Here is a 115343-nt window from a genome sequence, read left to right as displayed (position 1 = left end):
TTGGCGAAATTACCTATACTTAAAGCAAGTTATTGATTATTAATTTAGTAAGGTCATTAACCTACCCTGCCAAACTTATCTCGATTTTTCTGCTATATGCTCGCATGTAGAGATAAAACGAGCCGCCAAACGGAGTGCGGCAGCTCTTGTGGAGAATACTCCTAAAAACGTCTCAAGTCAGGCTTTGGTGATGCTGCTACCAAATAGAGAACAATGCTTTCCAGTATTTGCTTCGCTTTGGCCTCATTGTCTTCTTTTATAATTTCCGAATCCATAGGGATATCATTCCCATCTATTTGATCTGTTAACATTGTAGCTGTCAAATGAATATCAACCACTGAACACAACCACTCATATTTATTTGTTCTATCCTTTATGTCTTGTCCATTAATAAAACTAACATTTTCACAGTACCGAGAAATTATTGATAATATATCTTTATAACGGCGATCTCTATTTACTAATTCCTTGGCTGCATCTAACTTCAGTTCATCAAAACTTGAATTTAATTTATCGATAAAAAGCATAATGTTTATTTTAAATATAGATATTTATCAGTGCCTACACAAGGGGCTTGGGGATATTTCTCCAACAAGATGGAACAATAGCGAAGCTATTGTCCTATCTTGAACTCCGGAATAATAAATAGATTTGACTTACATTTTTATAGTTAATATAACTAAAATAAAATCATGATAAAAAACTGGACGGTAATCACTCAACCTGTGAAGTATGGAAGTAAAGGTGTCGCTTACAGGGAAAGATATATCACATCAACAAAACATCCAAATCATACGAATACAACCGAAATATTTTCAGTTATTGGGAATGAGCATACATCTAAATATATAGCGCTTATCGGTGAGCAATATCGATTGCGCCAACAAATGGGGCATAAAGCGGGTCGTCACCTGTCATCATATGCCATGGAATATTGCTTAACTTTACCTAAAAGTATTGTTCCGACAAACGAGCAATGGAAAGAAATTATCACAAGCTGTTGTAAATCTTTATTTCAAGTTTGTAACTTAACTAATGAAGACGAATTCTATTTCAAAAAAAACATTAGAGCTGTCATACATCGACAAAACCAAGAAAACAAAATGGGGAGTGGTGATCATGTCCATTTAATCGTAGGGAAAGTTCTAGCAGGGAGAAACACCAGAGTCTTAAAGGAACTTCAACAGAAAAAAGCAACCAAAGTATTAAAGACAGCTTTTAACATCGCCGTATTAAAACATGTTGGATTAAATTATCGTGATTACACTCCATCTGAACTGAATAAGTCAAAAAAACTTGAGACTTGGAAGTATCACTATGCTAAAAACTTAGAAAATGAAAAAATGATCATTAAGATACAAAGTCAAATAGATAAATGGTTCATAGCCAATAATGAAAAAAACAGTCGACAACTAAATCGCCAGTTTAATCGTATAACTAAAACCTATTTAATGTTAAATAAGTCAGACCTGCCTAACATAGTAAAAATAGAAGATAGCATTAAAGCCATTGAAAAAATATCTAATAGAAAAATAATTCACTAAATATAAATACCTGCAATACCTGTATTAAGATCTTGCAGGTATTGCAGGTTGCTTTTATTACTTAACAATAATCTGGATGAACTAGAAACATTTTTCGAGGCTCTGAAACTAGCTTAATATACCCCTTATTTTCTAACTCCAGTAGAGCTCTATCACGATCATTCCGATTGGTCAGTCCTTTCCAGCATTTTTGACTCAACTGTTGCTTTGTAAATGATCCGCCAAACTTAGACAGGTTGGCTAGTAAGGAACTTACACTTGCATCGCCCTCTCCTTGAGTCAGTGAACGAATTTTACGAGAGTGTGTCCTTAGATATCTCAACCACTTAAACGCCATTCTCAAGGCTTCTTGATCGATTAGCGACTCTCCAACTAACGATGCATCAGGTTCTTGTTCTCCGTTGATAGCAACTTGAAGAACAAGAGCAATCTTAGCTACCATCGCGGGATATTTAATCTCAATTGATTGCTCCTCATTTGAAAGATTCCCCACCGACGAATAGAAGTTTTTAGACCATTTATCCCATAGTTCCTGTGCTTCTGAATCAAAATTGAAACAATGATGCTCATCTTCCTCTAGCCTTGCCACACGAGTAAAGAGCTCATTTACAATATCTTTTGACTCTGGCGATACAGAGAAATCTGTATATTCAGTTAGACCATCATCAGGCCAAACTGCAAGTTGAAATCTCTCAAACAGACCATCATCAACACGCCCGCTTTCCCGGTCATGCAGAATAGGTAAAAGAACCTTAGGTTGAATAGCACCAAGAATATTTAAGTGTACGCTTTCTAATACTACTTTCTCTCTGCCGACTCTTTCTTGTGTGTATGGTGAACCTGATGCATTAAATCCCTCGAGAAACAACGCTCGCTCTTGCTCTCGTCCTTGTTTATTCATCGAAGCAAAAAATCCCGACAACTCATCTCTAAATTGCAGTACGCCTAAGCGATTGTCAGCAAGTCTAATTAAAAGTGCTTCAGGTGTCGCATCATTAACGATTACATCTCTTTTTGTAATGTTCGTTCTAGTAAGTGACGCAATCTCTTCGAGCAGTGTTTCTGCTGTTTTTGAATCATTTTTTTCTAAAGCTTCACTAAGCTGAATTTTTAGATCACTTTCCTTTTTATCAACAATTTCATTCAATGCATCTTGCTTTTTTTGATTTTTTAAGTTTGTTACATTGATTACTTTTTGTTGGGCATAATACAAGGGCTCCATCCCCCTATTCATCATCGGAGTTTTATATCGAGATGGTCCACCAATAATCATCCCCCATAAAGTGGGCTTAACTTTCCAACCTTTATCGTTTTTCTTTGGAGCAATAGACATAGTACCTCCAATTAAACTAGCTAAAGCGACAATCAAAGAAACAGCCAAATAATCTAATGGCGAGTTGTTCAACGATTTAGAAAATTCATGGATGTATTTCCATAGACTCGATGGAACCATTGTTTTATCAAAGTCTATTGGTGAGAATCTATTCAATGTAATAGGTTCAGGATCATGCCATTCAACAATATAACCTTGGTTATAATTTTGACAACTCTCCTGAACAGGCATAGACATACCGCGGTTATTGAGATAACTCATCTCTTCATATTCATATAGCTCTTTCTGTTCTTGAGAATAACATCTCAACATTTCGTCTTGATATTCACACTCAATATCGAGTGTGATATTTTCATTTTCCTCTGGATTTTTTTTACATGGAATTACAGTCGTTGATTTTAAAACAAGCGAATTACTGCCTGAAGTAAAAATTGAACCTTTAAGGAATTTAAAAATATTAATAGCACACCTCATTTTTTAGTTAGTGAAGACAAACAACCATACAAATATTTAAACCCCTAGATTAACTATAAGTAATTAAGTTTTTAAATATATTACAATGAAATTTTGGGTGTAATAATCCATAGGAGTTACACCCAAAAAAAGTTAATTTAAATATTTATCGAGAGAGGATTTGGGTTAGCTTTTTTAATCTGTATCTAGTGACCATTTTTTTCACTGACTTAGATGAATGCTTATCCATTATTTTTTTGACTGTCTTTACAGACATACTTCCCCCATAACGACCATAGGTTTCTTTTTCATATCCATGCCCAACAAGTTCAGCAGTAATAAATTCTTCAACTTTAGCTTGTTTCATTTTGTCGATGAAATAATGTCTAAATGAATGAAAGTCTCTATCTTTACCAAAGTCCCATTGCTTTTTATAGCCTGAAAACCATTTAGAAACATTTCTTGAATAACCATCCAATTCATAGTATTTCAACTCAGGAAACAAGCGCTCATTGCAAGATTCAACATACTTAATGAACCCTAGCTTAATCAGCGTTTTCGGGATAGGAATTGTTCTAGGTGCATTTTTGTTTTTTAGTCTCTGGTCACTCCCATCACGAGACACATCAATGCACCAAACACCGTCATTTTTTACTATGTTACTTCGATAAAGTTGAGAAATCTCATTCTGTCTCATGCCCATCTCAATCGCGATTAACACGATCCATTTTAAGTAGTTATGATTATCTTCAAATATGTCACTTTTTAAAATTTTCTTAATCTGCTTCTCACTAAAAGGCATTCGTTGAGCATTATCCTTTACGTCAATTTTTTTAGGTTTTAATTCTTTGAAATAATCATGCTTAATTAAACCTTGTGAGTGCAACCACCCAGAAAAGTTTCTAATGCTTCTAACATATCTTTCAGCAGTTGATACACTAATTCTATCCACTCCAAGCAACTCCGCTTTTTTTAATAACTCTTTACCATTTAAACCATTGAACATTTTATTTTTCGTTAAATTTCTAGGTAATGAATAGATCGCGTAATAAACTTCTCGGCAGTCCTTACCATTCCAAAGAAAAAAGTTTTTCTTACTCAATCTAATTGCATTTCTTATTGCAGCCTCTAAAGAATTTGCACTCTTTTTATTTACACCTTGAAAATTTTTATGAGCCACAAAAATATCAAGGTACTCATCTATGTTTTTATTAATCATGTTTAATCATCCTATGTCTCTTGGGATGAAATAATACGTATCAAAGTTTTATGTGCAAGCGTCAAATACTCAGAGTATTGTACAAACAATAAACAAATATCACATTTTCAATTCTTAACCCTTTATTTCGATAAGGAAAAGCATATCTATTTTTCAAGGTGGTAATTTACCAGAAACGTGAGATAGATCACGTACCACTAATTCTTTAACCCCTTTTAAATCAACAGCTTATTACCACAACAAACAAAATGGTAAACACTTTTTTCTTTTCCTCGTTACTCTTTCATATCTAAGTGCAAGATTTTCGTGAAACTCACAACCATCAACCTGCATAACCTGCCACACAGGGAGTTGAACTGGCGTCGAAAGTTTTATTGAATGGGGTGGTATCGAAATACTTCATAGAGGCGTCGTTTGACGCCTATCATTTGGTAGTTTTGGATTGTAGACTCTTGAAAATGGTGCTAGATTCAGGTACTAAATATGGATTTACCATCCAGTTAAACCGTTGATTTAAAACAATTAGGTAGAAGTTGGCGACTCCCCCCAGCTCCACCAAACGTTTGGAAAGGCTTGATTCCCTTAGGGTTTCAAGCCTTTTTCTTTATATGAGGTTTTATTTTCACGTATTGCTACACAAAGTGATACACATAACCAACTCCACTTATGTTACACAACGTAAAAACAGCTACAACTCCCCCCATTGTATTTCTGTAGGTTTATATTCCCCCAGCTTTTGATTATTAATATTAAATCAAATGGTTAACTTGAATGAGCATCGTTATTTAATATCAGAAATATAACCAAAGAAATTATTTTTTCATTTTAGTTTCTCTTGATCTACCCATAAAGATAACGCTTCACCAATCTCATGAGGGGAATCTTCTTGAATAAAATGAGAGCCTTTAACTGTGACTTCTTTAAGGTTAGGCCAAGTGCGAACAAAATCACGAGCATAACCAACTAAGAAAGCGCCAGGTTCTGCATTAATAAATAACTTAGGAATATTATTAGAGTGAGCTAAATATTTTGCATAGGAATCAATTAAAGCTACTGTTTCTGCTGGAGTTTCAGCAATTGGTAATTGGCGAGGGCCCGCTAACGTTGCTCGACGATCTTCCCCTGCATTAATGAAAGGACGACGATATTCGGCATGCTCTTTTTCTGTTAACTTTCTTAAAATGGCATTTGGAAGCAACGTTTCAATAAAAAAGTTATCTTCAAGCGCCATTTTATCGCCTTCAAGTGAACGTAACATACCTATAGGGTCATGTAACTCATGGTTAAATTCTTCCCAAGTAGGAAAAGTAGTAACAATAGCCTCCATGAAAGCAATGGCTTTTATTTTTTCTTGATTGTGATTAGCCCAATTAAAGCCAACCCCAGAACCCCAATCATGTAAGACCAATGTTACATTTTTATCTACACCTAATTCAGCCAATAATGCTGAAGTGTATTTAGTATTTTCTTTTAATGAATAACTCCCATCAGTAGTGTTATCAAGCTTCTCTGAATCTCCCATACCAATCATATCAATCGCAATTAAACGTCCTTGCCCTTCTTCCTGAGAACCCAATACCTCTATCGCTCCAGTAAAATCTCCTGATAAATAATAGCTATATCCCTTCAATAGCGGATCGTCAAAAAGCACTGCACTTTGCGCGTAATTTTTCTTTTCAAATTGAACGTAAGCCTGTTGATCTTTAGATAACCAGAATTCAAGGAATGAATATTGATGTACCACTCCCCATACAATATTTATTGCAATCAACATAAAAGCTAAATGTAATAATTTTAGTTTAGATAACACATGAAAACGGCTCGATTTATTTGCTACTCTCGAGGTTACATTGAATTGATTAACTACCATTGTAAAGTCCACCCACGCCTAAACCACATTAACTGGATCGGAAGCAACAAAAATAACAGCCAATAACCAGCATCCAACCAAGGCAAAGCGCTATCGTTAACCGCAAAAAGGTTATTTTTAATCTGTTTATAAACCAATTCGACATCACTAGAGTCATGAGTAAATGGGATCATTTTTCCGTGTCCGGCTTTTGCTAATAGAGAAAGCGTATTAAGTTGAGACTCACTTAAACCTATCTCTCCATTTCCGCCACTCGACGCGTTTTCCCCTATTGCCCATACAATAACTTGATGATTTTGTTGCTCAAATGCTTTAGTTAATTTATCAATAGCTGCTTCATTTGTTTTATCCGTTAGCATCAATACCGTTGACGGAGCTTTAACTTGCGACAATAATTTTTCAACTGGTTTTAATACTGACTCTGGTTTACTTTCATTATCAGGGAGTAAACTTCCATCTAATACATCTAAAAAATAGCGTGTTAACTCTTTATCTTTAGTTACTGGCATCGCTACGTGAGCACTACCTCCATAAACAATTAATCCAGTTTTGGCATCCCCCCTAAGTTCAATAAGTTGGTTTATTTTTTGTTTCGCTCTTTCTAATCGTGATGGTTGAATGTCTGTTTTATTCATCGATTCAGAAACATCTAAAGCAATAACCAATTCTGAATTATCTTCAAAAAACGGAGAAGCCTGCTGCTGCCAAGTTGGGCCAACCATAATGATGCTTGCTAAAATAGTAAAAACTAAAAACAATCGATTAGGGGATATTATTCGTCCGTGAGCTTGGTTAAGAGATAAGTGTTCAACCATATTTTTAGACATAACTGATTGCCATTGCACAACTAAATCATCTTGCTTCACTAATGTTTTATAAAATAAACCAAAAGTAATAAGCGTTAATAACCACAATGGACGCATAAAATGAAACTGGGTAAGATCACCGCTAATTAATGTGCTTAACTCACTCATTGTTTAGCTCCTCTCTTCTTTTTATCACTCGTTTTACTTGTCTTTGACGACGTAAATTTGCACCAAACACGATAAAAGCTGCAAATAAATTACTGACTAAACAGATGCCAAAAGCAATGTGGTGTAGGCTATGTTTCGGTCTATGAGACAACAACTCAAACTCTTGTTGTTCAAGTTTATCGATTGTTGAATATGCCAACTCAAGCTCTTGACGATCCATAGCATGAAACATCTGACCTCCTGTCACTTCTGATACCTTTTTGAGCGTAGGAAGATCCATCTTATAACGCCCCTTTGTACTCGGATCACCGATAGCAATGGTATATATTTTTACGCCATATTTTTCTGCAATTTCAGCGGCTTTTACTGGTGGCATTTTTGAGCTTGTGTCATCGCCATCCGTTAACAGTATCATCACTCTCTGCCGACTTTCTTCTTGTTCAAACACAGCTATAGATAATCCAATAGCATCACCAAATGCCGTTTGAAAGCCTGCATAACCAAGTTCAACATCATCAAGTAGTGCTTGCCAAACACCGATATCCTCAGTGAATGGCGCTTGAATATAAGCAGAATCAGCAAACAAAATTAAACCAAGTCGGTCATGCTTTCTTTGCGCTGCAAATTCTCGTAATACTTTTTTGGCAATGGTCAGGCGATCATGTTTTTTCCCTTCTAGATCAGTAAAGTCCTTTTCAGACATCGACCCTGAAAGATCCAGTGCAACCATGATTTCTCTAGCTGATTTTTTCTGCTCGATTGGCTCTCCGACCCACATTGGCTTTGCAATGGCAGCAACTAAAGCAAGATAACTAATAATGACCAATAACCATTGCACTTTTCGACGACTCAGTTTTACTGCTGTTTCAGATGGTTTTTCTGGTGATAATGCAGTAAGACGCTCAAAAAACGGTACTTGAATCGCACTTCTGGACTCTTTGTAAACAGGAAATAACCAATACACCGCAAAAGGTAAACAGAGCAGCGTGAATGCTAAAGGATATTCAAACTCAATCATGTGACACCTCGTGGTGTTTTATCCAAAGTGCAACGTTATCCAAAATAGCGTGTTTATTTTCTTCCGTTAATGTTGCTGTTGGTGAGTAAGCAAGTTGGGAAAGTAAGCCTGAGATCTCAGTCGAAAATTGACTCTTAGTACAATGGTCATCTAACCATTTCTCCCAAGCAATCCCAGTTAAAGGCGCGATGTCAGATCGAGGAAACGCATAAAGCGCCGTTCGACGTAACAGCTGTGGTAGCTTCTGATATTGTTCTTTCTCACTCAGTGGCTCTTGAAGAGTGAAATGTTCAAGCTCAATAAGTGCAGCACGTCGGTATGTATTTGACAGATAATTCTGAACAAAAAGATAGATACGATATAAAGCAAAGCAAAATAATAAAAACAGTAACCAATACCAACCTGGTGCATTGGGTACCCATGAAATATGTCCAGATATAGAGGGTTCAGATAGCGAACTCATTAATGGAGTTACATTTTCTGGCCGTAAAGACTCAAGCCCTATCGTTGTCATCATAATTCAGTATCCTCACTCACTTTAAATTAGCGCCTAGCGCTTTTCTAAGCTGAACATCTATTGGATCAAGAGTATTAAATGGCAACACAGGGATCCGATATTTTTTGGCCACCAAACTGAAATTTTCGATGGCTTGAACTACGTCATTAGAAAAGTCTTCACGTAATTTATCTTCTTGTCCCGATACAGATAACTGCATTTGGCCATCACTGAATACCATTTTATTTAACGTCGCTAAGTCATGTTCCAGCGGATCTGTCACATGGCATAGCACAACGTCATTATGCTGACACAATGATTTAATTTGCTCTTCACTCCGTTCGTTATAGCCATAACCATCGGTAATCAAAATCACTAACCCATCATGTTTGACTAATCTCTGTGCTTGATGAAAAAGTTTCGCAAACGAATTAGTTTGAGAGTCTTTAGCTTTACCAGCTTTAAGTTGCTGATTTTTAATCGCAATTTCATTCAGTATTTTAAGTACGTGATTTGTGCTTCGTTGGGGAGCAATAGACAAAGCAGTGTTGTCGTTGTAAATAATAGTGCCCACACGATCGGTGTTACCCACTACTTTCCAAGCAATTAAAGAGGCGATTTCAGCTGCAACCACTGACTTCATTCGACCTGTGCTTCCAAAAAACATACTGGTTCTTTGATCAACTAACAGATAAACATTCCTTTCTCGTTCTTCTGAGAAAATTTTGACATGAGGCTTTCCGGTTCTCATTGTCACTTTCCAGTCCATGGTACGAATATCATCTCCGATTTGATAATGACACATCTCTTCAAAATTCAATCCACGTCCACGTAGTTTAGAAACATGACGACCAGTCAACGCACTGTTAATAGGCTGAGTTGGTAAAAAATCAAAGCCATGAGCTTTATATTTTAAAAGTCGTAACGCTTTTAAATTCGTATAAATATCCGGATCAAGTATTGATTTCGTCTCCATGGTCACCTCCCGCGTTAAGCTACTGCAACCTGAGATAAGATCTCATTAATTACACGGTCAGAACTTATGCCTTCCGCTAGCGCATCATAAGACAAAATAAGACGATGACGTAAAACACCATGAACGACTTTACGAACATCATCGGGGTCAACAAAATCTTTACCATTCAGCCATGCTATCGTCGCTCTAGGGCTAGACCCCACGGCAACCCATTCAGAAAGCGAAGAATCAGGATAGAGCTCGGGTTGCCTTGTTGCCACAACAATTGAAACAATGTATTTAAGAACAGCATCACTACAATGAATATCTCGCAGTTGCTCACGCGCATCAAAAATACACTTAGGGTCAATAGGATCTGCTTTTTCTTGATTTGGTTTTTCTTCACTACGTACCATTTTAATAATTTGCTCTTCAGCTTCTGCATCAGGATAATCGAGGTTTATTTTCATAATAAATCTGTCCATCTGAGCTTCAGGTAATGGATACGTACCTTCTTGTTCTACTGGATTTTGTGTCGCTAGTACCATAAACAGATCAGGTAATTGGTATGTCTTGCCTGCAACCGTAATTTGTCTTTCTTCCATCGCTTCTAACAACGCCGCTTGCACTTTTGCTGGTGAACGATTGATTTCATCTGCAAGTAATAGATTATTAAAAACAGGACCCGGTTGGAAAGTTAATGTCGGTTTTCCATCCACATCTTGGTATACCTCTGTACCCGTCACATCAGAAGGTAAAAGATCGGGAGTAAATTGAACGCGACCGAGATCAACTTGCAATGCCGCTGCTAACGATTTGATAGAACGAGTTTTCGCTGTACCAGGTAATCCCTCTAGCAGTACGTTGCCATTAGTCAATAAAGCAACCAGTAACGTATCGACCATGTGTTGCTGACCTACTACTGAAGCTTCCATTTGTTTCTTTAGTTGTAATATCGACTCTAACGTTGGATTCATTTGCTTACCTTTTTGACTAGTTAATCAAGAAAAACCATGTTCAGCTAAACGAAGAAATAAAAAATCACTAATAAAAGTAATTAGTTACGCCATTTTTACTAAGAGTAGTCTAGATTTATTTATGTATAAGTAATCAACGTTGATTTCTCTATACCACTATCTTAAAACGTGACTTAACTGAACAATAAATAGGCTAACGCACTACGCTTATATCAATCAAGCATATCTAACTAACATCCACATTACTTATCTGCATAACACATATAAATCGATGTCATTTGTTTATTTATATTTGATTGCTAGAATTGTTCACAAGTTAAACAGTTATTGCATTTATTAGAGGTCAACAATGAAAAAATTAGCACTAGTAGTATTAGGTTTAAGCGCCGTTTCACTGCCGACTTTCGCAGCTGAAGAAGTTTCAACTCTTACTGAGTTTTTTAATGCCGATGGCAAAGTAACAACAACTGATAACTACGCCATATATGAGACTTCTCGTCAGTATTTAAAAAACCAAGAATTAGTAGGCGTAAATAAATTTCTACACAAACGTGAACTAACTCCAACAGATAAACAACCCGTAGTACGAATGAATCGTGATACATTCTACTCAATGGCAGTCGTCAATGTATCAAAGGGAGCGACTGTTACATTGCCTGAAATACCAGAAGGCAAATACATGTCGATGGAAGTTATTACTGAAGATCATCGTATTCAATCAATGCAATATGGGGCAGGAACATTTGATTTATCGACTCACAGTGGCGACCACGTTTATGTCATCGTTCGTACTGATGCAACCTTCACTAAAGATGAAGTCCATAAAATCCAAGATAAAATGCGTATAGATGCAAATGCTGATGGTAAATTTACTGCAATGCAAGTTGATGAGAAATCATTTGAAGCAGTAGAAAAAAATCTTAAAATGGAAATGCCAAAAATACTGAAACGTGATGGTGCACAAGCGACCTTTGGCATGTTTACAGACCCTGAAGATGCGTCAAAAGAACTGTTTACCAAAGAGAAATACGCTATTGGAGCAGCGATTGGTTGGGGGGGGGCGCAGCTAGAAGATAATATTTATGAAGTCTCAGGAAACTTCCCTGCTGATACATGTCATCAAGCAACATTCGAAGATCCAAAGAACCAAGCATTTTGGTCTGTAACTGTTTATAACAAAAAAGGCTTTATGTTTGGAGACGTTGCTAACGTTAGTTCTAATACGGCAGAAAAAAATGCCGATGGTACGTATACTGTAAGCTTTGGCTGTGGTGATAATGCTCCTAACAATATTAAAACAGCTAACGATTCTAACGTATTTAATTTAGCATTCCGTCACTATATTCCAAGCCAAAAAGTTCGTGATGGATTCCGTGTCCTACCTTATGTAAAGGCAGTGAAATAACTCACTCAATACCATTTCATTGAATCACTAATTACATTTGAATTTTTCTCGCTTTATTATTTCAACTGGATAAAATCCGTTGCTGTAACGAGGCGAGAATCATTCATTTTGCCTTATCTCTCCTTGATAAATAGCAACAAACCCTCCCTCTTTCTTCACCACTTATTTTTTGCACTACCGCACAGAATAAAAATAAATCATTAAATAGTAACAATATTCACGGCTAATTCTAAAATTCCCTACTATGTTAATAGTTCTAGCAAAGTGCTTAACGGTAAGTGAGGGAACATGAAAAAAACATTTGTAAAAGTTGTAGCAATGACAGCTGTAGCCGTCAGTCTATCAGGATGTGTTGGTAGTATGGCAGTGACCGGAAAGCTAATGCAATTCAACGTAGAGGTTGTAGATAACCGATACGCTAGGGCTGGAGTAAACTTTTTATTATCTCCTGTATATGCAATTACAACCGCTGCCGATTATATCGTTTTTAACTCTTTGGAATTTTGGACAGGTAAAAACCCAATCAATGGTTCTCCACACATTTTTGACAGTAAAACCGAGACCATGATAAATATTAATGACGATTTAGATGACTCATTAAAAGAAGCACCTGTTGGCCCAATCACTCTTCAACGAACTTATGAAACAGGTGAATTTCAACAAATCGATGAGAACACGATCCAAATGGATATTACGTATTCAAATGGCGATAAAGCAACACTGCTTGGTTTAAAAAATGACAATCAAGTAAGCTACTTTATTGATGGTGTTTTAGTAGCAGAAACAACGATTGAACAACTGCAAGAACTCGCGGCATCAAAAGCATAGTTTTTTGCTAAATCAATACCTATATTAACCATGTAAAAAAGCCCAATAATCTTGATATTGGGCTTTTCGTTTTGTCACTTATTAACCCTAAAATTAATTCAACATTTGTCCTTTGTAATCACCCGTTAAGGTTTTCAAATAAGCACTAATATCAGCAATCTCATTGTTACTCAATGTCACTCCTACTTGATATTCAGCCATAACTGCAACCGCTTCATCTAATGAATTAACACTACCATCATGGAAATAAGGCGCAGTAAGTGCAATATTGCGTAATGTTGGGACTTTGAAACGGTTCATATCATAGGCTTTATTTGTCACATTAAATCGACCATTATCAACCTCAGACACGTTACCTCTATGAGTGAAATAATCGGCTTTTAACCCCATAACTTCAAACGTTTGCCCCCCCATCGCTTGACCTGCATGACAGGTTGAACATTTGTTATCTTTAAATAATTCATACCCGTTTTTCTCTTGTGCACTCAGAGCTAAATCATCACCTTTTAAGTACTGATCAAAACGGCTGTTTGGTGTAATTAGGGTTTTCTCAAACTCAGCAATTGCATCGGTTATATTATCCCCCGTAATGCCATCAGGATAAATCTTGGCAAAAGCGACTTTCATTCCATCATCCAAATCTAGCTTTTGCGTAATTTGATCCCATGACGTAGAACCCATTTCTATTGGGTTCATTGGTGGTCCGCCCGCTTGCTCTTGCAGATCTCTCGCTCTACCGTCCCAAAATTGGTGAATATTATAAGAAGAGTTAAATACTGTTGGAGCATTGATTGGCCCTTTTGAACCATTAATACCAGTTGATGTGGTTAGCCTATCAACACCACCCGTTGCTAATGAGTGACAACTTGAACATGCAACGGTGTTATCACCCGATAAACGTGTGTCATGATAAAGCGCTTCACCTAAAGCCACTTTATTATTATCAACTTGTATAGCGTCATTAATGGGTTGAATCGCTTCATATTGAAATGCTCCGCTTGCTAATGACTGTTTATTTTCTTGTTCTTGTTTAATCCATGTTCGTAAAGTTTGTTTTTCATTATCAGATAAATTTGAACGCCAATGCATTGATAAATACGCTTTTGGTGGCATAGATGAGTCATTCAATACCCCGCTAATTTTAGCTAAGGCAACGTCTGATATCTCATTTCCATTTTCAAAACTAGCTAATACATCATTAAATTGAAAATGACGTAATCCACTTTCTACGTCTTTTTGCATGATTTGTTTAGCGATAGGAAGATTGGCATAAAAAGGCATTTCGCTATTATCGGTATGGCAATAACCACAACCATTTTCAGTTAATACTTTAAAGGCAGCAGAAGAAATTGGATCGTATTTATGATCTGATTGCGAAATTTTACTTTGGCTTAATGCTTTATCTGATGAATCCACCACATAAACGGTTCCTAGGTAAGCCACTGCACCTAGTCCTATAATCAATCCTAATTTTTTCATAACTTTCTCCTGCTACATGAATGTTCGCTCACGATAGAGTGAAAAAATGAGCCTTTCCAAGGAAGAAATATCATGAGAATCATCGCTTTAATCGATAACTGTATCTTACGATAATAAATAACCTTACTTTTCATAATGATAAATGACGCTCGGCATAAAAATGATCGTATTATGTTAAAATAATAACGGGCAGTTTATTATCCAAGATCAATTTTATAAACTTAGCTATTTATTAAAAAATATAAAAAAGCCCAACATCAAATGACATTGGGCGATATATTAATAAGCTATTTTAATTAATCGATTAAAACCAACGAATCAAGGATCCCTTTGCCACTGTGGATCCCTCCTTCATTTTCACTTGCAGGCTTGCTACGAATTAAATATCCAGCATACCCCTCAAATTCAGTCACTGGTTTGCCATTGTAATACGCGGTAAATAAGCCTATTTCACTAACTAAATCATCCACAATGGTTTGCTCACCATCACGAACAGCAATGGTTGGTGTATCACGCTCATGAGGGTACAAACGCTGCATTAATGCCCATGCATCATATTCTTCAAGAGCTAACTGGCTTAATTTCTTACCAATATCTTGCCCAAAGACACAATGACCACCGCCCTCACCTTGGTTTTTTAATACCCATTCTTCCTGTTTAGCTTCTGCGTTAAACCATTTAATAGTTTCGTTATTAACAGGCTTCATCTCAGCCAAAACACTTTTTACCAAGAGCGCTTCTTCAAGAGTTAAGTCCCAACGCATGTATTCAGATTCTGGCATCATGGTTAACAACATTTGCATTGTTTTACTGGTCGCCAATTGCTGACTGATGGTTGCGTTTACCGCGACGTAATGCTGCTCAATAAACAAACGAGTTTGACTTAACGTATGACAACATTCTGGTTCATTAAGTTCTGGAGAGAAATAATCCTCATATTGATAACCAGCACGTAGATACACTACATCAATCGGTCCTACATTATCTAATAACAAACGTTTATTCTCACCACTAGACAATTGAGTGCTGAGTTGCTCAAACGTACGTCTTACCGTCCGTATACCTTGTTTTTGCAACTCAACTTCCAGCAGATGCTGGTCATAAACGTTATCTTCGTTCTTTTGAACTACCATCAAGAACGTTGGTTTACTTTGAACATTAAAATCAGAACTTACCGATTTTGCAGCAGTCGCAATACCATAGGCCAATTGCTCTAAACCATGATTATCCGCAGGAATCGCTGATGGATCTTCAATCCATTGATTATAAGTCTCCGGCCATTGGTTTTTCATAAACGAATGAAATTCAGTTGCACGTTGACCAAAAGGTCCCATGCCTGCCGCAATCCCATTAAATTCAATCACTTTTGCACCATGGTTGCGGTCATCCATGAAATCCGTACGCATTAATAACAAAGGTTGACGAGCCGCAGTATAGTTATTTACATCACTATGCAATGTACTATGCAGTGACATCAAACGCCCAAAAAACGGATCCGCTTTTGCCATGTGACCTAATGATTCTTGTAGGAAGTCATGATCTTCAGAAACATTATTAATAAGCTTCGTAATCAATGGCGTTACCGTTAATAAATGCTGATAAACATTACGCTCAATAGTCATTGGGGCAATACTAAATGGACAATGCCGTGCCGTATTATCTGCTTGTCGAAATGCCACACCGTGCATAATTTCCCACTCACAGGCATCTTCGATGATTTGCTGAGATACAAACGATTTTTTTCTGTATTCATTTTAATTACTCTTAAATTTAATGACTCAAGCAACATTAGCGTTAGCTAGACCAAGTATGCTGTTCTGATGTTCGTTTTCTTCTTGTGCTTTTTGTGTCAAATACAAGTCGCGATAATCTCCGGCTTGAATAATAAGCTCATCATGGGTGCCACTTTGAACCACTTTCCCTTTATTCATCACTAAAATTTGATCGGCATTTTTTATCGTTGATAATCGATGAGCAACCGTTATTACCGTTTTACCATCTTGAAGATTTTCTAATGCTTTTTTTATTGCTTCTTCCGTTTCACTATCAATATTTGCCGTAGCTTCATCTAATAGAAAAATATTAGGTTGATGTGAGATTGCACGAGCTAAAGCTAACAGCTGTTTTTCACCAACAGAAAGTGATGAACCACCATGACCAGGTTGATGGTCATAACCATTGGCTAATCTACTAATAAATCGGTGTGCTTTTACTTGCTGTGCTGCTGTAATTACTTTTTCTTTGTCCGGTGTCGAGTGTGATAAATCAATATTCTCAATGATTGAACCACTAAAAATCGTCGGGTCTTGAGATACCAAGCCAAACATTTTCCGTAGTTGAATTTCTGGTAACGACTCGATTGGTTGGCCTCCAATTAAGATGGAGCCTTTTTGGTGTTGGTAGAATCGCATAAGTAAATTAATTACTGAGCTTTTACCACTGCCAGTATGACCAACTATCGCTGTAAACTGGCCACCTTTAGCCACAAAATTCACATCAGATAAGACTAAGTTTCCTTCGTCATAACTTAAGTCAACATGACGAAATTCAATGTCATGTGATGCTGAGATTTCAACTCGTTCTTGTGGATAACGATTCTGCTCAGATTCTTCATCCAACAACTCAAATACACGTTTTGATGCAACCGTTGCCACCTGCAATTTACGTAACTCCATTGAAAGCTGGCGGAACGGGTCAAAAAAACGTTCAATATAGTTCAAAAATGCATATAACGTCCCGACTTCAACCACAGTCGTTAATGACGCATTAGCAAACCACGCCACAATACCAGCAGCCGTTAAATTGGAAACTAAACGCGTTAACGGAATAAGCATGAAGCTATCAATAGCGATTGATTTAGTTCTAAACTCAAACCAACGCTGGTTTTCTTGTTCAAATTTATCTTTAAACACTTTTTCTTGATTAAACGCTTGAATCAATGCCATTCCTTGTAGCGATTCATTAATACGCCCATTAATATTACTGATCTGCTCTCGAACCCCGTTAAACACAGGCATTGAGATTTTTCGATACAAATGCATTGTTGCCAGTAATACAGGGATTAATACCAAGCTCAATAGCATCAAACGCCAATCCAAGAGCGCTATCGCAATAAATATCGCAATGATACGTAAACTGCCTTGAATGATCGTAGGGATCGTTGAGACAAACATATCACGCATAGATTCGGTATCATTTGTAATATAAGAAACCAATTTACCAGCAGATATTTTATCAAAGCTGCTGATTGAAAAATTCAATACATGATTGAACAGTTGTTTTCTCACATCATTAATCACCAACAAGGCACTATGACGAAATGATACTGCTTGCAAATAAGTAAATAACGCCGGTATCACATAAAACAGCATTACTAAGCTAACAAGCCCAATCAAATGTGACCATTCAAACTGCTGTGGTACGATAACATCATCAAGGATAATTTTTGCTAACCATGGAATCGCCATTTCAGCACTTATCGCAACCGTTAGCATCATAAAGGCAGTAATAAATCGTACTTTATGAGGCAAGGAATAAGCTAATAATCGTTTAAACAAGAAAGTATCACTTGGTTGCTGTGTTTGTTCTTCACCCATGGTGATCTCCTACTTCCTTCATCTCTTCACTATCAGGAATTGAGATATCTTCAATCACGGTATTTAGCTGACTTTGCCTTTGGTAAACCATCGAATACCAACCTTGATTAGCCAATAGATCATGATGTGATCCTTGCTCCTCAACTTGCCCTTCATTCAGCACAAAAATTCGATCCGCTTCAATTAAATTAGGTAACCGTTGTGTCACTAGCAGCATCGTCTTATGGCTATAATTTGCTTTTAAGTTTTGGCGCACAATTACTTCTGTTTTGATGTCTAATGCACTGAACGGATCATCTAATAACAAAATATCCGCATCAGATAACAAGGCTCTTGCTAACGTTAATCGCTGACGCTGCCCACCAGAAAGATTACTTCCACCTTCACGAAGTTCGGTATTAAATCCATCAGGCATATCATCGATTTCATTTTTAATTCCAGCCATATTAGCAACGTGTTGAATTTGCTCATATGTGGCATCGGGTTTGGCAAGTGCTATATTTTCAGCAACAGTGCCTGAAAATAAGAACGGTTTTTGTGGAACCCACGCCATCTTGTTTCGTAATGAATGAAACGTTAATGAGTCAACCAAGTGACCATCAATACTAATACTTGATCCATTTGGTAATTGAAACTGTCTTAATACCAGTTGCAATAAGGTACTTTTACCACTGCCAGTTGGCCCTGTTATTCCAATAAAACTGCCGTCAGGTACCGTTATATTAATTTTATCGAGCGCTCGTCGGTTCGCATTTTGGTAAGAGAATGAGGTGATATCAATATTCAACGTTGCTTTCGCATCAACTGGTAATATAACCGCTCCTTCAACCACTTCTTCTTTCTCTGAAAAAAGTGCCTCCAAGCGTTTCCAAGACGTACTGCCACGCTGGAAAACATTAAACTGCCAACCAAATTGTAAAAATGGTCCTAATAATTGCCCAAGGTATAACGTAAAGGTAGTAAACAAACCCACAGAAATCAGATCATGGCTGATTAACCACGCACCATAAGCCAATGAAATAACAAATGATAAGCCGTAAATAAGTTGAATGGTGGGTGCAAACGCTGCATCCACTTTCGCAACTGCTAAGTTTGCTTTTAATGTTTCATCAAGAGTTTTACCAAAGCGTTGCTCTTGACGTTGCCCAATACCATGAGAACGAACCGCACGAATACCAGACACCGTTTCACGCGTCTCTTCATTTAAATTAGCAAAACTCTCTTGCGCACGACCGAACGTTTTATGTAGATTTGCACCATAACGTTTCGTAATGAAAACCAACAAAGGAAATGGCAGTAATGCCACAGCGGTTAGTTCTCCGCTCACAATAAATATCATGCCGAAAATCACAGTCAAACCTGCAATAAAAGAATCGACTAACGTCATGATCCCCATGCCTGTCGCTTCTTCAACTGCGTTTAAATCATTGGTGGCATGAGCCATTAAATCGCCCGAACTTCGGCGAGAATAAAATGACGGTGACAACATTGAAAACTTTCGAAATAAATCTCGACGCAGCACTTTCGCAATAGCAATAGAAGCTCCATACAATTGGCTTTGCCATACATAGCGCAAGCCATACATAGCAATAGCTGAAACAACAATGCCACCAATATGAATCAACAAATATGTAATACTTAATTCGTTAGCACTGATGCTATCGATGATTCGTCCAATTAACCAAGAAGGAATTAAACTGAGTAATGCCACCACTTGTAATGCGACAATGGCAATGATGTATTGGCGTGAAAACATTTTTATGTAACCACGCAATTTCCACAAAATATTCATTAAATTACGCTACCACCTCTTCTATTTCACAATCACACTGCAAATAATTTTTTTGCTGAATAAACTCATCAAAACTCATGTCTTGTTGTGTCTCCATCTGTTGTTGCTTAACTAAGGACTCGCTAACTAATCGAGTTAAATTACCCATTTCTTCTTCATCAATATTTACATCTTGATGCTGTTTAAAATGCACTTCAGATAATCTCTGGGTCGCTAATTTATAAGAGAGTTTTTCATCTTTCATCATTGCTAGCATTTGTGCTGATGGCGTTAAATTACTATCAAAAAACTTAACTCGTTCATGCTCAATACTTTGTTTATGTCCTTCTGTAGCAAACGTCTTATCAAGCCAATTTGCTACTGGTTCAATTGAAGATAATAGTGCGACACCAAGCTCTTTAAGTTTAAGATCCCCTTCAAGCGTGGGTAACAGTAACCCTTCTTTTCTCCCTTCGGTTGCAACTAACTCTTGGCGACGTGCAATTAATAATCGCTCCTTGTCTGTTAACTCTGGGCTTGGCGCTAATGCGTTATACGCAAGGAATGCATCGATAAAATGGCTTTGCTCTTCATTAATTCCTAACGGTAAAAATGGGTTGTTATCTAAACTGCTTAACTCAATGTATTGAATACCGTGATGACACATCGCATATAAAGGACGCAATTGGTCATTAACGATTTTAGGTCTTACAGAACCATACAATTCATTTTCTAACTGTAATACCGACCCATTTAATTGTTGGTCTGCATTGAGGTGAGTATAGCGATCGCTTGGTGTGCTTAATGCGTGACACAAATCTGCCAAGTATTCTTGTTTATTATTAAAGCTCACTGGATAAAGAGATTGTTCATTACTGCTATAGCCCATGTTACTTAGGCGTAACGACGTCGCCCATGGTAGGTAATACGTATCTTCATCAAATACACGTAAAGGATGAGCTTGATTCGTTACATAGCTTTTATCCACCGCAGGCGATGTGCCAAATAAATAAGGAATAATCCAACCATTACGTAAAACATTGCGGATCAAATGAAAATAACGGTCCGAAATAAATTCACTTAACGGTAACTCACTGCTCATGTGAGAATGTAATGTCGCCCAAAACGAGTCAGGAAATGAAAAATTATAATGAATACCTGAGATTAACTGCATTCTTTTACCATAACGGTTTGCCAACCCTTTACGGTAACGCACTTTATGTTGTCCTGCGTTAGAGCTCCCGTATGTCGCAATCACAATATCATCGTCACTTGGTAGCGCCGGCGGCATGCTTGCGCCCCACATGATTTCATTATTAGGTAAATTCGCTGCGACGAAGTGATGCAAAGAAGCCAATGAATCAAACATTGCTTTTCTTTTCGTCATTGCCGGTGTCACTAACTCTAATTGCGCTTCTGCAAAATCAGTCGTGATGTAAGGGTGCGTTAACGCAGAGCCCAGCTCTTTGGGATGAGATAAGTTTGAAATACGGCTTTCAGGCGTAGTGCGGATCAACTCTCTTTCAATTCCACGTCGAATGTCATGCAGTGTACTCATGGCATCTGCGTCATTTAAAAAAGAAAGCATGCTAGATTCTAGGTATTTCACATCTGTGTTTTTCATTTATGTTCTTCATAAAAAATATTTTTAACAACTTGAAGACGCACAAATAGAGAAAAAGACGCAAAAAATTTAAATAAAATGAAAAAAGAAATAAAAGTGAATAAACGGAAAATAATGACTCTATTTACCGTTTATTTTAAGGAAGAAATGAAATTACTTAGGTTGCGAACTACAGCCTTCTTTTTTAGGAGAATAGCCCGTTACCGCCCCTCCTTCATTAAGTTCAAAATCACAGCATGTCATTAAATGTTCGCGGAACTTTACTCGCCCACGTTGAATTCGACTTTTTGCTCCTGATAAAGAAATCCCTAACTGGTCAGCTATTTCTTGTTGAGGTACTCCCTCTAGTTCAGCCAAACGTAAAGGAGTGCTGTATTTTTCAGGGAGATCATCAATTAATGGACGTAAACATTCTGCTAATTCTTTACGAGCTTCACCCACAGTATCTTCTCCTTCAGCAATTAAATCTTCAGGTAGTTCATCATAAGGCAACTTATTACGATAAAAATCCATGATGGTGTTATAGGCAATTTTATATAACCACCCCTTCAAACTTCCTTGCGATTTTAATTGATGCAAATTACTGCTGGCTTTTATATAAACATCTTGAAGTATGTCATCTACCGCACTTGCATCATCCACTCGTTTGTAAACGTAATTACGCAATTGCGCTTTGTGATTTTGCCATTCTGACAACATAGAAACAGGCCTCAGATAAATAAAATAATGTGGGGATTAAAGTAAGACGATGCAATACAAAAAAAGACGCAATAAATATAGTTTATTTTTTATCTTTGTTTTTTAAGTGTTTTTTTGCATCTTTTTTTTCTTCAATGCGTCTCTTTGATATTAGCCATTCAAGAAAGTATCTCCTTTGAACACTTTCCTACGATAGGCACATTGGTTACTTAAAACTAGCAGTTACCTTGTTATCGTAACCCAAATTTATTTTTTAAACATCAGGAGTCTCATATGAGCTTCACATTAATTGGCCTCTTCATCGCCTTTTTAGGATTTTACTTCTTACTGTTTCAGCTAAAAAAACACAAGAAAAGTTTCAATTATCGTGTATTAACCGCTTTAATTGGTGGGTTAGTTTTTGGTAGTTTAATTCAGTTAATTCTAGGAAACGGCAACAGCATTACTGGTAACTTTGCTGAAATTATTTCTGTTTTTGGTAGCGGCTACATTAAGCTATTGCAAATGATCGTGATCCCTCTGGTTTTTGTAGCCATGACAGCTTCAATAATGAATGTAGAAGGAAACGGATCATTATCAAAAATTGCACCTAAAGTGATTGGGGTATTAATTTTCACTGTCGCTATAGCTGCTCTTATAGGTATTGCGAGCATTTATTTATTTATTCAATATTGATGCTAACAGTTTAGTTACGGTCATAGGTTCTAACGCCGCAATAGAAACTCGAAGTAATAATTTGGTTTCAACTCAAGAATTGATGGCTAACAATGGATTGTCTGAATTAATCCTTTCTATTATTCCTGCCAATATTTTTGAAATGCTGACAGGTTCAGAGAGAACCTCAACCTTATCTACCGTGTTATTTGGTATGTTTTTAGGCTTTAGTGTTCTTCAAGTTAAAAAGCGTAAACCAGAAAAAGTACAAGGCTTCATCGATTTCATTAATTCAGCGAAAGAAGTCGTATTATCAATGGTTCGTGAGATCCTAAAGCTCACCCCTTATGGTGTCTTCGCTTTAATGACTACATTCATGATGACCAACGACCTTTTTGCTTTGGCTGAAATGGGACGATTTTTACTGGCCAGTTATACCGCGATTATTGTGATGTTTGGTCTTCATCTTGTCTTAGTTTCTTTCTTTGGTTTATCCCCAAAAACCTTCGCGAAGAAAACGTGGCCAGTTCTCGTCTTTGGTTTTGGATCTCGCTCAAGCATGGCGGCGATCCCGCTCAATGTAGAAACACAAACACAGCGCCTTGGTGTCGATGAAGAAACAGCAAATATGTCTGCCACTTTTGGTACCAGTATTGGACAAAATGGGTGTGCGGGTATTTACCCTGCCATGCTTGCGATTATGGCGGCTCAAGTCATGGGGATCCCTATTGACTTTAACTTCATTGTTCAACTTGTTGCCGTGATTGCAATTGCCTCTTTTGGTATTGCGGGTGTAGGCGGCGGTGCTACTTTCGCAGCAGTTGCTGTACTTACCATTATGGGATTAGATATTACGATTGTCGCCATTCTTGTCTCTATCGAAGCATTAATCGATATGGCCAGAACCGCACTTAATATCTCTGGATCAATGTTGTCAGGTGTCATTACGGCAAAACGTAATGGGTCATTAAACACAACACAATATAACGCTCAAAGCATAGCACCAATACAGAAGGAGAGCGAAATTTCAGCCTAATCACTCCCACCTCTTCCTCTTTTTTCACCAACTCAACGCTTAACCAGTAAGGGCATTTAATTTAATGCCCTTATATTTTAATAAGGTAAAAAATCATGACTATTATTGTTTTAGGTGGCAGTGCTGCCGGCATGAGCTTTGCAGCTAAATATAAAAGAAATCAACCCAACGACAACGTCATTGTGGTTGAAAAACGTGACTATATCTCTTTCGGTGCCTGTGGTTTACCTTATTTTGTAGCGGATAAATTCAGTAATACTGAACGAATGATCTCACGAACCCCCGAACAAGCCACCGAATCTGGCTTAGATATTCGTTTAAATACTGACGTTATTGCCCTCAACCAAACCGATAAAATCGTGACTGTACGACACCAAAATGAAGAGCAATCACTTCATTATGATCAACTTATTATCGCCACCGGCGCTCGACCAATTATTCCAGATTTAGGTCACTACAATACTAAACAAATTTATACATTAACGACCATGGAAGATGGCATCGCTGTAAAAAAGCAATGCAGGCTCCAAGCAAACCGAAGGTGGCGATTATCGGTGCTGGGTTTATTGGCCTAGAGATGTTTGATGCGGCACATGACTTAGGAAAAAACGTAACCTTAATTGAACGTGAAAAGCATATATTGAGTCGTCAATTCAGCCCAGAGATGATACATAACGTAGAAGAAGCAATTCGACAAACAGGTACGAACTTACAACTTAATACTCAAGTGAATTACATTAGCGATAATGATAATAGTTATACCATTGCTACTAATAACGGTGATATAACCGCGGATATCATTATATTAGCACTTGGATTCAAACCAAATACCGAATTTATTGAATTACCAAAACTGGGGAACGGTGCCTTATTGGTCGATAAATTTGGGGAAACACAAGATCCCAATATTTACGCCGTCGGCGATTGTGCTACCGTGCATCACCTCTCCTTAGATAAGCCGGTTTATCTTCCTTTAGCCACAACAGCAAATAAACAAGCCCGCATGATGGCAGATAAATTATCAGGTAAAGAAACCTATTTAACTGGCTTTTTAGGATCATCATCATTAAAGGTACTTGATTACGAATTAGCGAGTACGGGAGTATCTGAATGGCTAGCTAAACAACATCATTTATCAGTGAATACGTCCGTTATTAATGATAAAAACCAAACTGATTATTATCCTGGTCAAGAAGACATAAAGATTAAATTGGTTTATCACCCAGAATCAAACGTGTTGTTAGGTGGTGAGATAGTCGGTAAAAAAGGCGCAGTTGGTCGACTAAATGCATTAGCGGTGGCCATCACCGCAAAAATGACGACACAACAACTCGGCTATTTAGACTTTAGTTATGCGCCTCCTTTTGCAAGAACGTGGGACGCTCTCAATGTTGCTGGTAACGTAGCTAAATAAGAGATAACAACCGTACCAATCTACATAAAAAAAACACCGAACATTACATGCTCGGTGTTTTTTCATAAACATAAACTCATGATTTGTTATGAATATAACTTATCAATTTCACTTTTCAATAAAAGAAAAGACGCTTGAATTTGCCCTAACGGAGACGCGATATTCATTCGATAAAAATTAGCATTCGGTTCACCAAACCATGATCCCGGAGTTAATCCCATCTTCGCTTTATTTACGATAAGCATTTTTAATACCTCTTCTTCCAAGCTTAGTCCCGAGAAATCAAACCATATTTGGTTTGTCCCTTCTGGCTTGTAAACCAATATCTGAGGTAGATTCTTTTTGATGAAATCAACAATCCAATTCACTGTATTTTCGGTATAAGCTAAAAAGCCATCAAACCACGCTTGTCCTTTTTCATAAGCCGCTATGGTGGCAAACGTAGTAAACGCATTACCATGATCTAAAGATAATGAATTGACTGTCGCTTTTATCTGCTCGAACATCTCTTGATTATCAGTATAAATATACCCGTTTGAGATACTATTTAAGCCAAAATTTTTCGCTGGAGAGCCGATAATCGAAACACTCTTTTCATAACCAAACTCAACAATACTGGTAAATTTATGCCCCGAAAATACGATATCCGCATGAATTTCATCACTGATTATCACGACATCATATTTTTTAGCGATATCGACTAATTGTTGTAATTCACTTTTCTCCCATACTCTGCCCACAGGGTTATGAGGGTTACAAAGCAGAACCATTTTTACATCACCGTTTTGTAATTTACCTTCAAAATCATCAAAGTCCATACGATATTGACCATCTTCGATCTTCATCGTATTGCTTATCGCTTTTCTACCAGACGACTCAATTAAACGCTTGAATTGGTGATAAACAGGGGTTTGAATTAATACTCCATCACCTACTTCTGACCATTCACGGATCAATAATGCAATGGCATTCAACACTCCAGGAACTTGAACAAAGGTCTTAGGATTCAATTCGATATGGTGCTGACGCTTGTTCCAATCTGAGATCGCCTTAAACACGGCAGATGAGTTAAATTCATACGCATACACTTCGCGATCAACAAGACGTTGTAATTCTAACGTGATGGGATTAGCAATAGGAAAGTCCATATCTGCCACCCAATATGGCGTGACATCTTCCGTTTTATAAATATGGTTTAACATCTCAGAATCGTATTTTATGAACTTATTCTGAGCATCACTATTTTTAGGTTTATCTGAAAACATGCGGGGTTATCCTCAATTAAAATTTATGCTTTACGATATCTTAGACGTCTAATAATAAAAAAAGACGCAACATTTTTACGCATTATTAAAAATCACAATATTTAAAAATAATGCATCTTTTTCTTGTTACTCACGTCTATCCATTAATAACAATATTGCGTTAATACGAAATTAAGAGAGAAAAACATGTCACAAACAATAATAAAAGGTATTAAAGAGTTAAACGAAGAAGCACGTTCAACTGTAGAAGAAATGTCGATTGCAAAGGCAAAAACATTATATCAGGACGAGAACTATATCTTTGTCGATGTTCGAGAAGCAGCGGAGCGAGAAGAGCATGGTGTCATTCCTGGGGCATTTACTTGCCCAAGAGGAATGTTAGAGTTTTTAATTGATCCGAAATGCCCTGCTCATAATGAGATTTTCAACCAAGATAAGACGTATGTTTTCTATTGTGCTCATGGTTTACGCTCACTTTATGCTGCAAAAATGGCCTCTGAAATGGGACTGTCACCAATAAAAAATCTGACGGGTGGTTTCTTTGCTTGGTCAAAAGAATAATAAGATAAAATAACCATAGCCACATAAAGTAAAAACCCAACATCAAAAGAGGTTGGGTTTTTAACTGTCTAGAATTCATTCATCAGTAATGACTCACTGATAAAAAAGAGTCATCCAATATCTAGCAACGCTGAGGCAATAGCAAAATAAATTAATACGCCAGAAATATCGGCGATAGAAGTGATCATTGGTGCGCTAGCAGAAGCGGGATCTAAATTGAGTTTATGTAAACCAAAAGGAAGTATAGTGCCGATCAAGCTACCAATAAGCACGATAACGATCATGCTAAGTCCTACAACCATCGCTATCTCATAACCACCACGGAAAAACCCAAGAAGATAAACCGCAGCCGCCATACTTAATCCTAAACCGAGTGCAACAAACACTTCTTTGCCTAGCATTTTTCCCCAGTCGTGAGGTTTTACATCACCAGTCGCTAACGCTCGAACCATTAAGGTTGCTGATTGAGAGCCTGCATTTCCGCCACTATCAATCAATAAAGGTAAGAAGAAAACAAGCGCCACATAAGATGTAATTATGTCTTCAAAATAGGCAATGCCGGCTCCTGAAAATACATTCCCAAATACCAATAACACAAGCCAAAATACGCGCTTCTTATATAGCACACCAATTGATGCATTTTTAATACTAATACCAATGTTTTCAACACCTGCACCTTTGTGCATGCTATCCGTCGTTTCAATCTGTTCTGTGTGCGTTTTTTGTTGTACAAATTCCATAATATATCTCCAGATCTGAAGATATATATCCTTCAGATCATCATGTAGAAAAAGAGTCAAACCACCAACTTGGGGGTTCCTGTTTACTTGTGTTCATGATGTGTTCCTTATTCGAAACAATGATTAATCTGATGGCTCATAAATGAGCTGAATTAAGACGGGCGGACTGTAGCGAATAACACGATTGGATACCATTGAGGACTGTAAGAAAGTGTTGCAAAGTTTGTATATCGTTACACTCACGCCTCTATCTTATTAAAAAATAAAGTGATTCATTCTTATACAAATGAGAACGCAATCGATTTATTCATTTGATAAATAAGAATAGGAATTATATTCTACAAACATAATTACTCAAAAATAATCGAATTCCATGAAATTACTTTCCCCGTTAGTGCTATGTGCATCTTTAGTTACTCCACTTTCAAGTATTGCCGCACTTGGTGAACATCCTGTTATCCTCATTCACGGTTTTCAGGCGAGTCAGCTTCAGACAAAACCAGATCATGATACGGTGATAAAAGAAGGGGCTAATTACTGGCAAGGCTTTTGGTTATCTAAAGCAGATGACCGCATTGATTGGCCTTCACAAGAACGTATTGCGGGTAATGTTTCAACCGATTATATTTGGCCAAAATTAAAAGAATTATCAAAAAATAATACCTGTAAAAATGGATGCATTTTGGTTACTCATTCAACCGGAGATCTTGTCGCTCGTTATTTATTAGATAATCAAGAAAACTGGTTAACAAACGCAGGATTAACCCCGCTTAATATTATTGCGACATTTGATTTTGCAGGTGCTGGAGGTGGTTCTGAATTGGGTGATCTTGCGATTAATATTTCAGAAGGCAGTGGGTATTTAAATGCGCCTTTAAAATACGCAATGACGAAGTGGCTTGGCGAAGTTCCTAACTCTCAAAACACTGGCGTATTAAATGATTTAAAAGTCACAAATGCTCGCCAACTAGCTCCGCTTCCTGATAATCGAGTTCCTCGTATTCGTTTTGTTGGTAAAGGAAGTGATTATCTTGGTTCAACAAGTCCTTTTTTACCAGGTAAAGATGATGGCGTAGTATCTAGTCACTCATCTTGTGGTTCAAGTCAATCTGGTTCATTTACTGGGTGTTCATCAACTATTGCGTTTAATGGTAATGTTGCTCATCAAGCTAAAGCGGTTACCAATTTCATGCCTTATCATTACCCATTATTAATGGGGGATGATTATAGTCACAGCGGGTTAATTGGAGCAGATATTCAAGGTCGTGTCGTGGCAGCAAATAAACAAGCAACGCTACTTAATGGAACCTCCATTGAGGTCACAACCAAATTTGTAACCTATCCGCTGACTGGAACAACTTATCGTTATGTGGATAAATCCAATACGAAAACCATGTCAGAACTAGCCAGTGATTTATTATAATGAATAAAAATATCTTATTTATTAGCGTGCTGTTAATGACCTCAGCCGCCACTTTTCATTGGATAATGCGAGACAGTACATCGCCAATAATAAGAGGGAATACCTCTTTAGATAGTAGCGACTCTAAAAAGAGTCTCTCCACACAATCACCTCTAAAACAAGTCATTAATAATGTGGTATCGACACCATCACATGAATTAAAGACGAAAGAAGTGCAGCAAGGAAGACCTCAAAAACTGACTGAGCAATTCAGCTTATTATCTCAAGCTTATGCCGACGATATCAGTTATCCATCTTATTCAATACCTTTACATACGACGGATATTAATTATTTAAAACCTAATCATTTTAGTGTTGTTGATATTCCAATATTAGATGGCTCGCATACCGCGGCTTTATCATTAAAAAAATATCGATTTGATTATCCAGAACCTATTATCGTCACCCTTACTTCTGAATTGCCAATTGATCATATCGATTATGAATTACTTGATCCTGAAACAAGAAAATCACTCACCTCACAATACACCCAAGAGTTAACTACTGAATTCTCATCGCAAGAAGACTGGCCTCAAGAAGTCAGAATAAAAGCGACCATTTCTTTTTTAGAAGGAAAAGATACGCTTACTACTGATATTCAATTTTCAAATCCTGTCGCTTATGTAGAATCTTTAGCCCCTGCTTATTCAAGCGGTGCCGATATGGTATTGCCGTTAAATATGGATATTAAGATATCTGGTCATTACCGTATTAGAGCCAATTTATATCGAAAAGATGGAACACCAATAGCTTCATTAAGCAATAAGGCAAAACTCTCTCAAGGCCTAGGGATTATTGAGTTAAAAGCGCATAATTCAGTGTTAAAAGGAAAAGGGGGAGATCTTGAGTTACGTACGATTACGATAGAAAGAATGTCGGATTTCCCAGGAGAAAAAACGCGTTATGGCGCGAGTAAAGAAGCCGTTTTTCCTATCTCCTCATTTGATACGTCAAGCTTAACTGACGAACCCTATCAAATGTCAGAACAAGAGAAAGAACGATTGAATTTCCTAGAAGACATCGCTCAGCAGTAACCTTTCAATAATTTTCAGAGAATCAATAAAAAGCCCATTGGTCTCAATAACCAATGGGCAATGCATTTTCTATTCATTGTAAAGCGAAACGAACTAAGCCACTTTAGTCGCTTTTACCGTAATATCTGGTGCGTTGAACTGTTCTTGAGATGCGATAAGTTGCAGTTCATACGCTCCACGATTGAACGTTTCTTGCATAACGGAATCAACCGCGGCATTGGTTCGCTCAAATGCCTCTATCGGCGCATAACCTGCCAATAAATTAGCTAACATAACACCACTGATTAAATCTCCTGCCCCTACTGGCTGACGCTTAGCATCAAAATCATATAACGGACGAGAAACGTGGTAGCTACCCTCTTTGGTGGTCAGTAGCATTTCAAAACGATCTTTTTGAATTCCCGCACGACTTAAGTGTTTCACCACTACCATCTTCACCCCTTTTTCAAGTAATAGCTCATTCGCTTCAATTACTTGCTCTAGAGTGTTGATTGTCATACCAGATAAACTTTCTAACTCTAATAAGTTAGGTGCAATAATATCTGCCGATGCTAATGCAGATTCTTTAAAAAACACTTCAACTTCTGGCGCAACAATACAGCCTTTTTCAGGATGTCCCATCACTGGATCACAGAAGTAAATTGCGTTTGGATTATCTTGTTTGATTTTTTGAACAGCGGTAACGATCTCTTGACCTTGTGCTGCTGATCCTAAGTAACCACTTAATACGGCATCACAAACTTGAGTCGCTTCAATTGCTGATAAACCATCAACCAATTCTGAAATGTGGCCAGCAGGCATCGCGATGCCTTTCCAGCCTTGTTGATATTGTGTGTGATTTGAAAACTGTACTGTATTAATTGGCCATACTTCCATTCCCATTCGGCGCATTGGAAAGACCGCAGCACTGTTGCCTGCGCAACCAAATACCACATGAGATTGAATGGAAAGAATACGTTTCATAACATCACCAATAATTAAAAAATAGAGTAAGGGCTTCCATGCCCTAAATTAAACGATAATCCTTCAAAACCCTAGGGCTTAATTTTGTTTTAGTACTTTCACTGTGTAACTGCCATCTTTTTGAGCATATACACCGTGAATATCAGTTTCAAAACCTGGGTAATGAGCACCGATTGCACATAGCATTTCCAAGAAGTCTAAAACAGGACGTGATTCAGTTGTCACCATTTCACCAGGAAGTACTAGTGGAACACCTGGAGGATAAGGAAGGATCATATTGGCACTTACGCGACCAACCATTTCTTCCAGTTTCACCTCTTCCACATTACCACGTAGCTCTTCTTGCCATGCTGCATGTGGTGTTACTTTTAGTTCAGGTAATACATCAAACGCTTTGAACATTAGTTCTGGTAAACGGTATTGACGAGTCAGATCGTGAATGCCTTGTGCCAGTTCTTGAATTCGCATGCCTTCGTAGAAGCTTGGATCTTCGTTGTACAGTGAAGGAAGGAAGTTTTTCACTGTTAAGTTTAGATCAAAGCCACGTTTAAAGTCAGTTAATGCACGCAGTAATTGCATTGCTTTTGATTTATCAATACCAATAGAGAATAGGAACAATAGGTTATATGGGCCTGTTTTCTCTACTACGATACCGTGCTCATCTAAGTATTTAGCAACGATTGAAGCAGGAATACCTGTCTCGCTCATTTCGCTATTTTCATTCATTCCTGGAGTTAATAGCGTTACTTTGATTGGATCAAGGTACATGTGATCGTCATCGATGTCCTTGAAGCCGTGCCATGAATCTTTAGGATCCAGTTTCCAACATTCTGTTGTATCGATGTTTTCTGGTTGCCATACATCAAAGAACCAGCTTTCACTTTCGCCTTGTAGACGTTTGATCTCTTTACGGAAACGAATCGCACGATCAATTGAATCTTGGATTAGTTTCTTACCTGTATTACCACGCATCATTGCCGCAGCGGTTTCAGTTGATGCAACAATACCGTATTGAGGTGATGTTGATGTGTGCATCATGAATGCTTCGTTAAATGACTCTTTATCAAACTCACCTTTTACATGGATCATTGATGCTTGAGAGAACGCAGCCAATAATTTATGAGTTGATTGTGTTTCATAGAACACTTTACCTGGCATCGCTTCACCACTCATACCACATTTACCTTCGTAAATAGAGTTGAAGTTAGTGTAAGGAACCCAAGCACTGTCGAAGTGAATGAATTTAGTTTCTAGCGTTTCTTTGATGTATTGAGTGTTATACAACAGACCATCGTAAGTTGAGTTAGTAATAACTGCATAACCCGGCATTGTTGCGTTTGGTGTTGCTGCTACTTTTTGCTCGATCACTTCGCGAGTGAATTCACTTTGTGGGATGCCACCTAAAATACCGTAAGCGTTACGCGTTGGACGGAAGTAGATAGGCGTTACATCACTCATCATCATCATGTGAGTTAGAGATTTATGACAGTTACGGTCAACAAGTACTGTGCTTCCTGCTGGTGCAGAGAACATACCTACAATCTTGTTTGATGTAGAAGTACCGTTAGTTACGATGTAAGAGCTGTCTGCATTAAAAGTACGAGCAATGTACTCTTCTGCTTCTTTATGAGGACCAGAGTGATCAAGCAATGAACCTAGTTCAGGCATTGAGATTGATACATCCGCTTTAAATGCGTTTGGACCGTAGAAATCATAGAAGATGCTGCCAGCAGGACTTTTTTGGAAAGCAGTACCGCCCATGTGACCCGGAGTACAGAACGTATATTTACCTTCTTCAACGTATTTAAATAACGCTTTAGTAAAAGGAGGCATGATTTGGTCTTTATACTCTTCAGTCGCTTGATTAATTTTCAACGCGATATCGTCAGCCATATCTAGGGCATATTCGAAGAAGTGAAGATTTAGACGTAAGTCAGTTAGTGAAATATCTAATGTTGAATGTTGGTTTGCAAATGCATACAAAGGCAGTTTTTCATTCAATGTATTAATTTCAGTACATAGGTCTAATGAGTATTTATCCCAGTCAAATAGCACACCACAGATACGTGGGTTCATTTCGATCATTTTGTATAAATCTTGCGCGTCTACTGGGTAAACAACTTTGTAGCCTGCTTTTTCTAAAGAAGCATGTAATTCGCGTACTGGTTCTTCTTTAAAGAAAACACCTGAGTGATTTAGGATAGCAAAAATATTCATTTTATATCTCCAAGACGAAACAAGGCGCTCCCCATCTTTTTGATGGTGAGGTAGTAGAGCGCCTGAGGGTAAAATTACTAAGTTGGTAGCGTTAAGTTTTTACGCTATCGAGTGATATTAATGGGCAGCAGCTTCAGTGCTGATGTGTTGCTCAGATTGTTTCAAGCCCATTTTTTTTGCGTAGAACATTAGGATAACAAGTGACACGATGAAGGTTGCAGTCAGTGTTGCGCCTTCTGCACCAGCAAGTGCAATCATGCAGAACACACAAGCAATACCAGAGAAGAACATGGTGAAGCCACTGCGTGTTGTCATACCTTCGAATCGAATTAAGTTAATGCTTGAATAGAAGTAAGGAAGCATTGTTAGTAGTACAGCATCAGTCGTTAACTGATTAAATAAGTCAGCAGTATGTGCTGATTGAGAGCTGAAGACTGTTAATACAATCATTAGCGCTGTCATTTTTAACGAAGCAAGTACAAGACCTTTTTTCGCTACGCCATTTTTATCAGTCTCACCGTAGATTTTAGGGAAGTTACCATCGTGAGCGGCACGTTTACCGGCTTCACCAACTAACATCATCCAAGAACCCAGTGATGTGAAACATGCTAGGGCAGTAAATGCAGCAACAAATGGTGCTGACCAACTACCGAAGATTTCAGTCGTTGCTAGCGCAAATGGAGCGCCTGATGCCGCCACTTCTGCTGCTGGGAACATACCGCTGATCACTTGAGTTGATAGGATATAAATTACACCCGCAATCGCAGTACCAAGCATTGTTGCTAGAGGAACGGTGCGTTTTGGATTTTTTACCATACCAGATGATACGGCTGCTGATTCAACACCAACAAATGACCATAGACAGATAAGCACAGCACTAATTACAGCGTGACTGCTTGTACCTGAAGATACATTCCAGTTTTGACTGTACAGTGCAGGATCAAAGTGAGTCCAACCGGCAAGACCTGTACCCACAACAGGGATAAGGATAAGACCTAAGCCTAAAGTACAAAGACGACTTACCCAGCTACCACCTAGTAAGTTAACTAGGGTAAATAACCATACTGATGCAATCGTCGCGGCAGCTGCAGGGATAGGGTCATTCAGAGCAGGGAAGAAAACAGATAAGTAAGAAACACCAGTGATGGCGATTGCTAAGTTACCAATCCAGTTTGCGTGGTAGTAAAGAACACCGGTTTGGAAACCAAACACAGGAGAAACTTCACCAGCATAAGCAATAGGACCGCCTTCTTGTGGATTCTTTGTTGCTAAGCGGGCAAACACAAACGCCAAACTTAATGCCCCCACTAAACAGATAATCCAACTAAAGATGGATACTGAACCAACTGCTGCTAATGAAGAAGGTAATAGTGCAATACCACTCCCCATCATGTTGCCGGCAACAACACCCGTACAGGCAATTAAGCCAATTTTCTTTGAATTCGATTCCATAACATCTCCAGGAATTATCGAATGGACCAATTTTAGCCCGTAATACGAAATTATTTATTTAAGGGGGCAAGACGTTATTTGAACAGGTCATGCAAACTCTGTCGGGGTAAATAAACAACATCTTGCTCGAATGTTGGAGTGAAGATTACGCTCAAAGAATCGAAAAAAAATAAGGATAAAATTATCAATAAAATAATGATAAAAAAATAAGGAAGGAGGATGAAAAAAGATAAGGATAAAAACAACAAAGACTAAACAATCAATAACTTAATAAAATCGATTTAGATTAAATTGCAAAAACATAAAAAATATAAATTTATCAATACCATTTAAATAAAGGAGAAATAAGAAAGTTTATCTCTTCCTGATATTCAAAATATCTATTCATTATGCACATTAAAGCGATCGCACTTAAAAGCTAAAAAATGGAAACAAAACTTTGTAAATCTTTATGTCCATACGTAAAAAAAATACGACATATTGTTTCATTATTATTGACTATCCAAAGCTGACTGAACTATATTAATCGCCGCAAATCCTTAGCAAACGATATTTTATACAACTTTATAACAAAGTTACTTATATTTCTTAAAGATTGGCGTTTCGTTATCCATTATTTAAGAAAAGTAAATTAACGATTAATAATAAGGAAATTTCATGACAAACACAGATTCAACGATCATTGAGTCAATGAACGAGGCATTAATGTCCGTTATTGGCGCGATCAATGGCCTTCTTTGGGGACAAGTCCTCGTTTATCTTCTTGTTGGTGTGGGTGTTTACTTCACCCTGCGTCTTGGCTTCATTCAACTTCGCCAACTTGGGCATTCAGTTAAAATCTTACGTAGCGGCCAAGAAATCGAAAATGGCATCAGCTCTTATCAAGTATTTTGTACCTCTATGGCAGCTCGCGTGGGAACGGGTAACATGGCAGGTGTAGCAGTCGCATTAACCGTTGGTGGCCCTGGTGCTATCTTCTGGATGTGGATTATTGCTCTATTTGGTATGGCAACAGCATTTATCGAATCAACACTTGCTCAAGTTTACAAAGTAAAAGACGTTGATGGTCAATACCGTGGTGGTCCAGCTTACTACATGGAAAAAGGCCTAGGTCAGCGTTGGATGGGTACGCTTTTCTCAATCTTTTTAATCATTGCATTTGGCTTAGTCTTTAACGCCGTTCAAGCAAACACAATTACTGACGCATTAAATCATTCATTTGGTTTTGATAAAACTATCATGGGTATCGTGATTGTTGCAGTATCTGCATTCTTTATTATGGGTGGCTTACGTCGTGTAGCTAACGCATCATCGAAGATTGTTCCTGTAATGGCGATTGGTTATCTTGCGATTGCATTAATTATTGTTGTAATGAACATTACTGAAGTTCCAGCAGTATTAACGCTTATCGTTAAGAGTGCATTCGGTTGGCAAGAAGCGGCAGCTGGTGGTGTTGCATACACTATCGCTCAAGCAATGCAGTCTGGTATCGCTCGTGGTCTTTTTTCAAACGAAGCGGGTATGGGTTCTGCGGCTAACATCGCGGCAAGTGCTACACCAAACCCTAACCACCCTGCATCACAAGGTTTTGTGCAAATGCTAGGTGTATTCGTTGATACGCTAGTTATCTGTACTGCTTCTGCGGCAATGATTATGCTTTCTGGCGTAATGGACCAGCCTGATGCAGCAACAGGTATCGGTCTTCTTCAACAAGCTCTAACCAATGAGTTAGGCAGTTGGACAAGTTACTTCATGGCACTTGCTATCCTACTGTTCTGCTTTACATCTATCATTGCAAACTACAGCTACGCTGAAACTAACGTAATGTTCTTAAACGGTAACTCTAAGAAAGGCCTGTTTGGTTTCCGTCTGTGTGTTCTAGCAATGGTTATGTTTGGCTCTGTAGCTTCACTACCTGTAGTATGGAATCTAGCGGATGCTTCTATGGGTATGATGGCATTAATCAACATCATTGCTTTAATCCTTCTTTCTAAGCTAGCTATTAAAATCATTAAAGATTACGAAGTTCAACTTAAAGCGGGTAAAACACCAGAGTTTGATAGAACTAAGTTCCCTGAACTTGATGATTTGGACGGTGCATGGCACCCAAAGAAAAAGAAAGCATAAGCTCTTTCTCTAAATCATAAATAGAAAAAGCCCGTCGTATTTTGTACGATGGGCTTTTTATTTTCTAATCAAAATCAACGCTGTTAAGCAATCTAGCCAGTAAGTTACTGGATTGGTTTCATTACATTAAACGGACTTCACTTGGTTTTATGGCTCTGTACATAAAATAAGCTACATTTTCTAAATCACTATAAAATATTAAGTTTTCACTCAACATATATGTTTCTAATGACGTATCCATAAAGAAAGCACGACTATAAGCGTCACCCGCCGACTCTAAATTACCATTTAACTCGTTAAGCTTACCTTGAAGGATATAAGAAAAAGGCGATTCTCGACGACTAAAAGCAAGATCTAAATATTTTTGTGCATCTTCTTTTTTATCTTGTTTAATAGCTTCCATTGCAAGCGCTTCATAAATACGAATAGGTAACATTTCATTCGTATTATCTCCGTAATTATCGACTAGATATTGACTCAAATTCTCTATTTTTATCGAGTTATCATTTATTAATTCAAGTTCTGGGTTAAGAGCTAAAAATGCATTATAAGCAATGTATAATTCAGCTGATATATACCCATTATCAGGTTCTTTTTCTGATATTTTTTCTAATAATTGGATCCCTTTTTCAAAGGATTCCCTGTCTGATTGGTTAATATAATGATTCGCCTTAACCAACATCTCAAGCAAGCCTTCTTCTTTAGGCAAACCACGCATTAGACTGTCCATTTTCTCTTTAGATACAGAGACACCCAACGCTCTCATTAAATCTAAAGAAGATTGGCGTAACACTTTTTCTAAGTTAGCATTCGTCATTCTATATTGACGGCTAAAAAGAACCTTATTTGATGTATTACTATGATATTCAACATCTAAATACGTTTTGTTCTGCTGCTCTTCTACACGAACGTTAACCACTTTTCCCGGTAAAATTCCTGTCGTAAAATCCGTTTTATTAAGTTGAACTCTATAGTTACCTACACTGGATAAATCAGCCATTAATTTTTGGCTGATCCCATCCGCTAAAAATTCAGTATCGGCTTGTTGATTTCGACTTTCATGATAATTGAATTCAATTAAATCAATATCAATTGCTTTGGTTATATGTGTGCTGGTTTGTTGATACGCTGTAGAGACAATCACTGCGATCAATATACAGACTAGAAATGCATCAAACGCAAGTAACTTCCATCGATGAAAAGAATTAAAGCCTGAACCTTGTTTCTTTTTTTCTTTCTCTACGTCTTTAGAAATGGTTGCTATTGCTCGTGTTAGCGGGCCAGATGGAAAAGAAAGATCTGGAGTTACCTCTTTCTCTTCTTTATTTTCAATTATGTCATGAGAATCATGTGGTAATTTAGATTCAGGTACAGGAGGGGTTACAGGAATAAAGCGATCACAAGGCTTCCAAAACTCAGTATCTTCAAGGTTAACTAACTTGGTCTCTGCTACCAACTTATAACCACGTTTTGGCACTGTCACTAGATATCTTGCGTTATCTAATCGACCGTCTCTTAATATTTTGCGTAACTCAAAAATGGATTGCGTGACAACTTGGTCTGTAACAAATGCGCCATCCCAGACATGTTGAATAAGTTCATCACGACAAAAAACTTCACCTGAATGTTGAGCAAGAAAACGTAATAAATTAACTAAACGTGGCTCAACTGAGACTTCCCTATCTTGGCGATATAATTTATTTTCCTCAATGACAAGAGTCCAGTCATTAATTTGAAAACATAATCCGACCATAAGATACTCATTAGTGTTAAATCGTTATTAATATAAATAGCCTATACATCTCAAAAGATAAAGATTCACGATTAATTAAAATACTATTTATGAAAGAGGTGTGGATTATAAATAAACTATTTATTCGTGGATATATCATTCCCTTATCAAAAATGGAATCTTAGGATCCGGCAAGAAACAATACATAAACAGCATCAAAAAAACCAAACAAGACATTGATATTTAATGGTTAAATAAAACTGAGAAATACACCTAATAACATAAAATTATCATTCCACGCATGAACAGTCTTATTTTTAATATTAATGGAACTTACTGATTATGAACGCAACATAAATAGAATATAAACAGATCAAGTTTTATCAACTTATAACCTTAAATAAAATACGGGTAATAAACATAAATAAAACCTAAAAACACAACTAATATATCCATCAATAACAATGATTATATTTAACGTATCTACCTCTATTTGTGTTGCACATTTCACCAAATTAACGGTTGACCTAAACCTAACTTGAGGTTTTAAGCTGTATATAAGTTAAACAATAGGTAGACAAGGAGTCACCATGACACAATTTGAACACGCAAATATCACCGTTCCAAATATTGATGCTGCTCTCGCTTTTCTTTTAAATGCAGCGCCTGATTTTCAAATTAAAACCGATCAAACTCATCAAGATAGTTATCGATGGGTTCATATAGGAAATGAGAGCTGTTACTTTGCTTTGCAAGAGCCGCACTCCCCCTCTACATCAAAAGACACCCGTAAGCCGTATCAGAATATTGCCGTTAATCATATTGGTATGATAGTTGACGATTTAGATAATATTAAACTCAACTTACTCGCATTAGGCTACGAACAAAATGGAGACGTAACTCAAGAAAAGCATGGACGTCGCCTCTATTTTTACGATAAAGCCGGTTTTGAGTGGGAATTAATTGAGTATGATACTGAGACCTTAACGGATCGTTATAACTACACTGATTAATTTTTATAAATACTAACTAGAAATTAACAATAAAAAAGGCGTTCATTTTAATAATGAGCGCCTTATTTCAACGTATTTTAGGACGAGAGATATAATAAAAAGCGATTTTATTTTCTATCGGCTCATTTTATGAGTAATGCCCAACCCTGCCATCATGGCAATAAAGAAGACCATTACATCCATATTACCTAGAGCAAGACTAGATACGGCAGGTCCTGGGCACACACCAGCAATCCCCCAACCGAGACCAAAAATAGCAGCACCAATAACTAATCGTTTATCAATTTTTTTATTCGTTGATAAACAAAACTCTTCTGCATTTATTGGTTTATCTTTAGGTTTTATTAGTAAAAAATAAGCAGGCATAAAGATAAGTAATGCTCCTCCCATCACAAACATTAAGCTTGGATCCCACTCTCCTGTAATATCAAGAAAACTGGTTACTTTTTGAGGATCTGCCATACCAGACGTAACCATTCCAATACCAAATAAAAGTCCAGCAAATAATGAGGCGATACGAAATAATAAAGTAGTCATAACCAAACCTTATTTAAAGAAGATGAAGACGTATAAAAACAGTAATAGCAGCAACACACATAAAGATAACCGTCGCAGTCATTGAACGAACAGACAGTCGCCCAATACCACAGATCCCATGACCACTTGTGCAGCCGTTACCTAGTCGTGTTCCAATACCAACCAATATTCCTGCAATAATTAGCATTCCGGTTGTCGTAGAATATTCACTTGGCACTTCTGCACCAAGAAAATAAGTTCCAATCACACCACCACAGATCATCCCAACAATAAATAATACACGCCATGCATAATCTTGTTTCTTCGGCATCATCAAGCCAGTTAATACACCACTTATCCCTGCAATTTTACCATTCAATAGTAAAAGTAAAGTCGCAGAAACCCCAAGAAGCATACCGCCAAATAAGGATTCCCATGGAATTGTTATGCCCATTATAAACCTCTGCCTTGCTCAATAATTAGACCCCAAGTCTACTAAATTAACTACATTAGTCAAACATTATTTAGCACAAGCTAATTTAACTAACGCGAATTTAGTATTGTCTAATTTTCAGAAATTCATAGAAAAGACGATGCTGTGACTATTAAAACTACAAATAAGAGAAAAATTTTCCATAAAAATACATTTTTAAGCTTTAAATGAGTAAGTTATCCTCCGGTGAAGCACGTATATTCCCCTTTCATCTTGTTGCGATAGCACACATAAAAAATAGATATATATTAATAATAGATAATGGAAATACATATGGATAAGAAATACCTTTCTCTGCTTCTTTTTTGCTCGGTGTGCTTCATCTGGGGAACGACATGGCTTGCTATGGAAATCGCGGTAGAGAGTATCCCACCAATTTTTTCGACGGCTTTACGTTTTTTAATTGCCTCTCCAATTCTGATTTTACTCTCAAAAATATTTAACCAACCGCTGTTCTTTCCCAAAGGAAAAAATAAATGGATGGTTATTGTCGCCGTTTTCTATTTCGCAATCCCATTTACATTAATGATTGCTGGTGAGATGTATATATCTTCAGGTTTAGCGTCTATCATTTTTGCTAACATGCCCATTGCAGTGATGATCACATCAACCCTATTTTTAGGGCTTAGACTATCACCACACCAGTTTGCTGGCTTATTTATTTCGGTAGCAAGTTTGTATCTCATCTTATCGAATGAATTGAGTATTGGAGGTAATAATTTATTAATCGGTTCAGGGGCATTGGCTTTAGCTGTCATTATTCATGCAATCATGTATGTCATGGTTCAAAAGCACTGCAAAGATATTCAAGTTATTACTTACAACGCTATCCCTAGCTTTATTGCTTCATTACTACTATTTATCACTTCATTTGCATTTGAAAATATTACGGTACAAGCATTCTCATCATCATCGCTGATTGCCGTCGCCTATTTAGGTGTCTTTGCTAGCGTTGGTGGCATTGTTGCCTATTTCAAATTAGGTCAGCTTTCAACACCATTTGCGGCTTCAATCTGCTTCTTAATTTTTCCATTAGTCGCTTTAAGCCTATCGGCACTTACCTCTGGCACTGTGATTTCAGATCAATCATTAATGCTATTGTTCCCGTTACTTAGCGGTATTTTACTGGCTAAGCTTCCACGAAATAAACTCTCATTAAATTTATTTAAAATGCGTTATAAGTCAGCGTAGTTGTATCAAAGAAGAGTTCTTTACACTCAGTAAAAACGCTCTCTCCTTATTAAAGAAAGAGAAAAGGGCACATTGGTGCCCTTTCTTGTATCGACACTCTATTCATAATAAGGTAGTTTAGGTGTATAGACGTATAGAATGCTACAGATTAAAAATAACTTAAGGATAAGTTGTGCCGATAAAAATACCAGACCAACTCCCCGCCGCTGAAGTATTGCGTGAAGAAAACATTTTCATCATGCAAGAATCCCGTGCCACGACACAGGCCATTCGTCCTCTTAAAGTCATTATCCTAAATTTAATGCCAAAGAAGATTGAAACAGAAACTCAATTTTTGCGCTTACTGTCTAATAGCCCACTACAAGTAGATGTTGAGCTATTACGAATTGATAACCGCACCAGTAAAAATACACCTACAGAACATTTAGATACTTTCTATCGCCAATTTGAAGGTATTAGAAACCGCAATTTTGATGGATTAATTATTACAGGGGCACCACTAGGTTTAGTCCAATTTGAAGATGTGATTTATTGGGATCACTTACAAACAATTATGACATGGGCAAAAGATCATGTTACTTCAAGTTTATATGTATGCTGGGCAGCACAAGCAGGATTAAAACTCTTATACGATTTACCAAAGCGCACCCGAAAAGAAAAATTATCTGGGGTATATCAACATAATAATCTTGATCAACATCACCCTATTTTACGTGGATTTGATGATGAATTTTTAGCCCCTCATTCTCGCTATGCGGATTTCTCTGCTGACTATCTAAATGAACATACTAATTTAGATATTTTAGCAACCTCAGAGCAAGCAGGTGTGTACCTTGCGGCAACCAAAGATAAACGAAATGTATTTGTCACAGGGCATCCAGAGTACGACTCATTGACTCTACATAATGAATATATTCGTGATTTAGGTGAAGGAATGGAACCTGTTATTCCTCTGAATTACTACCCTGATGATAACCCTGAGATCCCGCCAAAAGCGACGTGGCGTAGCCATGGGCATTTACTGTTTTCTAACTGGCTCAATTACTGTGTTTATCAACAAACACCGTATGATCTTGACCATTTCTCAGAGCAAAACTTCACACGAGACTAATCTGATTTGGGTATTAGCACTTAGTTAATACCCAACCCCAGCATATAATAACCAGTACAATCCGATAGATAGCGCCCATTTTTTCTTTTTTTGATAAAAAATGACCTTTCATTTAATTCAGATCAACCAACCTTCTATCTATAAAACCAACAACAATCTAAATGAGAACTTGCTCAATTAAACCCCATGAAATATAAGGTATTAATGTCTGTAGTTGATTTTAATTATAATTGCATTAATGCAGGTGGTTCTATGTTGTATTTTGAATTTCTCTTTTTATTACTCGTTCTCTATATCGGCTCCCGATTTGGTGGGATAGGTTTAGGGGTCGTCTCTGGGATTGGTTTAGTTATTGAAGTCTTTATCTTCAAAATGCCACCGACCTCTCCTCCTGTCACCGTAATGTTGATCATTTTAGCCGTAGTGACTTGTGCATCTATATTAGAAGCCGCAGGTGGTTTGAAATATATGTTACAGGTGGCCGAGCGGATCTTAAGAAAGAACCCTAAACGCGTCACTATCATTGCGCCTTTTGTTACTTATGCAATGACATTCTTACTAGGTACAGGCCATGCTGTGTACTCAATAATGCCGATTATTGGTGATGTAGCACTGAAGAATGGCATTCGACCTGAACGTCCAATGGCGGCGGCATCTGTTGCTTCTCAAATTGCAATTACCGCTTCTCCACTTTCTGCTGCGGTTGTTTACTACCTTGCACAATTAGTGGATATCGACGCCTCTATTACTCTAATGTCGATCTTAATGGTAACAGTGCCTTCCACTTTATTTGGTACGTTAATGCTAGCACTATATAGCTTACGTCGTGGTAAAGAGCTAGAAGATGATGAAGAGTACCAAGCACGCTTAAAAGATCCAATCTGGCGTGAAAAAATCTTAAATACAACCTCAACGTCTTTAGATGAACAATTACCAACTAAAGCGCGTAATGCGGTACTTATCTTTTTAGGCGCCATTGTTTCTATCGTTGTTATCGCAATGCTTCCTGAGATCCGTACCATCACAGATGGCGGTGCACCAATCAAAATGTCAGTCGTAATCCAAATGATGATGTTGGCATTTGGTGGTGTGATTCTATTAGCAACGAAAACGGATCCTCGTGACGTGCCTAATGGTGTGGTATTTAAATCAGGTATGGTTGCGGCGATTGCCATCTTCGGTATCGCTTGGATGTCTGATACCTATTTCCAATACGCAATGCCTCAATTTAGAGCCGGTATCGTAGACATGGTGACACTTCACCCATGGACATTTGCTTTAGCGCTATTCATTGTATCTGTAGTGGTTAACTCTCAAGCAGCAACTGCTCGAATGATGTTGCCTGTTGGCCTTGCTCTAGGATTAGAACCAGCATTGGTTATTGGTTTAATGCCAGCTGTTTATGGGTATTTCTTCATTCCAAATTACCCATCAGACATTGCTACGGTTAACTTTGATAGCTCAGGCACAACTAAAATTGGTAAATACTACTTTAACCACTCGTTTATGTCGGTTGGTTTAATTGGAGTAGTTTCAGCCTGTATGGTTGGTTATGTATTAGGCCAAATAATCATTGGTTAATTAGACGATAGTATTTTTTTAATCTCTAAATAAACAAAAGCCCATGCGTATTTTTATACTACATGGGCCTTTTATTTTTAACTTGAAGCGAGATTATTACAACGACAGACTAAAGAATAATCCGGCCAAACATGCGCTCATAAGGTTTGCTAACGTACCAGCTAGTACCGCTTTAAACCCCATATTTGCAACTTCAGCACGACGCTCTGGAGCCATAACACCAATAGAACCAAGCTGAACAGCAATTGAACTTACATTAGCAAAACCACACAATGCAAATGTGATAATAACTTGGCTATACGCTGATAATTGATCTTTATGTTGAACAAAATCAATAAATGCAACGAACTCGTTCAATACAACTTTTTGACCAATATAAGAACCAGCCATTACCATTTCAGATTTTGGAATACCAATAATCCAAGCAACTGGTGCAAATAAGTAACCAAAAACAGTTTGTAATGTTACACCAGCAAAACCAAACCATTCAGCAACCATTTCTAGACCACTGTTTAGCATTGCAATCACACTCACAAACGCGATCAACATAGTACCTACCGCTACTGCGATTTTCATGCCGTTCATTGCGCCGCTTGCTAATGCATCAATAACGTTACTTTGTTCACTTTTATCGATGGTTAATTCATGTTGGTCAACCGGTGTTTCTTGCTCAGGAACTAAAATCTTAGCCATCAATAAACTGCCAGGTGCAGCCATAAAGCTTGCTGCAATTAAGTATTTAAGCTCAACACCTAACCCTGCATAACCACCAAGTACACTACCAGCAACCGATGCCATACCACCCGCCATTACAGCAAACAGTTCAGAACGTGTCATTTGAGGTAAGAATGGACGAATGAGTAGAGGTGATTCACCTTGAGATAAAAAGATATTACCAGTCGCAACTAATGACTCAACTTTACTCGTACCTAGGAATTTTTGGATTGCACCGCCTAAAACAGCAATGACTTTTTGCATGATACCTAAGTAATATAAAGCGGAGATTAAAGCACTAAAGAAGATGATGATTGGTAGGACACGAATTGCGAAGATAAAACCAGTTGAAGCTAAGTCACCGAATAAAAATGCAATACCTTCATCCGCAAAACCTAATAGACTAGAAACCCCACTACTAAGGGCCGCTAATGCCGCTTGTCCCCAGGGAAAATAAAGAACAAGAGCAGCGAAAGAGAGTTGTAAAAAAAGAGCTCTAAGAACGGTTTTCCAATTGATAGCTGAACGCTTCTCTGAAAATACCCACGCGCAAAAGATAAGCGCACACATGCCTATAAGGCTAAATAAAATGGTCATAGTAATGCCTATTTAATAGATTGAGGTAAAGATGAAGAAACGAAAGGACTCGCCATAGAGGATGACGATAGAGGTACAAAATAATTACTCCAAGAGGAAGGAATAACATTAGATAAAAAGATGTTCATTTAGGTTCCTTTACAAGCTGTTTAACAGTAGCTGGTCCTAATCCTTGGGGTCATTCACTGTTCCATGTGACGGCTTGTATTGGGGGAAGGAGTATACATCTCGTAGATTTAAAATCATCTTTTATGTGATGAAAATCACCATTTTTACTTATTAGAAAAACATTCACAGCAAATAATTACAAATACGAAAAGTAAATCTTGATGAATAAGATAAAATTAAACATTTTCAACGAAATTCACACAATAAACATTCACTGAGCATGCTAAAGTTAATAGTGAAATCTCTACATTAGGAACCTAATATGGCAAATATAGAACATGTCGAGACATTAGACTCTCTAGATAAAGTCAGTGTCATTACTTATCGCTTAGGCATTACTTTATTTTCTTTTACCCTATTTCTAAGCAGTCTCGCTATTGCCGATGATATTGCGTTGGTCTTAATTGATGGATCATTAAAAGAGTTTGCTTTTATTTCTCTTGCCCTCTCTGCCGCAATGAGTGCGGCAAATTTACATGTTTATGATAAAAAAATAAGAATGATTATTACTTGGTCTGCATGGATAGGATTAGTGTTATTAATTCTATTAGACGACAGTCATTTTTTCTGGCTTCCTGTTGGATTTCTTTTTATTACGTTTTCCGGGATTGCCTTAAAAGAATCATTCTGCTTTAAAGTGATGGGATTGAAGCTTATACCATTCCTATTGTGTATAGCGACACTTATGCTAGCGATGGAAGTATGGCTTATTGCACTAATATGCTTAACCTTTGCTGGTGTTATTTTCCTTTTTCTGGCCATTCAAAAATGGAAAATGCCTCTTCATTTTGATATCGGTAATAAAGCGAATTATCAAAACTAATACCTTTATAAAAAATGAACTAATTAGTTTACTTTCTGTCTCATTCAATACATTATCATCAATACCACATACTACTGCTCAGCAATTATGTGTTTATTTTTAATTTAGGTATGACTAACAAGACCATGATATTACCGTTTTTTTATATTTTGCTTATCATGGTTTGTATCCTTCCGATCCTTCCAGGGATGATCGGAGTGTTAAGTGCATCTTTAAGCTACATGCCACCTATTGGCCTACATACTCTGTCTTTAAACGGATATATATCGGTTTTTGAGTGGAGTGGTATCTGGCATTCAATCTCTTTAACTATTAGTAGTGCCTTTATTAGTACACTTATCTCTTGTTTAATTACTTTTATAATTCTACAAAGCACATGGCAATTACCTATTTGGAAAAAAATAGAACCTTTACTATCTCCACTTCTTGCTATGCCTCATGTCGCTTTTGCTATTGGGTTCGCTTTTCTTTTTTCACCTACGGGGATCGTTGCAAGGCTATTGACTCCTTTAGGAGCTTTTGATTTTCCCATAATAATTAATGACGCGATTAATATAGGACTTGTTTTAGTTTTGATTATTAAAGAAGTCCCCTTCCTTCTTTTAATGAGTATTCCTATTATGCAGCAGTTAAATGTCGATAAAACGACAAAAGTAGCGGCAAGTTTAGGGTACAAACGTCATCAAATATGGTGGAAATGCATATTCCCACAATGGCTTAAAAAAATACGTTTCCCTCTATTAGCCGTCATAGCCTATAGCGTGTCAGTGGTTGATGTGAGTTTAATTATTGGGTCAACTAATCCACCAACATTTGCAGTATTAGTGTGGCAATGGTTTAGTGAGCCTGATATTCAATTACAACCTAGGGCTGGTGCTGGCGCTATTATCCTACTTGTTCTTTGCTTTTTACTCATTGCTCTTCATCGTTTTTTAGAATGGGGAGTAACAACCCATTGTCGTCATTGGCAAATATCTGGTCGTATAGGACTTCGTTTGCCTGGTCTAGCACTTTTTACTACAGTTGCAAGTATTGTCACTCTATCATTACCTGTAATGATACTTTGGAGTATTGCACAACGTTGGAGATTTCCTGACCTCTTACCAAGCACATTTACTTTTCGCTTCTGGAAGAATGAATGGGTAAATCTACTCCCTGTAATAACAGATAGCATAATCATCGCAATGGCCTCAGCAACAACAGCCCTTGCTTTTGCGTTACTTGGACATGAATTTAAAATTAAATACAGGTGGCATATCCCCTCTCTATTAATCGCTATTCCTATGTTGGTTCCTCAGCTCTCATTATTATTTGGCCTTCAAGTCAGTGCGCTCTATTTTTCGAGTGATTCTTATTGGTTTTGGGTTGTTTGGGCGCATGTTTTTTTTGCTTTTCCTTATGTATTTCTAGCCTTAGATGGGCCATGGCGCAGCTTTGATCAACGATTAACTCAAACAGGATTAAGTCTTGGAAAATCACCATGGCATTGTTGGATAAAAATAAAACTGCCTTTATTATTGCCCGCAATTTTATACGCATGGGCAATAGGTGTTAGTGTTAGCCTCGCACAGTACTTACCAACACAAATGTTAGGGGCTGGCAGGATAATGACATTGACTACCGAAGCCGTTGCTCTTTCTAGCGGATTTGATCGTCGTATTACAGCTCTATATGGATTATGGCAGGCACTATTGCCGTTTATTTTCTTCAGCTTGGCTATCTTTATTGGACGATTCTATTCTTATCGTTCTCATCTAAACCTAACAACAAGGAAAGTGACGGGTAATGAGCCTATCAATAAAAAATCTCAGCATTCTCACTCGTAACAATGCTCCTTTATTGAGTAATTGCTCTCTATCTATAAATAAAGGAGAGGTATTAAGCGTCATGGGCCCAAGTGGTTGTGGAAAATCCACTCTATTAAGCGTAATTGCCGGTCACTTAAGTGATGACTTTAACTACTCTGGTCATATCGAGGTTAATAATACGCCGATCAAACAGCTCCCTTCTTACAAACGAAAAGTAGGCATTTTATTTCAAGAAGATCTTTTATTTCCTCATTTATGTATTTGGGAAAATCTGGCCTTTGCATTACCAGACCAAATAAAAGGATCTCAACGTAAAATCGATGCAATAAATGCACTTAAAAATGTTCAATTAGATTCATTAGCCTATGTATTCCCAGAGCAAATATCTGGAGGACAACGTGCTAGGATCAGTTTAGTCAGAATGTTATTAGCCAAACCAGATGTTGCTTTATTAGATGAACCTTTTAGTAAGCTAGATAAAACCTTACGTATTCAGTTTCGAGATTGGGTATTTGAACAGTTATCAGAAGCTAATATCCCAACATTATTAGTGACTCATGACATTGATGATATTCCCCAAAATAGCCAAACCTTTCTTTGGCCTCTGGAGATAGACCATGCTTGATAAATTCAGTATTCAAATAATAAAAAAGCCTTTATCAATAGCAGCAAATCGCTTACATAGATTAAGGGTAACAGCGAACCAAACGACCCTATTTGGCTTTGCTTTAGGGCTTCTCGCTTTTCCTGCATTACTATTCCAAGAATATAATATTGCGCTGGGTTTTATTTTATTAAATCGAATCTGTGATGGTTTGGATGGCGCTTTAGCTCGAATTACGGGAATAACAGATTCTGGCGGTTTTTTAGATATCAGTTTGGATTTTCTTTTTTATTCCCTTATCCCATTTGGTTTTATTCTGGCAAATCCAGAACAAAATGCCATTGCTGGTGCTTTATTGATATTTTCTTTTATAGGAACAGGAAGCAGCTTTTTAGCTTTTGCGATCATGGCAGGAAAGCGAAATATTGATAATCCAGTATATAAAAACAAATCTCTCTACTATATGAGTGGCTTAACTGAAGGAACAGAAACCATTGGTTGCTTTGTTTTATTTTGCTTATTCCCTACCCACTTTGCCATCATTGCATATGTATATTCAACTTTATGTTGGATAACCACATTTAACCGAATTTGGTCAGGGTTTCATACTTTACAAGAAAATGAAAAACGAGATTATTAAAAGAAAAAGTCCCAACAATTATATTGCTGGGGCTTTTTTATTTATTACGCTGAGTTATTTCTATAAGGCAGTTAGTACTCTTCAACTGCAAATAAGGTTTCCATGTTCAACCCTTGTTGCGTCATTATCTCTCTTAAACGTCGCAAGCCTTCTACTTGAATTTGTCTTACTCGTTCGCGTGTTAATCCAATTTCTTTACCTACTTGTTCTAACGTTGCTGTTTCATATCCTAACAAGCCAAAACGACGCGCAACAACTTCTTTTTGTTTTGGATTAAGTTGACCAAGCCAACCAACCAAAGAGGCATTAATATCGTCTTTTTGAGTTTCAGATTCAGGATCAGCATGTTTGGTATCTGGCAAAATATCAAGCAGTGCTTTATCAGATTCACCAGCAACCATTGAATCAACAGAAGCAACTCGTTCATTTAAACGTAGCATACGGCTGACATCACTCACTGGTTTATCAAGCTTCTCTGCAATTTCTTCAGGTGTTGGTTCGTGATCAAGTTTTTGTGATAACTCACGAGCTGCACGTAAATAAACATTCAGTTCTTTTACGACATGGATAGGCAAACGGATAGTTCGAGTTTGATTCATGATGGCACGTTCAATAGTTTGACGTATCCACCAAGTAGCGTAGGTAGAAAAGCGGAAGCCTCTCTCTGGATCAAATTTTTCAACCGCACGGATTAAGCCAAGGTTACCCTCTTCTACTAAATCCAATAACGCAAGACCACGGTGATTGTAACGACGAGCAATTTTCACCACTAATCGAAGATTACTTTCAATCATTCGAGATCGAGCGGCTACATCGCCTTTTAAGGCCAGACGACTAAAGTAGACTTCTTCTTCAGCAGTTAGGAGTGGAGAGAAACCAATTTCACCTAAGTAAAGTTGCGTAGCATCCATTACTTTCTGTGAGCTAGTTACCTCTAAACGTTCCGATTCATCCGCAGCAACAACTTCACTGTCATTTACTGTCTCTAAATCGAACTCTTCAATTTCTTTAGTTACTGCATTGCTTTTACTCATAGCGCCTCCCCATGGCGAGCCAGCAAGACATTACAACTCAGCTATGTCATCCCTGTTACGGTAAATACCGTTGTGGATTTACCGATTTCCCTCTAAAGCGGATCTCAAAGTGCAAACGAACACTGCTCGTACTTGAGCTACCCATTGATGCAATTTTTTGTCCCGCTGTGATATTTTGACCTTCTTTAACAAACAGTGATTCATTATGAGCATAAGCACTTAAGTAATCGTCGTTATGTTTAATAATGATTAAATTACCATAACCTCTTAATGCATTACCTGCATACACCACTGTTCCTTTAGCGGTAGAGATGATGTCTTGACCTCGTTGGCCTGCGATATCAATCCCTTTATTTCCTTGGTCTCCTGTTGAAAACTTAGCGATTACTCGCCCTTTTGTTGGCCATAACCAGGAATCTACCTTTTCCGATTTTTTTTCTACTGATTTAGGTTTAGGTGCTGGCTTTGGTTTAACTGCCGGTTTTGCTTTAGCAACTGGTTTTGATTTGGCAGTTGTTATCGGTTTGTTAGAATTAACATACTCCTTCGATTTGGTGTTTTCAACCTTTTTTGTGCTTTGTTTTTGTACAGGTGATGATTTTGTGCTACTCAACACTGTTGGTGCGGCCTTAGTAACAGGTTTGTTATTAGCCACTGGTACAACAGCTACTGCGGCAGCACCTGTAGCTTTAGATGTATTATTTTTGCTAACTGAATGTCCATCATCTCCATACGCAGGAGCAATGTATTTAGGCCCCCATAATTTAAGCCTTTGTCCTGGATGAATCACATAAGGCGCCTTTAACTCATTATATGCGATCAATTCTTTAACATCTTTATTGGTTACATAAGAAATAAAATATAGGGTGTCACCTTTCTCAACTTGGTAATAACTACCACGGTAACTGCCACGCTCAGCACCGCCATACGATGAAGGACTCTTATTTACACTAGATACAGGTGCAGGACGATGAGGTCCCATAGAACAGCCTGAAAGCAATAGAATAAAAGTAGCGGCAATAAGCCACAAACGAGAAGGTGTCACGATTATTTTTTTCATTATGATTATGCTAATTCACCTGCAATTAGTGGAACAAAACGAACTTCTTCTATCACTTCAGAATGAAACTCATCACCATGACGAATAATTCGGAGTAACTGCTGCTCAGCCTCTCCAACAGGGATAACCAGTCTTCCACCATCTTTTAATTGCAATAATAAATCATTAGGAATGGATTCTGCGGCGGCGGTAACAATAATGGCATCAAAAGGGGCTTTGCTTGCCCACCCTTTCCAACCATCGGCATGTTTTGTTGATAGATTATATATATCTAATTGCTTTAATAATCGTTTTGCATTCCATTGAAGCGATTTAATTCGCTCAATTGAATTAACATGATCAAGCAATTGCGCTAATACCGCAGTTTGATAACCTGAACCGGTTCCTATTTCTAGAACATTTGACTCTCTCTGCAACATGAGTAATTCAGTCATTTTAGCGACAATATAAGGCTGAGAGATCGTTTGTCCTTCACCAATAGGTAATGCATTATTTTGATAAGCTTGGTGTGCTAATGCCTCAGACACAAAACGCTCACGCGGCAATAAACGAATCACTGATAGAACAGTTTCGTCTTGGATGCCTTGCTGACGTAAAAATTGATCAAGTAATTCGGTTCGAGAATGAAGCATTAATGAGTTCTCTCAATTGATAGCCAATCGCTCATCATTGTTAATGAGTCATGAGCGGTTAAATCAACTTGTAATGGTGTCACTGACACACAGTTATGTTTAATTGCGTAAAAATCAGTGCCTTTACCTGCATCCTGTTTCTTCCCTGGAGGTCCCAACCAATAAATAGTTTCACCACGCGGGTCAGTCTCTTTTATCATGCTTTCTGAGTGATGTCTTGCGCCTAATCGAGTCACTTCCCACTTAGTTATTTCAGAATACTCACAATCCGGCACATTAACATTTAGCACTCTTTTGGTTGTTAGCGGATTCTTTAAATGTGTTTTTACTAATTCTAATGCAACTTGAGCTGCCGTATCAAAATGCAGGCGCCCAACTAAAGACATCGCAATTGCGGGTAACCCAAGAAAGTGCCCTTCTGTTGCAGCAGCAACTGTGCCTGAATATAAGGTGTCATCTCCCAAATTCGCACCGTGGTTTATACCAGCAATAATCAAATCTGGAAGATCATCTTTCATTAATTCATTCAATGCAAAATGGACACAATCTGTTGGAGTTCCTTGCACTGAATGAATATTTTTTTCAATTTGTCTAACTCGAAGTGGCGATTCAAGAGTTAATGAGTTCGATGCACCAGAACGATTGCGATCAGGAGCAACGATAGTAATATCCGCAATATCTGATAACACGGCAGCAAGGGTATTTATCCCTTCAGCAAAAACACCATCATCATTACTTAGCAATATGCGTAACTTAGTCACTCTTCTCTCCACTTCTTTTATCTAAAACTGAATTATTCGTATGTACGTTCCACTTCAATTTCTTGCAATAATTCACGCATAATTACGGTTGCAAAGCTGCCTGATGTTAAAGAGAAATTAAGTGTTAGTGTATCGCCCTCAGTTGACCAACTAAGGTTCTCAGGGTGTAATTCAATAGCACGGCGTTCATGGCGCATACGGTTACCACGGATTAAAGCCATCAAATCTGGTTCAGCATCAAGTTGTGGTTGCTCTAGAGTTAATGCCGTTTCACTGGTTGGTAACTGATTATCACCTGCTAGTGCAGCACTGATTGACCATTCACCATTTTGAATTTTTTGAATATTCTCTTCTGAGGTTACATTCTCATTAACCGTACGACCATTTTGATCAAGTAGAATATCACCATCAACAGGTTGAGTGAAGTAACCCTCTGTTATTCTTTGAGAAACAATATGATTGAAGATCCATGAACGAGCCGCAGATAAATAGAAGCTACGTTTTGTATTATCGCGAGTACGTACATTTTCACGTCCCCAGCGACGAGCTTCTGTTACGTTATTGCCTTCATGACCGAAACGTTGAGAGCCAAAGTAGTTAGGAACCCCTGATACTTTTACTTTCTCTAAGCGAGACAAAACATCATCCATGTCAGTCACTTCAGTGGCCATCAATTGGAAGCTATTTCCTAAAAGATCACCAGGACGCAACTTTTTGTTATGACGCGTCATTTCTAAAATTTCAACACCTGGGTGTGTCGCTTCAAACAAAGCAAATTTAAGATGATCACTTTTTGGTAAATGAACACTCAACCATTGCTCAGTTATTGCATGACGATCTTTAAGGCCAGCCCAACTAATATCTTTTGATTTTACACCACAAAACTTTGCTAATTCGTTTGCAACGTACTTAGTGTTTTCACCCGTTTTACGGATCTTAACCATTAAGTGTTCACCCTTTCCTGTGAACGTAAAACCTAATACTTCTTTAACGATAAAATGCTCAGGTAATTGTTTTAATTTACCTGTCGCTACTGGCTTTCCGTACAACCACGAAAAATTAGACATGATGTCTGACATAGAATGTATCTCTAAATTAAGATGCGTTAACTAACAGCACTACTGCTTCACAAGCAATGCCTTCTTTTCTTCCTGTAAAACCGAGACGTTCAGACGTTGTCGCTTTTACATTTACATTACCAAGTTCTGTTTCTAAATCTTCAGCAATTGCTGCGCACATTGCTTGAATATGTGGTGCCATTTTAGGGGCTTGTGCAATGATTGTTACGTCTGCATTACCTAAAACTAACCCTTTCTCTTTTACACGACGGTAGACATCACGCAATAAAGCACGGCTATCTGCACCTTTCCACTTATCATCAGTATCAGGAAAATGACGACCTATATCACCTTCAGCAATCGCCCCAAGCAACGCATCACTCAAAGCATGTAATGCAACATCGCCATCAGAGTGAGCAATCAAACCTTGCTCATAAGGAACACTAACACCACCGATAATGACAGGGCCTTCGCCACCAAATTTATGTACATCAAATCCGTGTCCAATTCTCATTATTTGGTTTCCTTTTTCATTTTTTGAAGGTAAAACTCAGCTAAATCAAGATCTTCTGGCTGGGTGATCTTTAAGTTATCGGCACGACCTTGAACCAATTTAGGTTTGTACCCCATTAATTCAATCGCTGACGATTCATCAGTAATTAAGAATGATTTCTCTAATCCTGTTTTTAATGCTGTATATAAAAGATCAGTAGTAAAAAGCTGAGGAGTTAAAGCGTGCCATAACACACTGCGATCAATGGTCGTATCAATCTGTTTTTCAGATGTTGCTTGCTTCATCGTATCTCGAACCGGCGATGCGAGGATACCACCAACATGGTGAGGTATCACAGCTTCAATCAGCTTTTCAATATCACTATGGCGAATACAAGGACGAGCGGCATCATGAACCATAACCCATTCACTTAATTGATTTTCTTTTACGTAAGTTAATCCAGAAAGAACAGAGTCTGCTCGCTCAGAGCCACCAGACACTCGAATAATTCGTTTATCTTTAGCTATCGCTAATTCGCCAAAATATGGGTCAGATTCACTGACAACAACAATAATATTATCAACTAAAGGATAAGACAGTAATTGCTCAAGGGTGTGCTCTAAAACTGTCTTTCCATTCAATAATAAATACTGCTTGGGGCGATCCGCTTTCATACGGCTGCCAACGCCAGCAGCAGGGACAATAGCGGTAATAGAAGTCAGAGATATCATTATCTATCCCTCACTATTTTCATCAATAATCCGATAAAATGTTTCGCCTTTTTTTATCATTCCCAACTCATGTCGAGCACGTTCTTCAATGGCTTCAGAACCTTTTTTAAGGTCATCAATTTCAGCAAACATTTGTTCATTTCGATTGCGTAAACCTTGATTGACCTCTTCTTGCAATGTGACATCGTTTGAGACCTGTGCGTAATCTGACATCCCATTTTTTCCAAACCATAAGGTATATTGAAGCCAACCTAATGTGACCAATAATAAAATGGCAAATGTGCGCATAGTTACTCCGAAAATTGACAATGATAAAAAGCTACCCTTAACTATATCAACCCCTCATTAGAACTTCACTAGCTGTCTAGCTGAAATAAAAAAAACCGCCTCAAATGAGACGGTTTTTATATCTAAATTCTAATCAAACGATTAAAGAATTAAGGCATTCTCTCAAAAATTGAGATTATTGACCTTTAACTTCTTTAAGACCGTTGAATGGCGCTAGTTCACCTAGAGCTTCTTCGATACGGATTAGTTGGTTGTACTTAGCAACACGGTCAGAACGGCTCATAGAACCAGTTTTGATTTGACCTGCAGCTGTACCAACTGCTAGATCAGCAATTGTTGCATCTTCAGTTTCGCCAGAACGGTGAGAGATAACTGCTGTGAAACCAGCATCTTTAGCCATCTTGATTGCAGCTAGAGTCTCTGTAAGTGAACCGATTTGGTTGAACTTGATAAGAATTGAGTTAGTGATGCCTTCTTCGATACCACGAGCAAGAATCTTAGTGTTTGTAACGAATAGATCGTCACCAACTAGTTGGATTTTGTCGCCAAGAAGTTCAGTTTGGTGTTTGAAACCAGCCCAATCAGACTCGTCAAGACCATCTTCGATAGATACGATAGGGAATTGTTCAACAAGACCAGCTAGGTAATGGTTGAATTCTTCAGCAGTAAATTTCTTACCTTCGCCTTTAAGATCGTAGATACCGTCTTCTTTGTTGAAGAACTCAGAAGCAGCACAGTCCATAGCAAGAGTAACGTCTTTACCTAGCTCGTAACCAGCAGCAGCAACAGCTTCTGCGATAACTTCTAGCGCTTCTGCGTTAGATTTAAGGTTAGGAGCGAAACCACCTTCATCACCAACTGCAGTGCTGTAGCCTTTAGACTTAAGAACTTTAGCTAGGTTGTGGAATACTTCTGCGCCGATGCGTAGAGCTTCTTTAAGTGTTTTAGCGCCAACAGGTTGAATCATGAATTCTTGGATATCAACGTTGTTATCAGCGTGCTCGCCACCGTTGATGATGTTCATCATTGGTAGAGGCATAGAGAATACGCCAGCAGTGCCATTTAGCTCAGCAATGTGAGCGTAAAGAGGCATAGATTTAGCAGCTGCAGCAGCTTTAGCATTCGCTAGAGAAACAGCAAGGATTGCGTTAGCACCAAATTTTGCTTTGTTTTCTGTGCCATCTAAATCGATCATGATTTGGTCGATTTCAGCTTGGTTTTTCGCGTCTTTGCCGATTAGAGCTTCTGCGATTGGACCATTTACAGCTGCGATAGCTTTAAGAACACCTTTACCTAGGAAACGAGATTTGTCGCCATCACGTAGCTCAAGAGCTTCACGAGAACCTGTAGATGCGCCAGATGGAGCAGCAGCCATACCTACAAAACCACTTTCTAGGTGAACTTCAGCTTCAACTGTTGGGTTACCACGAGAATCGATGATTTCACGACCTAGAACTTTAACGATCTTAGACATTGTGTTTCCTCTACTTTATCTTTAATTTAAAAGCTAAAAATAGCTGCTACAACATTGAGCAGCTATCCGTAAATCCTATTACTTTTCGAATTCACCGCGAGCGTTTTCGCCTGCTGCTTTAACAAAACCTTCAAATAATGGATGACCATCACGAGGTGTTGATGTGAATTCTGGGTGGAATTGAGCAGCCACAAACCATGGGTGGTTAGGAAGTTCAATAATTTCCACAAGCTTCTTATCAGCTGATAGACCAGAAATTTTAAGACCGGCTTTTTCAAGCTGAGGAAGTAAATTGTTGTTTACTTCATAACGGTGACGGTGACGCTCTTCAACAGTTGCGTTACCGTAAAGCTCACGAGCTTTAGAACCTTTTGCAAGATGACATAGCTGAGAACCAAGGCGCATTGTACCGCCTAAATCAGATTTCTCAGTGCGTTCTTCAACATTACCTTCCCCATCAATCCACTCAGTAATTAGACCAACAACTGGGAATTTAGTGTCTTTAGAGAATTCAGAAGAGTGAGCCCCTTCCATATTAGCAACGTTACGCGCATATTCAATCAGCGCAACTTGCATACCAAGACAGATTCCTAAATATGGTACTGCATTTTCACGAGCGTATTGAGCAGCAAGGATCTTGCCTTCAACACCGCGGTCACCGAAACCACCAGGAACTAGAATTGCATCTAGGCCTTCTAGGATTTCAGTACCTTTAGACTCAACATCTTGCGAGTCTACATATTTAATAGTGACGTTTAGACGATTTTTCAAGCCCGCATGTTTTAATGCTTCATTTACTGACTTGTAAGCGTCTGGTAATTCAATGTATTTACCAACCATACCGATAGTAACTTCACCAGTTGGGTTCGCTTCTTCATAAATTACTTGTTCCCACTCAGACAGATCCGCTTCTGGAGCTGTGATGCCAAAGCGTTGACATACTAAATCATCAGTACCCTGCGCTCGGATTAATTGTGGGATTTTGTAGATTGAATCTACGTCTTTCATTGAGATAACTGCTTTTTCTTGTACATTACAGAAAAGAGCAATTTTCTTACGTTCGTTTGCTGGGATAACACGATCAGAACGACAAACTAAGATATCAGGCTGGATACCAATAGAAAGAAGTTCTTTTACTGAGTGTTGAGTCGGCTTAGTTTTAAGCTCACCCGCTGCACCTAAATAAGGAACAAGAGTTAAGTGCATAAACATTGTGTGTTCACGGCCTAGCTCAACAGCAAGTTGACGAATCGCTTCCATGAATGGTAGAGATTCAATATCACCAACAGTGCCACCAACTTCTACGATTGCGATATCATGGCCGTCAGCGCCAGAGATCACACGTTCTTTAATCGCATTCGTGATATGAGGGATAACTTGGATAGTTGCACCTAAGTAGTCTCCGCGACGTTCTTTACGTAGAACATCTGCGTATACTCGACCTGCTGTAAAGTTATTACGCTTAGTCATTTTGGTGCGGATGAAGCGCTCGTAGTGACCTAAATCTAGATCAGTTTCTGCGCCGTCTTCCGTGACGAATACTTCACCGTGTTGAGTTGGGCTCATAGTGCCTGGATCAACGTTGATGTATGGGTCAAGCTTCATCATAGTGACTTTTAAGCCACGAGCTTCAAGAATAGCTGCTAATGATGCTGCTGCAATACCTTTACCTAGTGAGGATACAACCCCGCCAGTTACAAAAATGTAATTCGTCGTCATACGTTACCTGAAATTGGTGTAATGAGGAATAAAATGGATTTTATCTGGACGGGAAATGAATATACCAGAACCGCTTTATCGCCACAACGTGAAAAGTATCACAGTTAATTGATTTATTTTTTGCTCCAAATCAATTCTGCTCACTTCGCTTCACATTTTCCCATTCTGAGTCTAGCTCATTTAAATCACATTGTTGTATAGTTTTGTGTTTTTTGGCGACGTTCACTTCAATTTGACGAAAACGGCGTTCAAATTTATCATTTGCTTTGCATAATGCTTGCTCTGGATTTTTTCCTAAATGGCGAGAAAAATTTACTGTAGCAAAAAGTAAATCGCCTAACTCTTCTTCTAATTTATCTTCATCTCTTGGTATTTTTAATGCTTCCTCTAATACCTCTGCTACCTCTTCATTTACTTTATCTGCAACGGGTTTTAGTTCATCCCAATCAAAACCAACTTTTGCGCACTGTTTTTGAATTTTATTTGCTCGTAATAACCCAGGTAAAGCGCTTGGGATAAAATCTAAAATACTTTGTTGAGAAGATGAATATTGATCCAATAATCCTTTATCCAAGCGTTCTTGCTGCTTCACTTTATCCCAATTCGCTGCAATTTCTTCTTCTGATGAGAATACATCATCACCAAAGACATGTGGATGACGGCGAACCAACTTTTCATTTAGTGTATCTACTACATCATTAAAACCGAATAACCCTTCCTCTTTCGCTATTTGCGCATAGAAAATAACTTGGAATAGTAAATCCCCTAACTCTTCTTTTAAATTGCTCCAGTCCTTCTTATGAATCGCATCCACCACTTCATAAGTCTCTTCTATTGTATGTGGAATAATAGAATCAAACGTCTGCTTTCTATCCCACGGACAACCTGATTCTTTATCTCTTAATTGAGACATTATTGAGAGTAACTGTTCAATATTATTTTGAGCGGTCATATCTATCCCTTCGATTTAAAAACAAAAAAGCGGTGACCATTATAGTCACCGCTTTTTTAAAAATACATTCGCCTTAAATTAAGAAGGCTTTTTGTTAACTTAACCTAACAAACTCATTGCCATACTTGGTGCTTGTTTCGCTTGCGCAAGAATTGACGAGCTTGATTGACTTAAAATTTGAGTCTTAGTTAAGTTCGTTGTTTCTTTAGCAAAGTCTGTGTCTTTAATTTGGCTATTTGAATCAGTGATATTTTCATTGATGTTCGTTAAATTTTTAACAGCACTTTCAAAACGGTTTTGGAATGCACCTAATGAAGCACGATTGCCATCAACATACTCTAGAGCAGCATCAATCACATCAATAGAGCGTTGAGCGCCACCAACGGTTGTTAAATCCATTGATGCAACAGTATCGTCTGACTCACCACCCATTTTTAATTCGTTTGCTAGAGAGCCATTAAACTCTAATGGTGACGAAATAGTTTCACCTGACATGAACACTTGAAGTACACCATCTTCAGTCACAGAAGCACTTAGCTCATTTGTTTGACCATTAATGTACGTCGCTAACTCTTCGATATCATCTCCTGCCTTTGCAGAAATTTGGATCTCTTGAGGGCTGCCGTTTTTATCATTGTATGTCACATTAAACTGTGTATTTTCTTTACCCACAGTCCAATTGATATCACGACCTTCTTCTGCGAAGTATGATTTACCACCCATTGTTGCTTCGTCAGCACGCATGCTGTTTAATGTCATTGCTACTGCTTCACCAGAATCAGCACCAATTTGGAAAGATTTTGTGCCAAATTCGCCATTAATCAAACGAGTACCAGCAAAAGAGGTTGTTTCTGCAATACGGTTTAGCTCATCAGTCAGTGAGCTTGCTTCTTCTTGCATCGCTTGACGATCAGCATCAGTATTTGAGCCGTTTGAAGATTGTAATGATAAATCACGTAAACGCTGAAGTACGTTTGTTGTTTCTTTCATTGCACCTTCAGCCGTTTGTGCGATAGACATACCATCATTGGCGTTTCGAACTGCTACGTTCAAGCCACGAGTTTGTGCTGTCATACGATTTGAAATTTGCAGACCAGAAGCATCATCAGCTGCGCTGTTGATTTTTGAACCTGAAGACAATTTCTCCATTGAATCAGCTTGAGCAGCCGTTGCATTGTTCATGTAACGTTGTGCTGTCATTGCTGAGATGTTTGTATTTACTGAAATTGACATAATGTTTGCTCCGGTCGGCTTCACTTATTGTTATAGGATAAGAAGCCTATAATTCATCGTTGATACACATATTTACGGCCTAAGTTTTCAGAACTTGAGAATTTTTTTCAATAAAAAAGCCGAATGTCATAAATAACATTCGGCTTAAAAACATAATTATTAATAATCAATAACTTAACATTGATGATTCATTTTTTATATCATTACGATAATCGAATCGCTTCTATTACGTCTTTTACTTGTTCAACTCTAGTTATTAACCGACCAAGAATGTCCGCATTAAACACTTCTAAATCAAAGTCCATGATAGTTAATTGTTTCTTATAATCATTTCGGCTTTTCATACCTGACACTTTTACTTTTTCATTAGCAAATAAACTTGTCAGATCTTTTAGTAAACCGGTACGATCCATTGCTGTCACACGTAACGTTAGTATGTAAGAGCCTTCAAAACCAGTTCCCCACACGGTATCAATAATACGTTCCGCCGCATGGTGACGTAATTCATTTAACTGATCACAATCGCTACGGTGAACCGAAATACCACGCCCTTGTGTAATATATCCAGCTATTGGATCTCCAGGGATCGGCTGACAACAACGAGCAAGGTGAGTCATTAGGTTATCAACCCCTTCGACAACAACCGCATCATTACGCTTTTTATTTTGCACTTGAGCTTGCGCCTGTGCTTTGGCTTCTAACTCTTGGAGTTGTTCGAGTGCCTTTTGATCTTCTTGCTCAGCAGTCGGTTTATTTACTAACGCATTAATATGATTAATCACTTGGTTAATACGTAAGTCACCGCTACCAACGCCAGCAAAAAGCTCATCTGTCGAGTTCACATTAAAACGCTTAAGTGCATAACGCTCGGCGTCTTTTAATGTACCGCCAATTTTAGCAAGCTCTGTTTCTAAGATCTCTTTGCCTGCATCAAGATTCTTTTCACGGCTCTGTTTTCTAAACCATGCATTAATTTTAGCGCGAGCACGGCCAGAGTTAACAAAACCCAATGTTGGATTTAACCAATCTCGTGATGGATTAGGTTCTTTTTGGGTAATAATTTCAACTTGATCACCCATAGTTAGCTGGTGTGTAAATGGCACGATTCGTCCACCCACTTTCGCACCAATACAACGGTGACCTACTTCTGAATGAATGTGATAAGCAAAGTCTAACGGCGTTGCTCCCATAGGTAAGTCGACAACATCGCCACGTGGCGTAAAGGCATAAACTCTGTCATCAAATACTTGGCTTCGAAGCTCATCAAGCATTTCACCTGAATCAGACATTTCTTCTTGCCAATCAAGCAGCTTACGTAGCCACGTAATTTTCTCGTCATAGCCACTGCGACTGCTGTTTGATGACCCTTCTTTGTATTTCCAGTGTGCAGCAACCCCTAATTCAGAGTCTTCATGCATATCCTTAGTTCGGATCTGGATCTCAATAGTTTTTCCTTCAGGACCTAATACAACCGTATGTATAGACTGATAACCATTTGGTTTTGGATTCGCTACATAATCATCAAATTCACTTGGCAGATGTTTAAATTTGGTATGAACAACACCAAGAGCGGCATAACAATCTTGCAGTTTATCGGCAATAATACGAACTGCACGAACATCAAACAGCTCATCAAAAGCTAAGCTCTTTTTCTGCATCTTACGCCAAATACTATAAATGTGTTTTGGACGCCCACTCACCTCGGCATTGATGCTGTACTCATGCATTTCATCACTCAATTCTGTGACGAAATCTTCGATATACTGTTCACGAACGATACGTCGCTCAGACAATTGTTTGGCAATTTTTTTATAAGTATCTGGATGTTGATAGCGGAAAGAATAATCTTCAATTTCCCATTTCAATTGACCAATACCTAAACGATTTGCTAACGGAGCGTATAAGTTATTACACTCTTTTGCTGCAGCACGGCGCACTTCATCTGGTTCATTTTTTACTTCACGTAAATTACAAATACGCTCTGCTAATTTAATGATCACACAACGAAAATCGTCCACCATTGCAAGTAACATTCGACGGATATTATCCACTTGAGAAGACGCTGATTCTGCACCTACAGACGCATTCAATTGACCAATCGCGTCCATCTCTTCAACGCCATCGATCAGTTTTTCAATTTCTTTATTGTAGTTTTCAGTTAACGTTTCTCTGTCTAAAACACCAGAGGAAACTAAAGGGAATAACTGAGCGGCAATGAGGGTTGGCTTGTCCATGCTTAAGGTGATCAATATTTCGATCATCTCACGGCCACGCCATAGCAAGAGCTGTCCTTCTTCATGAGAAGCTACTAACTCTTCACACTGCTTATACACCTCAGTCAATTTTTTTGAGGTGTTTTTGTCTTGTTCGAGACTGGTGATCCATTCACCTAACTCGAACTCTTCATTTTCCTTAAGATGTGCTCCGCGAACTGCGACCATGTCCGTTTCCTATAATCCAATTTTATAATGATTCTTTTGGGCTTCTTAAGCGTAGCGAGTGTTACCGCTAATTATCGCTCAAATAATGCCATAGATTCTAAATGTCCTGTGTGTGGGAACATATCAAGCATACCTAGCCTAGTAAGCTTGTAACCGTGTTGAATAAGTAATTGGCTATCGCGTGCAAGTGTTGCTGGGTTGCACGATACATAAACCACGGTTTGAGGTTTCAATTTTGCCACAGTTTGCATCACTCCTGCAGCCCCTGCTCTGGCAGGATCGAGTAAAATCTTTGTAAACTTTGTGCTAGCCCACACTTGATCATCAATGCTTTCTTCTAAATTTGCTTGATAAAACGTGACATTATCTAACGAATTTCTTTTTGCATTTGATTGAGCGCGTTGAACCATATCGTCCACACCTTCAATTCCAACCACTTTTTGAACTTTTTGAGCAAGAGGTAAACTGAAATTACCCAATCCACAAAATAGATCAAGGACACTATCATCAGCGTTAAGATCTAACCAATTAAGCGCTTGATTTACCATTTTTTCATTTATCGAAGCATTTACTTGAATAAAATCTTTTGGCGTAAAATAAATTTTCGCACCATCAATCACATAGTAAGGTTCTTCTCCACGCACATGATTCAATACATCTGACTCAGGCATTAGGTATAGGATCAAATTACGTTCTTCACAATAGTTTACTAACGCTTGATTGTCTTTTTCATTAAAACCAGCCATATGACGAATAAGTAATACGCTGCCATTGTCAGCTTGTACTAACTCTACATGCCCTAAACTCTTTTTGCCTTTAAGTTGATTAAGTAAGGCATATAGCGACTCTAAATGCAGATCAAGTTCATTCACTAAAACAGGACAATGACGAACATTAACAATGGCTTTACTCTGTTTTTTTCTAAAGCCAAAATCAAGCTGATGCGTTTGTTTGTTTAGCAGTAAACTAATACGAGCTCGACGACGGTAACTTGTTTCATTACCAACAATAGGTTCAACCATATCAAAATGTTCAACACCTTGTTTTTGCATCAATTCTTGCAGCTTAGTATTTTTCGCTACAATTTGTTCATCGTGTTGTAAATGCTGTAAATTACAGCCACCACACTCATGATAATGATGGCAAATAGGCTCTTGGCGTTTGCTGCTTTTTTGTGTCAATTTAATAAGTGCAGCACGAGAGTATTGTTTTTTCTGTTCTGTAAATTGAATGATGGCTTTTTCTTCAGGTAAAGCGCCTTCAATAAACACTGGTTTCTTATCTACAAAAGCGACACCTGCGCCATTGTGATCTAATCGAACCACATCAACCGACTGATGCTTAGTATTTATTGAAGCTTTCTTTTTAGCTTTGAAGAATTGAGCCATGATTATTGCCTGATTTACTGAAATTAGCTTCATTATACCGAAACCACATTAAGATGTAGCCCTGATTAGTGATCATTTATGTTTCAACTTACGATTTCCGCACAGAATAATTGAGGTTACTCTCCAACTTGATTAAGCTACGCGCTCAAGGAAGTTAATCAGAACGAATAAATATGACAAAATACGGTTTGCGCGCACGAGTCATCACCCTGACATTAGCACCAACATTAATCATCGGTTTGCTACTTAGTGGTTTCTTTACCATGAATCGATACAATGATTTGGAAGCTCAACTTATCTCTAGCGGTACAAGTATCATTGAACCTCTAGCGATTTCGAGTGAGTACGGTATGACGGGTAAAAACCGAGAGGCTGTCCGACGCTTAATAAGCTATGCTCATCGAAAACACTCTAAAATTGTTCGTAGTATTGCCGTATTTGATGAAAAGCATGAACTCTTTGTAACCTCTAACTTCCATCCTAACTTTGAAAGCTTAACGTTCCCAAAAGACAAACCTATCCCTTTATTGCTTGATATTTCATTTCAAGATGAATCTTTAATATTAAGGACTCCTATTCTTCCTGAAGGCCAATTTTCAGCAAACTTTGATTCATCACATATGAATGAGCCTTTGGGGTATATTGCCATAGAGCTCGATTTATCTAGTTTACGATTACAACAATACCAAGAGATATTCTCGGCTTTAATTGTATTAATCCTTGGGTTAAGTTTGTCTGGTGTCTTTGCCTATCGTTTAATGCAGGATGTGACCCAACCTATTTCACACATGGTCAGTGTGGTTGACCGGATCCGTCGTGGCCATTTGAATGTACGTATTGAAAACAAATTACATGGTGAACTAGATACGCTTAAAAATGGTATCAATGCCATGGCGATTTCTTTATCTGAATATCATGTCGAAATGCAGCAAAGTATCGATCAAGCGACGTCTGACTTACGTGAAACCTTAGAGCAATTAGAGATTCAAAACGTAGAGTTAGATATTGCGAAAAAACGAGCTCAAGAAGCAGCTCGTGTTAAATCTGAATTCTTAGCCAACATGTCACACGAGTTAAGAACACCACTTAATGGTGTGATTGGCTTTACACGCCAAATGCTCAAGACCTCACTATCTGCACACCAGCAAGATTACCTACAGACGATTGAACGCTCAGCAAATAACCTATTAACCATCATTAATGACATTCTTGATTTCTCAAAACTAGAAGCTGGTAAGTTACTGCTTGAGAACCTGCCATTTAATGTTCAAGACAGCCTTGATGAAGTGGTTAGCCTTCTTGCTCCAAGTGCTCACGAGAAAGGATTAGAAATTACGCTTAAGATTGATCAACGTGTTCCATCAGGGCTCATTGGTGATCCATTACGTATTCAGCAAGTACTTAACAACCTAGTTGGTAACTCTATTAAATTTACCGAAAAAGGCAATATTGATATCTCTGTTGATCTGAAGCATTTGCATGATGACAGCATCGACCTTCAATTTGTTGTTAGAGATACAGGTATTGGTATTTCTGAACGCCAACAAGCTCAACTTTTCCAAGCGTTCAGTCAAGCTGATGCGAGTATTTCTCGACGCTATGGTGGTACCGGTTTAGGGCTTGTGATTACACAAAAACTCGTGGCTCAGATGGGAGGAGAGATTGGTTTAAGCAGCCGCCTACACCAAGGGTCTACCTTCTGGTTTACAGTTAAAATGGCTCAAACTGAATTACCAATGATTGATGAACGTGACGTTCAACAATTAGATAAGAAAAAACTGCTATTAATAGAGCCAAATATGCAGTCGGCGTCTATTTTACAACAACAGTTCATTCATCATGGCGTGTTTGTTACTTATCGCTCAACTCTGCCTGAAAATATTGAGCCGCATGATTTTGCATTGATCAGCTTAAGTTCAAATGCGAAACCAAGTGCTGAATCATTGAAAGTTATCTCTGATAAATTATCACCTTATTGCCCAAAAATTGTTATAGGCTTACCAAGTACAGAACTTGCTCTAACAGAAAAACTGAATCAACTTGCACAAATAACGTGTTTATCTAAACCGTTTGCTAAGAAAAAATTATTAGATGCATTATTAGTTCAAAATCAATTTGAACAAGTTGCGGCATTACCTGATCTAATGGCATCTCATGATGCTCCACAACGTTTACCGATTAAAGTGATGGCAGTTGATGATAACCCTGCCAACCTCAAGCTTATTTCCGCTCTTTTACACGAACAAGTTGAAACGGTTGTTACTTGTAAAAATGGCATAGATGCAGTTCAACAAGCAACAGAACAGACATTTGATATCATTTTAATGGATATTCAAATGCCTAAGATGGATGGCGTAATGGCGTGTAAAGAGATCCGAAAAACGGTCTTAAATGCTCAAACGCCTATTGTTGCAGTAACCGCTCATGCGATGGAAGGTGAACGAGAACGACTAATCAATGAAGGCATGGACGACTATTTAACAAAACCAATTGAAGAACATGTATTACAACAAGTTATCATTCATTGGAGTCCACTTACTGACAATAGCGATGTCGAAAAAATAACCATCCTTCCAGATGTGATCCCAGAGGCATCGATGGAGGAAGTTCAAGATAATATTGCCGAAAGCATAGATTGGACTATCGCTTTAAAACAATCCGCAGGAAAAGAAGATCTCGCAAAAGAGATGCTACAAATGCTCATAGAGTTCATTCCAGAAGTAAATGGGTGGATAGAAAAAGCTCTTGAAGGGGACTCTTCAGCGGAAGAGCTATGCCACTATATTCATAAATTACATGGCAGTAGCTCTTACTGTGGCGTGCCACGATTAAAGCAATTATGTAATTTAATTGAAACATCACTCAGACAAGAGCAATTAATCACAGACATCGAACCTGAATTATTTGAACTTCAAGATGAAATGGAAAAAGTGACAAAAGATGCAGAACAATGGCTAAGTTGAACAAAGTGTTAGCTCACTTAACCAAAATATTAGAATTATCGCTTAGGATTCAAGGATTACGGTAGCTACCGCATAGTGACGTTCATCAGAAATAGTCAGATGAATATGTGACACATTATGGCGTAAAGAAAGTTCAAGCGCTTTACCAGAAAGCGTTAAGAGAGGTTTACCATTCTCATCATTAGAGACGGTAAAATCATGAAAAGTAACACCATGAGCGATACCGGTTCCTAACGCTTTAGATGCAGCTTCTTTAGCTGCAAAACGTTTTGCTAAGAACCGGCCTTTCTGCTTTAAAGTCTGATATTGTTCAAGCTCAAATTGACTTAAGATGCGTTCAGCAAACGCATCTCCTGAACGAGAAAGGGCTTTTTCTACCCTTTCTATCTCAGCAATATCAGTCCCAAGACCAACAATTGCCATTACTTACGAGCACTTAGCATAATTTTATGCATATCTGCGACCGCTTTATCTAAACCATCAAATACAGCCCTACCCATAATAGAGTGACCAATGTTCAGTTCATAGATTTCTGGCAATGCTGCAATAGCTTCAACATTATGATATGTCAAACCATGACCAGCATTAACAATAAGGCCTTTGCTTGCTGCATAGCTTGCCCCTGCCGCAATTTTTTTCAATTCATCTTGCAACACGTCCTCTGTTTCTGCATCAGCATACGCACCGGTATGAAGCTCAATAAATGGCGCGCCACAAGCAACAGCAGCATCTATTTGCTTATTATCAGCATCAATAAACAGAGATACTTTAATTCCTGCATCTGATAGCGTTTGAGTCGCCGCTTTCACTCTATCAAGTTGACCAACGACGTTTAGACCACCTTCAGTAGTTAACTCTTCACGTTTTTCAGGCACAAGACAAACAAATTCAGGTTGTGTTTCTAATGCAATAGCGATCATTTCATCCGTCACTGCCATTTCTAAATTCATTCGTGTCTGCAGCGTTTCTCGTAAAATACGTACATCACGATCTTTTATATGACGACGATCTTCACGTAAGTGAATCGTAATACCGGCAGCACCAGCACGCTCTGCAATCTCAGCTGCATGTACAGGATCTGGATATTTAGTACCTCGCGCATTTCGAAGGGTTGCTACGTGATCGATATTAACGCCAAGTAAAATTGAACTCATTTTAGAATACTCCTTGTTCTTGGAAGAAATAGCTCCCTACTTTTGAGGGGCTTTCCGCCAAGATACGGCTTTAAGGCTATGCGTGTAAAGCGTTTTGCTGCTTTTAATTGCTCAGGGGTAACAAATCGACGTTCACTAATCGCTATTAATTCATTCCCTTTAAAGCTCATTAATGGGTCATGTCGAATGGACGCCATAAAACCTTTCTGCTCTCGATAACGATATGTCATCTCAGGGGAAACCATTTCACCACTACCTGCACAATGTAAAAAATCTACGCCATAACCCATTGAAGATAACAAAGCTAGCTCAAAGCGTCGCAAAGCAGGTTCTGGATTTTTAGTTTGTGCTAACTCAGTTAAGGCGGTGAGGTAATCAAGAAAAAGAGCCGGATACGGCGTTTCTTGCTCAATGACACGCACAACGAGTTCGTTGATATACATCGCTGAGTATAAATTTATTCCCGTTAATGGAATTGCTAAACTGATGCTTTCAGCTTGACGCAATGTTCGCATAGAGCCTTTACCTGACCATTTCATTAATAGTGGAGTAAATGCTTGCAGTACGCCTTTGAGGTTAGAGCGTTTACTTCGCGCCCCTTTGGAGATAATAGATAAACGACCATACTCTTCGCTAAACACATCTAAAATTAGACTGCTTTCACTATACGGTCTACGGTGTAGGACAAAACAGCGTTGTAAGCCTTCTTCCACGTTTTTTACCTATATAAAATTATTAACTATACGCTTCGCTGACAATAAAGCTTGGTTCCTAAATACTATAAGCTGCTCTCTTTTATAACAAAAAATCCCAAACAACTTAAAATAATGTAATTAAGTTATTCGGGATCCTACTCTAGCTCTTATAGTTTCTAGAAATTACAAATCGTCGATGTAGCCTAGAGAACGAAGTGCTCGCTCATCATCAGCCCAACCCGATTTAACTTTAACCCAAAGCTCTAAATACACTTTGCGGTCAAATAATTCTTCCATATCAATACGAGCTTCACGACCAATCACTTTGATCTTCTCGCCATTCTTACCTACAACCATTTTCTTCTGACCAAGACGCTCAACAAGAATTAGACCATTAATATGAAAGCCATCCATTTTAGGATTGTAATCAAAACGTTCGATCTCAACAGTTACTGAATATGGTAGCTCTTCACCCGTAAAGCGCATTAGCTTTTCACGAATAATTTCAGAAGCCATAAAACGTTGAGAACGGTCAGTCACATACTCTTCAGGGAAATGATGTACCGCTTTTGGTAAATGCTGACGAACTAATTTTTGTACAAAATCAACGTTTGAACCTGATTTTGCAGAAATTGGCACAACATCAACAAAGTCCATCTTTTCAGTCATCGTTTGAAGATGCTGCATAACGTCATTTTTATCTTTAACGTTATCCACTTTGTTTACTAATAAAACCGTAGGGAACTCTGCTTTTCTTAGCTTGTTCAATACCATCTCATCATCTGGAGTCCAATGTGTACCATCAACCAAGAATAATACCAAGTTAACATCGCTCAGGGATGAGTTTGCTGCTCTGTTCATTAAACGGTTAATCGCACGTTTTTCTTCGATATGAAGACCCGGAGTATCCACGTAAATTGCTTGGAAATCCCCATCGGTATCAACACCCATAATACGGTGACGAGTCGTTTGAGGTTTACGTGATGTAATCGAAATCTTCTGACCTAAAATTTGGTTAAGAAGTGTTGATTTACCCACGTTTGGACGGCCAACAATAGCGATAAAGCCACAGTGCTGGTTATCACTTGTTTCTGTTTTTTCTTCTGATGCGAAGTACGCATCTAGATCAAATTCTTTGTCATCTGACATTAGTTTAGTTGTCCTAATGCTATGTCGGCAGCCGACTGTTCTGCCTTGCGGCGGCTGCTTCCTTTGCCGATAACAGGCTCATCCAAGCCTGCTACGATACATTCAATAGTGAACTCTTGATTATGAGCCTCACCTTTAATTTTTGTTACTGTGTACGTTGGTAATGGTTTGCGACGACCTTGCAGGTATTCTTGAAGACGTGTTTTAGGGTCTTTTTGAGATACACCTGGTTCAATAGAGTCAAGACGTGTTTTGTACCATGCTAAAATAATTCCACGAATTACTTCAGTGTCACTGTCTAAATAAATCGCACCAATAATGGCTTCAACGGCATCTGCTAAAATTGAATCACGGCGGAAACCACCACTTTTCAATTCACCAGGACCTAAAAATAGGTAGTCACCCAGTTGAAACTCACGACCTAATTCTGCCAATGTATGGCCACGAACTAAGGTTGCACGCATACGACTCATATCACCTTCATCCACTTTAGGGAATCGGTGGTAAAGTTCATCAGCAACAACAAAGCTCAAAATTGAATCACCAAGAAACTCTAAGCGTTCATTGTGAGTTCCATTAGCACTGCGGTGTGTCAGTGCTAATTTTAGAAAATTTTCATCATTAAATTGATAGCCTATTTTCTTTTCTAGGCGTTGTAGTGGAGAATTCATATTAGTTCAATCAGTCTATGCCACCGATGCGGTTAAAACGCACACCAGTAGGAATAAAGGAAGGCAGCACGCTATCGCTACCACGTTCAAATTCAAAGCTGATCCAGATCCCGACCGCTTTACCCACTAAGTTCGCTTCAGGCACAAAACCCCAATAACGACTGTCGGCACTATTGTCACGATTATCGCCCATTACAAAGTAGTTTCCTTCTGGAACAACCCATTCGTTGTAACCTGGTCGTGGTTGGTACATAGATACACGATCAGATCTCATTGGATTAACCAAAATATTATGCGTTGTATCTTTTGCTAACTGTTCAGTATATTGAACTAAGTTAGTGCGATCTTGCATAAATTCACTGTCTTTCATGTTCGTTAACGGGATGATATTACACTTGCTTTCACCCTTTGGTTTGATACACAACTGCTTTGAAGAGCTATAGATAACAGTATCACCTGGCTCACCTACTACACGTTTAATATAGTCGATATTTGGTTGAGGTGGATATTTAAAGACAACAACATCACCACGCTCAGGTTTTCCTACTTCCACAAGTTGTGTTCGCCAAACAGGGTCTTTAATTCCATAAGAGAATTTTTCGACCAAGATAAAATCACCGACTAAAAGCGTCGGCATCATCGAACCGGATGGGATCTGGAACGGCTCATAAATAAATGAGCGCAACACTAAAACAAGGCCAATCACTGGAAAAATAGAAACAGATTGCTCTATCCACGCAGGTTGTTGGGCAACTTTTGCAAGTGTTGCTTCATCAACTTGTCCATCCGCTTGCACACTTGCTGCTGCAATCTTTTGTTTGCGCTTTGGTGCCAATACGAATTTATCAATAGCCCAAATAACGCCAGTAAATAGAGTTACAAGAACTAAAATCAGTGAAAAAGTGTTAGCCATTTCATTCCCTTAAGTTAAGTGTTGCAATAACAAAGAAAGCGAAGACCATTGATCATCGCTTTCTTTGAGTTGTAATAAAGCTTAGTTTACTTCACTCTGAAGCATCAGGTGTCGTAAATTAATCTTTACCTACATGAAGAATCGCAAGGAAAGCTTCTTGAGGTAATTCAACATTACCAATCTGCTTCATACGTTTCTTACCTTCTTTTTGCTTCTTCAGCAGTTTCTTCTTACGGCTGATATCGCCACCGTAACATTTTGCGATTACGTTTTTACGTAATTGCTTAACTGTCGAACGTGCAATAATGTGAGCACCAATCGCTGCTTGAATAGCAATATCAAACATTTGACGAGGGATGAATTCTTTCATCTTCTCAACCAATAAACGACCACGGCTTTGTGCATTTTCATGGTGAGTAATGATCGCTAATGCGTCAACTCTATCACCATTGATTAATACATCTACGCGTACCATGTTAGATACTTCATAACGTTGGAAGTTATAATCAAGTGATGCATAGCCACGAGAAGTTGACTTCAAGCGATCAAAGAAATCTAAAACCACTTCTGACATAGGAACATCATAGGTTAGCGCAACTTGGTTTCCGTGATATACCATATCGACTTGAATACCACGTTTTTCAACACATAATGTAATTACATTACCTAGGTATTCCGCTGGAACTAAGATATTACAACGAGCAATAGGTTCACGAATTTCTTCTAAGTCGTTTACTGCAGGTAATTTTGATGGACTATCTACGTACAGTAAATCACCATTATTCAAAACAACTTCATAAACAACCGTTGGTGCTGTTGTGATTAGATCCAGATCGTATTCACGCTCTAAACGCTCTTGGATAATCTCCATGTGAAGCATTCCAAGGAAGCCACAACGGAAACCAAAACCAAGTGCAGCTGAGCTTTCTGGTTCATAGAAAAGTGATGCATCATTAAGACTTAATTTGCCTAATGCATCACGGAAGTTTTCATAATCATCAGAAGATACAGGGAATAAACCCGCATATACTTGTGGTTTAACTTTTTTAAAGCCAGGTAGACGCTCTTCACAACCACCTTTAGCGTGTGTTAGCGTATCACCTACAGGTGCACCTAGAATGTCTTTAATACCACAAACAACCCAGCCAACTTCGCCGGTATTTAATCCATCAGTATCAATTTGTTTTGGTGTAAAGATACCAATGCGGTCAATACCCCAAACTTGGCCTGTACTCATTACTTTGATTTTGTCATTTTTCTTTAGTGAGCCATGTTTAACTCGAACCAAAGATACAACACCTAAGTAGTTATCAAACCATGAGTCAATAATTAGTGCTTGTGTTGGGCCTTCAGGATCACCTTCTGGTGCTGGAATTGATTTAACGATAGTTTCAAGAACTTCATCAACACCTAAACCTGTTTTTGCAGAACAACGCGTTGCTTCCATCGCGTCAATACCAACGATTTCTTCAATTTCTTCTGCAACACGCTCCGGATCAGCAGCAGGTAAGTCAATCTTATTTAAGATTGGCACTACTTCTAGGTCCATTTCGATTGCTGTATAACAGTTTGCTAGCGTTTGAGCTTCAACGCCTTGACCTGCATCGACTACCAATAATGCGCCTTCACAAGCAGCAAGTGAACGCGATACTTCGTATGAGAAGTCAACGTGCCCTGGAGTATCGATGAAGTTTAGTTGATAGGTTTCACCATCTTTTGCCGTATAGTCTAGAGTTACACTCTGGGCTTTAATAGTAATACCACGTTCACGTTCTAGATCCATTGAATCAAGAACTTGTGCGGCCATTTCACGGTCTGACAGGCCACCACAAACTTGGATTAGGCGGTCAGATAGTGTTGATTTACCGTGATCGATATGGGCAATAATAGAAAAATTACGAATATGCTTCATGAATGACGTGACAAACTCAATTAGTTAATGGGATTGGATCGTGAGATCAAGTAATGGGATTCTACCCAATTTCATCGCAAGTCGCTATCTTATCCTGCAGCATTTACTGAGATAGTGTCAGAAATCGACTCACCAAGGACTCGGACTAGGCTAACTTGTTGTTCTGTGTTCTGCTCAATACGATGAGAAAGGTGTTTAGCGAAAAAATACCCTCCCCATGCAGAAAGCCCAGCAATGATAATCGTAGTAACTTCACCAATGCCCATTAATGGAGAAATTAACCACTCCGAGAACAGCGCACCAAACAAAAGAAAAAACAAAGGTACTAAATAAACAATAGCGGCAGATTGCAGTAAATTCTTTTCTGGCAACCCAATTTCAACCATTTGTCCTATTGTGAGTTTCTTATCCGTATGAAAAGCCCAGTGATGAACTTTTCCCGGAAGCACCTTAGATACAATGCCTGTCCCACATGAATCTTTAGATGAGCAATGATTACAGCTGCTTTTCTGTTGGCAACCAACCACAACTATGTCCCCTTGAACATCAAGTACCGTTGCTAATGCAGTCATCATAAGTGCTACTTACTCTCACTTTTTAGTGTTGGCATATTAAACACCACCGACTCTGCAATACGCTTTGCCGTTAAAGGTGGAATATCACCAACAACACTAATTTCATAATCGCCTTGGATATAGCTATAAAGTGAACGCCTACCTTGACGGATTGATTGTTCTTTATTACTTAATTTATCAGCCTCTGAGATATAGACAGAAAAATTAAAGAGACCATCAGAATACATGTTGCTCTCAACGGAGCGTTGATTCATAGCTAAACGATAGCGGTTAAAATGAACATCTTTAAATCCATTAGGAAGCCAATTAACTTTCCACGTTGCATGATCCTCTGTCACTGATGGAAGAGGCAATACCTTAGGTAATTCTGCATCACCTAAACGTTGCTTCATGAAATCTGCAATTTGTTCATTCACCGTATACGAAATCACACGATATTGTTCAATAATATCACCTTCACGACTCACTAAATCAGTTCGTAGCGGTAATTTACTACGTTCATCAATCCAAACAATGTAAGAATAACGATTGCCATCTCGTGAAACAATACGAACAACCTGAGCAGGAGAACCCGCCTCTCTAGCTCTACCCATTGAGACAAAGTCATAATACTTTTTCAGTACAACAACATCTTTATGTAACAGGGGAATGATAGGAGCAACAATCGTTTCTGATTGAATAGAAAAAGGTTTATTCCCTTGTTCTAAATACGTTATCTCTTGATTTCGACGAATGACCTCTCTCATAGAACCGCTTAAATAAACAAGATGAGAAAGTGTCATTTTATCTGAATGGGAATGACGATACATAAAAGGGTCTATGCTATTTTGCTTAACTCGAATGTAAGAAAGCTCATAATTTAACTTGTGGCTTGCCTCTCCCATTTGATGCAACAAAGCCTCAGCAGAAGGTGCATCTTCTGCTGAGGCTAATATTGGGAAAAAGCTGACCAAGGCAATAAAGCTGATCAGGATACGTTTCATTATTCTGCCAATAGTGTATTTGTCTCTAATAGATTGCGATCAATTGAACCGTCGTGAGCATTGAGACGAAGTTGCAATTCATAATCTTGCAGCATCGCATTGATACGTTTACGCTGTTCCATCACATCTGCTTCTGTTGATGTTTTCTTAACTAAAGAATCTCGCGTTAAGCTCACAGGTTCAGCCGTTCCACTAAAAGGAATCGTATCTAAAACTTGTATATCACCACTAGTAGCAGGGATCACTCCTGAATCAGCACCGTTGTATTGTTGAACGCCAACAATAACAACTAAAGAAAAACAGGCGGCCATCGCTACTTGACTAAATTGTGTCATCCAGCTTGGTAATGTCTTCTTTGCTTCACTAGGTGTTGGTTGTGAAGGCATAAAATCCGTCACAGTATCATTCATTTGATGAACCGGTTCATCTTCAAGAGCAAGTGCGACATTTGCTGCAATATTCCATTCATTGCTAGCAGGTGCATCCCCTCTCATGACATCACCAATTAAATGGTAATTTTTCCAGGCTTCTGCATTTTCAGGTTGTGATAGCGATTCAATGAACGCATTGTCCATCTCTTCATTATCAATAAACGCAGAAATTTGTTCTTTATCAGTCATTGTCTTCACCGTTTGACCGTTGGAAAATAATTAACGCTGTACTAGCGGTTGGATCTTTTTCTCAACAACTTCACGAGCTCGGAAGATACGAGAACGAACCGTACCAACCGGACACTCCATTACAGCAGCAATTTCTTCATAACTTAAACCTTCTAGTTCTCGTAACGTAATTGCTGTTTTTAAATCTTCAGGTAAACCATCAATTGTCGAAAATACGATTTGTCGTAATTCTTCCGTCAACGATAAATTCTCTGGGTTAGTGATTTCTTTTAATGCACTATCGCCGTCATAATATTCGGCTTCTTCAGCATCTACATCAGATGCTGGCGGTCTACGTCCTTGGGCGACAAGATAGTTCTTAGCTGTATTTACTGCTATACGATACAACCAAGTGTAAAATGCACTGTCCCCGCGAAAGGTCGGTAACGCACGATACGCTTTAATAAACGCCTCTTGCGCCACATCAGGCACATCACCACTATTTTTCACGTAACGAGCAACAAGGTTACATACTTTGTTTTGGTACTTAATCACCAAATGATTAAACGCTTGCTTATCACCACGCTGAACACGCTCAATTAAAACTTGATCTGTTAACTGCTCACTCATTGGAGCGGGTACTCCCATGTTATTCTTCTTAGATGCGCATTAAGTTTACATTACGCAATAGCTAATAACTTTAATTTAGCTATATCACAATTAACTTGAGCACTATGTATGAGTTTCTAATATCTAGAAAGTTCCTTTATTATTACATTTTTTTATCAATTTAATAGTTCCATGATTAACTTTAAGACTTCTATGCGGTTTTTTATGGTCTATTTTTCTATTTTTTATTCTTGATATTTAAGATTCCACCTCAAAATATGACGCAATCTCATAGATTCTGGTAAAATACTCGGATAATCACAGGATAATGATGAATATATGAACATAACCAATGAACACAGTTGTGACGTTTTAGTCATAGGTAGTGGTGCTGCTGGTCTTTCACTTGCACTTAGAGTCGCACCACATGGAAAGGTGATCGTTTTAAGTAAGGGGCCTCGTAATGAAGGCTCAACCTATTACGCTCAAGGGGGCATTGCTGCCGTATTTGATGAAAGTGATACGGTTGAATCTCATGTCGATGATACTCTCGTCGCTGGCGCACATATCTGCGATAAGGACGTTGTTACTTTTATTGCTGAAAATGCAAAACATTGCGTTCAATGGTTAATCGATGGCGGTGTTCCTTTTGATCATGATGATGAAAAAGAAATCGACATCTCAGATCCAAAATTTCATTTAACTCGTGAAGGTGGTCATAGCCATCGTCGCATTCTGCATGCAGCAGATGCAACGGGTAAAGCGATGCAAACTTCGCTACAAGATAATGTTGTTAACCACCCTAACATTTCTATTTTCGAGCGTCATAATGCGCTTGATTTAATCACTGAAGATAAAATCGGTGGTGACACTGATAAAGTCGTTGGTGCCTATATTTGGAACCGTGATGAAGAACATGTTGAAACCGTTCGTGCTAAATTTGTTATTTTAGCCACTGGCGGTGCCTCTAAAGTTTATCAATATACTTCTAATCCTGACGTCTCTTCAGGTGATGGTATTGCGATGGCTTGGCGTGCTGGTTGTCGTGTTGCGAACTTGGAGTTCAATCAGTTCCACCCAACTTGCCTATTCCACCCTGACGCTCGTAACTTCCTAATGACAGAAGCATTACGTGGTGAAGGCGCTTATTTACGTCGTCCTGATGGCACTCGCTTTATGCCTGATTTTGATGAACGTGGTGAATTAGCTCCTCGTGATGTTGTCGCTCGAGCTATCGATTTTGAGATGAAGCGTTTAGGTGCCGACTGCATGTATTTAGACATCAGCCATAAGCCTGTTGACTTTATTCATCATCACTTCCCTACTATTAATGAAAAACTGCTTTCATTCGGTATTGATATGACCAAAGAGCCAATACCTATTGTCCCAGCAGCCCATTACACCTGTGGCGGCGTTATGGTTGATAAGCAAGGACAAACGGATATTGATGGTTTATTTGCGATTGGTGAAGTCAGTTATACTGGGCTTCACGGTGCGAATCGATTGGCGTCAAACTCATTATTAGAGTGCGTGGTTTATGCGTGGTCTGCTGCCGAATACATCATTAAAGACATGGAAAACCGAGAACTACCACCATCGTTACCAGCATGGGATGAAAGCCAAGTTGAGTGCTCGGATGAAGAAGTAGTAATTCAGCATAACTGGCATGAATTACGCCTATTTATGTGGGATTACATGGGCATCGTTCGTACTGATAAGCGTCTAGAGCGAGCACTTCGCCGAATTCAATTATTGAAGCAAGAAACACACGATTATTACAGTAACTTCCGTGTATCTAATAACTTAATTGAATTACGTAATTTATTAGACGTCTCTGAATTGATGGTTCGTTGTGCGATGGAGCGTAAAGAAAGTTGTGGTCTTCATTACACCCTAGATTACCCTGAAGCTCTAGAAGAATCAGGTCCAACGATTTTAGCGCCAAAAGACTTTAAATAAAGTGTTTGAACAAACAAAATAAACACTAGCTATTACTTACCTTAAGAGCACCATTAATTGATGGTGCTTTTTTATATCTATCGTATCGCTAAATAGATAAAAATAACGCCCTGTGTACTCATTTTTAGCGTAAATAACACTTAAGCTTCGACTTAGCCAAAGTGCTCGAGTTACAACCCAATCACGGTGATCATCAGACTCTTTATCTGTAAATGTGTATGAACCTTGCTGTTCTAAAAGGGAGTGATAAATAAGAATAAGATGATGGTAGCCATAATGAAAAAGAAGAGGTAATAAAGGGAATGGAACAATATCAATTAATAACATCGCCCACCCAACGCATAGATAACAACCATGCAAAGTAAGATAGGCGACATTAGAAAAGTTAAGAGTGACCTTAACGGAGTTTACTGAGATTATGCTCAACAATCTTATCTATAATTGCAGCATGAGCAAGATTGTCACTTCGGCCGTGGCCCATGATCCAAGTAAACAAATCAGGATCATCACACTCTAGTAATGAAACAAAGCCTTGTTGCTCAGCTTCGGTAAGCTCTTCAAAACATTCATCAAAAAATGGCATTATTACCACATCTAATTCCAGCATCCCACGACGGCAAGCCCACTTGACTCGTGCTTTTTCTTCGACACTGTACATACTGTCCCCTAGATTAAAAATAGAAATAATTGGCCTGAGTTTATCAGTCTCTCTCTATGACAACCATGATCTAAAGTCACAAGATGAACAAGATGAGACATTAAACTACTTGTTTCTTTTTACTGACATTTAAAATGTAGGCATTTACTATAAAGGAAATAATCTAACCAAATAAGAATTTCATGATGAGCACTCTATTTCCAGCGTTATCAATAAAAAAAGACGATACTCTTCCAAGCTTTGCGATTTCTGAACTGAATGATTGGGCGTTAATCACAATGGTTGGTAACGATAAAAAATCTTACCTACATGGCCAAGTAACTTGTGATGTAGTTGCTTTATCTCAAAATGAAATTACCTTTGGTGGTCATTGTGATGCAAAAGGTAAATTATGGAGCATATTCCATCTTTTCCACCACAATGAAGGTTATGCCTTATTCCAGCGCAGAAGCTCGGTAGAAACAGAACTTACTGAAATAAAAAAATACTCAGTGTTTTCTAAAGTAGACATCACCATTAGTGATGAAGTCTTACTTGGCTTTACTGGAGAGGAAGCTCAAACCTGGATTAATAATAATACCGACTCACAAGAAGATGTACGTACCTCTGCATTTGGTACTTTTGCAAAAATCGGAGCTTTGCAATGGTTACTTGTTACCACTATAGCTCAAAAAGAAGAGCTACTTTCTTCTGTAACTGAAGCGACATTATGCGACGAAGAATTGTGGACTCTGTACCAACTACAACAAGCTTTCCCTCAACTTGATTCAGCATTAAGCAATGAACATATTCCTCAAGCCATGAATCTTCAGGCTCTTGGTGGCATCAGCTTTAAAAAAGGGTGTTATACAGGTCAAGAAACGGTAGCAAGAGCTAAATATCGCGGAATGAATAAACGAGCGATGTATTTATTATCAGGACATTCAGAACAAACTCCAGTAGCTGGAGATGCTATTGAACGTAGTGTCGGGGATAACTGGCGTAAAGGTGGCGTGATCGTATCAGCCTTCCGTTTTGCTGGCGGTGAAACGATCGCTCTCGCTATTCTTCCAAATGATCTTGATGAAGATTCTCAATTTAGGCTTCAAGATTCAATCTGGGAAAAACAGTCTCTTCCTTATTCACTAGATGAAGAGTAAAAGCAATCAACAGTCTATAAATAATTAACTGCTCTTAATTGTTTCGAGAATAGGATTAAATTACATCATTACATTCTAAAGTTGATCTTAAACGCACAATTAAATGATAAGAACTGCATTGTTATTTATTTATTATGAATAAGTAGCAATTTAGTAATTCATTAGCTATCTTAATTATGTTCTTTTCTTACGAAAGAACGCATAAATTGTTTAACTCCAAACAATTTACTCCAATATACCTATATATATTGGAAATGCATCTGTGACTATTTGCCCGAATTTATTTCGGGCTTTTTTTTATCTATTTCTAATTCCCCCCTCAGAAATATTATTTAATACCGAATAAAGATCAAATTTAAGAATATAAAAACACAAAAAATAATACCTTCATCACTCTATCCTATTTTTGTAACACTATCGTCACCTTTTCTGTTTTATAATAGCTATGAAAGTAATATCGATAATGCTAATTAAAATTCATTTATTAGCACAATAGGTATAAAGGAAATGCTTTTATAGTATTAATCACTAAAGGATAATGTGATGCGATTTTTTAAGCACTATGCCCCAGGTATGATTGCTAAACATATTAGTCGACTGTTTAACGGAAAGATTCATATTCATGGTATTGGAGAGTTTAGATTTGAAGCGGGAAAACTAATTGTTCCTTCTCAAGCTGAACGTGAACAATATAGAATGATAAAAGAGATTAACTTGGAAGTAGCTCGATTAAGACTTTCTTATTAGACTCATATGTAAAATCGATACAAATAAAAAAGGTAGCTTAGGCTACCTTTTTTATATCTTATGCTCTAAAAATTACTTTTTCGTTGCCATTTTAGGCAATCGACCAGATAGACCTAACGCTCTTTTTAAGCACTCATCTTTTACTGGAGTTACTTCATTAGTAAGAGACATTCCAATCCCTCTAACCAATTTTTTAATCGGATTGGAGCCTGAAAACAACGTTTTAAACCCTTGCATTGAAGCGATCATCTGTGCAGCTTCTGCTTTTCTCCAACGCTCAAAAGGCCTCAAGTTAGTCTTCAAACCAATATCTTTACCTTCTAGGTGCAATTCGATAATAGTTTCCGCTAATGCTGCTGCATCGGCTAAACCTAAATTGACCCCTTGTCCTGCTAATGGATGAATAGTATGAGCCGCATCACCTACTAATACTACACGCTCTTTTACAAAATCTTTGGCGTAGCGCATTTTTAAAGGGAAGGCTTGACGCTCACCCTCAACTTCGCATAAGCCTAACTGATTATCGAATCCCGCAGTTAATTGCTTATTAAACTCTTCTTCGGGCATTGATACTAAATCTTCTGCATGAAGAGGGTCTAATGACCATACTATTGAGCTTAAATTACTCTCCCCCAAAGGCAAAAATGCCAATGGTCCTTCTGGTCTAAATATTTGACGTGCAGTTTTATTATGTGAATCGACTGTTCTAATATTTGCCACAAGTGCACTATGTCCGTAGTCCCAATGCGTTAACGGAATATCTAATTGCTGACGTAACCATGAGTTAGCACCATCAGCACCAACCACCAATTTAGCGGTAATTGCCTTACCCGATTCTAGATTTATCCACGCTTCGCTTTCACCAAATAGAATTTTACTGCAACGTTCAGGGGCAAATACTGTCACATTGTCTTGCTTCTCTATTTTTTCAAGCAATGACAATTGAATCACTCGATTTTCAACAATGTGCCCTAAATTACGCTGTGCAATCTGTTCTGCTTCAAAATCAATATGAGCGAAACTGTCTTGTTCCCACACTTTCATTGACGTATATGGGGCTGCTCGACGAGAAACAATACCTTGCCACGCTCCAACATAATCAAGAATATTTTCACTGGCTCGGCTAATAGCTGATACACGAACATCAGGTAAATTATCTAACTGAGTATCAGGTAATTTACTTTCGATCACCGCCACTCTTAATCCACTTTTTTCTAATGCCGCAGCCACAGTCAAACCGACCATGCCACCACCAATAATTGCAACATCTACACTTTGCATCATAATTATCTATTCACTCTGCCCATTGCTCGTAATGTCAGGGGCTTTAAAAAAGAACGGAACATATCAACAGCACGCAAACTTACGTTTCTTCCAATAACCATTGGAAATGAATTATTTGCGAAAATAGAAACCAATCCTGCTGTCATTGTAATTGTCTGTATTTGATCTGACTGGCGTCGTTTTTGATATTCAGAAAGTACACGATATTCACCAATATCACCCTCAGAACGATGCGCTTTAGTTAAGCATTCTGCCAATGAAAATACATCTCGAATTCCCAAGTTAAAACCTTGTCCTGCAATTGGATGCAATGTTTGAGCTGCATTACCAATAGCAGCAAAACGATGAGAGATGTATTGTTTTTGACGACGTAACCACAATGGGTAATGTGCTCGTTTTCCTGTTTTAATAAACTGACCTAAGCGCCATCCAAAAGCTCGCTGCAGGTGCTCTAAAAAAGCGTCATCATCATATCCGAGTATTTGCTTTGATTCTTCAGGACTCACACACCATACTAATGAACTTCGTCCTTGTGACATAGGCAGCAAAGCCAATGGTCCATGTTCTGTAAAGCGTTCAAATGCTTTGCCGTGAGGATGAATGCTTGTCGTTACATTCGCAATAATCGCTACTTGTTGAAAGTCATTATTCTCACTTTCAATATTCATTATGTTACAGGTCTTTGATTCTGCCCCATCAGCCGCCACGATAAGAGAGGTGGAAATGACCTCTCCCGTCGATAGTGTTAATGTTGATGACGAAACATCGCGTTTGATATCAACAACAGAAGCTGGGCAAAAAAGCTCTATATTATGAGAATTCATTAGCTTTTGATGATAAAAAAGACCAACATCGGTTAACTCAACCACATAACCTAAAGCATCAACATTCAGTTCTTTAGAGGTTAATTCAGTCAGCCCCATATGATGTCGGTCTGACACATGAATATGATTTATAGGTGTCGAAAATGAGTCAATATCAGACCAAAGTTCAATATCTTGTAATAGTTGAGACGTCCCACTAGATAATGCAATACTTCTTGAATCATAACCAGGGTGTTGATCCAACTTTGGCTCGACTGCCTCTATCACAGCAATAGATAATGTATCTTGATTCATTTTTTCTAGCGCCAACGCTAAGGTCGCCCCTGACATGGCCCCACCCACGATCACTACATCATAATGTGTCATAGCGTTACCTATATTAATGCACAGCTTTAGAAGCGTCGTTATGTACTTTTTGACCTAATTCAGCATGGATAGTCAGTACACAAATACGCACATGCTCAATAACTTGTTCAAATAGATTTTCTTGCTCTTCAAGATCATCTTCTTCATCAATACCTAAGCGAGCAATTTCTTCTAAATCTAATAACGCTTCTTTTAGAGATTCAGACGCTTTATCTAGCTTTAATTCAACTAAACCTAGCCCTGAAATAAAGTGATTAACCCACTCACTTAATCCATCAGCTCGGTTCATTAACGTTTCTGTACCATCAGGGATAAGCATATCTAAAGCAAAATTATCCGTGCTTAGTTCTGCTACTGTGCATTGAAAAATAGCGCTACCCATTTGAAGGGCACTATCTGGCCATCCCATTCCATCGTTTGTGTAATCAAAAATAAGGGGTTTCCACGTTTTATCGTCTAATGGAAGCCCGCCGCTTATCATCCCCACAAGTAAACCATGCAATTCTGCTGGAGTTACCGCTAATCCACTGTCTTTTAAGGCTGACTCTACAGTCAGGAAGGTTGGCATTTTAATTGCGCTCATGGGGTGATCTCTGATTTTATGAATAGTGCCACCATGCTACCACTTTGCGCATTTTCAGAAAACTCACGATCTCTCGCAATTGGGTATATTTTCATCAGATTGTTGTTTTATTAAGAATATAGTTAACCACCATCAACAAAGAGAGGGGAAATACTTGAATCTTATTCACGCATTTCTTATAGTTTCATTCACTTATCACTGATGTATTTTTAAATCAGTGTATTCTTCTAGTTTAACGATGAGTAATGTATTGATGACAAGCCAAGCCGTGCAAGTCCAAATCTTAGGACGAGCCATCAAGGTTAACTGCCCTGCTGGTCAAGAAGCTGCGTTGAAAGAAGCAGCAAAAGATTTAGATAATCGAGTAAATGAATTATCTGAACGAACTAAGGTAACCAATACTGAGCAATTATTAACAATTACATCGTTAAATATCTGCTACGAACTTCATATGGCGAAAAAAGAAGCAAGTAATCACTCTTCTGCTGTTTATGAGCGAATGGGACTGCTTGCTAGCGCATTAGAAGCGGCAATTTCTACCGTAAAGCCTAGCCAAACAGAAGAAAATACGGCAGAATAGGCACTATCGCTAAGGACAGCAAAAGAATCAATTTTACCCTGAAGTGTTTGTAGGCGGATCTATGTCCCTGAGCCGATAAGCACAAATTAGGGTTAGTATTTATTTACTATTGAGCAAGCTCGGCTCGTACTGAGAAGCCTACGGTAAATTTTGCTGATCCGCCTTGAACCGAGGGTTCAAGGGCTACGACCACTACGGTACTTTGGGGTATTCCATGACATCTCGTCGACAGATTCGACAATCAATTCGCCAACATCGCAACGCGTTATCCCCTCAAGAACAAACACAAGCCGCCAAAGACCTTGTCCTCCAGTGCGCGAACGATCCTTATATTCAAAAAGCAAAATCCATCGCTATCTACCTTTCTGTTGATGGTGAAATAGATACTTCATTACTAATTGAGTGGCTTTGGCAACAAGGTAAATCCGTCTATTTACCTGTTATTGACCCTTTTAGTAAAGGACATCTACTTTTTCTTCAGTACCATTCTACGACTACACTTTTATTAAATAAATATCAAATCCCTGAGCCAAAGTTAGACAAAACTCAAATGGTTCCCGTTAATGAGCTTGATATCATCATTACCCCTCTTGTCGCTTTTGATCAAACAGGCAACCGCTTAGGTATGGGAGGCGGTTATTACGATCGCACCTTGGTTAATTGGCATCATTCTCAAACAGGCCCAATGCCACTTGGAATTGCACATGCTTGCCAACAAGTTAAATTACTGCCAATCGAATCTTGGGATGTTCCATTACCTCGAATTATTACCCCAACCCAAACATGGCATTGGTAAAGTAAAAACACGTACAACGCTCTTATTTTCATTATCGAAATACCACTTACAAATAAATCACCTATCAAATTGAAACACTAAGCATCTTTCCATGACATCAAAACGAAAACGTTTGCATTAATTCTGTTTTTTCTTGTTTATTGACTTATTTTTTCTGACGAAGAAAAATCGGTACGTTATAATCGAGCCGTTTTATTTGAACTCTATTATTTCACTAGGAGAAGGTCATGACTCAAGACGAGATGAAAAAAGCGGCTGGTTGGGCAGCGTTAGAATACGTAAAAGCTGGCAGCATTGTTGGTGTGGGTACAGGATCAACAGTAAATCATTTCATCGACGCACTTGCGACCATGAAAGGTAAGATCAAAGGCGCAGTATCAAGCTCTGTTGCATCAACTGAAAAGCTAAAAGAGTTAGGAATCGAAGTTTTTGATTGTAACGATGTTATCAGCCTTGATGTTTATGTTGATGGTGCTGATGAAATCAACGGTAAAAACGAAATGATTAAAGGCGGCGGTGCAGCTCTTACTCGTGAAAAAATCGTTGCCGCTATCTCTGAAAAATTTATTTGTATTGTTGATGATACAAAACAAGTTGAAGTATTAGGTCAATTCCCTCTTCCAGTTGAAGTTATCCCAATGGCTCGCTCTTACGTAGCTCGTGAGCTAGTTAAATTAGGTGGTGATCCTGAATACCGTCATGGCGTGACGACTGATAACGGTAACGTTATTTTAGATGTCCACAATATGAAAATTACTAACGCAAAAGAGCTTGAAGATAAAATCAATGCACTTCCTGGCGTAGTAACGGTTGGCTTATTTGCTCACCGCGGTGCAGATGCACTATTAGTTGGCTCTCCTGACGGTGTAAAAAAGTTCGTTTAACCCAATAAACCTACCTTTTACCCCTTAAATCTAAGGGGTAAAATGTCATTTGATTACAAACGGTGCTCATTAGTACCGTTTTTTATTAACTATTCCGTAATTTTCTTACCCAAACTGATTATTTTTTGATACTTTATAATCATCAATAAATAATCACTTCCCATCAATCATTATTGATTTTGTTTTTAAGGATAAGAACGACCATGGCAAAAGTATCTCTGGAAAAAGAAAAAATTAAAATTCTTCTTTTAGAAGGATTGCACCCATCTTGTGTTGAAGTCTTTCAAGCTGACGGCTACACCAACATTGAATACCACAAAGGTTCATTGTCAGAAGAAGAGTTGCTTGAAGCAGTAAAAGATGTCCACTTCATCGGTTTACGTTCGCGTACTCAACTTACTCAAGAAGTGTTTGATGCTGCTAATAAATTAGTTGCTGTGGGTTGTTTCTGTATTGGTACTAACCAGGTTGACTTAACAGCAGCAGCAAAACGCGGTATTCCAGTGTTTAATGCTCCTTTCTCTAACACTCGTAGTGTGGCAGAACTCGTATTAGGTCAAATTCTATTACTACTTCGCGGTATCCCTGAAAAAAATGCTCAAGCTCACCGTGGTGTTTGGAAAAAAAGCGCAGACGCTTCTTTTGAAGCGAGAGGCAAACGTTTGGGTATCGTCGGTTATGGACATATCGGTACACAATTAGGCATTTTAGCTGAAAACCTTGGCATGCGAGTTTACTACTACGATATCGAAAATAAGCTTTCATTAGGTAACGCGACTCAAATAGCAACCATGAGTGAATTACTGAATAAATGTGATGTGATCTCTCTTCATGTGCCAGAAACAGCAGGCACAAAAGACATGATGGGCGCTGAAGAATTTTCTAGAATGAAACCTGGAGCTATCTTTATCAATGCAGCACGTGGCACTGTGGTAAAAATTCCAGATTTATGTGATGCACTTGAATCAGGGCATCTTGGGGGAGCTGCTATTGATGTATTCCCTACAGAGCCAAAAACAAATGCAGAACCATTTGAGTCACCATTACAGAAATTTGATAATGTAATTCTTACGCCGCATGTTGGTGGATCAACTCAAGAAGCTCAAGAAAATATAGGCGTAGAAGTAGCAGGAAAATTAACGAAGTACTCAGATAATGGTTCAACGTTATCTTCTGTTAACTTCCCAGAAGTATCTCTTCCATTACATACAGATACATCTCGTCTTCTGCATATCCATGAAAACCGTCCTGGTATTTTGACTAAAATTAACAGTATTTTTGCAGATGAAGGCATTAACATTGCAGCTCAATACCTACAAACATCAGCAGAAATGGGTTATGTAGTTATTGATGTTGAAACCGCTCGTTCAGAAGAAGCGTTAGCTCAACTTAAAGCAATTGAAGGCACAATTCGAGCACGTATTCTCCACTAGAATATACACACTTTAGCGATATTATTAAAAAATGGGTTACCTTTATAGGTAACCCATTTTTCTATTTAATTCCTTTTAGACATTAGTCTTTAAGGCGGTATACAACAGAAACAGAATCACTAATTACCATTTGAGTATCTTGGTAGCTTTCAGAGGCATCAGATGCCATATCCATTCTCATACTTTTCATTAAGACAGGTTGACTGTAATTATTATGATAAGAGATTTTCCAAACACCTTTTATCGCAGTACCAAATCCTTTAGCTAATGACGTCGCTTTATCATTTGCATCTTTAATTGCTTCTAGACGCGCCGCTTCGATATATTCTTTTTCTTTACTTGTCTTTAACTCAATATGATTAATACGGTTAATACCATCGCCTAAAGCTTTATCTAAGTAGCCATTCAATTTATTTAGGTCGAGAACGGTTACTGTTATATTACGGATCGCCTTATAACCGACTAACTCTGGTTTTTTTCCTTTTGGATAACGATATTCAGGCGTTAGACGAATATTGCCGCTATTAATATTTTCACGCTTAACACCCTGAACTTCTAAACGAGCAAGAAAACCAGTTACAGCCTTATCTGCAGCTTGTTTTGCTTTTTCTGCTGTTGCTTTATTTTCAACAACATCAACAGAAAACTGAGCCATATCAGGAACAACAAATACCTCACCTTTTCCTGATACTTCTATATGAGGAAAATCAGGAGATGATGCAAAAGCAATAGGAGAAAAACAGGCAGATAAACACAGTGCAGTTATAATTTTTTTCATTTTAATTTTCTCAAGATAACATTATATTGTTATGACCATAATCGGTGTAAATAATTCCCTTTTCTGGCCTCTTTTACCCCAACGAACCAGGTAAAAAAAATGCTACCCTAAGGCAGCATTTATTGTTTTGATTTAAGTAAAACTTAATCCGCTTTATTTAAATGAACATCCATTTGTGGGAATGGGATCTCGATACCTTCATTATCTAGACCTTCTTTAATCGCTTGAAGCGTATCAAAGTAAACATCCCAGTATTGCTCTGTTTTACACCAAGGGCGAACAACAAAGTTTACTGATGAATCAGCAAGAGCAACAACACCAACCGTTGGTGTTGGAGTTTTAAGAACACGCTCATCAGACTCAAGTACCTTAGTGATTACTTCTTTCGTTTTCTTCAGATCAGCACTGTAAGAAACACCAATTACATGATCAACACGACGAGTCGCATGACGAGAATAGTTTGTGATTGGGCTACCAATTACACCCCCATTTGGTACAACAACCATTTTGTTGTCTGGCGTTGTTAAAATAGTTTGGAAAATTTGAATTGAATCTACAGAACCTGCAACGCCACCAATCTCTACGTAATCGCCAGATTTGAATGGACGGAAAGCAACAATCAATACACCTGCTGCAAAGTTTGATAAAGAACCTTGAAGTGCAAGACCAACCGCTAAACCAGCCGCACCGATAACCGCAACTACAGAAGCCGTTTGAACGCCAACTTTACCTAAAGCTGCAATTAATACGATAATAAATAGAAGATAACGAACTAAGGTATGAACAAAGTCGACAACCGCTTTATCCATTTTCTTTTTCTCAAGAGCTTTACTTACACCACCTGCAATTTTCTTAACGATAATATTACCGATAAAAAGGATCGCTAATGCTGAAATAATATTTACACCATACGTGATAAATAGCTCTGAATTATCTGTTAGCCAATGTTCTAAATTTGCTACTCCACTAGTAGCTAAATCAGTTACAGCGCCTTGATCTGCCATTTGATTTGTCCTTTTATAGTTATTCTCAGTATAAATTGAGATGATTGCCATTATGTTGACGATTTATACCAATTCTAACACTCTCAGCGTCAGCTTGATGTAAAATCCTTTTCTAAAACGCACTTATTTAATCGTATTCTCTTCAGTAAGAAAAGAAAAACAACCTTAATTACAATAGCCTATCCAATACTATCAGATCAAATAATTATCGATACATTTTACTTACATAAAACATACATTAATCCATCTCATCATTACTATTTCTTCTGCTCTTCTCTTTTAAACACAAGTTCACTGCTTGATGATTCGGCATCAACAAAATAATAACCATCAACCGTAAAGCTTTTCAATTCTTCTATCGTAGATATTCTATTTTCAATAATAAAACGGGCCATCAAACCTCTCGCCTTTTTAGCATAGAAGCTAATAATTTTGTATTGACCATTTTTACAATCTTTGAAAACTGGCGTAATAATGTTAGCAGTAAGTTCTTTTGGCTTCACCGCTTTAAAATACTCATTAGATGCAAGGTTGATCAATACATCGTCGCCTTGTTCAATAATAACTTGATTCAGTTTTTGTGTAATTGCATTCCCCCAAAACTGATACAAGTTTGTCCCACGTTTATTCGCTAGCTTTGTTCCCATTTCTAAACGGTAAGGTTGCATTAAATCTAATGGTTTTAAAAGTCCATATAACCCAGAAAGCATGCGTAAATGCATTTGAGCATATTCAATATCACTACTAGTTAAGCTATTTGCATCTAACCCCGTGTAAACATCCCCTTTAAAAGCATAAAGAGCCTGACGAGCATTATCATGAGTAAATGTCGTTGACCACTCTCCAAAGCGGATCGCATTTAAACTTGCGATCTTATCACTGACTTTCATTAGGTTAGATATATCAAGAGGTGTTAGGGTTTTACATACCTCAATTAATTCTGCGGAATCTGAAATAAAATCAGGTTGAGTAAACACCTCTGTTGGTAATGGTGTTTCATAATCAAGAGTTTTCGCTGGAGAAACGACGATAAGCATGAGCAAGATATCCCTGTATATTTTTTATATATAAAGATAGTAACGATTAAGATAAAAAAAAGCCACGCTAGGTTGCGTGGCTTTATCTATTTATTCAATGGGTGAAAGCAATGGTCATTTTTGCTCTTTAGTATTATCCCAGATACCTTCTTCAAGTTGAGAATGTAGCTCTGGATAATCTTTACTATCAAAGGTAGGAACCTTCCCTTCACTCAACTGCTTATTATAATCTTTCGCAAGCTTGATAACGGTGCCTGATAATAAAGAGATAGCAATTAAGTTAACTATCGCCATTAACCCCATAGATACATCAGCAAGAGCCCATACCGTAGGTAATGAAGATAATGCCCCAAACATTACCATACCTAATACAACAATACGGAAAATGCCAATTCCAGCTTTATGGTTATGCTCTAAGAATATAAGGTTTGTTTCTGCATAAGAATAATTTGCGATAATTGAAGTAAACGCAAAGAAGAAAATCGCTACAGCAACAAAAATACCGCCCCAATCACCCACCTGGCTTGTTAACGCAAATTGAGTTAATTCAATACCAGTCACTTCACCATGAGGGACGTATTCACCAGACATTAAAATAATAGCGACCGTTGCAGAACAAATCACAATAGTATCCATAAATACGCCTAGCATTTGTACATAACCTTGTGATGCTGGGTGTGGTGGATATGGTGTCGCTGATGCCGCGGCATTAGGTGCTGACCCCATACCAGCTTCATTAGAAAACAAACCACGTTTAATACCGTTAATCATTGCTTGTGCAATTGCATAACCTAAGCCACCGGCAGCTGCCTCTTGAAGACCAAATGCGCTCTTAAAGATCAACGTAATCACACCAGGTAGTTTTTCAATATTGGTGATCATAATGAACATCGCAATTGCTAGGTAAGCTAATGCCATTACAGGCACTATGATTTCAGCGGTACGTGCTATGGTTCTAAAACCACCAAAAATAACAATAGCTGAAATAATGACAATAGCGATACCTACATAAAGAGGCTCCCAACCAAATGCGGTTTGCATTGCACCAACAATAGAATTCGCTTGAACCGCATTAAAAACCAAACCAAAAGCAATGATCAAAAAGACAGAAAACAATACGCCCATCCAGCGCATCCCCAAGCCCTTCTCCATATAATAAGCTGGGCCACCACGATAATTACCTTCATCATCCCTGGTTTTGTATAATTGAGCTAACGTACTTTCTGCAAAAGACGTAGCCATACCTAACATAGCAATTAACCACATCCAAAAAATAGCACCTGGACCACCAGCAGTTAGCGCTACTGCGACGCCAGCCATGTTACCAGTACCAACACGAGCAGCAAGACTCGTACACAATGCTTGGAATGATGAAATACCAGATGGATCTGATTTTCTACTGTTCTTCAATACCGAAAACATATGACCAAAATGGCGGAATTGAATAAAACCTAATCGAATAGTGAAATAGATACCAATGGCAACCAGTAGATATACAAGTACTGAACCCCATAATAAGTCATTCAGTAAATTAATAAGACTTGTCACTTTTCCCTCTCCGTTACACTAATATTTCCTACACTTAATTTTGCTAAGTGTCCCTACTAATCTTATATTCATTTTCTATTATTTATTCAGGAATGCTTGAGTTATCTCTTTTATTGCAACTCTATTCATTTATTCACAGTAAATGTAAATATTTACTCACCGACTAAGATTAGCGAGCTGAATGATGCTCAGTATTTACTAAAAAATCAATAGAAAACAGAGAAGCCATCGATGACATTTTGTCTACAAAATTAGAATTCAATCTCATTAGAGCAACAAAAAAACATCATATTCATGACATTTAAACCGCGCCATAAATGCGAGAATCAATCATTAGTCCACTTTCATTATGATGAGTCATATCTTGCGTCCTATAAAAAACAGTGAGATATACGTTTAAATTCTCATATCTTGTTTTTATTCTCATATTTTAATCCATTAATAATGTGGATAAAATTCATACACTAAAATCTTATAAAAACCAGTACCATACTTAACAAAAATCAAACATGAAAATATCTTAATCCTTTCTTACAAATCACCTCAAATTGCGATAATTAATTCATTTAGACTATATTTAAATCAGTTAAGTGATCATTATCTCATAAAATATTCACCAAAAAGAAACAAATGCGAAACAGTTCAAGGTCATAATAGTTACTCTGTGATAATTAATAACATGCTAAATAAATACTTTACTCTTTGTAATAACTAATTAATTTATAAAAAACGAGGTGCTTATGGATGGGTACACATTGAATGATTTATTAGCTACGAAAACATCGACTACGAAGAAGAAACAAACAAAGCGCCTATGGCGTGAAATAGAAGAACTTCAAGATCGTCGTCAACTGCTACAAGAGTTAAAAGAGTTAGACCCTTTCTTTAAAGGGAGTATCGATTCTGCTATTTTTAAATAAAACTTAAAAACCAAGAAGACATAAAAAAGGAGAGCAAAACAGCTCTCCTTTTATTTACTTAAAAAAACTTATCGTACTTTTTCTGCAAGCTCTAAGAAACGCTTATCTGCTTTACTTCCAAATACAGGATCCTCTTCTTCACTCCAGTTTTTTTCTAGTGCCTTCCAATCGTCAAGTGTTAAGTGCGCTTTTAAAAAGGGAAATATCTCTTTTTCTTCTAACTCTAGATGCTGTTCAATCCGGTGAGTAAATGCTTTTAACTTAGCCTTAAATACTTCTTTTGGAACAATGGCATCATTTAAAATCATCGTAATAGCGATAGAAAACTCTTCGGTTTCATCCGATAATGTATCATGCTCTTTCAATAAATTGCTTAATCCTTCATGCTCCCCATAACGATTAATGTAATATTGATAAATCATGTCTTCTTTTGGATGATGTACCTTTTCAGCTACCAAGGATAAATAATCCACACTCTCACGAACTACATTATAATTAATGTTTTTTTCATCATCGAGTCGAGCCAGCTTATTATCTAATAACTGAATAATACGATTAATATAACCATGCTCTTTATAAATACTTTCTATAAGCATCTCGTCCTCCCTTACCATTTCAGTAATTACCTTATCTACTGTAAGTGTATATGACTGAAACAAGAGCACAGGATTAAGTTCAAATTTTATACAATGATTCTATGTAACTGAATGCCAATTGATCTCTGATAAGTTCTTTTCTCTAAGCAACTCGTTGGTTTGGGAGAAATGCTTACATCCAAAAAAACCACGATGGGCAGAAAGAGGAGAAGGATGTGGCGCTTTTAGAATAGAGTGACGATGCTCATCTATATTTGATCCTTTCTTTTGCGCATGCGCTCCCCATAATAAGAAAACGACACCATCATTATGAGCATTAATATGTTGAATAATTGCATCAGTAAAAAGCTCCCAACCAAATTTAGCGTGAGAATGTGCTTTTCCTTCTTCAACAGTCAATACTGTATTTAATAGTAAGACTCCTTGTTTCGCCCAACTTTCTAAATAACCATGGTCTGGAATGATAAACCCATCAATGTCTTGCGCTAATTCTTTATACATATTACGTAAGGAAGGCGGGATTTTAATACCTGGTAATACCGAGAAAGAGAGCCCATGAGCTTGTCCTGCACCATGGTATGGGTCTTGACCAAGAATAACTACTTTTACATCATTAAAAGTAGTTAAATCAAACGCGGTAAAAATATCAGCCTCTTGAGGGAAAATTGTTTTCCCTAGCCCTCTTTCTGTTTTAATTTTACTCATCATCGATTGATAGTATGCTTTCTCCTTTTCAACCGATAACACCGAACCCCAAGTCATTGTCATTATTGCTTCTCACTTAATGTTCTTAGTTGAGCGATTTCATCTTTCCAGATCTCAGGATCAATAGTTTCTAAGACTAAAGGAATATTATTAAATCGTTCATCTTGCATTATATATTCAAAACAATCCCAACCGATCGTACCTTCACCAAGAGAGTGGTGACGATCGACTCGACTACCTAATTCAATTTTTGCATCGTTAATATGCATACCACGTAAATATTGAAAACCAACAATGCGCTCAAACTCAGCAAAGGTATGCTCGCACACTTCTTTGCTGCTTAAGTCATAGCCTGCGGCAAAAGTATGGCAAGTATCAATACAAATACCGACACGTGTTTTATCTTCTACTTGTTCGATAATTTGAGCTAAATGCTCAAACTTCCATCCTAAATTTGTACCTTGTCCTGCAGTGTTTTCAATAACAGCAACAACATTAGGAACCGCTTGGTGCGCTAAATTAATTGATTCAGCAATTAAAGCTAAGCATTCATCTTCTGAAATTTTCTTGAGATGACTTCCTGGATGAAAATTAAGTAAGGTTAATCCAAGCTGATCGCAGCGTTCCATTTCATCAATAAATGCTGCGCGAGATTTTTCTAATTTCTCAGCTTCAGGAGCACCTAAATTAATTAAATAAGAATCATGAGGTAAAATTTGCTCACTAGAAAAACCAAAACGCTTACAGTTTGCTTTAAAATCAGAGATGATCTTATTTGTTAATGGCTTTGCAGCCCATTGGCGTTGATTTTTAGTAAATAGAGCAAAGGCATTTGCTCCTATTTGATAAGCTCGTTTAGGTGCTTGATCTACACCTCCAGCAGCTGACACATGAGCGCCAATATATTTCATCTCAGTATTTTCCTTTCAAAGTGATCTTCGCACTATTATTACGGTAAACGCTTTATTTGTCAGTAGTTCTCTAATTTACAATCCTTAAAATCAACAAAATAGAGAGAAATAAAATACCTTATTTTGTAGTAAGTTTACTACAAAATAAACCAATACCAACAAAGTAGTAATCCGCATTTATCGTGCTACAAGCTAGCTATATGGTGCTTTATTGATTTAGGACAATCTTTTTAAGATGAATTAATTATCACTTTTTGTTGTTTTTTGACTTATATCAATATACAAAGTAAGGGTATCATGTATATAATGTGACCCATAAGATATTTACAAAATAACCACAAAGTGGACTAGGAGAAAGTAAAATGATCACAGGTATCCAAATTACTAAAGCTGCAAATGACGATCTTCTTAACTCAATCTGGCTACTAGATAGCGAGAAAAATGAAGCGCGTTGTGTTGTTGCAACTTCAGGCTTTGAAGCTGACCAAGTAATTGCAGCAAACGAGCTAGGCGAATACGAAAGCCGTGACGTTGCAATTGAAAAAGCACCAAAAATTGAAGGTGGCCAACACCTAAATGTTAACGTTTTACAACGTGATACTTTAGAAGATGCGGTTAAACACCCAGAGAACTACCCACAACTAACTATCCGTGTATCTGGTTATGCTGTGCGTTTTAACTCTCTAACGACAGAACAACAAAAAGACGTTATCGCGCGTACTTTCACTGAAACTCTATAATTGTAGAGTGAATGAAATAAAAACGGCACTCATTGCTCATGAGTGCCGTTTTTTTATATCTATAAAGAAAGCCTTTGACTTACTATAAAATCAAAGGCTTTTTTGTAATGAATTAACAATTACTGAACTTTACGTAACACTGTTTTTAATGCATCAAAGTCATTAGCAAGATCTTCAGATAATAGCTCCATTGCATTATGTTTCGCTAATGGAGCAGGTAACTCAAGATCACCACCTAAAATATCATCCACAACTTCTTTAAATTTTGCCGGATGTGCAGTACATAAGAAAAGCCCGGTTTCACCCTCATTAAGTTGCTCTTCAAGAATACGATAAGCAATCGCACCATGAGGCTCACATAAATAACCTTCATCATTCATTGCTTTTAGCGTTTCAGCACTTTGTTCATCCGTTACCGCTCCTTTACCAAGTGTTTCTAGCCCCCAACCTAAACGCTGACATAATTCTTCGATTCGAGGCCAGTTATTTGGTTGGCTCACGTCCATTGCATTTGAGATTGTTGGAATCGTCGTTTTTGGCTCCCACTTACCCGTTTCAAGATAGCGCGGTACCGTATCATTGACATTAGTTGCAGCAATAAAGCGCTTAACTGGTAAGCCTAATGATTTAGCTAACAGACCTGCAGTTAAATTACCAAAATTACCACTTGGTACTGAGATAACGACATCACTACGTTTTTCTTTTGGCAGTTGAGATACCGCTTCAAAGTAGTAACAAATTTGCGCCATTAAGCGGCTGATATTGATTGAGTTAGCTGAATTAAGTCCTACTTCTTTACGTAGTTCCGCATCATCAAAAGATTGCTTAACTAATGCCTGACAGTCATCAAAATCACCATCAACTGCAACGGTATGAATATTCTTACCTAGTGTACAAAAGAGCTTTTCTTGTAACGGGCTGATCTTACCTTTTGGATAAAGGATAACTACTTTGATATTATCCATTCCATAGAATGCATGAGCAACAGCAGCACCAGTATCCCCTGATGTTGCTGTTAAAATAGTAATTTGCTCATTACCTTCAGTTACAGCAGCTAAAGATTGCGCCATAAAACGGCCACCAAAATCTTTAAATGCTAACGTCGGACCATGAAATAGCTCAAGCGCATAAACGCCCTCTTTTACAGCATGAATTGGCGCAGGGAATTGAAACGCATTTTCAACCATGTTTCTTACTGTATCTTTTGGCAATTCATCGCCAATAAATGCAGATAATATTTTGGTACTACGCGTAATAAAATCGTCAGCTAGAAGCGCATCAACATCATCAAACTTAGGCAATTCTGATGGGAAAAACAGTCCTTGATTACGACCTAGACCTTGGCGCACGGCTTGGCCAAAAGAGACCTGTTCATCATTTTCTTTTATGTTATACAGCTTCATAGTTTACTTCCTGTTACTTGAGAGCCTTGCTTATCTAAACGACAAACATGGACAAATCCTTCATCATTTTGAACATAGTTTTCTTGTAACCAGCGAGATACTCGCTCTGCTACATCTTTATCTTTACAGATGCTAAATAGCGTTGGACCTGAACCTGAAATACCCGTTGTTAGCGCTCCTGCTGAAGCGGCATATGCACGAGCTTTTGCAAAGTTAGGTAATAGTCGTTCACGATAGGGTTCTGCCACCACATCTTTAATCATTTTTGCCGCTAGCTCAGGCTGCTTTGAATAACACGCATGAATAAAGCCTGCTAGGTTACGGCCATGTGCTATCACATCCTGACGGCGATATTGCGAAGGTAAAATCTCACGAGCTTCTGCCGTTGATACTTTAATACCTGGGTATGCCATCACCCAATACCATTCATCAAAACAAGGGACTTCTTGACTGATAATACCTAATTCTTCAACCATTAATTGCAGCCCACCAAGATAACAAGGGGCAACATTATCATAATGAATACCACCAGATATCTGCCCTTCCATCTCACCCATTAGCGCCAACACTTCCATGTCAGTTAATGGTTTATCATGAAATAGATTCAACGCATCTAATGCGGCCACAATAGAACAGGCACTAGAACCAAGCCCAGAACCAATTGGCATGTTCTTCTCAAGCACCATATGAATCTGTTTAAGCTCAATGCCTTTTTTCGCAAGCTCTCTTGCAAATACACGCCAGCAATCATAAACAATATTTTCTTTTGGATCGTCAGGCAGCTTATCTACAAAACTACCCGCTGTTGCTAAAGTGAAAGCTTCTGTTCCTAATTCAACTAAAACACGATCACCCAACAATGTGCCATCAATTGGAGATACTGCCGCACCTAATACATCAAAGCCGACGCTAACATTACCAATTGATGCTGGAGCATAAACAACCACACTCATTTTTATACTCCTAATTTCCAACCAAGGGTACGCATTAAATCAGAGAATACACCTGCTGCTGTCACTTCAGTACCAGCACCATAGCCACGTAATACTAATGGGATCGGTTGGTAGTAACGACTATAAAATGCTAGGGCATTTTCACCATCTTTAATTTTATACATAGGATCATCGCCATTAACTGCTGCGATACGAACCTTACATTTACCTTCAAGGATCTCACCAACATAGCGTAACACTTTACCTTCCTCTGCTGCTTTTGCAGATTCTTGTGCAAAATAAGCATCAGCTTCAGGAAGTCGAGTCATAAACTCATCAACAGTGCCAGAGTCATCAAAACCTGGTGGTAATGCTTGCTCAACTTCGACATCATCTAACTCAATTTCTAGACCAGATTCACGAGCAAGAATAAGTAGTTTACGAGCGACATCCATACCAGAAAGATCGTCACGAGGATCTGGCTCAGTAAAGCCATTTTGTTTAGCCACATTAGTTGCTTCACTTAATGACATACCTTCATCTAACTTACCGAAAATGTAAGATAAAGATCCAGATAAAATACCATTAAACTTCACCAATTCATCACCAGCCGCAATCAAATTCTGAAGGTTTTCAATTACTGGTAGGCCCGCACCTACTGTTGTTTCATACATAAATTTACGACGAGTACCGCGTGCCGCATTACGTAACTGATGGTAATACGCCATTGAGTCAGTATTGGCTTTCTTATTTGGCGTAATTACATGGAAGCCAGCAGATAAGAAATCAACATATTGAGCCGCAATACCGTGATCAGAAGTACAATCAATAATCACTGGATTAATGATGTGATTGCGTTGAACTAGTGCAATAAGACGAGCAAGGCTAAAGCTTTCAGTTGTATTATTCATACGGTCGCGCCAATGCTCTAATGGAATACCTTTACTATCTAGTAATAATCCACGGCTATTTGCTAAACCACAAACACGGATTTCAATGCCTTTTTCTGCAAGTTTAGGTTGTTGACGCTGAATTTGATCAACTAGTTCACCACCAACTCCCCCTACACCAACAACAAACACATCTAAGAAATGCTTACTATTAAATAGGTTTTCATGACACGCTTTAATCGATTCAGAAATCTTGTCTTCAGGGATAACCGCTGAAATTGCTCGTTCAGAAGAGCCTTGCGCGATAGCAATAATATTAACGTTTACTTCTGTTAATGAAGTAAAGAACTGAGATGCTACGCCTTTAGATGTACGCATACCATCACCAACTAACGTAACAATTGCTACATTATCAGTAAATTCGACAGGCTCTAATAAGCCGTCTTTTAATTCAAGTTCAAATGCTTCTCTTAATACTTGTTCAGCTTGTGATTTATCTTCAGCTTCAATACAGAAACTAATGCTGTACTCAGAAGAGGATTGCGTGATTAAAACAATCGAAATACCCGAGGTAGACATTGCGCCAAATACGCGGCTAGCCATTCCGACCATGCCTTTCATGCCAGGGCCACTCACATTAACCATTGTTAAATTGTTTAATGTTGTAATGCCTTTGATTGCTAGATTATCTTCACCAGTGTCCAGTCCAATTAATGTACCTGGACCTTGAGGATTAAAACTGTTTTTAATCAAACAAGGAATATGAAATTGTGCGATAGGAGCGATAGTTTTTGGATGCAGAACTGATGCACCGAAGTAAGAAAGCTCCATGGCTTCTTGATAACTTAATGATTTTAATAAACGAGCATCATCAACTAAACGTGGGTCACAGTTATATACACCGTCAACATCCGTCCAAATTTCACAACACTCAGCTCGAAGACAGGCAGCTAACACCGCAGCTGAGTAATCGGAACCATTGCGGCCTAAGGTAACTAACTCACCTTTTACGTTACCAGCAGTAAAGCCAGGCATTATATTTACATGACCTTTTGGCAGCGGTTCGTTTCTAAAGTTAAGCGTAGATACATCAACATCGACAGCACCTTCAAGGAAGCCACCACGAGCGTACAGATATTTAACTGGATCAATCAGACTAGCAGGCTGTCCCTTTGCTTCAAGAACCGCTTTCATTGTAACTATTGAAATGCGTTCGCCTTTACTGATTATTTTTGCATATACGTTATCTGGACACATGCCCAATAGGGTGATCCCATGAACGTATTGACGGAGTTGAGAGAGTGAATCTTTTAGCTTATTTTCAAGCGTTTTAAGATCAACTTGTGGAAGTGCGGTAGAGATACCGTTAAATAGATCAACAAATACAGATTCTAATTCTGAAATCTGTAATTCAGCCTCTCCGTTGGTAAGTACATTATCTACAACAGAAACTAATTTATTGGTAACTTTCCCTGGTGCCGATAAAACAACTGACACTTCTTGCTGTTGTGCGTTATTGGCAATGATATCTGCGGCACGTAAAAAACGATCTGAATCTGCTAATGACGAACCACCAAATTTTAATACTCGCATTTCTATCCTCCCTAAAAACGAGTGTTACTGCAATATCCTTACTGCATATCTAGCATCATAACCTTTTCAGTTGATAATAAAAGAATGCAGTTAAGAATTAGTAACAAAATTACAAAAAAAAAGCCCGCTCTGATAATCAGTGCGGGCTTCTTTAAAATACTTATGCGTATCAGCCCACCCCAGCAACCATGGTGCCGGTAATTGTTGTGGTAATAATCATTGAGCTGATAGTGAACATGTAATAAAAAACTCTAAATAAATGTTTGCGATATACAATAACTACCTTACTTTCCGCTAACAAGTCAATGAAAATATTATTCATTCACTTAACAAAAGAAGAATATATCGCCTCAAGTTGTTGAGTTTTAAATATTAAATGTGTATTTTAAATTTAACTTTGTTACTAAATTAATAATTCTTTACTCATCAATACACCGTTAAGATCGGCATAAATATAATCACCAGGAGAAATAATCTGAGTATTAATCGTTACTGATACTTGTTGCTCTCCAGCCCCTCTTTTCTCAGTTTTAAACGGAGATGCTCCAAGCGCCTTCAACCCTAGCGGCATTGTTTTTATTGCACCTACATCTCTAACCGCTCCGTAAACGACCACGCCTTCCCATTGATTTTTAGTAGCAAGTGTCGCGACTTGATCACCAAGTAACGCTTTTTGACAAGAACCATTTCCATCAATGAATAATACCTTGCCTTTACCATTACTTTGTAAAACGTCTCTAACTAAAGAGTTATCTTGATAACAACGTACCGTTACAATTTCACCATAAAAGCACGCTTTTCCACCATAATTTTTAAACTCAACATCAATGAGCTGTACTTTATCTTCAAACTGGTCACAAATATCAGGTAATAAATCCATTTTATTTTCTCCTTGTTTGTAAAATTGATTCGACTATAACAACATTTGTTAAAGTACTTAGCGATAATTCGCATAGATATTTACAATTTTAATATAGATATGTCCCTATATTTATTACTACACTGTATTGATATCGGTTGCTATTGACCTAAATCAATAAAATGTATGGAAATAAAAATCGCTTATTGTTAGAGTGGTGTTAAGGGATTAAAATCTCCCTTCTAATGGAGTTTCAGCTAGGAGCTCACAAAATTAGAGCTTTATCATGTTGTTGAGTATATATTCAATAACCACCACCAAGGATGGCGTACCGTTTAGGTTTCTGTTCTTCAATTGACATTTTAGTCTATGATTGAAGAATCTATTCCTATTTGTAAATTTTTTATTATAGAATTAACATTCTTAATTCTACTTTTGACTTTAATCAGTTAGTTAGGTACCGCCCATGCAAACCCCTCAGATCCTAATCGTTGAAGATGAACATGTAACTCGTAATACACTTAAAAGCATTTTTGAAGCTGAAGGCTACAATGTTTTTGAAGCGAGCGATGGTGAAGAAATGCACACAGTGCTTTCTGAGCAACAACTTAATCTTGTGATTATGGATATCAACCTTCCAGGTAAAAATGGTCTTCTTCTTGCTCGTGAACTTCGCGAACGTGGTGATATGGCCCTTATGTTCCTAACAGGCCGTGACAACGAAGTTGATAAGATTTTAGGTTTAGAAATCGGTGCTGATGATTACATCACAAAACCATTTAACCCACGCGAACTTACTATTCGTGCGCGTAACTTATTAACTCGTTCAATGAATCAAAGCACAACTGTTGAAGATAAAAAAACGGTTGAACGCTATGTATTCAATGGCTGGACAGTTGAAATTAATAGCCGTTCTCTTGTTAGTCCAAGTGGTGAAAGCTACAAGCTTCCTCGCTCAGAGTTCCGTGCTTTGCTTCATTTCTGTGAAAACCCGGGTAAGATCCAAACTCGTGCAGATCTTCTGAAGAAAATGACTGGTCGTGAGCTTAAGCCACATGACCGTACTGTTGATGTGACAATTCGTCGTATCCGTAAGCATTTTGAATCAGTAACTGATACACCTGAGATCATTGCTACGATTCACGGTGAAGGTTACCGCTTCTGTGGTGATTTAGAAGAACTATAATATTTCTTCTTACTTCATAAAATTAAAAATGCCCAGCTATTACTAGCTGGGCATTTTTTATTAATATAATAATTACTGTAACCACACTGGCCTTAATATAAATTAATAAACGGTATCGATCTGTACGTCACTTTCTATGATCCATTCATCATTTGCTTGAACTGCAATATCTATTAATTTATCTGCGGTAATATTATGAAATGATTGACCTGCGATTTCCCATGTATGGTTATCATGCACGCGCACTTCAAATTCATCATCGGTTAATACCCATGAATCGTCGCCTTGGCGAATAACCACTTTTTCAATCGCTAATTCAGGTGCAATCACTTGTTTTGACGTTAATGTCAATGCCACATTCAACTTACTTTCGTCTTCTTCAGTACCTATCGTCGGCATTTGATCGATCCATACCGCTGAATTAAGTTGTATGTGAGTGTTCATTATTTCTATTTTATTATCTTGCTGCCAATCAACTTGTGGCAGTGATGTCATCTGACAACTAGACAGTGCCATCATAATTACAGAAGCAAATAGTGCCTTTTTCATAGTATCCCTTATTTGGCTTGCTGTTCTAACCAGCTTTTTAATATTTGAATATCATTTTCATATTCATTTTTAATTTCTTCAACCCAGTCATCTATATTTTCCCACCATGCGGGTAAATCTGGTGATTGCGCCTTCTGAGCGACTTGCTGAATATGCTTAAGACCTATAGAACCAGCAGCTCCTTTCATTTTATGAGTCTCAAATACAATACCGTCTTGATCCCTTGCTGTCATATTCGTATCTAATATTTGAATGTACTCTTTCATACTCTTTTCAAACATCTCAATACTTGCATATACCGGTTTGGTTCCAACAATCTCAATATACGACTCTAACATTTCTATATCTAACAAACGATCAATCAGTTGTTCATTATCTAATTGCTCTTGTGTTTTTATTGGCTTCTGTAGTTTCTTTTGTCTTTCTTTTTTATCTGACATTGAAAACAACTCGAGTACCTCTGTTAACGCCTTCACACTTAATGGTTTACTGATCGCTTCATCCATACCTTTTTCAAAATATTCATCTTTCTCCTTTAATAAATTAGCCGTTAGTGCTACTAACGGTGGTAATTCATCAAATTTTTCACGTAAAGCCTGAGCAACATCAAAACCGGTCATATCTGGTAACTGAATGTCCAATAAAGCTAAATCATATTTAGTTGGATCAAACTGCTTTAATGCATCTTCACCACACATTGCTACATCAACAGTATGCCCAAGGCTTTCAAGCAATGAACATGCAACCGTTACATTCAGTTCAATATCCTCTAGCATAAAGATCCGTAATGATTTCGCACTTTTCGCCTCAGGCATTGCCTCTTCTTCTTCTACATGATCAATCAAAGGCACATTAATTGTTACTATAAACGTACTACCAAAACCAATATCGCTGGTTACTGTAATATCTCCGCCCATTAAATTAATTAGCTCTTTAGAGACAGCAAGTCCAATACCAGTGCCTACTGCATGTAAATTATCCTTGCCTTGTTTTACTTGATAGTACATTGCAAACACATTTTCTAACTCTGATTCAGGGATACCAATACCGGTATCTTCAACCTCAAAGGTAATTTCTGCATTGTCTTTAAAAATATCAGCACTGACTGACATAACAACACTGCCTTCTTTGGTAAATTTTGTCGCATTTCCAATAAGGTTCCAAAGTACCTGCCTTAATCGGGTGCTATCCACAACAATATGTGCGGGCAAATTTGTTAACCTTTCTAAATCAAAACGTAATCCTTTTTGCTCTGCCATTAAACCAGATATGTTTTCCATTTCAGTAACAAAACTAATAAAATCAAGTGGTTTTGTAAGAAGTTCAAGCTTACGACGATCAAATTTATCCATGTCAATAATATCGTTAAAGATATTACCAAGGGTGATAGCACTGACGTTGATGGTTCGCATGTAATTATGCTGTTCATCATCAAGGCGAGTATCAAGCAGCATGCGACTCAAGCCAACAATACCATTTAGGGGAGTTCTTAACTCATGGCTAATGGTTGAAATAAAAGTGGTTTTATCTCTACTCGCTTTTTCTAATGCATCTTCGTACTCTTTACGCTCGGTAATATTACGGCCAAAGCCAACCAAACCAAGATGACGCCCACCTTTACTATAAAAAGGGATCTTACTTAATTCAAAACATGCCTTACGACCATCAGGGTAATCAAGCCATTGTTCATAAGTTAATGCTTTATTGTCTCTTAATACTTGCCTATCAGTATCAATTACTTTTGCAGCTACTTCTGCGTTATAAACGTCTTTAGGGGATAAACCGATCAGTTCTTTTTCTGTTTTTCCAGTAAGATCTTCCATCGCTTGGTTACAACCAGAAAAAAGACCTAACTCATTACGATAATAAATAATATCCGGGGAGGTATCTAAGTAAGAACGAAGCAATGCTGTTTGTTCAGCCAATTCTAATTGAGCTTTTTCACGCTGGAATACTTCATTTTCAAGATCTTCCATCGCTTCTTGCCTAGCATCTTCTGCCTTCTCTCGTTCTTCAATTTCTTGATTTAGTTTTTTTACATTGCCTTGTAATTTTTTATTCAAATCTAAATCACGAGCACGCATTTCTTCCATTTTAGTGACTAATTTAGAAAGACGTTGGCGAGAATCTTCTAAATGTTCAACAACAACCGATAAGAAAAAGACAGCCCAAGGCGTGATTAATAAACCAAAGAAAACGGAGCGAACGATATCTAAATCATTCACTTCACCGCTTAAAAAAAGAGTAACGCCAACTTGAACGATAACGGCCAGTGCCACTAAAGCAATAGCAAGTAAGAGACTAAAACGAACAATGCCAAGCCTAACCATAAGATCGACATAAAATTGCGCGAGAATTTTTAACTGCTTCATAAACACACCCTGATAATATTCAACTAAATAATATCAGGGTTATGTCGATTTGAGTTATTTTTTCAATATTGGTTGGGTATATTTGAAAGGTTGATCAATCAAGGAGCCTTGTGCCCCTTTTTCATTAAGAGCCATACCTACATTAGTTAATCCTAACCAACGTGGTTCACACCATAAAGGCGATAATAGGGTTGGCCTTCTTGCTGTTGCTGAAACCCGATGATAAACCACTTCTGGTGGCGTTAAACGAATAAGCTCACAAGCCACATCGACGTAATCATCCATTTCTGGCGCTTCGATTCTTCCTGCTCTCCATGCTTTTGCCATTGTACTGCCATCAACAATATGTAGAGGGTGTAATTTAAGTCCGTCTGTTCCTGTCTCTAACACCTTAGTTAATGTCATGCGGTTATCATCTCTGGTATCGCCAGGTAAACCAATAATTAAATGAGTACACACCTTGATACCAAGTGCCCTTGCTTTACGAGTAATAGCATCATAACAAGCAAAGTCATGGCCTCGGTTTATACGCTTTAAGGTTTTATCATTAGCCGTCTGTAATCCAAGCTCTAACCACACTTCATAACCCTCATCAACATAACCTTTCAATAGGTCTAATACTGCATCAGGAACACAATCTGGGCGAGTACCTACACATAAACCAACAATATTTGCTGACTTAAGCGCCTCTTCATACATGTTTTTGAGCACTTGAACTTCAGCAAAAGTATTTGTATATGCTTGAAAATACGCAAGATACTTTTTAGCTCGCAGAACTTCACCCGCTCTATCTGTCAACTGGTCATGAATGGATTTAAATTGCTCTTGCTCATCAGAAAAAGAAGCTACATTACAAAAAGTACAACCACCTTTACCTATAGTTCCGTCTCTATTTGGACAACTAAAGCCTCCATGAAGCGTCAATTTATGTACTTTTTCACCATAACGACGTTGTAGATCTTGCCCAAATGTATTTGCTAGTTCATGAAGTTGCATTGCGGTAACCAATAATAAATCAAAGACTTAGTTCATAAACAAAAAGAAGTCTCACTTCTATTTATGAAAGTTGCTAACTCGTTTGTAAAAAAAGACCGTAAATAATATCGAAATAAACCGACCTTAACTCTAATTTATATCAATAAAAGGCGCATAAAGTGGCAATTTAATAGCAAAAAAGCCCATTTATTATAAATACTTATTCATTTTGAGTAAAAAAAGTGAAAATTACGTGCAACTTTAGTTGGTATTTAATATGACAAAAATGTAGGATAGTTACATCGTTAAATAGATTAATTTGCCATCAACACGAATGTTGAGGCGTTTCGATAGTGATATCTATCCTCAAACAACAAATACAACGGATTAAACTGTATTTGATTGATATCACAATGGATGGGTTAGTTTGCACGTCATAATAAGTGATGCCAGCAAACACCAGAATGGATTCAAACTTGCTACCTCTTGAGACTAACTCACAGCAAGTTCGATTTGAAATTAGCAAAGGACTAGACAGAAACTTACGTAGAGAAGTTGTGTCTGCAAAATACTGGAAGGATGTATCTATGGTAGATAGAGAGCAGAATGCACAGGGCATGTATACTCCGGAACTGGAGCATGATGCATGTGGTATCGGTTTTGTCGCTCACCTCAAAAACCGTAAATCTCATGATGTGGTTACTCAGGCCCTCGATATGCTTGCACGTATGGAACACCGTGGTGGTCAAGGCTGTGATCCATGCAGTGGTGATGGCGCGGGTATTCTTTTACAGAAGCCTCACGAGTTTTTATTAGAAGAAGCCGTAAAACTTGGTATTAAATTACCATCTTTTGAGAAATACGGTGTTGGTGTTGTCTTATTCCCTAAAGATGAGCATAAACGTCAACAATGTAGAGATATTTTAGAGCGTAATGCCCAACGTCTTGATTTAGAAATTATTGGCTATCGAGTTCTTCCTGTCGATAATTCAATGCTAGGCGATGATCCTTTGAGTACAGAGCCTCAATTTGAGCATGTATTTATTTCTGGTGGCCCATCAATGACCCCAGAAGAACTTGAACGTAAATTGTATGTTCTACGTAACTACACCGTTCGAGTATGTTTGGAAAGTATTTCTAACATTGGTGATGACTTCTACATCAACTCTCTATCGTACAAAACACTTGTTTATAAAGGTCAATTAACGACTGAACAAGTTCCACAGTACTTCCTAGACTTACAAAATCCAACGATGGTGACGGCATTAGCTCTGGTTCACTCTCGTTTCTCTACTAATACATTCCCTCGCTGGCGTCTAGCTCAACCATTCCGTTACATTGCCCATAATGGTGAGATCAATACCGTTCGTGGTAACTTGAACTGGATGAAAGCGCGTGAAGCTATTATCGAGTCTGATTTATTTAGCCAGCAAGAGATGGATATGCTACTTCCTATTTGTCAGGAAGGCAGCTCAGATTCATCAAACTTCGATATGGCGCTTGAACTGCTTGTTCTTTCTGGCCGTAGCTTGCCACATGCATTAATGATGATGATCCCTGAAGCGTGGCAAGAAAATAAAAACATGGATCCTACGCGTCGTGCATTCTATCAGTACCACGCTAACGTAATGGAACCTTGGGATGGCCCTGCATCTGTTTGTTTCACCGATGGTGTTCAAGTAGGTGCAACACTTGACCGTAATGGTCTTCGTCCTTCTCGTTATACCGTGACAAAAGATGACTTCCTTGTAATGGCATCAGAATCTGGCGTTGTAAAAATAGCACCAGAAAACATTGAATTCCGTGGTCGTCTGCAACCCGGTCGTATCTTTGTTGCTGACTTAGAGCAAGGCCGTATTATTTCTGATGAAGAAGTAAAAGATGGCATTGCGAAATCACAACCTTATGAGAAATGGGTTGAAGAGAATCTTCTAAACTTAAATAAACTGCCTGAAGCAACAAACCAATTCAGCCAGCCTTCTCCTGAACGCCTACTCAATCGTCAACAAGCGTTTGGTGTTACCTCTGAAGAAGTGAATGAGATCATCCTACCATTAGCGAAAACGGCTTATGAGCCATTAACTGCAATGGGTGCCGATTGGCCACTAGCGATCCTTTCTCATCAATCTCAGCATTTATCTAACTATTTTAAGCAGTTGTTTGCCCAAGTAACTAACCCGCCGATCGACCCGATCCGTGAGCGTATGGTTATGTCGCTAAATACTTACTTAGGTAAAGACCAAAACTTGCTTGCTGAAACACCTGAGCACTGTCAAAAAGTTGAACTTGAATCACCAGTTCTTTCTAACTCTGAGCTAGAAAAACTGCGTGCTATTGATAACGAACATCTACAAGCAAAAACACTGGATATCGTTTTCCAAGCCAATGAAGATTCAGGAAAGCTTGAGCGCGCACTTAAACGTATCTGTCAATATGCTGAAGATGCAGTAATCGATGGTTACTCTATCATTCTACTAACAGACCGCGCTGTAAACTCAAACCACGCAGCTATCCCTGCAATGCTTGCGGTTGGTGCGGTTCATCACCACCTAATCCGTAAAGGGTTACGAGCTAAATGTGACATCGTGATTGAAACGGGTGATGCTCGTGAAACTCATCACTTTGCAACACTGGTTGGTTACGGCGCAAACGCAGTAAACCCATACTTAGTCATTGAGACAATTGTTGAACTTCAACGAGTTAAGAAACTAGACCCAACAGTCCATCCAAAAGTATTGTTTGATAACTACCGTAAAGGGGTTAATGGCGGCCTACTTAAGATTTTCTCTAAGATGGGTATTTCAACACTGCAGTCATACCATGGTGCTCAAATCTTTGAAGCGCTTGGTATCAGTAAATCAGTGGTTGATAAGTACTTCACCGGTACCGTTTCTCGTATCCAAGGTCTAACGATTGATGATATCGCAAAAGAAGTTCTAATCCGTCACCGTGTTGGCTATCCAACTCGTGAGATCCCAGTTCAAGTACTTGATGTGGGCGGTGTATATCAGTGGAAACAACGTGGTGAGAAGCATCTGTTTAACCCTGAAACTATTTCTCTACTTCAAGAGTCAACTCGTAATAAAGATTACGGTCAATTCAAGAAATACGCGAAAGCGGTTGATGACCAAGGTGATGATGCAGCAACACTGCGTAGCCAGTTAGATTTCATCAAAAATCCTGCAGGATCTATTCCTTTAGAAGAAGTAGAGCCTATTGAGAAAATCCTAAAACGTTTTGCTACTGGTGCAATGTCGTTTGGTTCTATCTCACACGAAGCTCATTCAACACTTGCTGTTGCTATGAACCGTATCGGTGCTAAATCTAACTCAGGTGAAGGTGGTGAAGATCCAATTCGTTTTGAGAAAAAAGACAATGGCGACTGGGAACGTTCAGCAATCAAACAAGTAGCTTCTGGTCGTTTTGGTGTGACATCTTACTACCTAACTAACGCTGATGAGCTACAAATCAAGATGGCTCAAGGTGCGAAACCTGGCGAAGGTGGTCAACTACCTGGTGATAAAGTCGATGATTGGATTGGTGCAACACGTCACTCAACTCCTGGAGTTGGTCTGATTTCACCACCGCCACATCATGATATTTATTCAATCGAAGATTTAGCACAGCTTATCTATGATCTGAAAAATGCCAACCGTAAAGGCCGCGTTAACGTTAAGTTAGTATCTGAGGCAGGTGTTGGTACTATCGCCTCTGGTGTAGCGAAAGCAAAAGCAGACGTTGTACTTATCGCTGGTTTTGATGGTGGTACAGGTGCGTCTCCAATGTCTTCTATCCGCCATACTGGTCTTCCATGGGAGCTAGGTCTGGCTGAGACACACCAGACACTACTGAAAAATGGGTTACGTAACCGTATCGTTGTTCAGTCTGATGGCCAGATGAAAACACCTCGAGATCTTGCAGTAGCAACACTTCTTGGTGCTGAAGAATGGGGCGTAGCAACAGCAGCTCTTGTTGTTGAAGGCTGTATCATGATGCGTAAGTGTCATAAAAATACCTGCCCTGTTGGTATCGCTACACAAAACAAAACACTTCGTGAGCGCTTCGACGGTCGTGTAGAAGACGTGGTTACTTTCTTCCAATATATGGCTGAAGGTTTACGTGAAGTAATGGCAGAGCTTGGTTTCCGCTCTATTGATGAAATGGTTGGTCAATCTCATAAGCTGAAAGTTCGTGATGATATCGGCCACTGGAAATACAAAAACTTAGATTTATCACCAGTACTACACGTTGAACAACCTCGTGCTGAAGATGGTATCTATAACCAAATTAAACAACAGCATAATCTAGAAGACGTATTGGATCGTAAACTGATTCAAGTCGCTATTCCGGCCCTTGAAAAGGGTGAAGCCGTTACTGCTGAATTCGATATTCTAAATACCGACCGAAGTGTAGGTACTATGCTGTCGAATGAAATTTCAAAAGTCTATAAAGACCAAGGTTTGCCACAACCAATGAACGTGAAGTTCAACGGTTCGGCTGGTCAAAGTCTAGGGGCTTTCCTTGCGAAAGGTGTGAAATTTGAAGTCGAAGGCGATGCGAATGATTATTGGGGTAAAGGCTTATCTGGCGGTACGCTAGTTCTTTATCCAAACCTAAAATCAACGATTGTAGCTGAAGATAACATTGTTGTAGGTAACGTTTGTTTCTACGGCGCAACTTCTGGCGAATCTTATATTCGCGGTATGGCTGGTGAGCGTTTCTGTGTACGTAACTCAGGTGCACGAGTTGTGGTTGAAGGCGTTGGTGATCACGGTTGTGAATACATGACTGGTGGTGTAGCACTAATCCTTGGCTCTACAGGTCGTAACTTTGCGGCAGGTATGAGTGGTGGTGTTGCCTATGTTTGGGATAAGTCTGGTGATTTTGAAACTAAACTAAACTCTGAATTAGTCGACCTAGATCCTATCGAACAAGAAGATAAAGATCTTCTATTAGAAATGCTAACTAAGCATGTTGAGTTCACAGGAAGTGAAGTTGCTCAGTCTTTCCTAGATAACTTTGAAGCAAACTTGGCCTCTCTGGCTAAAGTGATGCCGCGTGATTACAAAGCGGTTCTTCAAAAGCGTAAAGCTGAAGCACAACAGGCACAAACGGAAGAAGTGGAGGCAGTATAATGGGTAAGCCTACTGGATTTTTAGAACATGGTCGTGAGCTACCAAAGAAACTCGACCCAACAGTTCGAATTCAAGACAATAAAGAATTTGTATTGAATGATGAGTTTGCTGACAAGATTGGCACACAAGCATCACGTTGTATGGATTGTGGTGTTCCGTTTTGTCACAACGGTTGCCCTATTGGTAACATCATTCCTGAGTTTAATGATGCGGTATATCGTGATAGCTGGGAAGAAGCGTGGAAGATCTTAAGCTCGACCAATAACTTCCCAGAGTTCACAGGCCGAGTGTGCCCTGCTCCTTGTGAAAGTGCCTGTGTTCTTGGTATTAATCAAGACCCAATCACTATCTGTAATATCGAAAAAACAATTGTAGAAACTGCGTACCGTGAAGGGTACGCACAACCAAAGAAACCTCGTTCTCGTACAGGTAAAACTGTTGCTATCATCGGTTCAGGTCCTGCTGGTTTAGCCGCGGCTGAACAGTTAAACAGTGCTGGTCATTCAGTAACTGTCTATGAACGAGATGAGAAAGTTGGTGGTCTACTTCGCTTTGGTATTCCTGACTTCAAGTTAGGCATGGACATCATTGATCGTAAAATCAATCTAATGGCTGATGCTGGTATCAAGTTTGAAGTAAATGCTCATATTGGTGTCGATATTAATGCATTGCAATTACGCCAAGACTTCGATGTCGTTCTACTCACTGGAGGCTCTACAGTGCCAAGAGATCTAACTATTCCAGGGCGTGATCTCAATGGCGTTCACTTTGCTATGGAATTCTTAGGTCAAAACAACCGTCGAGCTAATAACATGGATCTTAAAACTAAAGAGATCCATGCTAAAGGTAAGCATGTTGTTGTTATTGGTGGTGGCGATACAGGTTCTGACTGTGTAGGTACGTCGAATCGTCATGGTGCAGCAAGTATTACTCAGGTTGAGATCATGCCAATCCCACCAGAGAAACGCCCTGCGAATATGCCTTGGCCTCAATATCCAATGATCATGAAGACAACCACTTCTCACGAAGAAGGCTGTGAGCGTCATTGGAATATCTTAACCAAAGAGTTTATCTCTGATGATGCAGGTAACGTGACTGGTCTTCGTATTGCTGACATCGTTTGGCAAGATGCGAAACCAGGCGAACGTCCAGGATTTGATGAAGTTGCTGGTAGTGAGCGAGTGATCCCTTGTGATCAAGCATTCTTAGCGATGGGCTTCTTACACCCAGAACCAACGGGAGTATTAGCTCAGTTAGATATAAAACTGGATGATCGTGGCAACGTAGCAACCGATGGCTATGCTACTAATCAAAAAGGTGTTTTTGCCGCAGGTGATATGCGTACCGGTCAGTCTCTGATTGTTCGTTGTATTAATGAAGGCCGAGAATGTTCTAGAGAAATTGATGCTTACCTTATGGGTAATTCTAATCTAGAAGCAAAAGCGGATTCACTAATGCTATCGGCATCGTAATTTTTGAAATAGATTAATTCAGGTTTCCTTCCAAACCTTTGGCCAACATTTCGATGTTGGCCTTTTTTATTCTATACTGACAATGCCTATTCAAAATAATGAACTAACCTATGATAAAAATAATCTCCATATTTTCAATATTGCTAACACTTACCGCCTGCAGTAAAGGGATCGATAATATGACTGATAAATCAAAAATGATGTGTGCAGATAAACCTAACTGCATCTCAACATTAGAAACTAGAGCTGATTTCAGCGCTGCCCCTTTTACTCTAAATAATCCCGATACAGAAATAGAGTCGATAGCTCAAATAGCAGAGCAACTTAAAGGTGCAAAAATAGCGGTAATTAAAGAAAACTACGCCAGAATTGAATCAACAAGTACTGTCTTTCGCTTTGTTGATGATTTAGAACTTAGAATTGAAGGAAATAACCTCATCGTTCGTTCAGAGTCTCGTACAGGACACTCTGACTTTGGTGTAAATAAAAAGCGTGTTGAACAATTAAGAGCCATGCTACTAGAACAAAACATAATTTCTCAATAAAAAGTCTAACCAACTGAACTGCCACTCCGCAGTGTCTATTCTGCATCATTTTACTTTTATACAGACGTAAAAAAGCCCTAATCTTTCGATTAGGGCTTTCTTGGTATAATGGCTACGTTAACGGGACTTTCTATCAACCTTGAAAGCGACACGTCCCCCGGCGTGACAGGCCGCTAAGCTCTCCAACAAAAAGTCTAACCAACTGAACTACCACTTCGCTGTGTCTATTCTGCATCATTTTACTTTTATACAGACGTAAAAAAGCCCTAATCTTTCGATTAGGGCTTTTTAAAATA

Annotated in this window: 97 protein-coding genes, 1 other RNA gene and 2 pseudogenes; 32 read left to right on the top strand and 68 right to left on the bottom strand. The window is 38.3% G+C overall.

The window, feature by feature from the left end:
- Positions 1-161 precede the first annotated feature (161 nt).
- Positions 162-527, bottom strand: coding sequence for a hypothetical protein (locus BTO23_RS01030; protein WP_105062833.1), 366 nt, complete (start codon positions 525-527; stop codon positions 162-164).
- Between the two features lie 165 nt (positions 528-692).
- Between BTO23_RS01030 and BTO23_RS01025 the strand changes: the two genes are divergently transcribed.
- Entirely contained in the window at positions 693-1544 is an 852-nt protein-coding gene (locus BTO23_RS01025; RefSeq protein ID WP_105062832.1) for a hypothetical protein, read from the top strand.
- A gap of 61 nt (positions 1545-1605) precedes the next feature.
- Here BTO23_RS01025 and BTO23_RS01020 read toward each other — a convergent pair whose 3' ends face one another.
- The 8 genes from BTO23_RS01020 to BTO23_RS00985 form a co-directional block, all read right to left on the bottom strand.
- A complete protein-coding gene (locus BTO23_RS01020) occupies positions 1606-3351 on the bottom strand; it encodes a YfjI family protein (protein WP_105062831.1) in 1746 nt (581 codons plus the stop codon).
- 145 nt (positions 3352-3496) lie between these two features.
- Positions 3497-4549, bottom strand: coding sequence for a site-specific integrase (locus tag BTO23_RS01015; protein ID WP_105062830.1), 1053 nt, complete (start codon positions 4547-4549; stop codon positions 3497-3499).
- Positions 4550-5369: 820 nt separating this feature from the next.
- Positions 5370-6419, bottom strand: a complete 1050-nt coding sequence (locus BTO23_RS01010; RefSeq protein WP_245922066.1) for a haloalkane dehalogenase — start codon at positions 6417-6419, stop codon at positions 5370-5372.
- Positions 6413-7393, bottom strand: coding sequence for a VWA domain-containing protein (locus BTO23_RS01005; RefSeq protein ID WP_105062829.1), 981 nt, complete (start codon positions 7391-7393; stop codon positions 6413-6415). The genes BTO23_RS01010 and BTO23_RS01005 overlap by 7 nt, the downstream gene beginning before the upstream one ends.
- Positions 7386-8411, bottom strand: coding sequence for a vWA domain-containing protein (locus tag BTO23_RS01000; RefSeq protein ID WP_105062828.1), 1026 nt, complete (start codon positions 8409-8411; stop codon positions 7386-7388). Before BTO23_RS01000 ends, BTO23_RS01005 begins: the two co-directional genes overlap by 8 nt.
- Positions 8404-8928, bottom strand: a complete 525-nt coding sequence (locus BTO23_RS00995) for a DUF4381 domain-containing protein (protein WP_060991715.1) — start codon at positions 8926-8928, stop codon at positions 8404-8406. Before BTO23_RS00995 ends, BTO23_RS01000 begins: the two co-directional genes overlap by 8 nt.
- 16 nt (positions 8929-8944) lie before the next feature.
- On the bottom strand, positions 8945-9883 hold the full coding sequence (locus BTO23_RS00990; protein WP_105062827.1) for a DUF58 domain-containing protein: 939 nt from the start codon (positions 9881-9883) through the stop codon (positions 8945-8947).
- 14 nt (positions 9884-9897) lie between these two features.
- Positions 9898-10839 carry an AAA family ATPase gene (locus BTO23_RS00985; RefSeq protein WP_105062826.1) on the bottom strand — a complete coding sequence of 314 codons (942 nt, stop codon included), beginning with the start codon at positions 10837-10839 and terminating at the stop codon, positions 9898-9900.
- A 349-nt stretch (positions 10840-11188) separates the two neighbouring features.
- Here BTO23_RS00985 and BTO23_RS00980 point away from each other — a divergent pair, with 349 nt between their 5' ends.
- Positions 11189-12244: a DUF1254 domain-containing protein gene (locus BTO23_RS00980; RefSeq protein WP_060991718.1), complete on the top strand. Its 1056-nt coding sequence runs from the start codon at positions 11189-11191 to the stop codon at positions 12242-12244.
- Positions 12245-12532: 288 nt separating this feature from the next.
- Positions 12533-13072 (top strand): DUF3332 domain-containing protein, encoded by a 540-nt coding sequence (locus BTO23_RS00975; protein ID WP_060991719.1) that lies wholly within the window; start codon positions 12533-12535, stop codon positions 13070-13072.
- 93 nt (positions 13073-13165) lie between these two features.
- On the opposite strand, the gene BTO23_RS00970 is transcribed toward BTO23_RS00975, so the two are convergent.
- The 6 genes from BTO23_RS00970 to sigZ form a co-directional block, all read right to left on the bottom strand.
- Entirely contained in the window at positions 13166-14551 is a 1386-nt protein-coding gene (locus BTO23_RS00970; protein ID WP_061030246.1) for a cytochrome-c peroxidase, read from the bottom strand.
- 296 nt (positions 14552-14847) lie between these two features.
- Complete coding sequence (locus tag BTO23_RS00965; RefSeq protein ID WP_105062825.1) at positions 14848-16269, bottom strand: glutathione synthase; 1422 nt, start codon at positions 16267-16269, stop codon at positions 14848-14850.
- A 60-nt stretch (positions 16270-16329) separates the two neighbouring features.
- On the bottom strand, positions 16330-18147 hold the full coding sequence (locus tag BTO23_RS00960; protein WP_105062824.1) for an ABC transporter ATP-binding protein: 1818 nt from the start codon (positions 18145-18147) through the stop codon (positions 16330-16332).
- Entirely contained in the window at positions 18140-19939 is a 1800-nt protein-coding gene (locus BTO23_RS00955; RefSeq protein ID WP_105062823.1) for an ABC transporter ATP-binding protein, read from the bottom strand. Before BTO23_RS00955 ends, BTO23_RS00960 begins: the two co-directional genes overlap by 8 nt.
- Positions 19940-19943: 4 nt before the next feature.
- Complete coding sequence (gshA, locus tag BTO23_RS00950; RefSeq protein ID WP_105062822.1) at positions 19944-21542, bottom strand: glutamate--cysteine ligase; 1599 nt, start codon at positions 21540-21542, stop codon at positions 19944-19946.
- Positions 21543-21695: 153 nt separating this feature from the next.
- The gene (gene sigZ, locus BTO23_RS00945) at positions 21696-22241 is read right to left on the bottom strand and encodes an RNA polymerase sigma factor SigZ (RefSeq protein WP_061003124.1); all 546 of its coding nucleotides are present in this window, start codon (positions 22239-22241) and stop codon (positions 21696-21698) included.
- 273 nt (positions 22242-22514) lie between these two features.
- Here sigZ and BTO23_RS00940 point away from each other — a divergent pair.
- Positions 22515-23931 (top strand): annotated as a pseudogene (locus tag BTO23_RS00940) (cation:dicarboxylate symporter family transporter).
- A gap of 95 nt (positions 23932-24026) precedes the next feature.
- Positions 24027-25345: pseudogene (locus BTO23_RS00935) on the top strand (CoA-disulfide reductase).
- An 86-nt stretch (positions 25346-25431) separates the two neighbouring features.
- On the opposite strand, the gene BTO23_RS00930 reads toward BTO23_RS00935, so the two are convergent.
- Positions 25432-26610: a MalY/PatB family protein gene (locus BTO23_RS00930; protein WP_105062821.1), complete on the bottom strand. Its 1179-nt coding sequence runs from the start codon at positions 26608-26610 to the stop codon at positions 25432-25434.
- Between the two features lie 186 nt (positions 26611-26796).
- Between BTO23_RS00930 and BTO23_RS00925 the strand changes: the two genes are divergently transcribed.
- Positions 26797-27171 (top strand): rhodanese-like domain-containing protein, encoded by a 375-nt coding sequence (locus BTO23_RS00925; protein WP_105062820.1) that lies wholly within the window; start codon positions 26797-26799, stop codon positions 27169-27171.
- A 110-nt stretch (positions 27172-27281) separates the two neighbouring features.
- Here the strand turns inward: BTO23_RS00925 and BTO23_RS00920 are convergent, their stop codons facing one another.
- Positions 27282-27911, bottom strand: a complete 630-nt coding sequence (locus tag BTO23_RS00920) for a magnesium transporter (RefSeq protein WP_081091596.1) — start codon at positions 27909-27911, stop codon at positions 27282-27284.
- Between the two features lie 373 nt (positions 27912-28284).
- Here BTO23_RS00920 and BTO23_RS00915 point away from each other — a divergent pair, with 373 nt between their 5' ends.
- The gene (locus BTO23_RS00915) at positions 28285-29334 is read left to right on the top strand and encodes a hypothetical protein (protein ID WP_105062819.1); all 1050 of its coding nucleotides are present in this window, start codon (positions 28285-28287) and stop codon (positions 29332-29334) included.
- On the top strand, positions 29334-30407 hold the full coding sequence (locus BTO23_RS00910) for a hypothetical protein (protein ID WP_061030250.1): 1074 nt from the start codon (positions 29334-29336) through the stop codon (positions 30405-30407). Before BTO23_RS00915 ends, BTO23_RS00910 begins: the two co-directional genes overlap by 1 nt.
- 93 nt (positions 30408-30500) lie before the next feature.
- On the opposite strand, the gene pdxY is transcribed toward BTO23_RS00910, so the two are convergent.
- The 3 genes from pdxY to cadB form a co-directional block, all read right to left on the bottom strand.
- On the bottom strand, positions 30501-31370 hold the full coding sequence (gene pdxY, locus BTO23_RS00905) for a pyridoxal kinase PdxY (RefSeq protein ID WP_061030251.1): 870 nt from the start codon (positions 31368-31370) through the stop codon (positions 30501-30503).
- Positions 31371-31448: 78 nt separating this feature from the next.
- A complete protein-coding gene (locus tag BTO23_RS00900) occupies positions 31449-33587 on the bottom strand; it encodes a lysine decarboxylase CadA (protein ID WP_060991731.1) in 2139 nt (712 codons plus the stop codon).
- A 117-nt stretch (positions 33588-33704) separates the two neighbouring features.
- Positions 33705-35039 carry a cadaverine/lysine antiporter gene (cadB, locus tag BTO23_RS00895; protein ID WP_060991732.1) on the bottom strand — a complete coding sequence of 445 codons (1335 nt, stop codon included), beginning with the start codon at positions 35037-35039 and terminating at the stop codon, positions 33705-33707.
- 657 nt (positions 35040-35696) lie between these two features.
- Between cadB and BTO23_RS00890 the strand changes: the two genes are divergently transcribed.
- On the top strand, positions 35697-37166 hold the full coding sequence (locus tag BTO23_RS00890) for an alanine/glycine:cation symporter family protein (RefSeq protein WP_060991733.1): 1470 nt from the start codon (positions 35697-35699) through the stop codon (positions 37164-37166).
- 121 nt (positions 37167-37287) lie between these two features.
- On the opposite strand, the gene cadC is transcribed toward BTO23_RS00890, so the two are convergent.
- Positions 37288-38919 (bottom strand): lysine decarboxylation/transport transcriptional activator CadC, encoded by a 1632-nt coding sequence (gene cadC / locus BTO23_RS00885; RefSeq protein ID WP_105062818.1) that lies wholly within the window; start codon positions 38917-38919, stop codon positions 37288-37290.
- Between the two features lie 569 nt (positions 38920-39488).
- Here cadC and BTO23_RS00880 point away from each other — a divergent pair.
- The gene (locus tag BTO23_RS00880; protein WP_061003144.1) at positions 39489-39911 is read left to right on the top strand and encodes a VOC family protein; all 423 of its coding nucleotides are present in this window, start codon (positions 39489-39491) and stop codon (positions 39909-39911) included.
- A 114-nt stretch (positions 39912-40025) separates the two neighbouring features.
- On the opposite strand, the gene BTO23_RS00875 is transcribed toward BTO23_RS00880, so the two are convergent.
- Positions 40026-40448, bottom strand: coding sequence for a YeeE/YedE family protein (locus BTO23_RS00875; RefSeq protein WP_060991736.1), 423 nt, complete (start codon positions 40446-40448; stop codon positions 40026-40028).
- Positions 40449-40461: 13 nt separating this feature from the next.
- Positions 40462-40881, bottom strand: a complete 420-nt coding sequence (locus tag BTO23_RS00870) for a YeeE/YedE family protein (RefSeq protein ID WP_105062817.1) — start codon at positions 40879-40881, stop codon at positions 40462-40464.
- Between the two features lie 312 nt (positions 40882-41193).
- On the opposite strand from BTO23_RS00870, the gene BTO23_RS00865 reads away from it, so the two are divergent.
- The 3 genes from BTO23_RS00865 to BTO23_RS00855 all read left to right on the top strand — a co-directional run bounded on the left by BTO23_RS00865 (position 41194) and on the right by BTO23_RS00855 (position 44803).
- A complete protein-coding gene (locus BTO23_RS00865) occupies positions 41194-42111 on the top strand; it encodes a DMT family transporter (protein WP_061030252.1) in 918 nt (305 codons plus the stop codon).
- Positions 42112-42283: 172 nt separating this feature from the next.
- On the top strand, positions 42284-43222 hold the full coding sequence (metA, locus tag BTO23_RS00860; RefSeq protein WP_061030253.1) for a homoserine O-acetyltransferase MetA: 939 nt from the start codon (positions 42284-42286) through the stop codon (positions 43220-43222).
- A gap of 252 nt (positions 43223-43474) precedes the next feature.
- Positions 43475-44803: an anaerobic C4-dicarboxylate transporter gene (locus BTO23_RS00855; RefSeq protein ID WP_061003246.1), complete on the top strand. Its 1329-nt coding sequence runs from the start codon at positions 43475-43477 to the stop codon at positions 44801-44803.
- A gap of 96 nt (positions 44804-44899) precedes the next feature.
- Here the strand turns inward: BTO23_RS00855 and BTO23_RS00850 are convergent, their stop codons facing one another.
- The gene (locus tag BTO23_RS00850) at positions 44900-46114 is read right to left on the bottom strand and encodes a NupC/NupG family nucleoside CNT transporter (protein WP_060991740.1); all 1215 of its coding nucleotides are present in this window, start codon (positions 46112-46114) and stop codon (positions 44900-44902) included.
- Positions 46115-46544: 430 nt separating this feature from the next.
- On the opposite strand from BTO23_RS00850, the gene BTO23_RS00845 reads away from it, so the two are divergent.
- The 4 genes from BTO23_RS00845 to BTO23_RS00830 all read left to right on the top strand — a co-directional run bounded on the left by BTO23_RS00845 (position 46545) and on the right by BTO23_RS00830 (position 50157).
- Positions 46545-47105, top strand: coding sequence for a DUF2301 domain-containing membrane protein (locus BTO23_RS00845; protein WP_105062816.1), 561 nt, complete (start codon positions 46545-46547; stop codon positions 47103-47105).
- Positions 47106-47233: 128 nt separating this feature from the next.
- Positions 47234-48931 (top strand): ABC transporter permease, encoded by a 1698-nt coding sequence (locus BTO23_RS00840; RefSeq protein WP_172794738.1) that lies wholly within the window; start codon positions 47234-47236, stop codon positions 48929-48931.
- Positions 48891-49538 carry an ATP-binding cassette domain-containing protein gene (locus tag BTO23_RS00835; RefSeq protein ID WP_060991743.1) on the top strand — a complete coding sequence of 216 codons (648 nt, stop codon included), beginning with the start codon at positions 48891-48893 and terminating at the stop codon, positions 49536-49538. Before BTO23_RS00840 ends, BTO23_RS00835 begins: the two co-directional genes overlap by 41 nt.
- Complete coding sequence (locus BTO23_RS00830; RefSeq protein WP_105062815.1) at positions 49531-50157, top strand: CDP-alcohol phosphatidyltransferase family protein; 627 nt, start codon at positions 49531-49533, stop codon at positions 50155-50157. The genes BTO23_RS00835 and BTO23_RS00830 overlap by 8 nt, the downstream gene beginning before the upstream one ends.
- Positions 50158-50228: 71 nt before the next feature.
- Here BTO23_RS00830 and rpoS read toward each other — a convergent pair whose 3' ends face one another.
- The 14 genes from rpoS to rlmD all read right to left on the bottom strand — a co-directional run bounded on the left by rpoS (position 50229) and on the right by rlmD (position 65421).
- On the bottom strand, positions 50229-51191 hold the full coding sequence (gene rpoS / locus BTO23_RS00825) for an RNA polymerase sigma factor RpoS (RefSeq protein WP_060991745.1): 963 nt from the start codon (positions 51189-51191) through the stop codon (positions 50229-50231).
- A gap of 55 nt (positions 51192-51246) precedes the next feature.
- The gene (locus BTO23_RS00820) at positions 51247-52251 is read right to left on the bottom strand and encodes a peptidoglycan DD-metalloendopeptidase family protein (protein WP_105062814.1); all 1005 of its coding nucleotides are present in this window, start codon (positions 52249-52251) and stop codon (positions 51247-51249) included.
- Positions 52252-52256: 5 nt separating this feature from the next.
- Positions 52257-52883 carry a protein-L-isoaspartate(D-aspartate) O-methyltransferase gene (locus BTO23_RS00815; protein ID WP_105062813.1) on the bottom strand — a complete coding sequence of 209 codons (627 nt, stop codon included), beginning with the start codon at positions 52881-52883 and terminating at the stop codon, positions 52257-52259.
- Positions 52883-53644, bottom strand: a complete 762-nt coding sequence (gene surE, locus BTO23_RS00810) for a 5'/3'-nucleotidase SurE (RefSeq protein ID WP_061003151.1) — start codon at positions 53642-53644, stop codon at positions 52883-52885. Before surE ends, BTO23_RS00815 begins: the two co-directional genes overlap by 1 nt.
- Before the next feature lie 32 nt (positions 53645-53676).
- Positions 53677-54723 carry a tRNA pseudouridine(13) synthase TruD gene (truD, locus tag BTO23_RS00805; protein WP_061003153.1) on the bottom strand — a complete coding sequence of 349 codons (1047 nt, stop codon included), beginning with the start codon at positions 54721-54723 and terminating at the stop codon, positions 53677-53679.
- Between the two features lie 16 nt (positions 54724-54739).
- On the bottom strand, positions 54740-55216 hold the full coding sequence (gene ispF / locus BTO23_RS00800) for a 2-C-methyl-D-erythritol 2,4-cyclodiphosphate synthase (RefSeq protein WP_060991750.1): 477 nt from the start codon (positions 55214-55216) through the stop codon (positions 54740-54742).
- Positions 55216-55926 (bottom strand): 2-C-methyl-D-erythritol 4-phosphate cytidylyltransferase, encoded by a 711-nt coding sequence (gene ispD, locus BTO23_RS00795; RefSeq protein WP_170066684.1) that lies wholly within the window; start codon positions 55924-55926, stop codon positions 55216-55218. The genes ispF and ispD overlap by 1 nt, the downstream gene beginning before the upstream one ends.
- Positions 55927-55929: 3 nt before the next feature.
- Positions 55930-56214: a cell division protein FtsB gene (gene ftsB, locus BTO23_RS00790; protein WP_060991752.1), complete on the bottom strand. Its 285-nt coding sequence runs from the start codon at positions 56212-56214 to the stop codon at positions 55930-55932.
- A 175-nt stretch (positions 56215-56389) separates the two neighbouring features.
- On the bottom strand, positions 56390-57688 hold the full coding sequence (eno, locus tag BTO23_RS00785) for a phosphopyruvate hydratase (protein ID WP_060991753.1): 1299 nt from the start codon (positions 57686-57688) through the stop codon (positions 56390-56392).
- A 78-nt stretch (positions 57689-57766) separates the two neighbouring features.
- On the bottom strand, positions 57767-59407 hold the full coding sequence (locus BTO23_RS00780; protein WP_060991754.1) for a CTP synthase: 1641 nt from the start codon (positions 59405-59407) through the stop codon (positions 57767-57769).
- A 130-nt stretch (positions 59408-59537) separates the two neighbouring features.
- Complete coding sequence (gene mazG, locus BTO23_RS00775; RefSeq protein WP_105062811.1) at positions 59538-60359, bottom strand: nucleoside triphosphate pyrophosphohydrolase; 822 nt, start codon at positions 60357-60359, stop codon at positions 59538-59540.
- A gap of 99 nt (positions 60360-60458) precedes the next feature.
- A complete protein-coding gene (locus tag BTO23_RS00770; protein WP_061030259.1) occupies positions 60459-61592 on the bottom strand; it encodes a flagellin in 1134 nt (377 codons plus the stop codon).
- A 203-nt stretch (positions 61593-61795) separates the two neighbouring features.
- Positions 61796-64033: a GTP diphosphokinase gene (gene relA / locus BTO23_RS00765; protein ID WP_105062810.1), complete on the bottom strand. Its 2238-nt coding sequence runs from the start codon at positions 64031-64033 to the stop codon at positions 61796-61798.
- Positions 64034-64104: 71 nt separating this feature from the next.
- Positions 64105-65421, bottom strand: a complete 1317-nt coding sequence (gene rlmD, locus BTO23_RS00760) for a 23S rRNA (uracil(1939)-C(5))-methyltransferase RlmD (protein ID WP_061003160.1) — start codon at positions 65419-65421, stop codon at positions 64105-64107.
- A gap of 173 nt (positions 65422-65594) precedes the next feature.
- On the opposite strand from rlmD, the gene barA reads away from it, so the two are divergent.
- On the top strand, positions 65595-68384 hold the full coding sequence (gene barA / locus BTO23_RS00755) for a two-component sensor histidine kinase BarA (RefSeq protein ID WP_061030260.1): 2790 nt from the start codon (positions 65595-65597) through the stop codon (positions 68382-68384).
- 42 nt (positions 68385-68426) lie between these two features.
- Here barA and acpS read toward each other — a convergent pair whose 3' ends face one another.
- The 11 genes from acpS to rpoE form a co-directional block, all read right to left on the bottom strand.
- Positions 68427-68807 carry a holo-ACP synthase gene (gene acpS, locus BTO23_RS00750; RefSeq protein ID WP_061003164.1) on the bottom strand — a complete coding sequence of 127 codons (381 nt, stop codon included), beginning with the start codon at positions 68805-68807 and terminating at the stop codon, positions 68427-68429.
- Positions 68807-69538: a pyridoxine 5'-phosphate synthase gene (gene pdxJ, locus BTO23_RS00745; protein WP_061013111.1), complete on the bottom strand. Its 732-nt coding sequence runs from the start codon at positions 69536-69538 to the stop codon at positions 68807-68809. Before pdxJ ends, acpS begins: the two co-directional genes overlap by 1 nt.
- Complete coding sequence (recO, locus tag BTO23_RS00740; protein ID WP_061003168.1) at positions 69535-70251, bottom strand: DNA repair protein RecO; 717 nt, start codon at positions 70249-70251, stop codon at positions 69535-69537. The genes pdxJ and recO overlap by 4 nt, the downstream gene beginning before the upstream one ends.
- A gap of 165 nt (positions 70252-70416) precedes the next feature.
- Entirely contained in the window at positions 70417-71382 is a 966-nt protein-coding gene (era, locus tag BTO23_RS00735; protein ID WP_060991763.1) for a GTPase Era, read from the bottom strand.
- Positions 71382-72053: a ribonuclease III gene (rnc, locus tag BTO23_RS00730; RefSeq protein WP_060991764.1), complete on the bottom strand. Its 672-nt coding sequence runs from the start codon at positions 72051-72053 to the stop codon at positions 71382-71384. The genes era and rnc overlap by 1 nt, the downstream gene beginning before the upstream one ends.
- Before the next feature lie 10 nt (positions 72054-72063).
- Positions 72064-72966, bottom strand: coding sequence for a signal peptidase I (gene lepB, locus BTO23_RS00725; protein WP_061003170.1), 903 nt, complete (start codon positions 72964-72966; stop codon positions 72064-72066).
- 118 nt (positions 72967-73084) lie between these two features.
- Complete coding sequence (gene lepA / locus BTO23_RS00720; RefSeq protein ID WP_061003173.1) at positions 73085-74878, bottom strand: translation elongation factor 4; 1794 nt, start codon at positions 74876-74878, stop codon at positions 73085-73087.
- Positions 74879-74967: 89 nt separating this feature from the next.
- A complete protein-coding gene (locus tag BTO23_RS00715; protein ID WP_061013113.1) occupies positions 74968-75453 on the bottom strand; it encodes a SoxR reducing system RseC family protein in 486 nt (161 codons plus the stop codon).
- A gap of 5 nt (positions 75454-75458) precedes the next feature.
- Entirely contained in the window at positions 75459-76436 is a 978-nt protein-coding gene (gene rseB, locus BTO23_RS00710; RefSeq protein WP_105062808.1) for a sigma-E factor regulatory protein RseB, read from the bottom strand.
- Positions 76436-77056, bottom strand: coding sequence for an RseA family anti-sigma factor (locus BTO23_RS00705; RefSeq protein ID WP_060991769.1), 621 nt, complete (start codon positions 77054-77056; stop codon positions 76436-76438). The genes rseB and BTO23_RS00705 overlap by 1 nt, the downstream gene beginning before the upstream one ends.
- A gap of 30 nt (positions 77057-77086) precedes the next feature.
- Positions 77087-77665, bottom strand: a complete 579-nt coding sequence (gene rpoE, locus BTO23_RS00700; protein WP_061003248.1) for an RNA polymerase sigma factor RpoE — start codon at positions 77663-77665, stop codon at positions 77087-77089.
- Between the two features lie 318 nt (positions 77666-77983).
- Here rpoE and nadB point away from each other — a divergent pair, with 318 nt between their 5' ends.
- Positions 77984-79603 (top strand): L-aspartate oxidase, encoded by a 1620-nt coding sequence (gene nadB, locus BTO23_RS00695; RefSeq protein WP_105062807.1) that lies wholly within the window; start codon positions 77984-77986, stop codon positions 79601-79603.
- A gap of 36 nt (positions 79604-79639) precedes the next feature.
- Here nadB and BTO23_RS00690 read toward each other — a convergent pair whose 3' ends face one another.
- Both BTO23_RS00690 and BTO23_RS00685 read right to left on the bottom strand, forming a co-directional pair.
- Positions 79640-79930: a hypothetical protein gene (locus BTO23_RS00690; protein WP_245922064.1), complete on the bottom strand. Its 291-nt coding sequence runs from the start codon at positions 79928-79930 to the stop codon at positions 79640-79642.
- A gap of 70 nt (positions 79931-80000) precedes the next feature.
- Positions 80001-80261: an FAD assembly factor SdhE gene (locus BTO23_RS00685; RefSeq protein ID WP_060991771.1), complete on the bottom strand. Its 261-nt coding sequence runs from the start codon at positions 80259-80261 to the stop codon at positions 80001-80003.
- Between the two features lie 182 nt (positions 80262-80443).
- On the opposite strand from BTO23_RS00685, the gene ygfZ reads away from it, so the two are divergent.
- Together ygfZ and BTO23_RS00675 are read left to right on the top strand one after the other, a co-directional pair.
- Positions 80444-81400 (top strand): tRNA-modifying protein YgfZ, encoded by a 957-nt coding sequence (gene ygfZ, locus BTO23_RS00680; protein WP_105062806.1) that lies wholly within the window; start codon positions 80444-80446, stop codon positions 81398-81400.
- 543 nt (positions 81401-81943) lie between these two features.
- Entirely contained in the window at positions 81944-82147 is a 204-nt protein-coding gene (locus tag BTO23_RS00675; RefSeq protein ID WP_060991773.1) for a DUF1107 domain-containing protein, read from the top strand.
- A gap of 72 nt (positions 82148-82219) precedes the next feature.
- On the opposite strand, the gene BTO23_RS00670 is transcribed toward BTO23_RS00675, so the two are convergent.
- The 3 genes from BTO23_RS00670 to BTO23_RS00660 are packed head-to-tail and all read right to left on the bottom strand — an operon-like array spanning position 82220 to position 85204.
- On the bottom strand, positions 82220-83431 hold the full coding sequence (locus BTO23_RS00670; RefSeq protein ID WP_061003178.1) for an FAD-dependent 2-octaprenylphenol hydroxylase: 1212 nt from the start codon (positions 83429-83431) through the stop codon (positions 82220-82222).
- 2 nt (positions 83432-83433) lie between these two features.
- The gene (gene ubiH, locus BTO23_RS00665; RefSeq protein WP_170066683.1) at positions 83434-84621 is read right to left on the bottom strand and encodes a 2-octaprenyl-6-methoxyphenyl hydroxylase; all 1188 of its coding nucleotides are present in this window, start codon (positions 84619-84621) and stop codon (positions 83434-83436) included.
- A gap of 13 nt (positions 84622-84634) precedes the next feature.
- Positions 84635-85204 (bottom strand): YecA/YgfB family protein, encoded by a 570-nt coding sequence (locus BTO23_RS00660; RefSeq protein WP_060991776.1) that lies wholly within the window; start codon positions 85202-85204, stop codon positions 84635-84637.
- 253 nt (positions 85205-85457) lie between these two features.
- On the opposite strand from BTO23_RS00660, the gene zapA reads away from it, so the two are divergent.
- From zapA to serA, 5 genes are all read left to right on the top strand, one after another.
- A complete protein-coding gene (gene zapA / locus BTO23_RS00655) occupies positions 85458-85784 on the top strand; it encodes a cell division protein ZapA (protein WP_060991777.1) in 327 nt (108 codons plus the stop codon).
- A 32-nt stretch (positions 85785-85816) separates the two neighbouring features.
- A non-coding RNA gene (ssrS, locus tag BTO23_RS00650) (6S RNA) lies at positions 85817-85997 on the top strand.
- Position 85998: 1 nt separating this feature from the next.
- Positions 85999-86580 carry a 5-formyltetrahydrofolate cyclo-ligase gene (locus BTO23_RS00645; RefSeq protein WP_060991778.1) on the top strand — a complete coding sequence of 194 codons (582 nt, stop codon included), beginning with the start codon at positions 85999-86001 and terminating at the stop codon, positions 86578-86580.
- A gap of 227 nt (positions 86581-86807) precedes the next feature.
- Positions 86808-87464, top strand: coding sequence for a ribose-5-phosphate isomerase RpiA (rpiA, locus tag BTO23_RS00640; RefSeq protein WP_060991779.1), 657 nt, complete (start codon positions 86808-86810; stop codon positions 87462-87464).
- 203 nt (positions 87465-87667) lie between these two features.
- The gene (gene serA / locus BTO23_RS00635) at positions 87668-88897 is read left to right on the top strand and encodes a phosphoglycerate dehydrogenase (protein WP_060991780.1); all 1230 of its coding nucleotides are present in this window, start codon (positions 87668-87670) and stop codon (positions 88895-88897) included.
- 82 nt (positions 88898-88979) lie between these two features.
- On the opposite strand, the gene BTO23_RS00630 is transcribed toward serA, so the two are convergent.
- The 4 genes from BTO23_RS00630 to BTO23_RS00615 all read right to left on the bottom strand — a co-directional run bounded on the left by BTO23_RS00630 (position 88980) and on the right by BTO23_RS00615 (position 93264).
- Positions 88980-89675 carry an oxidative stress defense protein gene (locus BTO23_RS00630; protein ID WP_061030262.1) on the bottom strand — a complete coding sequence of 232 codons (696 nt, stop codon included), beginning with the start codon at positions 89673-89675 and terminating at the stop codon, positions 88980-88982.
- A gap of 143 nt (positions 89676-89818) precedes the next feature.
- On the bottom strand, positions 89819-90679 hold the full coding sequence (gene mscS, locus BTO23_RS00625; protein ID WP_105062804.1) for a small-conductance mechanosensitive channel MscS: 861 nt from the start codon (positions 90677-90679) through the stop codon (positions 89819-89821).
- 257 nt (positions 90680-90936) lie between these two features.
- Positions 90937-91716, bottom strand: a complete 780-nt coding sequence (yaaA, locus tag BTO23_RS00620) for a peroxide stress protein YaaA (RefSeq protein ID WP_060991783.1) — start codon at positions 91714-91716, stop codon at positions 90937-90939.
- Between the two features lie 114 nt (positions 91717-91830).
- A complete protein-coding gene (locus BTO23_RS00615; RefSeq protein WP_105062803.1) occupies positions 91831-93264 on the bottom strand; it encodes an alanine/glycine:cation symporter family protein in 1434 nt (477 codons plus the stop codon).
- 740 nt (positions 93265-94004) lie between these two features.
- Here BTO23_RS00615 and BTO23_RS00610 point away from each other — a divergent pair.
- Entirely contained in the window at positions 94005-94184 is a 180-nt protein-coding gene (locus BTO23_RS00610; protein WP_060991785.1) for a DUF3545 family protein, read from the top strand.
- A gap of 68 nt (positions 94185-94252) precedes the next feature.
- Here the strand turns inward: BTO23_RS00610 and BTO23_RS00605 are convergent, their stop codons facing one another.
- The 3 genes from BTO23_RS00605 to nfo form a co-directional block, all read right to left on the bottom strand.
- Complete coding sequence (locus BTO23_RS00605; protein WP_105062802.1) at positions 94253-94780, bottom strand: hemerythrin domain-containing protein; 528 nt, start codon at positions 94778-94780, stop codon at positions 94253-94255.
- Between the two features lie 99 nt (positions 94781-94879).
- The gene (gene ung, locus BTO23_RS00600; protein WP_105062801.1) at positions 94880-95548 is read right to left on the bottom strand and encodes a uracil-DNA glycosylase; all 669 of its coding nucleotides are present in this window, start codon (positions 95546-95548) and stop codon (positions 94880-94882) included.
- Positions 95548-96396, bottom strand: coding sequence for a deoxyribonuclease IV (nfo, locus tag BTO23_RS00595; RefSeq protein ID WP_105062800.1), 849 nt, complete (start codon positions 96394-96396; stop codon positions 95548-95550). The genes ung and nfo overlap by 1 nt, the downstream gene beginning before the upstream one ends.
- Positions 96397-96758: 362 nt before the next feature.
- Here nfo and grcA point away from each other — a divergent pair, with 362 nt between their 5' ends.
- On the top strand, positions 96759-97136 hold the full coding sequence (gene grcA, locus BTO23_RS00590) for an autonomous glycyl radical cofactor GrcA (protein WP_060991789.1): 378 nt from the start codon (positions 96759-96761) through the stop codon (positions 97134-97136).
- Positions 97137-97255: 119 nt separating this feature from the next.
- Here grcA and thrC read toward each other — a convergent pair whose 3' ends face one another.
- The 4 genes from thrC to BTO23_RS00565 form a co-directional block, all read right to left on the bottom strand.
- Positions 97256-98539 (bottom strand): threonine synthase, encoded by a 1284-nt coding sequence (gene thrC / locus BTO23_RS00585; RefSeq protein WP_105062799.1) that lies wholly within the window; start codon positions 98537-98539, stop codon positions 97256-97258.
- Positions 98536-99492, bottom strand: coding sequence for a homoserine kinase (gene thrB / locus BTO23_RS00580; protein ID WP_061003195.1), 957 nt, complete (start codon positions 99490-99492; stop codon positions 98536-98538). Before thrB ends, thrC begins: the two co-directional genes overlap by 4 nt.
- A 2-nt stretch (positions 99493-99494) precedes the next feature.
- Positions 99495-101954 carry a bifunctional aspartate kinase/homoserine dehydrogenase I gene (gene thrA, locus BTO23_RS00575; protein WP_060991792.1) on the bottom strand — a complete coding sequence of 820 codons (2460 nt, stop codon included), beginning with the start codon at positions 101952-101954 and terminating at the stop codon, positions 99495-99497.
- A 403-nt stretch (positions 101955-102357) separates the two neighbouring features.
- Positions 102358-102834, bottom strand: coding sequence for a putative 4-hydroxy-4-methyl-2-oxoglutarate aldolase (locus tag BTO23_RS00565; RefSeq protein WP_060991793.1), 477 nt, complete (start codon positions 102832-102834; stop codon positions 102358-102360).
- Between the two features lie 445 nt (positions 102835-103279).
- On the opposite strand from BTO23_RS00565, the gene arcA reads away from it, so the two are divergent.
- The gene (gene arcA, locus BTO23_RS00560) at positions 103280-103999 is read left to right on the top strand and encodes a two-component system response regulator ArcA (protein ID WP_060991794.1); all 720 of its coding nucleotides are present in this window, start codon (positions 103280-103282) and stop codon (positions 103997-103999) included.
- Positions 104000-104101: 102 nt separating this feature from the next.
- On the opposite strand, the gene BTO23_RS00555 is transcribed toward arcA, so the two are convergent.
- From BTO23_RS00555 to mnmL, 3 genes are read right to left on the bottom strand one after another with little or no spacing between them, the layout of a single operon-like run.
- Entirely contained in the window at positions 104102-104548 is a 447-nt protein-coding gene (locus BTO23_RS00555; RefSeq protein ID WP_105062798.1) for a hypothetical protein, read from the bottom strand.
- A gap of 8 nt (positions 104549-104556) precedes the next feature.
- A complete protein-coding gene (arcB, locus tag BTO23_RS00550) occupies positions 104557-106920 on the bottom strand; it encodes an aerobic respiration two-component sensor histidine kinase ArcB (protein WP_105062797.1) in 2364 nt (787 codons plus the stop codon).
- Between the two features lie 54 nt (positions 106921-106974).
- Positions 106975-107916 carry a tRNA modification radical SAM protein MnmL/YtqA gene (gene mnmL, locus BTO23_RS00545; RefSeq protein ID WP_105062796.1) on the bottom strand — a complete coding sequence of 314 codons (942 nt, stop codon included), beginning with the start codon at positions 107914-107916 and terminating at the stop codon, positions 106975-106977.
- Between the two features lie 566 nt (positions 107917-108482).
- Between mnmL and gltB the strand changes: the two genes are divergently transcribed.
- The 3 genes from gltB (at position 108483) to BTO23_RS00530 (ending at position 115047) form a co-directional block, all read left to right on the top strand.
- Positions 108483-113030 carry a glutamate synthase large subunit gene (gene gltB / locus BTO23_RS00540; RefSeq protein ID WP_105063502.1) on the top strand — a complete coding sequence of 1516 codons (4548 nt, stop codon included), beginning with the start codon at positions 108483-108485 and terminating at the stop codon, positions 113028-113030.
- Positions 113030-114502: a glutamate synthase subunit beta gene (locus BTO23_RS00535; protein ID WP_105062795.1), complete on the top strand. Its 1473-nt coding sequence runs from the start codon at positions 113030-113032 to the stop codon at positions 114500-114502. Before gltB ends, BTO23_RS00535 begins: the two co-directional genes overlap by 1 nt.
- 113 nt (positions 114503-114615) lie before the next feature.
- A complete protein-coding gene (locus BTO23_RS00530; protein ID WP_211295922.1) occupies positions 114616-115047 on the top strand; it encodes a DUF1499 domain-containing protein in 432 nt (143 codons plus the stop codon).
- Positions 115048-115343: the final 296 nt, after the last annotated feature.

It is taken from the genome of Aliivibrio sifiae, from assembly GCF_002954715.1.
Lineage (GTDB): Bacteria > Pseudomonadota > Gammaproteobacteria > Enterobacterales > Vibrionaceae > Aliivibrio > Aliivibrio sifiae.
The sequence above is the reverse complement of the archived record's forward strand: the minus strand, read 5'-3'. Positions and strand labels throughout refer to the sequence as shown.

Excerpts from the sequence above, each read along its gene's own strand:
- BTO23_RS01030 (WP_105062833.1), bottom strand. The coding sequence starts at position 527 with ATGCTTTTTATCGATAAATTAAATTCAAGTTTTGATGAACTGAAGTTA.
- BTO23_RS01025 (WP_105062832.1), top strand. The coding sequence starts at position 693 with ATGATAAAAAACTGGACGGTAATCACTCAACCTGTGAAGTATGGAAGT.
- BTO23_RS01020 (WP_105062831.1), bottom strand. The coding sequence starts at position 3,351 with ATGAGGTGTGCTATTAATATTTTTAAATTCCTTAAAGGTTCAATTTTT.
- BTO23_RS01015 (WP_105062830.1), bottom strand. The coding sequence starts at position 4,549 with ATGATTAATAAAAACATAGATGAGTACCTTGATATTTTTGTGGCTCAT.
- BTO23_RS01010 (WP_245922066.1), bottom strand. The coding sequence starts at position 6,419 with ATGGTAGTTAATCAATTCAATGTAACCTCGAGAGTAGCAAATAAATCG.
- BTO23_RS01005 (WP_105062829.1), bottom strand. The coding sequence starts at position 7,393 with ATGAGTGAGTTAAGCACATTAATTAGCGGTGATCTTACCCAGTTTCAT.
- BTO23_RS01000 (WP_105062828.1), bottom strand. The coding sequence starts at position 8,411 with ATGATTGAGTTTGAATATCCTTTAGCATTCACGCTGCTCTGTTTACCT.
- BTO23_RS00995 (WP_060991715.1), bottom strand. The coding sequence starts at position 8,928 with ATGATGACAACGATAGGGCTTGAGTCTTTACGGCCAGAAAATGTAACT.
- BTO23_RS00990 (WP_105062827.1), bottom strand. The coding sequence starts at position 9,883 with ATGGAGACGAAATCAATACTTGATCCGGATATTTATACGAATTTAAAA.
- BTO23_RS00985 (WP_105062826.1), bottom strand. The coding sequence starts at position 10,839 with ATGAATCCAACGTTAGAGTCGATATTACAACTAAAGAAACAAATGGAA.
- BTO23_RS00980 (WP_060991718.1), top strand. The coding sequence starts at position 11,189 with ATGAAAAAATTAGCACTAGTAGTATTAGGTTTAAGCGCCGTTTCACTG.
- BTO23_RS00975 (WP_060991719.1), top strand. The coding sequence starts at position 12,533 with ATGAAAAAAACATTTGTAAAAGTTGTAGCAATGACAGCTGTAGCCGTC.
- BTO23_RS00970 (WP_061030246.1), bottom strand. The coding sequence starts at position 14,551 with ATGAAAAAATTAGGATTGATTATAGGACTAGGTGCAGTGGCTTACCTA.
- BTO23_RS00960 (WP_105062824.1), bottom strand. The coding sequence starts at position 18,147 with ATGGGTGAAGAACAAACACAGCAACCAAGTGATACTTTCTTGTTTAAA.
- BTO23_RS00955 (WP_105062823.1), bottom strand. The coding sequence starts at position 19,939 with ATGAATATTTTGTGGAAATTGCGTGGTTACATAAAAATGTTTTCACGC.
- gshA (WP_105062822.1), bottom strand. The coding sequence starts at position 21,542 with ATGAAAAACACAGATGTGAAATACCTAGAATCTAGCATGCTTTCTTTT.
- sigZ (WP_061003124.1), bottom strand. The coding sequence starts at position 22,241 with ATGTTGTCAGAATGGCAAAATCACAAAGCGCAATTGCGTAATTACGTT.
- BTO23_RS00930 (WP_105062821.1), bottom strand. The coding sequence starts at position 26,610 with ATGTTTTCAGATAAACCTAAAAATAGTGATGCTCAGAATAAGTTCATA.
- BTO23_RS00925 (WP_105062820.1), top strand. The coding sequence starts at position 26,797 with ATGTCACAAACAATAATAAAAGGTATTAAAGAGTTAAACGAAGAAGCA.
- BTO23_RS00920 (WP_081091596.1), bottom strand. The coding sequence starts at position 27,911 with ATGGAATTTGTACAACAAAAAACGCACACAGAACAGATTGAAACGACG.
- BTO23_RS00915 (WP_105062819.1), top strand. The coding sequence starts at position 28,285 with ATGAAATTACTTTCCCCGTTAGTGCTATGTGCATCTTTAGTTACTCCA.
- BTO23_RS00910 (WP_061030250.1), top strand. The coding sequence starts at position 29,334 with ATGAATAAAAATATCTTATTTATTAGCGTGCTGTTAATGACCTCAGCC.
- pdxY (WP_061030251.1), bottom strand. The coding sequence starts at position 31,370 with ATGAAACGTATTCTTTCCATTCAATCTCATGTGGTATTTGGTTGCGCA.
- BTO23_RS00900 (WP_060991731.1), bottom strand. The coding sequence starts at position 33,587 with ATGAATATTTTTGCTATCCTAAATCACTCAGGTGTTTTCTTTAAAGAA.
- cadB (WP_060991732.1), bottom strand. The coding sequence starts at position 35,039 with ATGGAATCGAATTCAAAGAAAATTGGCTTAATTGCCTGTACGGGTGTT.
- BTO23_RS00890 (WP_060991733.1), top strand. The coding sequence starts at position 35,697 with ATGACAAACACAGATTCAACGATCATTGAGTCAATGAACGAGGCATTA.
- cadC (WP_105062818.1), bottom strand. The coding sequence starts at position 38,919 with ATGGTCGGATTATGTTTTCAAATTAATGACTGGACTCTTGTCATTGAG.
- BTO23_RS00880 (WP_061003144.1), top strand. The coding sequence starts at position 39,489 with ATGACACAATTTGAACACGCAAATATCACCGTTCCAAATATTGATGCT.
- BTO23_RS00875 (WP_060991736.1), bottom strand. The coding sequence starts at position 40,448 with ATGACTACTTTATTATTTCGTATCGCCTCATTATTTGCTGGACTTTTA.
- BTO23_RS00870 (WP_105062817.1), bottom strand. The coding sequence starts at position 40,881 with ATGGGCATAACAATTCCATGGGAATCCTTATTTGGCGGTATGCTTCTT.
- BTO23_RS00865 (WP_061030252.1), top strand. The coding sequence starts at position 41,194 with ATGGATAAGAAATACCTTTCTCTGCTTCTTTTTTGCTCGGTGTGCTTC.
- BTO23_RS00855 (WP_061003246.1), top strand. The coding sequence starts at position 43,475 with ATGTTGTATTTTGAATTTCTCTTTTTATTACTCGTTCTCTATATCGGC.
- BTO23_RS00850 (WP_060991740.1), bottom strand. The coding sequence starts at position 46,114 with ATGACCATTTTATTTAGCCTTATAGGCATGTGTGCGCTTATCTTTTGC.
- BTO23_RS00845 (WP_105062816.1), top strand. The coding sequence starts at position 46,545 with ATGGCAAATATAGAACATGTCGAGACATTAGACTCTCTAGATAAAGTC.
- BTO23_RS00835 (WP_060991743.1), top strand. The coding sequence starts at position 48,891 with ATGAGCCTATCAATAAAAAATCTCAGCATTCTCACTCGTAACAATGCT.
- BTO23_RS00830 (WP_105062815.1), top strand. The coding sequence starts at position 49,531 with ATGCTTGATAAATTCAGTATTCAAATAATAAAAAAGCCTTTATCAATA.
- rpoS (WP_060991745.1), bottom strand. The coding sequence starts at position 51,191 with ATGAGTAAAAGCAATGCAGTAACTAAAGAAATTGAAGAGTTCGATTTA.
- BTO23_RS00820 (WP_105062814.1), bottom strand. The coding sequence starts at position 52,251 with ATGAAAAAAATAATCGTGACACCTTCTCGTTTGTGGCTTATTGCCGCT.
- BTO23_RS00815 (WP_105062813.1), bottom strand. The coding sequence starts at position 52,883 with ATGCTTCATTCTCGAACCGAATTACTTGATCAATTTTTACGTCAGCAA.
- truD (WP_061003153.1), bottom strand. The coding sequence starts at position 54,723 with ATGTCAGACATCATGTCTAATTTTTCGTGGTTGTACGGAAAGCCAGTA.
- ispF (WP_060991750.1), bottom strand. The coding sequence starts at position 55,216 with ATGAGAATTGGACACGGATTTGATGTACATAAATTTGGTGGCGAAGGC.
- ispD (WP_170066684.1), bottom strand. The coding sequence starts at position 55,926 with ATGATATCTCTGACTTCTATTACCGCTATTGTCCCTGCTGCTGGCGTT.
- ftsB (WP_060991752.1), bottom strand. The coding sequence starts at position 56,214 with ATGCGCACATTTGCCATTTTATTATTGGTCACATTAGGTTGGCTTCAA.
- eno (WP_060991753.1), bottom strand. The coding sequence starts at position 57,688 with ATGTCTAAGATCGTTAAAGTTCTAGGTCGTGAAATCATCGATTCTCGT.
- BTO23_RS00780 (WP_060991754.1), bottom strand. The coding sequence starts at position 59,407 with ATGACGACGAATTACATTTTTGTAACTGGCGGGGTTGTATCCTCACTA.
- mazG (WP_105062811.1), bottom strand. The coding sequence starts at position 60,359 with ATGACCGCTCAAAATAATATTGAACAGTTACTCTCAATAATGTCTCAA.
- BTO23_RS00770 (WP_061030259.1), bottom strand. The coding sequence starts at position 61,592 with ATGTCAATTTCAGTAAATACAAACATCTCAGCAATGACAGCACAACGT.
- relA (WP_105062810.1), bottom strand. The coding sequence starts at position 64,033 with ATGGTCGCAGTTCGCGGAGCACATCTTAAGGAAAATGAAGAGTTCGAG.
- rlmD (WP_061003160.1), bottom strand. The coding sequence starts at position 65,421 with ATGGCTCAATTCTTCAAAGCTAAAAAGAAAGCTTCAATAAATACTAAG.
- barA (WP_061030260.1), top strand. The coding sequence starts at position 65,595 with ATGACAAAATACGGTTTGCGCGCACGAGTCATCACCCTGACATTAGCA.
- acpS (WP_061003164.1), bottom strand. The coding sequence starts at position 68,807 with ATGGCAATTGTTGGTCTTGGGACTGATATTGCTGAGATAGAAAGGGTA.
- pdxJ (WP_061013111.1), bottom strand. The coding sequence starts at position 69,538 with ATGAGTTCAATTTTACTTGGCGTTAATATCGATCACGTAGCAACCCTT.
- era (WP_060991763.1), bottom strand. The coding sequence starts at position 71,382 with ATGTCAGATGACAAAGAATTTGATCTAGATGCGTACTTCGCATCAGAA.
- rnc (WP_060991764.1), bottom strand. The coding sequence starts at position 72,053 with ATGAATTCTCCACTACAACGCCTAGAAAAGAAAATAGGCTATCAATTT.
- lepB (WP_061003170.1), bottom strand. The coding sequence starts at position 72,966 with ATGGCTAACACTTTTTCACTGATTTTAGTTCTTGTAACTCTATTTACT.
- lepA (WP_061003173.1), bottom strand. The coding sequence starts at position 74,878 with ATGAAGCATATTCGTAATTTTTCTATTATTGCCCATATCGATCACGGT.
- BTO23_RS00715 (WP_061013113.1), bottom strand. The coding sequence starts at position 75,453 with ATGATGACTGCATTAGCAACGGTACTTGATGTTCAAGGGGACATAGTT.
- rseB (WP_105062808.1), bottom strand. The coding sequence starts at position 76,436 with ATGAAACGTATCCTGATCAGCTTTATTGCCTTGGTCAGCTTTTTCCCA.
- BTO23_RS00705 (WP_060991769.1), bottom strand. The coding sequence starts at position 77,056 with ATGACTGATAAAGAACAAATTTCTGCGTTTATTGATAATGAAGAGATG.
- rpoE (WP_061003248.1), bottom strand. The coding sequence starts at position 77,665 with ATGAGTGAGCAGTTAACAGATCAAGTTTTAATTGAGCGTGTTCAGCGT.
- nadB (WP_105062807.1), top strand. The coding sequence starts at position 77,984 with ATGAACATAACCAATGAACACAGTTGTGACGTTTTAGTCATAGGTAGT.
- BTO23_RS00690 (WP_245922064.1), bottom strand. The coding sequence starts at position 79,930 with ATGTTATTAATTGATATTGTTCCATTCCCTTTATTACCTCTTCTTTTT.
- BTO23_RS00685 (WP_060991771.1), bottom strand. The coding sequence starts at position 80,261 with ATGTACAGTGTCGAAGAAAAAGCACGAGTCAAGTGGGCTTGCCGTCGT.
- ygfZ (WP_105062806.1), top strand. The coding sequence starts at position 80,444 with ATGATGAGCACTCTATTTCCAGCGTTATCAATAAAAAAAGACGATACT.
- BTO23_RS00675 (WP_060991773.1), top strand. The coding sequence starts at position 81,944 with ATGCGATTTTTTAAGCACTATGCCCCAGGTATGATTGCTAAACATATT.
- BTO23_RS00670 (WP_061003178.1), bottom strand. The coding sequence starts at position 83,431 with ATGATGCAAAGTGTAGATGTTGCAATTATTGGTGGTGGCATGGTCGGT.
- ubiH (WP_170066683.1), bottom strand. The coding sequence starts at position 84,621 with ATGACACATTATGATGTAGTGATCGTGGGTGGGGCCATGTCAGGGGCG.
- BTO23_RS00660 (WP_060991776.1), bottom strand. The coding sequence starts at position 85,204 with ATGAGCGCAATTAAAATGCCAACCTTCCTGACTGTAGAGTCAGCCTTA.
- zapA (WP_060991777.1), top strand. The coding sequence starts at position 85,458 with ATGACAAGCCAAGCCGTGCAAGTCCAAATCTTAGGACGAGCCATCAAG.
- BTO23_RS00645 (WP_060991778.1), top strand. The coding sequence starts at position 85,999 with ATGACATCTCGTCGACAGATTCGACAATCAATTCGCCAACATCGCAAC.
- rpiA (WP_060991779.1), top strand. The coding sequence starts at position 86,808 with ATGACTCAAGACGAGATGAAAAAAGCGGCTGGTTGGGCAGCGTTAGAA.
- serA (WP_060991780.1), top strand. The coding sequence starts at position 87,668 with ATGGCAAAAGTATCTCTGGAAAAAGAAAAAATTAAAATTCTTCTTTTA.
- BTO23_RS00630 (WP_061030262.1), bottom strand. The coding sequence starts at position 89,675 with ATGAAAAAAATTATAACTGCACTGTGTTTATCTGCCTGTTTTTCTCCT.
- mscS (WP_105062804.1), bottom strand. The coding sequence starts at position 90,679 with ATGGCAGATCAAGGCGCTGTAACTGATTTAGCTACTAGTGGAGTAGCA.
- yaaA (WP_060991783.1), bottom strand. The coding sequence starts at position 91,716 with ATGCTTATCGTCGTTTCTCCAGCGAAAACTCTTGATTATGAAACACCA.
- BTO23_RS00610 (WP_060991785.1), top strand. The coding sequence starts at position 94,005 with ATGGATGGGTACACATTGAATGATTTATTAGCTACGAAAACATCGACT.
- BTO23_RS00605 (WP_105062802.1), bottom strand. The coding sequence starts at position 94,780 with ATGCTTATAGAAAGTATTTATAAAGAGCATGGTTATATTAATCGTATT.
- ung (WP_105062801.1), bottom strand. The coding sequence starts at position 95,548 with ATGACAATGACTTGGGGTTCGGTGTTATCGGTTGAAAAGGAGAAAGCA.
- nfo (WP_105062800.1), bottom strand. The coding sequence starts at position 96,396 with ATGAAATATATTGGCGCTCATGTGTCAGCTGCTGGAGGTGTAGATCAA.
- grcA (WP_060991789.1), top strand. The coding sequence starts at position 96,759 with ATGATCACAGGTATCCAAATTACTAAAGCTGCAAATGACGATCTTCTT.
- thrC (WP_105062799.1), bottom strand. The coding sequence starts at position 98,539 with ATGAAGCTGTATAACATAAAAGAAAATGATGAACAGGTCTCTTTTGGC.
- thrB (WP_061003195.1), bottom strand. The coding sequence starts at position 99,492 with ATGAGTGTGGTTGTTTATGCTCCAGCATCAATTGGTAATGTTAGCGTC.
- thrA (WP_060991792.1), bottom strand. The coding sequence starts at position 101,954 with ATGCGAGTATTAAAATTTGGTGGTTCGTCATTAGCAGATTCAGATCGT.
- BTO23_RS00565 (WP_060991793.1), bottom strand. The coding sequence starts at position 102,834 with ATGGATTTATTACCTGATATTTGTGACCAGTTTGAAGATAAAGTACAG.
- arcA (WP_060991794.1), top strand. The coding sequence starts at position 103,280 with ATGCAAACCCCTCAGATCCTAATCGTTGAAGATGAACATGTAACTCGT.
- BTO23_RS00555 (WP_105062798.1), bottom strand. The coding sequence starts at position 104,548 with ATGAAAAAGGCACTATTTGCTTCTGTAATTATGATGGCACTGTCTAGT.
- arcB (WP_105062797.1), bottom strand. The coding sequence starts at position 106,920 with ATGAAGCAGTTAAAAATTCTCGCGCAATTTTATGTCGATCTTATGGTT.
- mnmL (WP_105062796.1), bottom strand. The coding sequence starts at position 107,916 with ATGCAACTTCATGAACTAGCAAATACATTTGGGCAAGATCTACAACGT.
- gltB (WP_105063502.1), top strand. The coding sequence starts at position 108,483 with ATGGTAGATAGAGAGCAGAATGCACAGGGCATGTATACTCCGGAACTG.
- BTO23_RS00535 (WP_105062795.1), top strand. The coding sequence starts at position 113,030 with ATGGGTAAGCCTACTGGATTTTTAGAACATGGTCGTGAGCTACCAAAG.